General features: G+C 64.5%; 117 protein-coding genes (2 of these 117 cut by a window edge). 75 read left to right on the top strand and 42 right to left on the bottom strand.

The genetic code is table 11. The annotated features are described in order from the left end of the window. Nucleotides 1-679, top strand: the 3' portion of a protein-coding gene (locus DY201_RS21145; protein ID WP_115732914.1) for a DMT family transporter. It extends 236 nt beyond the left edge of the window; only the last 679 of its 915 coding nucleotides appear in the window; the start codon falls outside the window, past its left edge; the stop codon is at nt 677-679. 29 nt (nt 680-708) lie between these two features. After that, nucleotides 709-939: a DUF4287 domain-containing protein gene (locus DY201_RS21140; protein WP_115732913.1), complete on the top strand. Its 231-nt coding sequence runs from the start codon at nt 709-711 to the stop codon at nt 937-939. Between the two features lie 12 nt (nt 940-951). Here DY201_RS21140 and DY201_RS21135 read toward each other — a convergent pair whose 3' ends face one another. Beyond that, nucleotides 952-1,527 (bottom strand): TetR/AcrR family transcriptional regulator, encoded by a 576-nt coding sequence (locus DY201_RS21135; RefSeq protein WP_115732912.1) that lies wholly within the window; start codon nt 1,525-1,527, stop codon nt 952-954. 90 nt (nt 1,528-1,617) lie between these two features. Here DY201_RS21135 and DY201_RS21130 point away from each other — a divergent pair, with 90 nt between their 5' ends. The 14 genes from DY201_RS21130 (at nt 1,618) to DY201_RS21065 (ending at nt 14,511) form a co-directional block, all read left to right on the top strand. After that, nucleotides 1,618-2,526: an SDR family oxidoreductase gene (locus DY201_RS21130; RefSeq protein ID WP_115732911.1), complete on the top strand. Its 909-nt coding sequence runs from the start codon at nt 1,618-1,620 to the stop codon at nt 2,524-2,526. Between the two features lie 185 nt (nt 2,527-2,711). Then, complete coding sequence (locus DY201_RS29570) at nt 2,712-2,855, top strand: hypothetical protein (RefSeq protein WP_245432060.1); 144 nt, start codon at nt 2,712-2,714, stop codon at nt 2,853-2,855. 71 nt (nt 2,856-2,926) lie between these two features. Next, nucleotides 2,927-3,208, top strand: a complete 282-nt coding sequence (locus tag DY201_RS21120) for a metal-sensing transcriptional repressor (RefSeq protein ID WP_115732910.1) — start codon at nt 2,927-2,929, stop codon at nt 3,206-3,208. 70 nt (nt 3,209-3,278) lie between these two features. Then, nucleotides 3,279-4,598: an MFS transporter gene (locus tag DY201_RS21115; RefSeq protein WP_115732909.1), complete on the top strand. Its 1,320-nt coding sequence runs from the start codon at nt 3,279-3,281 to the stop codon at nt 4,596-4,598. Between the two features lie 57 nt (nt 4,599-4,655). Further along, nucleotides 4,656-5,057 (top strand): DUF2946 family protein, encoded by a 402-nt coding sequence (locus DY201_RS21110; protein WP_115732908.1) that lies wholly within the window; start codon nt 4,656-4,658, stop codon nt 5,055-5,057. Between the two features lie 54 nt (nt 5,058-5,111). After that, nucleotides 5,112-6,464, top strand: coding sequence for a PepSY-associated TM helix domain-containing protein (locus DY201_RS21105; RefSeq protein WP_115732907.1), 1,353 nt, complete (start codon nt 5,112-5,114; stop codon nt 6,462-6,464). Between the two features lie 122 nt (nt 6,465-6,586). Next, nucleotides 6,587-6,919: an SH3 domain-containing protein gene (locus DY201_RS21100; RefSeq protein WP_131922210.1), complete on the top strand. Its 333-nt coding sequence runs from the start codon at nt 6,587-6,589 to the stop codon at nt 6,917-6,919. Nucleotides 6,920-7,069: 150 nt separating this feature from the next. Then, nucleotides 7,070-8,251, top strand: coding sequence for an MFS transporter (locus tag DY201_RS21095; protein WP_115732905.1), 1,182 nt, complete (start codon nt 7,070-7,072; stop codon nt 8,249-8,251). Nucleotides 8,252-8,332: 81 nt separating this feature from the next. Next, nucleotides 8,333-9,109 (top strand): DNA repair protein RecO, encoded by a 777-nt coding sequence (gene recO / locus DY201_RS21090; protein WP_115732904.1) that lies wholly within the window; start codon nt 8,333-8,335, stop codon nt 9,107-9,109. After that, the gene (locus tag DY201_RS21085; protein ID WP_115732903.1) at nt 9,106-9,624 is read left to right on the top strand and encodes a PaaI family thioesterase; all 519 of its coding nucleotides are present in this window, start codon (nt 9,106-9,108) and stop codon (nt 9,622-9,624) included. Before recO ends, DY201_RS21085 begins: the two co-directional genes overlap by 4 nt. A 26-nt stretch (nt 9,625-9,650) precedes the next feature. Continuing rightward, the gene (locus tag DY201_RS21080; RefSeq protein ID WP_115732902.1) at nt 9,651-12,389 is read left to right on the top strand and encodes a DUF2339 domain-containing protein; all 2,739 of its coding nucleotides are present in this window, start codon (nt 9,651-9,653) and stop codon (nt 12,387-12,389) included. Between the two features lie 376 nt (nt 12,390-12,765). After that, nucleotides 12,766-13,401: an outer membrane protein gene (locus DY201_RS21075; protein ID WP_115732901.1), complete on the top strand. Its 636-nt coding sequence runs from the start codon at nt 12,766-12,768 to the stop codon at nt 13,399-13,401. Nucleotides 13,402-13,589: 188 nt separating this feature from the next. Then, nucleotides 13,590-14,126 (top strand): hypothetical protein, encoded by a 537-nt coding sequence (locus DY201_RS21070; RefSeq protein WP_115732900.1) that lies wholly within the window; start codon nt 13,590-13,592, stop codon nt 14,124-14,126. A gap of 151 nt (nt 14,127-14,277) precedes the next feature. Beyond that, complete coding sequence (locus tag DY201_RS21065; protein ID WP_115732899.1) at nt 14,278-14,511, top strand: hypothetical protein; 234 nt, start codon at nt 14,278-14,280, stop codon at nt 14,509-14,511. Nucleotides 14,512-14,715: 204 nt separating this feature from the next. Here DY201_RS21065 and DY201_RS28795 read toward each other — a convergent pair whose 3' ends face one another. Both DY201_RS28795 and DY201_RS21050 read right to left on the bottom strand, forming a co-directional pair. Then, the gene (locus tag DY201_RS28795) at nt 14,716-15,267 is read right to left on the bottom strand and encodes a hypothetical protein (RefSeq protein WP_131922208.1); all 552 of its coding nucleotides are present in this window, start codon (nt 15,265-15,267) and stop codon (nt 14,716-14,718) included. A gap of 187 nt (nt 15,268-15,454) precedes the next feature. Beyond that, entirely contained in the window at nt 15,455-16,696 is a 1,242-nt protein-coding gene (locus DY201_RS21050; RefSeq protein ID WP_425358740.1) for an MFS transporter, read from the bottom strand. Nucleotides 16,697-16,934: 238 nt separating this feature from the next. Here DY201_RS21050 and DY201_RS29760 point away from each other — a divergent pair, with 238 nt between their 5' ends. Together DY201_RS29760 and DY201_RS21040 are read left to right on the top strand one after the other, a co-directional pair. After that, nucleotides 16,935-17,453, top strand: coding sequence for a sigma-70 family RNA polymerase sigma factor (locus DY201_RS29760; RefSeq protein ID WP_115733910.1), 519 nt, complete (start codon nt 16,935-16,937; stop codon nt 17,451-17,453). Next, a complete protein-coding gene (locus DY201_RS21040; RefSeq protein ID WP_115732896.1) occupies nt 17,450-18,238 on the top strand; it encodes an anti-sigma factor family protein in 789 nt (262 codons plus the stop codon). The genes DY201_RS29760 and DY201_RS21040 overlap by 4 nt, the downstream gene beginning before the upstream one ends. Nucleotides 18,239-18,564: 326 nt before the next feature. Here the strand turns inward: DY201_RS21040 and DY201_RS28790 are convergent, their stop codons facing one another. Beyond that, on the bottom strand, nt 18,565-18,768 hold the full coding sequence (locus DY201_RS28790; RefSeq protein WP_131922206.1) for a hypothetical protein: 204 nt from the start codon (nt 18,766-18,768) through the stop codon (nt 18,565-18,567). 172 nt (nt 18,769-18,940) lie between these two features. Here DY201_RS28790 and DY201_RS21035 point away from each other — a divergent pair, with 172 nt between their 5' ends. The 9 genes from DY201_RS21035 (at nt 18,941) to DY201_RS20995 (ending at nt 26,156) form a co-directional block, all read left to right on the top strand. Next, nucleotides 18,941-20,047, top strand: coding sequence for a peptidase C39 family protein (locus DY201_RS21035; protein ID WP_115732895.1), 1,107 nt, complete (start codon nt 18,941-18,943; stop codon nt 20,045-20,047). After that, nucleotides 20,044-21,504, top strand: a complete 1,461-nt coding sequence (locus DY201_RS21030) for a RimK family protein (protein WP_115732894.1) — start codon at nt 20,044-20,046, stop codon at nt 21,502-21,504. Before DY201_RS21035 ends, DY201_RS21030 begins: the two co-directional genes overlap by 4 nt. A 61-nt stretch (nt 21,505-21,565) precedes the next feature. Further along, a complete protein-coding gene (locus tag DY201_RS21025) occupies nt 21,566-21,952 on the top strand; it encodes an ArsR/SmtB family transcription factor (protein ID WP_115732893.1) in 387 nt (128 codons plus the stop codon). Then, nucleotides 21,949-22,512 carry an SRPBCC family protein gene (locus DY201_RS21020; RefSeq protein ID WP_115732892.1) on the top strand — a complete coding sequence of 188 codons (564 nt, stop codon included), beginning with the start codon at nt 21,949-21,951 and terminating at the stop codon, nt 22,510-22,512. Before DY201_RS21025 ends, DY201_RS21020 begins: the two co-directional genes overlap by 4 nt. Before the next feature lies 1 nt (nt 22,513). Further along, nucleotides 22,514-23,305: an SDR family NAD(P)-dependent oxidoreductase gene (locus DY201_RS21015; protein WP_115732891.1), complete on the top strand. Its 792-nt coding sequence runs from the start codon at nt 22,514-22,516 to the stop codon at nt 23,303-23,305. Between the two features lie 63 nt (nt 23,306-23,368). Then, nucleotides 23,369-23,641 carry a DUF3303 domain-containing protein gene (locus DY201_RS21010; protein WP_115732890.1) on the top strand — a complete coding sequence of 91 codons (273 nt, stop codon included), beginning with the start codon at nt 23,369-23,371 and terminating at the stop codon, nt 23,639-23,641. A 97-nt stretch (nt 23,642-23,738) separates the two neighbouring features. Beyond that, the gene (locus DY201_RS21005) at nt 23,739-24,122 is read left to right on the top strand and encodes a DUF4087 domain-containing protein (protein ID WP_115732889.1); all 384 of its coding nucleotides are present in this window, start codon (nt 23,739-23,741) and stop codon (nt 24,120-24,122) included. A gap of 90 nt (nt 24,123-24,212) precedes the next feature. After that, nucleotides 24,213-25,397 carry a low temperature requirement protein A gene (locus tag DY201_RS21000; RefSeq protein ID WP_115732888.1) on the top strand — a complete coding sequence of 395 codons (1,185 nt, stop codon included), beginning with the start codon at nt 24,213-24,215 and terminating at the stop codon, nt 25,395-25,397. 132 nt (nt 25,398-25,529) lie between these two features. After that, nucleotides 25,530-26,156 carry a glutathione S-transferase family protein gene (locus DY201_RS20995; protein ID WP_115732887.1) on the top strand — a complete coding sequence of 209 codons (627 nt, stop codon included), beginning with the start codon at nt 25,530-25,532 and terminating at the stop codon, nt 26,154-26,156. A gap of 49 nt (nt 26,157-26,205) precedes the next feature. On the opposite strand, the gene DY201_RS20990 is transcribed toward DY201_RS20995, so the two are convergent. Further along, on the bottom strand, nt 26,206-26,823 hold the full coding sequence (locus tag DY201_RS20990; protein WP_115732886.1) for an HD family hydrolase: 618 nt from the start codon (nt 26,821-26,823) through the stop codon (nt 26,206-26,208). Nucleotides 26,824-26,826: 3 nt separating this feature from the next. Continuing rightward, nucleotides 26,827-27,681 carry a CAF17-like 4Fe-4S cluster assembly/insertion protein YgfZ gene (gene ygfZ, locus DY201_RS20985; protein WP_115732885.1) on the bottom strand — a complete coding sequence of 285 codons (855 nt, stop codon included), beginning with the start codon at nt 27,679-27,681 and terminating at the stop codon, nt 26,827-26,829. 71 nt (nt 27,682-27,752) lie between these two features. On the opposite strand from ygfZ, the gene DY201_RS20980 reads away from it, so the two are divergent. Continuing rightward, nucleotides 27,753-29,084 (top strand): dihydroorotase, encoded by a 1,332-nt coding sequence (locus tag DY201_RS20980; protein WP_115732884.1) that lies wholly within the window; start codon nt 27,753-27,755, stop codon nt 29,082-29,084. Between the two features lie 114 nt (nt 29,085-29,198). Here DY201_RS20980 and DY201_RS20975 read toward each other — a convergent pair whose 3' ends face one another. The 4 genes from DY201_RS20975 to DY201_RS20960 all read right to left on the bottom strand — a co-directional run bounded on the left by DY201_RS20975 (nt 29,199) and on the right by DY201_RS20960 (nt 31,592). Then, a complete protein-coding gene (locus DY201_RS20975) occupies nt 29,199-30,068 on the bottom strand; it encodes a hypothetical protein (RefSeq protein ID WP_115732883.1) in 870 nt (289 codons plus the stop codon). A gap of 172 nt (nt 30,069-30,240) precedes the next feature. Beyond that, nucleotides 30,241-30,498, bottom strand: a complete 258-nt coding sequence (locus DY201_RS20970) for a hypothetical protein (RefSeq protein WP_067964147.1) — start codon at nt 30,496-30,498, stop codon at nt 30,241-30,243. A gap of 133 nt (nt 30,499-30,631) precedes the next feature. Beyond that, nucleotides 30,632-31,009 (bottom strand): TIGR02301 family protein, encoded by a 378-nt coding sequence (locus tag DY201_RS20965; protein WP_067964142.1) that lies wholly within the window; start codon nt 31,007-31,009, stop codon nt 30,632-30,634. A 160-nt stretch (nt 31,010-31,169) separates the two neighbouring features. After that, nucleotides 31,170-31,592, bottom strand: coding sequence for an NUDIX hydrolase (locus DY201_RS20960; RefSeq protein WP_115732882.1), 423 nt, complete (start codon nt 31,590-31,592; stop codon nt 31,170-31,172). Between the two features lie 115 nt (nt 31,593-31,707). Between DY201_RS20960 and DY201_RS20955 the strand changes: the two genes are divergently transcribed. Next, nucleotides 31,708-32,484, top strand: a complete 777-nt coding sequence (locus tag DY201_RS20955) for an SOS response-associated peptidase (protein ID WP_115732881.1) — start codon at nt 31,708-31,710, stop codon at nt 32,482-32,484. A 118-nt stretch (nt 32,485-32,602) separates the two neighbouring features. Next, entirely contained in the window at nt 32,603-33,211 is a 609-nt protein-coding gene (locus DY201_RS20950) for a LysE/ArgO family amino acid transporter (protein WP_115733907.1), read from the top strand. On the opposite strand, the gene DY201_RS20945 is transcribed toward DY201_RS20950, so the two are convergent. Beyond that, a complete protein-coding gene (locus DY201_RS20945) occupies nt 33,194-33,349 on the bottom strand; it encodes a transcriptional regulator (RefSeq protein WP_115733908.1) in 156 nt (51 codons plus the stop codon). The two genes, DY201_RS20950 and DY201_RS20945, sit on opposite strands and share 18 nt — an antisense overlap. Nucleotides 33,350-33,798: 449 nt before the next feature. Here DY201_RS20945 and cysS point away from each other — a divergent pair, with 449 nt between their 5' ends. The 9 genes from cysS to rarD all read left to right on the top strand — a co-directional run bounded on the left by cysS (nt 33,799) and on the right by rarD (nt 41,519). Further along, nucleotides 33,799-35,235, top strand: a complete 1,437-nt coding sequence (gene cysS / locus DY201_RS20940; protein ID WP_115732880.1) for a cysteine--tRNA ligase — start codon at nt 33,799-33,801, stop codon at nt 35,233-35,235. A gap of 268 nt (nt 35,236-35,503) precedes the next feature. Further along, nucleotides 35,504-35,845, top strand: coding sequence for an endonuclease domain-containing protein (locus DY201_RS20930; RefSeq protein ID WP_245432058.1), 342 nt, complete (start codon nt 35,504-35,506; stop codon nt 35,843-35,845). Beyond that, nucleotides 35,842-36,222, top strand: a complete 381-nt coding sequence (locus DY201_RS20925) for a VOC family protein (protein WP_115732878.1) — start codon at nt 35,842-35,844, stop codon at nt 36,220-36,222. Before DY201_RS20930 ends, DY201_RS20925 begins: the two co-directional genes overlap by 4 nt. Nucleotides 36,223-36,234: 12 nt before the next feature. Then, on the top strand, nt 36,235-36,726 hold the full coding sequence (locus tag DY201_RS20920; RefSeq protein WP_115732877.1) for a GFA family protein: 492 nt from the start codon (nt 36,235-36,237) through the stop codon (nt 36,724-36,726). Continuing rightward, a complete protein-coding gene (locus tag DY201_RS20915; protein ID WP_115732876.1) occupies nt 36,723-37,196 on the top strand; it encodes a GFA family protein in 474 nt (157 codons plus the stop codon). The genes DY201_RS20920 and DY201_RS20915 overlap by 4 nt, the downstream gene beginning before the upstream one ends. Beyond that, complete coding sequence (locus tag DY201_RS20910) at nt 37,193-37,669, top strand: GFA family protein (RefSeq protein ID WP_115732875.1); 477 nt, start codon at nt 37,193-37,195, stop codon at nt 37,667-37,669. Before DY201_RS20915 ends, DY201_RS20910 begins: the two co-directional genes overlap by 4 nt. Further along, nucleotides 37,666-38,628, top strand: a complete 963-nt coding sequence (gene pip / locus DY201_RS20905) for a prolyl aminopeptidase (protein WP_115732874.1) — start codon at nt 37,666-37,668, stop codon at nt 38,626-38,628. Before DY201_RS20910 ends, pip begins: the two co-directional genes overlap by 4 nt. 241 nt (nt 38,629-38,869) lie before the next feature. Beyond that, nucleotides 38,870-40,483, top strand: a complete 1,614-nt coding sequence (cimA, locus tag DY201_RS20895) for a citramalate synthase (RefSeq protein WP_115732873.1) — start codon at nt 38,870-38,872, stop codon at nt 40,481-40,483. A gap of 118 nt (nt 40,484-40,601) precedes the next feature. Beyond that, entirely contained in the window at nt 40,602-41,519 is a 918-nt protein-coding gene (gene rarD, locus DY201_RS20890) for an EamA family transporter RarD (protein WP_172582941.1), read from the top strand. Nucleotides 41,520-41,679: 160 nt separating this feature from the next. On the opposite strand, the gene DY201_RS20885 is transcribed toward rarD, so the two are convergent. Continuing rightward, nucleotides 41,680-42,291: an LOG family protein gene (locus DY201_RS20885; protein WP_115732871.1), complete on the bottom strand. Its 612-nt coding sequence runs from the start codon at nt 42,289-42,291 to the stop codon at nt 41,680-41,682. A gap of 110 nt (nt 42,292-42,401) precedes the next feature. On the opposite strand from DY201_RS20885, the gene DY201_RS20880 reads away from it, so the two are divergent. From DY201_RS20880 to DY201_RS20860, 5 genes are all read left to right on the top strand, one after another. Beyond that, nucleotides 42,402-43,859, top strand: coding sequence for a LysM peptidoglycan-binding domain-containing protein (locus DY201_RS20880; RefSeq protein WP_115732870.1), 1,458 nt, complete (start codon nt 42,402-42,404; stop codon nt 43,857-43,859). Nucleotides 43,860-43,925: 66 nt separating this feature from the next. Beyond that, the gene (locus DY201_RS20875; protein ID WP_115732869.1) at nt 43,926-44,261 is read left to right on the top strand and encodes an ArsR/SmtB family transcription factor; all 336 of its coding nucleotides are present in this window, start codon (nt 43,926-43,928) and stop codon (nt 44,259-44,261) included. A gap of 14 nt (nt 44,262-44,275) precedes the next feature. Continuing rightward, complete coding sequence (locus DY201_RS20870; RefSeq protein ID WP_115732868.1) at nt 44,276-46,174, top strand: ABCB family ABC transporter ATP-binding protein/permease; 1,899 nt, start codon at nt 44,276-44,278, stop codon at nt 46,172-46,174. Between the two features lie 203 nt (nt 46,175-46,377). Continuing rightward, entirely contained in the window at nt 46,378-47,076 is a 699-nt protein-coding gene (locus tag DY201_RS20865) for a phosphatidylserine decarboxylase (RefSeq protein WP_115732867.1), read from the top strand. After that, a complete protein-coding gene (locus DY201_RS20860; protein ID WP_115732866.1) occupies nt 47,076-47,906 on the top strand; it encodes a CDP-alcohol phosphatidyltransferase family protein in 831 nt (276 codons plus the stop codon). The genes DY201_RS20865 and DY201_RS20860 overlap by 1 nt, the downstream gene beginning before the upstream one ends. Nucleotides 47,907-48,232: 326 nt before the next feature. Here DY201_RS20860 and DY201_RS20855 read toward each other — a convergent pair whose 3' ends face one another. Both DY201_RS20855 and DY201_RS20850 read right to left on the bottom strand, forming a co-directional pair. Then, nucleotides 48,233-50,452 carry an AMP-binding protein gene (locus tag DY201_RS20855; RefSeq protein ID WP_115732865.1) on the bottom strand — a complete coding sequence of 740 codons (2,220 nt, stop codon included), beginning with the start codon at nt 50,450-50,452 and terminating at the stop codon, nt 48,233-48,235. A 250-nt stretch (nt 50,453-50,702) separates the two neighbouring features. Then, nucleotides 50,703-50,888 (bottom strand): hypothetical protein, encoded by a 186-nt coding sequence (locus tag DY201_RS20850; protein WP_115732864.1) that lies wholly within the window; start codon nt 50,886-50,888, stop codon nt 50,703-50,705. 140 nt (nt 50,889-51,028) lie between these two features. Here DY201_RS20850 and DY201_RS20845 point away from each other — a divergent pair, with 140 nt between their 5' ends. Beyond that, a complete protein-coding gene (locus DY201_RS20845; RefSeq protein WP_131922204.1) occupies nt 51,029-51,280 on the top strand; it encodes a hypothetical protein in 252 nt (83 codons plus the stop codon). A 24-nt stretch (nt 51,281-51,304) separates the two neighbouring features. Here the strand turns inward: DY201_RS20845 and DY201_RS20840 are convergent, their stop codons facing one another. Together DY201_RS20840 and DY201_RS20835 are read right to left on the bottom strand one after the other, a co-directional pair. Continuing rightward, complete coding sequence (locus DY201_RS20840) at nt 51,305-51,496, bottom strand: helix-turn-helix domain-containing protein (RefSeq protein ID WP_245432057.1); 192 nt, start codon at nt 51,494-51,496, stop codon at nt 51,305-51,307. A gap of 347 nt (nt 51,497-51,843) precedes the next feature. Continuing rightward, nucleotides 51,844-52,752: a DMT family transporter gene (locus DY201_RS20835; protein WP_115732862.1), complete on the bottom strand. Its 909-nt coding sequence runs from the start codon at nt 52,750-52,752 to the stop codon at nt 51,844-51,846. Nucleotides 52,753-52,859: 107 nt separating this feature from the next. Between DY201_RS20835 and DY201_RS20830 the strand changes: the two genes are divergently transcribed. Further along, on the top strand, nt 52,860-53,366 hold the full coding sequence (locus DY201_RS20830; protein WP_115732861.1) for an OsmC family protein: 507 nt from the start codon (nt 52,860-52,862) through the stop codon (nt 53,364-53,366). A 10-nt stretch (nt 53,367-53,376) separates the two neighbouring features. Here DY201_RS20830 and DY201_RS20825 read toward each other — a convergent pair whose 3' ends face one another. From DY201_RS20825 to DY201_RS20815, 3 genes are all read right to left on the bottom strand, one after another. Continuing rightward, a complete protein-coding gene (locus DY201_RS20825) occupies nt 53,377-54,003 on the bottom strand; it encodes a hypothetical protein (protein ID WP_115732860.1) in 627 nt (208 codons plus the stop codon). A gap of 85 nt (nt 54,004-54,088) precedes the next feature. Then, entirely contained in the window at nt 54,089-55,852 is a 1,764-nt protein-coding gene (locus DY201_RS20820; protein WP_115732859.1) for an SLC13 family permease, read from the bottom strand. A gap of 274 nt (nt 55,853-56,126) precedes the next feature. Beyond that, nucleotides 56,127-56,873 carry an SDR family NAD(P)-dependent oxidoreductase gene (locus DY201_RS20815; protein WP_115733906.1) on the bottom strand — a complete coding sequence of 249 codons (747 nt, stop codon included), beginning with the start codon at nt 56,871-56,873 and terminating at the stop codon, nt 56,127-56,129. Between the two features lie 198 nt (nt 56,874-57,071). On the opposite strand from DY201_RS20815, the gene DY201_RS20810 reads away from it, so the two are divergent. Then, on the top strand, nt 57,072-57,494 hold the full coding sequence (locus DY201_RS20810; RefSeq protein ID WP_115732858.1) for a DoxX family protein: 423 nt from the start codon (nt 57,072-57,074) through the stop codon (nt 57,492-57,494). Nucleotides 57,495-57,520: 26 nt separating this feature from the next. On the opposite strand, the gene purF is transcribed toward DY201_RS20810, so the two are convergent. The 4 genes from purF to DY201_RS20790 all read right to left on the bottom strand — a co-directional run bounded on the left by purF (nt 57,521) and on the right by DY201_RS20790 (nt 62,872). Then, the gene (gene purF, locus DY201_RS20805; protein ID WP_115732857.1) at nt 57,521-58,990 is read right to left on the bottom strand and encodes an amidophosphoribosyltransferase; all 1,470 of its coding nucleotides are present in this window, start codon (nt 58,988-58,990) and stop codon (nt 57,521-57,523) included. Nucleotides 58,991-59,072: 82 nt separating this feature from the next. Continuing rightward, a complete protein-coding gene (locus tag DY201_RS20800; RefSeq protein WP_115732856.1) occupies nt 59,073-59,675 on the bottom strand; it encodes a CvpA family protein in 603 nt (200 codons plus the stop codon). A gap of 28 nt (nt 59,676-59,703) precedes the next feature. Next, the gene (gene radA, locus DY201_RS20795; protein ID WP_115732855.1) at nt 59,704-61,107 is read right to left on the bottom strand and encodes a DNA repair protein RadA; all 1,404 of its coding nucleotides are present in this window, start codon (nt 61,105-61,107) and stop codon (nt 59,704-59,706) included. A 265-nt stretch (nt 61,108-61,372) separates the two neighbouring features. Then, nucleotides 61,373-62,872, bottom strand: a complete 1,500-nt coding sequence (locus DY201_RS20790; protein ID WP_115732854.1) for a replicative DNA helicase — start codon at nt 62,870-62,872, stop codon at nt 61,373-61,375. Between the two features lie 577 nt (nt 62,873-63,449). Between DY201_RS20790 and DY201_RS20785 the strand changes: the two genes are divergently transcribed. Continuing rightward, the gene (locus DY201_RS20785; protein ID WP_115732853.1) at nt 63,450-65,786 is read left to right on the top strand and encodes an autotransporter family protein; all 2,337 of its coding nucleotides are present in this window, start codon (nt 63,450-63,452) and stop codon (nt 65,784-65,786) included. A 153-nt stretch (nt 65,787-65,939) separates the two neighbouring features. Here DY201_RS20785 and DY201_RS20780 read toward each other — a convergent pair whose 3' ends face one another. The 6 genes from DY201_RS20780 to DY201_RS20755 all read right to left on the bottom strand — a co-directional run bounded on the left by DY201_RS20780 (nt 65,940) and on the right by DY201_RS20755 (nt 71,517). Further along, a complete protein-coding gene (locus DY201_RS20780) occupies nt 65,940-66,263 on the bottom strand; it encodes a YnfA family protein (protein WP_115732852.1) in 324 nt (107 codons plus the stop codon). A gap of 88 nt (nt 66,264-66,351) precedes the next feature. Continuing rightward, the gene (locus DY201_RS20775; RefSeq protein ID WP_115732851.1) at nt 66,352-67,659 is read right to left on the bottom strand and encodes a cyclopropane fatty acid synthase; all 1,308 of its coding nucleotides are present in this window, start codon (nt 67,657-67,659) and stop codon (nt 66,352-66,354) included. A gap of 143 nt (nt 67,660-67,802) precedes the next feature. Continuing rightward, nucleotides 67,803-68,381, bottom strand: a complete 579-nt coding sequence (gene rplI / locus DY201_RS20770) for a 50S ribosomal protein L9 (RefSeq protein ID WP_115732850.1) — start codon at nt 68,379-68,381, stop codon at nt 67,803-67,805. Nucleotides 68,382-68,616: 235 nt separating this feature from the next. After that, nucleotides 68,617-68,865, bottom strand: a complete 249-nt coding sequence (rpsR, locus tag DY201_RS20765; RefSeq protein WP_018427106.1) for a 30S ribosomal protein S18 — start codon at nt 68,863-68,865, stop codon at nt 68,617-68,619. Further along, on the bottom strand, nt 68,865-69,356 hold the full coding sequence (rpsF, locus tag DY201_RS20760) for a 30S ribosomal protein S6 (protein WP_115732849.1): 492 nt from the start codon (nt 69,354-69,356) through the stop codon (nt 68,865-68,867). The genes rpsR and rpsF overlap by 1 nt, the downstream gene beginning before the upstream one ends. Nucleotides 69,357-69,660: 304 nt before the next feature. Next, nucleotides 69,661-71,517 (bottom strand): LTA synthase family protein, encoded by a 1,857-nt coding sequence (locus tag DY201_RS20755; protein WP_115733905.1) that lies wholly within the window; start codon nt 71,515-71,517, stop codon nt 69,661-69,663. A 426-nt stretch (nt 71,518-71,943) separates the two neighbouring features. On the opposite strand from DY201_RS20755, the gene fabD reads away from it, so the two are divergent. From fabD to gmk, 7 genes are all read left to right on the top strand, one after another. Further along, nucleotides 71,944-72,885 carry an ACP S-malonyltransferase gene (fabD, locus tag DY201_RS20750; RefSeq protein WP_115733904.1) on the top strand — a complete coding sequence of 314 codons (942 nt, stop codon included), beginning with the start codon at nt 71,944-71,946 and terminating at the stop codon, nt 72,883-72,885. A gap of 174 nt (nt 72,886-73,059) precedes the next feature. Beyond that, a complete protein-coding gene (gene fabG, locus DY201_RS20745; protein WP_115733903.1) occupies nt 73,060-73,797 on the top strand; it encodes a 3-oxoacyl-[acyl-carrier-protein] reductase in 738 nt (245 codons plus the stop codon). Nucleotides 73,798-74,016: 219 nt separating this feature from the next. Continuing rightward, nucleotides 74,017-74,253 (top strand): acyl carrier protein, encoded by a 237-nt coding sequence (locus DY201_RS20740; protein ID WP_055978681.1) that lies wholly within the window; start codon nt 74,017-74,019, stop codon nt 74,251-74,253. Nucleotides 74,254-74,282: 29 nt separating this feature from the next. Continuing rightward, a complete protein-coding gene (gene fabF / locus DY201_RS20735) occupies nt 74,283-75,545 on the top strand; it encodes a beta-ketoacyl-ACP synthase II (protein WP_115732848.1) in 1,263 nt (420 codons plus the stop codon). Nucleotides 75,546-75,644: 99 nt separating this feature from the next. Then, nucleotides 75,645-76,850: an endolytic transglycosylase MltG gene (gene mltG, locus DY201_RS20730; RefSeq protein ID WP_115732847.1), complete on the top strand. Its 1,206-nt coding sequence runs from the start codon at nt 75,645-75,647 to the stop codon at nt 76,848-76,850. A 64-nt stretch (nt 76,851-76,914) separates the two neighbouring features. Continuing rightward, on the top strand, nt 76,915-77,805 hold the full coding sequence (locus DY201_RS20725) for a YicC/YloC family endoribonuclease (protein WP_115732846.1): 891 nt from the start codon (nt 76,915-76,917) through the stop codon (nt 77,803-77,805). Between the two features lie 3 nt (nt 77,806-77,808). After that, nucleotides 77,809-78,462, top strand: coding sequence for a guanylate kinase (gene gmk / locus DY201_RS20720; RefSeq protein ID WP_115732845.1), 654 nt, complete (start codon nt 77,809-77,811; stop codon nt 78,460-78,462). Between the two features lie 544 nt (nt 78,463-79,006). Here gmk and rsmA read toward each other — a convergent pair. The 6 genes from rsmA to lptF form a co-directional block, all read right to left on the bottom strand. Next, nucleotides 79,007-79,843, bottom strand: coding sequence for a 16S rRNA (adenine(1518)-N(6)/adenine(1519)-N(6))-dimethyltransferase RsmA (rsmA, locus tag DY201_RS20715; protein WP_115732844.1), 837 nt, complete (start codon nt 79,841-79,843; stop codon nt 79,007-79,009). Continuing rightward, the gene (pdxA, locus tag DY201_RS20710; protein WP_115732843.1) at nt 79,840-80,862 is read right to left on the bottom strand and encodes a 4-hydroxythreonine-4-phosphate dehydrogenase PdxA; all 1,023 of its coding nucleotides are present in this window, start codon (nt 80,860-80,862) and stop codon (nt 79,840-79,842) included. Before pdxA ends, rsmA begins: the two co-directional genes overlap by 4 nt. Nucleotides 80,863-80,865: 3 nt before the next feature. Beyond that, a complete protein-coding gene (locus DY201_RS20705) occupies nt 80,866-81,801 on the bottom strand; it encodes a peptidylprolyl isomerase (protein ID WP_115732842.1) in 936 nt (311 codons plus the stop codon). A gap of 118 nt (nt 81,802-81,919) precedes the next feature. Continuing rightward, the gene (locus DY201_RS20700; protein ID WP_115733902.1) at nt 81,920-84,295 is read right to left on the bottom strand and encodes an LPS-assembly protein LptD; all 2,376 of its coding nucleotides are present in this window, start codon (nt 84,293-84,295) and stop codon (nt 81,920-81,922) included. 12 nt (nt 84,296-84,307) lie between these two features. Then, complete coding sequence (gene lptG / locus DY201_RS20695) at nt 84,308-85,396, bottom strand: LPS export ABC transporter permease LptG (RefSeq protein ID WP_172582940.1); 1,089 nt, start codon at nt 85,394-85,396, stop codon at nt 84,308-84,310. Further along, nucleotides 85,393-86,592 carry an LPS export ABC transporter permease LptF gene (gene lptF, locus DY201_RS20690; protein WP_115732840.1) on the bottom strand — a complete coding sequence of 400 codons (1,200 nt, stop codon included), beginning with the start codon at nt 86,590-86,592 and terminating at the stop codon, nt 85,393-85,395. Before lptF ends, lptG begins: the two co-directional genes overlap by 4 nt. A 303-nt stretch (nt 86,593-86,895) precedes the next feature. Between lptF and DY201_RS20685 the strand changes: the two genes are divergently transcribed. The 8 genes from DY201_RS20685 (at nt 86,896) to DY201_RS20655 (ending at nt 92,777) form a co-directional block, all read left to right on the top strand. Then, complete coding sequence (locus DY201_RS20685; protein WP_115732839.1) at nt 86,896-88,404, top strand: leucyl aminopeptidase; 1,509 nt, start codon at nt 86,896-86,898, stop codon at nt 88,402-88,404. 86 nt (nt 88,405-88,490) lie between these two features. Next, complete coding sequence (locus DY201_RS20680; protein WP_115732838.1) at nt 88,491-88,940, top strand: DNA polymerase III subunit chi; 450 nt, start codon at nt 88,491-88,493, stop codon at nt 88,938-88,940. A 98-nt stretch (nt 88,941-89,038) separates the two neighbouring features. Next, on the top strand, nt 89,039-89,203 hold the full coding sequence (locus DY201_RS29155) for a hypothetical protein (RefSeq protein ID WP_165915785.1): 165 nt from the start codon (nt 89,039-89,041) through the stop codon (nt 89,201-89,203). A gap of 108 nt (nt 89,204-89,311) precedes the next feature. Then, nucleotides 89,312-89,962 (top strand): hypothetical protein, encoded by a 651-nt coding sequence (locus tag DY201_RS20675; protein WP_115732837.1) that lies wholly within the window; start codon nt 89,312-89,314, stop codon nt 89,960-89,962. After that, nucleotides 89,959-90,819, top strand: coding sequence for a 23S rRNA (adenine(2030)-N(6))-methyltransferase RlmJ (locus DY201_RS20670; RefSeq protein WP_115732836.1), 861 nt, complete (start codon nt 89,959-89,961; stop codon nt 90,817-90,819). Before DY201_RS20675 ends, DY201_RS20670 begins: the two co-directional genes overlap by 4 nt. A gap of 53 nt (nt 90,820-90,872) precedes the next feature. Continuing rightward, complete coding sequence (locus DY201_RS20665) at nt 90,873-91,316, top strand: hypothetical protein (RefSeq protein WP_115732835.1); 444 nt, start codon at nt 90,873-90,875, stop codon at nt 91,314-91,316. A 16-nt stretch (nt 91,317-91,332) separates the two neighbouring features. Then, complete coding sequence (locus DY201_RS20660) at nt 91,333-92,046, top strand: ribonuclease T2 family protein (RefSeq protein WP_115733901.1); 714 nt, start codon at nt 91,333-91,335, stop codon at nt 92,044-92,046. A gap of 131 nt (nt 92,047-92,177) precedes the next feature. Beyond that, nucleotides 92,178-92,777, top strand: a complete 600-nt coding sequence (locus DY201_RS20655) for a glutathione S-transferase family protein (RefSeq protein WP_115733900.1) — start codon at nt 92,178-92,180, stop codon at nt 92,775-92,777. A gap of 46 nt (nt 92,778-92,823) precedes the next feature. Here the strand turns inward: DY201_RS20655 and DY201_RS20650 are convergent, their stop codons facing one another. The 5 genes from DY201_RS20650 to DY201_RS20625 all read right to left on the bottom strand — a co-directional run bounded on the left by DY201_RS20650 (nt 92,824) and on the right by DY201_RS20625 (nt 98,117). Beyond that, nucleotides 92,824-93,699, bottom strand: coding sequence for an alpha-1,2-fucosyltransferase (locus DY201_RS20650; RefSeq protein ID WP_115732834.1), 876 nt, complete (start codon nt 93,697-93,699; stop codon nt 92,824-92,826). 617 nt (nt 93,700-94,316) lie between these two features. Further along, nucleotides 94,317-95,162 carry an HNH endonuclease signature motif containing protein gene (locus DY201_RS20645; protein WP_131922202.1) on the bottom strand — a complete coding sequence of 282 codons (846 nt, stop codon included), beginning with the start codon at nt 95,160-95,162 and terminating at the stop codon, nt 94,317-94,319. 633 nt (nt 95,163-95,795) lie between these two features. Beyond that, a complete protein-coding gene (locus DY201_RS20640) occupies nt 95,796-96,710 on the bottom strand; it encodes a HEPN domain-containing protein (protein ID WP_131922200.1) in 915 nt (304 codons plus the stop codon). A gap of 264 nt (nt 96,711-96,974) precedes the next feature. Beyond that, nucleotides 96,975-97,262 carry a hypothetical protein gene (locus tag DY201_RS29150; protein WP_165915784.1) on the bottom strand — a complete coding sequence of 96 codons (288 nt, stop codon included), beginning with the start codon at nt 97,260-97,262 and terminating at the stop codon, nt 96,975-96,977. A 195-nt stretch (nt 97,263-97,457) separates the two neighbouring features. Continuing rightward, a complete protein-coding gene (locus tag DY201_RS20625; protein WP_115732830.1) occupies nt 97,458-98,117 on the bottom strand; it encodes an outer membrane protein in 660 nt (219 codons plus the stop codon). A 417-nt stretch (nt 98,118-98,534) separates the two neighbouring features. Between DY201_RS20625 and DY201_RS20620 the strand changes: the two genes are divergently transcribed. From DY201_RS20620 to DY201_RS20590, 7 genes are all read left to right on the top strand, one after another. Beyond that, on the top strand, nt 98,535-99,299 hold the full coding sequence (locus DY201_RS20620) for an SDR family oxidoreductase (protein ID WP_115732829.1): 765 nt from the start codon (nt 98,535-98,537) through the stop codon (nt 99,297-99,299). After that, nucleotides 99,296-101,392 (top strand): excinuclease ABC subunit UvrC, encoded by a 2,097-nt coding sequence (gene uvrC / locus DY201_RS20615; protein ID WP_115732828.1) that lies wholly within the window; start codon nt 99,296-99,298, stop codon nt 101,390-101,392. The genes DY201_RS20620 and uvrC overlap by 4 nt, the downstream gene beginning before the upstream one ends. 104 nt (nt 101,393-101,496) lie before the next feature. Beyond that, nucleotides 101,497-102,093, top strand: a complete 597-nt coding sequence (gene pgsA / locus DY201_RS20610; protein WP_115732827.1) for a CDP-diacylglycerol--glycerol-3-phosphate 3-phosphatidyltransferase — start codon at nt 101,497-101,499, stop codon at nt 102,091-102,093. 4 nt (nt 102,094-102,097) lie between these two features. Further along, a complete protein-coding gene (gene moaD / locus DY201_RS20605; RefSeq protein ID WP_115732826.1) occupies nt 102,098-102,352 on the top strand; it encodes a molybdopterin converting factor subunit 1 in 255 nt (84 codons plus the stop codon). Between the two features lie 5 nt (nt 102,353-102,357). Next, a complete protein-coding gene (locus DY201_RS20600) occupies nt 102,358-102,825 on the top strand; it encodes a molybdenum cofactor biosynthesis protein MoaE (RefSeq protein ID WP_115732825.1) in 468 nt (155 codons plus the stop codon). Nucleotides 102,826-102,973: 148 nt separating this feature from the next. Then, on the top strand, nt 102,974-103,741 hold the full coding sequence (locus DY201_RS20595) for a YbaY family lipoprotein (RefSeq protein WP_115732824.1): 768 nt from the start codon (nt 102,974-102,976) through the stop codon (nt 103,739-103,741). Nucleotides 103,742-103,851: 110 nt separating this feature from the next. After that, a complete protein-coding gene (locus DY201_RS20590) occupies nt 103,852-104,265 on the top strand; it encodes a hypothetical protein (protein ID WP_131922199.1) in 414 nt (137 codons plus the stop codon). Nucleotides 104,266-104,419: 154 nt separating this feature from the next. Here the strand turns inward: DY201_RS20590 and ndk are convergent, their stop codons facing one another. Beyond that, nucleotides 104,420-104,842, bottom strand: a complete 423-nt coding sequence (gene ndk / locus DY201_RS20585) for a nucleoside-diphosphate kinase (RefSeq protein ID WP_115732822.1) — start codon at nt 104,840-104,842, stop codon at nt 104,420-104,422. A gap of 74 nt (nt 104,843-104,916) precedes the next feature. Further along, nucleotides 104,917-105,609 carry a glutathione S-transferase family protein gene (locus DY201_RS20580; protein WP_115732821.1) on the bottom strand — a complete coding sequence of 231 codons (693 nt, stop codon included), beginning with the start codon at nt 105,607-105,609 and terminating at the stop codon, nt 104,917-104,919. A gap of 63 nt (nt 105,610-105,672) precedes the next feature. Between DY201_RS20580 and DY201_RS20575 the strand changes: the two genes are divergently transcribed. The 5 genes from DY201_RS20575 to DY201_RS20555 all read left to right on the top strand — a co-directional run. Beyond that, the gene (locus DY201_RS20575; protein ID WP_115732820.1) at nt 105,673-106,185 is read left to right on the top strand and encodes a DinB family protein; all 513 of its coding nucleotides are present in this window, start codon (nt 105,673-105,675) and stop codon (nt 106,183-106,185) included. 205 nt (nt 106,186-106,390) lie between these two features. After that, a complete protein-coding gene (locus DY201_RS20570; RefSeq protein ID WP_115732819.1) occupies nt 106,391-106,993 on the top strand; it encodes a hypothetical protein in 603 nt (200 codons plus the stop codon). Nucleotides 106,994-107,328: 335 nt separating this feature from the next. Continuing rightward, nucleotides 107,329-108,597 carry an MFS transporter gene (locus DY201_RS20565; protein WP_115732818.1) on the top strand — a complete coding sequence of 423 codons (1,269 nt, stop codon included), beginning with the start codon at nt 107,329-107,331 and terminating at the stop codon, nt 108,595-108,597. A 93-nt stretch (nt 108,598-108,690) separates the two neighbouring features. Then, on the top strand, nt 108,691-110,568 hold the full coding sequence (locus tag DY201_RS20560) for an ABC-F family ATP-binding cassette domain-containing protein (protein ID WP_115732817.1): 1,878 nt from the start codon (nt 108,691-108,693) through the stop codon (nt 110,566-110,568). 180 nt (nt 110,569-110,748) lie between these two features. Beyond that, nucleotides 110,749-111,145, top strand: the 5' portion of a protein-coding gene (locus tag DY201_RS20555) for a molybdopterin-containing oxidoreductase family protein (RefSeq protein WP_115732816.1). It continues 1,709 nt past the right edge of the window; only the first 397 of its 2,106 coding nucleotides appear in the window; its start codon is at nt 110,749-110,751; its stop codon lies beyond the right edge, outside the window.

The following is a 111,145-nucleotide window of genomic DNA, read 5'->3' as shown; positions in this document are numbered from 1 at the left end:
CGTGCTCTATCTGGTGCTCGGCATCGTCAGCTTCACCGTGCCGACGGTGCTCGGCTACTACATCGTCGATCGCGTCGGGCCGGCCTACACCTCGACGGTCTATTCGCTGTCGCCGCTCTTGACGATGAGCTTTGCTGCCGGGCTCGGCATCGAGCGCATGTATTTGAGGCGCTTCGCCGGCATCCTGATCGGCCTCGCCGGCATGGCCGCACTGGTGCAGCAGCAACTGGCCGAGATCGACTTCTCGCAGACTGTCTGGGTGCTGCTCGGCATCATCGTTCCGGCCTGTGCCGCCGCCGGCAACATCATCCGCACGGCTTACTGGCCCAAGGGCTCGTCGGCGCTCGCCTTCTCCTGCGGCATCCTGTTGAGCTCGAGCCTGATGGTGGCGCTGGTGGCGCCGTTCTTCGAGGCGCCGTCGAGCTGGGTCTTTTTCGATCGCGATATCCTGTTCTGGATCGGCTGCATGGTCGCCACCTCTGCTACCTCCTACCTGCTCAATTTCCGCCTGCAGGAAATCGGCGGGCCGGTGTTCTTCAGCCAGCTCGGCTATTGGGGCACGGGCTTCGGTGTGGTGCTGGCGGCAATGCTGTTCAACGACGTGCTGACTGTGCTTTCGGTCTTGGGCCTGGTCGCAATCATCGCCGGCGGCGTGCTGGCCAACCGCAAGCGCGCCTGATCAATTCAATCTTCAACGAGGAAAACACCATGTCCTTCCAGGCTTATCTCGACACCATCAAGACCAAGACCGGCAAGGGACCGGAAGAATTGGCAGCACTCGCCGACGGCAAGGGATTTTCCGACGCCGGCAAGCTGAAAGCTGGCGTGAAGGCCGGTCAGATCATCGAATGGCTGCGCGACGAGTTCGGCCTTGGCCACGGTCATTCGATGGCCGTCTATGCGCTGTTGAGCGGCAAGAAGAAGCCGGGCGACAAGTAGCGGCTGGCGAGGTCAGCCGGCCGTCACCGGCTCGGCCAGCACCGCCGCCACGAAACCGCGCAGGCTGGCGGCGACGAAATCCTCGACCCGGCCCTGCGGGTCGAAGCCCCACCACAAAAGCGAGCCTTGCCACTGCGAGGCCATCAACAGGCCGATGCCTTGGGGCGCTGCGGCAACAGCTGTGAAGCGCTCGTCGAGGGCGGCCGACAACGCCGCTTTCCAGGCAGCGCCGCGCGCCCGGAGTGCTGGATCGCGCAGATCCTCGCGCAGCACCAAGAGACCTTCGGCATAGGTTTCGATGCCGCCATAATCCGACAGGCCGACAAGCAAGGCGATTGCACCCTCGGGCGTTTTCGGCGTCGAGGCGGCGAGCGCCGCCGTCTTGGCGTCGAGCCCGTCCCAGGCATGCAGAAGCGTTGCCTGCTTGAGCTTGGCCTTTGTCCTGAAGCGCTGCACCAATGTCGCCGGCGACAGGCCGCAGGCGCGCCCCAGGCTTTCGAAGGTGAGGGCGTCGGGGCCATGCTCATGCAGCAGCCGCGAGGCGGCGACCAGGACCTCTTCGTCGGACAGGGTTTTGCGGCGGGGCATCTTGACCTTTATTTATAAACGAATATTCATTTATATATCGCTTCGAAGCCGATTACCAGCCTGCGAAAGAAACACTCTCGGGAGAGATCGATGACACTGCAAGGAAAAGTAGCGCTCGTTGCCGGCGGTAGCCGCGGCGCGGGCAGGGGCATTGCCACGGAACTGGGCGCGGCCGGCGCCACCGTCTACGTCACCGGGCGGACGACGCGTGACCACCAGTCCGAATACCAGCGGCCGGAGACGATCGAGGAAACCGCCGAGACCATCGATGCGGTTGGCGGCAAGGGCATCGCGGTGCGCGTCGACCATCTCGTTTCCGACGAGGTCCGCGCCCTCGTTGCCCGCATCCGCAAGGACGAGGGCCGGCTCGACATACTGGTCAACGACATCTGGGGCGGCGAGAAGCTGTTCGAGTGGAACAAGCCGGTGTGGGATCACGATCTCGACAATGGCCTCAAGATGCTGCGGCTGTCCATCGACACCCATCTGATCACGGCTCATCACGCCTTGCCGCTGATGATCGAGAAACCGGGCGGGCTGCTGGTCGAGGTCACCGACGGCACGGCGGAATACAATGCGGTGAACTACCGCCTATCGCCCTTCTACGACCTGTGCAAGGCGGCGGTGCTGCGCATGGCCTGGGCGCATGCCAGGGACCTGGCGCCGCATGGCGCGAGCTCGGTGGCGATCACGCCGGGCTGGCTGCGCTCGGAAATGATGCTGGAGCATTTCGGCGTCACCGAAGCCAACTGGCGCGACGCGCTCGAGAATGTTCCGCATTTCGCCATCTCCGAGACGCCGCGCTTCGTTGGCCGTGCCGTGGCGGCCCTTGCGGCCGACCCCGAATTGGCGCGCTGGAACGGCCAGTCGCTGTCGAGCGGCGGCCTGGCCCAGGTCTATGGTTTCACCGACCTCGACGGCTCCCGGCCCAATGCCTGGCCCTATGTCGTCGAGGTGCAGGATGCCGGCAAGCCGGCCGATACCACAGGTTATCGCTGAGGCGGTGTGGTTTCCGCGTTCCGGCGCCGACGTCGACCGCATGGCCGACGTCGGCCAGGGGCGCACGCTGCGGAGCGGGGATGCGGTCGGCGGCAGAATCATCGAGGGGCGGGTGCTCGACGGCCTGATCGTGATCGCGACCACCCAAGGAGCACGGCGTCATCGCTGCCCGGCCGGGCAGCGGGATGAAACTTCCCGACATGCCAGTCGGCACGATGCTGCGCATCCTGCCCAATCACGCCTGCGCCACGTCCGCCTGGTTCGATGGCGATCAGCTCCTCACCACAAGTGGCGGGCTCGATTTCCGGCCAAGGTTCCGCGGCTGGTGAGCGGGCAGGCCAGGAATTTTCGCACGGGGCGGGCCTTGACCATATCCCCTCCAGGGGGATAGCAATTGGGTATGACGGAACATGCTCATCCCCACGCCTCCCATCCCGCCACGGTCAAGCGGCTGAAGCGGGCCGAGGGCCATCTGCGCGGCATCATCGCCATGATCGAGGCGGGCAGGCCATGCCTCGACATCGCCCAGCAGCTTCATGCCGTCGAAAAGGCCGTCGGCCAGGCCAAGCGAACGCTGATCCAGGATCATCTCGACCATTGCCTGGAGGACGCGGTCGGAGCCCTGCCGCGCGCGCAGCGCCAGTCGATCGACGAGTTCAAGGAAATCACCAAGTACCTCTGAGCAGCTGTTCGCCGCCGGCCATGCGCCGGTCGCTGTGCCCGGAGTGCCTGAAACCGCCAGAGCCCGCCCCATGCTTCAGATCCTGTCCAACCGCACCTACCGCCATCTGTTTGCGGCGCAGCTGATCGCGCTGATCGGCACCGGTCTTGCCACCGTCGCGCTCGGCCTGCTGGCCTATGAGCTGGCCGGGCCCGATGCCGGGGTCGTGCTCGGCACCGCGCTGGCGATCAAGATGATCGCCTTCGTCCTCGTAGCACCCGTTGCCGCTGCCTTCGCCGAGCGGCTGCCCAGGCGTTCGATGCTTGTCTGCCTCGACCTCGTGCGCGCGGCGGTGGTGCTGCTTCTGCCCTTCGTCACCGAGGTCTGGCAGGTCTATGTGCTGATCTTCGTCCTGCAGTCGGCCTCGGCCGGCTTCACCCCGGCATTCCAGGCGACGATCCCCGACGTGCTGCCCGACGAGAAGGACTATACAAGGGCGCTGTCATTGACCCGGCTTGCTTATGATCTCGAGAGCCTCGTCAGCCCCATCCTGGCGGCCGCACTGCTGACGGTGGTCAGCTTCCACGAACTCTTCGCCGGCACGGTCATAGGCTTCCTGGCCTCTGCCGCTCTGGTGGTCTCGGTGACATTGCCGAGCGCGAAGCTGTCTGTGCCGCGCGGCATCTATGAGCGCACCACCAGGGGCCTGAAGATCTATCTGGCGACGCCGCGGCTGCAGGGGCTGCTGGCGGTCAGCATGGCGGTGGCGGCCTCCGGCGCGATGGTGATCGTCAACACCGTCGTCATCGTGCAGGGCGAATATGGCCTGACGCAGAAGGCGACCGCTTTTGCGCTCGCCGCCTATGGCGCCGGCTCGATGACGGCGGCACTGATGCTGCCCAGGATTCTCGACCGGATGCAGGACCGCTCGATCATGCTGGCAGGCATTTCGCTGCTGGCGCTGGGGCTCGTTTCCGGCACGCTGCTGCAGGGCTTTGCCACGCTGTTGCCGCTGTGGTTCATGCTCGGCCTCGGCTATTCGATGGCGCAGACACCGGCGGGCCGCTTGCTCCGGCGCTCGTCGCGCGCCGAGGACCGGCCGGCGCTGTTTGCCGCGCAGTTTGCGCTGTCGCATGCCTGCTGGCTGATCACCTATCCGCTGGCCGGCTGGCTCGGTGTCTCGGTCGGCCTGCCCATGACCTTCGTCATACTGGCCGGCATTGCGGCAGCCGCGGTTGCCGCGGCGCTGGTGCTGTGGCCGTCATCGGACCCCGATGTCCTCGACCATCACCATCACGGCCTTGCCGACGACGACCCGCACTGGGCCGAGGGCGGGCATCGCCTCGGCCACCACCATGCGCATGGCTTCGTCATCGACACGTTGCACCAGCAGTGGCCGCGCCACGGCTGACGCGCCAAGCGCTCGTGCCGCAGTGACTTTGCGGCGGCATTGTGGCATGGCGCTGACATGAAGAGCATGCGGCGCATTTTGCGGGACAGGCTGTCGGCTGGCGCCATCGCCGGCATGATCGCCTTCATGCTGCTTTTCCAGGCGCTGCTTTCGGGCGCCGCCTCCGGCGCCATGGCCGCCTCCGCCGCCGACCCGCTCGGCGTCATCTGCACCATGGACGGCATGGGCCCGGCCGGCGGCGACAAGCAGCCCGCCCGCAGCCCGGCCGAATGTCCCTGCGGCACGCTCTGCCAGCTGGCTGTCGCTGCGGCGCCCGGTCTGCCGGGCGAACAGCTCGCCTTCATCCTCGATCGGCCGGAAGTGCATGGCGCAGTCGTTGCCGAACAAAGGCGGCCTGCGCCCCAAGGCCAACGCGGCCTGATTGCCGAGGCGAGGGCGCCTCCGCCTTTCTCCGTCTGACGTCGAAACCTGCGGGCCGTTCCGGCCGGCACTTCCACTGATATGGAGACAACAATGTCCGATACGACACTCGGACGGGAGAACGCCGTTGCGCGCTCCGCGTCCAACCTCTACCGCGCCGTCTGGCGCTGGCACTTCTATGCCGGGCTGATGGTGCTGCCCTTCATGATCACGCTCGCCGTCACAGGCGCGCTCTATCTGTTCAAGGACGAGATCGACACATCAGTCTACTCCGACCTCAAGCGCGTGACCGTCGAGCAGACCAAGGTAACGCCCGAGGTCATGGTCGATGCCGCAACTGCCAACTATCCCGGCACGGCGGTGAAATATCTTGATCCGGCAACGCCCGAGAGTTCGGTCGAAATCACCGTCGCGTCGGCCGATTTCGGCAAGCTCGCCGTCTATGTGAACCCCTATAGCGGGGCGGTGCTGGGCGCCTTGCCCGACCGCGGCACCGTCATGTGGACCATCCGTTACCTGCACAGCCTGAAATATTTCGGCGACACCGCGCGCCTGCTGATCGAGCTTGCCGGCGGCTGGTCGATCCTGCTTGTCGGCACCGGCATCTATCTCTGGTGGCCGCGCGGCAAGAAGGGCGGCGTCGTTTCGGTACGCGGCAAGCCGAAGAACCGCATGTTCTGGCGCGATCTGCATGCGGTGACCGGGCTGTTCGTCGGCTTCTTCATCGTCTTCCTGGCGATAACAGGCATGCCCTGGTCGGGCGTCTGGGGCGAGAAGGTCAATGAATGGGCCAATGGCAGCAATTTCGGCTACCCCTCGGGTGTGCGCGTCGACGTGCCGATGTCGGGCGAACATCTCGACCATGTCTCGAAAACGTCGTGGTCGCTGGAACAGGCTAGGCTGCCGGAATCGTCCGTAGCCGTGGGCACGCCGATCGGGCTGAACAAGGCTGTGGAGGCGTTCGACAGGCTTGGACTGCATCGCGGCTATGCGGTGGCGATCCCGGGCAAGCCGGAAGGCGTCTACACCGGCTCGGTCTATCCCGACGACGCGGCCGAGCAGCGGGTGATCCATCTCGACCAGTATAGCGGCCAGCCTTTGATCGACATGGGTTTTGCCGACTACGGCCTGGGTGGCAAATGGATGGAATGGGGCATCTCCGTGCATATGGGCCAGGAGTTCGGGCTCGCCAACCAGCTTGTGCTGCTTGGTGCCTGCCTCGGCATCGTGCTGCTGGCCGTGTCGGCTGCGGTGATGTGGTGGAAGCGCCGTCCGGCCGGCTCTCTCGGTGTGCCGCCGCTGCCTGAGGATCCAAAAGTGTTCCGCGGGCTGATCGCCATCCTCGCCATTGGCGGCATCGCCTTTCCGCTCGTCGGCATCTCGCTTTTGGTGATGCTGGCGCTCGACTGGGCGGGAATGCGGGTGATGCGGCCACGCTTCGCCTGACATGCTTTGCCTGACAGGGGGCGGCCGCCGCTTGATCGGTGGCGGCCGCCTTGGCGCTGGCGGGTGGCCGGGCTAAGCTCATCTGCCGGCGTCATCGGCCGGGGCAGCAAGCGAGGACGAACATGCCGAGAGCATTTCGGGGAGCATTTCTGGCAGCACTGCTTACGCTCACCATCGCCACGCCTGTCATGGCGACATCTGGACCGGGCTGCCTGGTGGTGGTCAATGTCGCCAGCAATGATGCGCTCAACATGCGGGCAAGGCCCTCGGCCAATGCCCGCATCGTCGACGTGCTGCCGCCGCAGACGCACGGCATCATCCACCTTGATGGCGCTTGCCAGCCGGCGGGCGCGCCATGGGCGAGCCGCTGGTGCCCCGTCACCCATTACAATGGCGACCGCACCATCAAGGGCTGGGTCAAGGCGCGTTTCGTCCGCGACAGCGACTGCCCCTGACAGCTCACGCCGGGCGCGCCGGAAACCTGGACCAACCGGCTTTGCTTGACCCACGGCCTGTCATGGGGCACTGACGCCGTCCCGAAAAAAAGCCCACGATCCAAGACTGGCCCAACCGCGAGACTGGCCCCACTCAAGACTGGAAAAACAATGACCACCGGCAAGCATGGCGGCCATGCAGGCATCGCGTTTGCGCTCATCGTGACAAGCACCGTGCTCGGCATCGCCGGCACCGACCTCGTGCTGCCGGCCGTGCCGAGCCTGCCCGAGGTGCTGGGCGGCACCTATGCCCAGGCGCAGTTCGTGCTGGCGGCATTCGTCACCGGCGCAGCCCTGGGCCTGCTTGTCTTCGGCTCGCTCGGCGCGCGCTACGACCAGCGCCGCCTGCTGGTCGGCTCGCTTGTCGCCTATGGCCTGGTCTCGGCGCTGGCCGGCTTCAGCGTCTCGCTCGAGATGCTGATCGCGCTGCGCTTCCTGCAGGGTGCCGCCGGCGCGGCAGCCGCCGTCTTCGCGCCGGGCATGATCCGCGCGCTCTATGGCGACGAGCGCGCCATAGGCAAGCTCGGCCTGCTCGGAAGCATCGAATCGCTGACCCCTGCCTTGGCGCCGGTAGCCGGTGTCTGGCTGCTGTCGGTCGCCGGCTGGAATGCCTCGTTCGAGGTCATCGCCGCACTGGCGCTGCTGCTTGCCGCGGCCGTCGCCACGCTCGGGCGGCACCTGCCCGCTGTCGTCAGCGGCCGCCGCAGCGGCGGCTATGCCCATCTGCTGCGCAACGCCACCTTCCTGCGTTATGCGGTGAGCCACGCCTTCACGCTCGGCGCGCTGCTGGTCATCGTCTTTGCCGCACCGACGGTGTTCGTCGCGGCCCTTGGCGCAGGGCTCAGCGATTTCATCGCCATGCAACTGACCGGCATCGCCACCTTCATCGTTGCCGCCAATGCCACCGGCAGGCTGACGGCGCGTTTCGGCGCCGAACGGATGATCTGGTTCGGCACTGCACTTTCAGCCCTCGGCGGCGTGGCGATGCTCGCCTATGCGCTGTTCGGCGGGGCGAGCACGCTGGTGGTGACCGCACTGTTCGTGCCGTTCAACTTCGGTCTCGGCTTCCGTGGTCCGCCCGGCTTCCACCGCGCCGTGGTTGCCGCGCATGGCGACGATGCCCGCGGCGCAGCCCTCGTGGTTGTCGCCATCCTCGGCACGACGGCGGCCGGCACGGCAGTGGTCGCGCCCTTCATCACGCTTGGCCTGTTGCCGCTGGCGCTCGCCGCAGCGGCACTGGTGCTGGGCGCGTTGCTGCTGCTGGCACTGATCCCGCCGCTGCCCGAGCGCTGAGCCGCCGGGCCTGGTTCCGGCCAACCGTCTTGGCCAGCCATAGTTCTTGATTTCGCCGTCCAACCGGCTGATGGTCCGGCCATGGAGTGGCGCGACGAAGGAATCATCCTCGGCACCCGCAGGCATGGCGAAACCTCTGCCGTGCTGGAGGTGATGACGCGCGCGCATGGCCGGCATCTCGGCCTTGTGCGCGGCGGCCGCTCGCGCAAGCAGCAGCCGGTGCTGCAGGCCGGCAACCGCGTCGAGCTGATCTGGCGCGCCCGCCTCGACGAGCATCTCGGCACCTTCCAGGCCGAGCCGATCGAGCTCAATGCCGCCAGGCTGATCGACAGTGCGATCGCCGTCTATGCGTTGCAGACCCTTGCCGCCCATCTCCGGCTGTTGCCCGAGCGGGACCCGCATGTCGGCCTCTACGAGACGCTGGCGATCCTGATCGAGCATCTCAACGATGCTGACGCGGTCGGCGAACTTGTCGTGCGTTTCGAGCTTCTGGTGCTGGACGAACTCGGCTTCGGCCTCGACCTTACCGAATGCGCCGCCACCGGCGCGCTCGAGGAATTGACCTATGTCTCGCCGAAATCGGGCCGTGCCGTATCGCGCACGGCCGGTGAACCATGGCGCGACAAGCTCTTGCCGCTGCCGCCGTTCCTGCAGCGCGGGGCGCGGCAGGGCGCCGACCTCAAGGCCATCGATGATGCCTTTCGGCTGTCGAGTTTCTTCTTTGCCCGCCATGTCTACGAGCCGCGTGGCATCGAGCCGCCGGATGCACGCGGCGGGCTCTTGACGGCGCTGCGGAAATACCACGCTGCCCGGGCCATTTCGCCCGGCGCGATTTCCCATGGAGACACTGCCGCATGAGCGACGTCGAACTGTTCCCCGGCCTCGTTTCTCCGCTTGGCCTGGGCACGATCCCGCATGAGGACGTGCATCTCTATTCCGGCGCCGAATTGTTGCAGCGTGTCGTCGACGGGCTTTATCCCGCGCCGCCGATCGCAGCAGTGATGAATTTCGGCCTGACCGAAGTGGAAGCGGGGCGCGCGGTGTTTCGTGGCCTGCCCGGCGAACGCCACCTCAATCCGCTCGGTTCGGTGCATGGCGGCTGGGCCGCGACCTTGCTCGACTCGGCGCTGGGCTGCGCCGTGCACAGCACGCTGGACAAGGGCGAGGCCTACACGACGGTCGAGTTCAAGGTGAACCTGACCCGGCCGATCACGCCCAAAACAGGCGAAGTGGTCTGCGAGGGCAGGGTCATCCACAAGGGCCGCACGCTTGCCGTGTCGGAAGCGACGCTGAAGGACAAGGACGGCAAGCTGCTGGCCTTCGGCACCGAAACATGTTCGATCTTTCCCGTCGCCAATCTGGCGGCGCGGTGAGCCGGCCAATCTGAGGGGGAACGGCCATGCTTGAGAGCCTTTTGGGCGTCATCGCCATCGTGGCGCTGTTCATCATCATTTCGAAGCAGCAGAGCCGGCTCGGCCTGCTCGAGCGCGAGTTGGGCGCGCTGCGTTCGCTGGTGCTTTCGGGCGCCGTGCCTGCGCCCGCCGCCAAGGCGGCGGAGGTCGGGGTCGAGACGGTGAGCGAGGCGGCCTTGCCGGAGGCGACGGCTGCAGAAATGGCCGATCAGCCCACCGTGGCGGAAGCTGTCACGGCAGCGGCAGCCTCGCCAGAGGCAGCGCCAGCCGAAGAATTGCCCGTAGCGGCGAATGCGGAAGCGGATGCGACCTCGTCGGGACCATGGAGCGGCGCGCCAGCGGCCGCCGAACCGGCGCAGGCTGCGGCGCGCGCCACGCCCGACATCGAGACGGCACTCGGCACACGCTGGGCAGTGTGGGTCGGTGGCCTGGCGCTCGCCTTCGGCGCCGTGTTCCTGATCCGCTATTCCATCGAATCCGGCATCTTCGGCCCCGGCCTGCGCCTCAGCATGGCAGCGCTGCTCGGGTTGGTGCTGGTCGGCGGCGGCGAATTCATCCGCCGCACCGGCTACCGCGTGCCGATCCAGAATGGAGGCAATGCCTACATACCCGCGATCCTGACGGCGGCAGGCGCCTTCACCTTGTTCGGCGCCATCTACGCAGCGCACGGCATCTATGGTTTCATCGGCGCCGGTCCGGCCTTCGGGCTTCTGGGCATCGTCGGTGTCGCCACCATTGCTGCGGCCCTTGCCCATGGCCAGGCGCTGGCCGGCCTCGGGCTGCTCGGCTCGATGGTGACGCCGGTGCTGGTGGCGTCGACGGCGCCGAACTACTGGGCGCTGTTCGGCTATCTCGCCATCGTGCTGGTGGCGACGACCGCGGTTGCCCGCACCCGCCGCTGGTCGCTGCTGATGGGGGCTGCCTTCATCGGCACCGGCCTGTGGACGCTGCTCTATCTTGCCGACGCGCCGCTGGCGAGCTTCACCATCGTGCTGTTCATCAGCGCGGTGACGCTCGCAGCCCTGGCGCTGCTATGGCTCGGCCGCGACGACGATCCGGCCGCACTCGACTGGCCGTCGATGGTGCCGGCCTTCTTCGTCGCGGTGACCGCTATCGTGCTGTTCATCCACCCGACCTATGCCTCGCTTGGCGGACCGTTGCGCGGCGCGGTCCTTCTGCTCGGCATGCTGGCGGTGGCGCTCTACCGCCCCGCGGCGCTGTCCTTGCTGTTTGCCGCGGGCATCGCCGCAGTGCTGGTCTATCTGCGCAACGCGCTGGGCGGCACCTTCGATCTCGACCTGCCGATAGGCGCGCTGACCGTCGAGGGCCTGCCGATCGAGGTCGCCGGCTCGTCGCTGACGCCGATCGGCTGGCTGCTTGGACTGGTCTTTGCGGGTGCCGGCCTGTGGAACGCGCGCCGCCAGGTTGTTGCAGCGCCCTGGCGTGCAGCTTCCTGGGCCGGATGGGGCGTTGCGGTGCCGCTGGCGGTGCTGTTCTCGCTCTGGCTCGCTTACGGCAACCCCGACCGCGATCTTCTGCGCGCGCTTCTGGCTGTCGTCATGGTTGCCGCCTTTGTCGCCGGTGGCGAATGGATCGCCCGCGGCGAGCAGCCGCCGCTGACCGGCGGGCCGGCCGTGTCTTTCGCCTTCGGCGGGGCAGGGGTGGCACTGCTGCTTGCCCTGCATATGGGCTTCGGTTCGGGCTGGACCACGGTGCTGCTGGGCGTTGCCGCCGCCCTGCCGGCGCTGGCGACCAGGCAGCGCCTCTATCCGGTGCTCGGCTGGCTGAGCGTCGCTGCAGCCATTGCCGTGCTGGCGCGCATCGCCTTCGACCCGACCATCGTCGGCGCCGACGTGCTGGGACGAACGCCTGTCTTCAACTGGCTGCTGCCGGGCTACGGCATCCCGGCACTCGCCTTCGGCTTTGCCGCCTGGCAACTGGCGCGCACCACCAATGGCCGGCCGCGACTGGTGATGGAGGCGGTGGCGGCACTGTTTGCGCTTTTGACGCTGGCGATGCTGGTGCGCCATGCCATGAATGGCGGCGTCATCACCTCCGATGTGCCGACGCTGGCCGAACAGGCGATCTACACGCTGATCGCGCTTGGCGGCGGCGCGATGCTGGTGGCGCTCGACATGCGCTCGCCGAGCCCGGTGCTCCGCTACGGCTCTCTCGGCATCGGCGTGGTGTCGGTGCTGTCGATCGTCGGCCAGCACTTCCTGGTGCTCAATCCGCTGTTCACCAATGAGAGCACCGGCGGCATCCCCTTCTTCAACCTTCTGTTCCTCGCCTATCTGCTGCCGGCGGCGGCCGCCGCCGGCCTTGCGCTTTATGCCCGCAACAAGCGGCCGCAATGGTATTCGGCGATGCTGGCGCTGGTCGCCGCACTGCTGGTCTTTGCCTATGCCACGCTTTCGGTCAGGCGCCTGTTCCAGGGCGAGCATATCGGCCTGTGGGCCGGGCTCGGCCAGGTCGAGACCTACAGCTATTCGGCGCTGTGGCTGGCGATGGGCGTCGGCCTGCTGGTTGCCGGCGTGACGCTGAAATCGCAGATCCTGCGCATTGCCTCGGCAGCGCTGATCTCGATCGCCGTGGCCAAGGTGTTCCTGTTCGACATGTCCGAGCTGGAAGGCGTGCTGCGGGCGCTGTCCTTCATCGGCCTGGGCGGGGTGCTGATCGGCATCGGCCTGTTCTACCAGCGCCTGCTGACACGCGCGGCGCGCTGAGATGTGCTGGATGAGGTCGGCGTGTCAGCGCCGGCCTCATCTCCCGGCAGGCCATTTTCTTGGAGCGCTTTTCAGCGCTGGCCGCAGCGGTGGATGCCATGTCGGCTTGCGCTCGGCCGTCACGTTTCCGCACGCCCAAACGCAAGAAAGGCTTAATGAAGATTACCGAAAAGTTACCGCTAAATAATTGATTTTATTATATTCGATGCAATGTTGCTGCAATGCAGAAGGCTCAGGTTACGCTCGCAACCAATGATATGGTGCACGGGACTTGGCCGGCGGGTTCTCCCCCCGTTGCCGCTGCGTCGAGGCCCCGTCAACGGGCTGCGAGGCTATTGCTTCGCAGCCCCACGCAAATGTCGGAGCAAGAACGAACATGTCCACGCGAAATCTGTTTTTCGTCGTATTCGCGGGCCTCGCGCCTTTCGCCATGCCTGCAATGGCCGCTGACATCGCCCAGAACTATGAGGCGCCGCAGGATTTTTCCAACCAGGCCTATAACTGGTCGGGCACCTATGCCGGTGTTCATCTCGGCTCGGCCTCCTCGGGCTTCCCGAACCCGTTTGCCGACAAGAGCGGCTGGCAGCTCGGCGGCCAGGTCGGCACCAATTTCCAGTCCGGCTCGATGGTCTATGGCGCCGAGCTCGAAGGCAGCTACTCCAAGGGTTCGAAATACAATCTCGGCGGCGGCGCCGAATTGCAGCGCACCTGGAACGGTGCGGCCAAGGTCCGCGCCGGCGTCGCCCTCGACCGCACGTTGGTCTATGGCACCGCGGGTTACTCGATGGCCAAGTTCAAGGGCAAGGGCAACGTCATTTCAGACGACAAGTGGGAAGGCGGCTACCTTGTCGGCGGCGGCATCGAACAGGCCTTCGACGGCGGCCTCAGGGCCCGTGTCGAGTACAACTACGTCAACTATGGCGACGTCAACGCCGTGGTCAAGGGCGGCGGAAAACGCAGCGAAGACCTCGCCAGCCACAGCGTCAAGCTCGGCCTGAACTACGGCTTCTAAGGAAGGAAACCCGAAGACCGTTACCGGTCCTCGGGATGGATCTTGCGCCGGTTGAAGGTGCTGCCGCGTCCCACGCCTCCAGAGGGGGACGCAAGGCGCCGACAACGCTGACCCATCACATCGAAGACAGGCCCAGCTCCCAATCGGCCTGTTTTCGATGACCGGGCCAGGCCCGGAAAGGATGTCTCATGTCCGTGTCACGGATCCTGGCTTGCGCGATTGCCGCCAGCCTGCTCACAAGCTTGCCGGCGCAGGCCGGCGGCAGCCTGCCCACAAGCTTGCCGGCGCAGGTCGGCGGCAGCCTGCCCACAAGCTTGCCGGCGCAGGCCGGCGGCAGCCTGCCCACAAGCCTGCCGGCACAGGCCGGCGGCAGCTACACCGGCAACGCGCCGGTGCTGCTGGTCGGTGGCGGCTATTGGGACGACGATGACGACATCGACTGCGACTGGCCGCGTGACCGCTACGAGCGCCGCCAATGCGAGCGCTGGCGCGACAGGCAGGATCGCCGCGACCGCCACAAGCGCGACAAGGGCACCGAAGCCGCCATCGGCCTCGGCATCCTCGGCCTCGCCGTCGGCGCGATCGTCGCCGGATCGGTGGCCGAGCAGAATTCCCGGGATCGCCAGCGCGACCAGTGGAGCGGCCCGTGCCACCGGCGCCACGGCTACGACCGCCGCAGCAACACATTCATCGGCGAGGGCGGCCGGCGCTTCTACTGTCGGTAGGGGCGGGCGCTTCGGCTCTCTATTCGGCGTTATTGCCGTGGATGCATGGCAGTCTGGGTTTTCGCTCTAGGCTGTTTGTTCTTATGGCTGCGCCCAAGTCGAAGAACTTCTATATCGACTGGGATGGTCGTTCCAACCCGGTGCTGTGCGAATGAAGCTGTTGGTAGCGGTCGGCGCCTTCGCTACGATGACGGTGGCATCTGCTGCCGACGAGTGCCTTACGGCAGGTGGCTACAATATTTGCGAGGCTGCTGCGAGAATCCAGCAGAAATTCGCCAATTCACTGCCGATGCAGGTCAGCGATAATGTCACTGTGCACAGCGCTTTAGTTTTCGGGCGCCGCTTAAGTTTTCATGCAGTTTGGGCTCAGTCGAACGCTGAATGACCGCGATGTTGGAGGCAGATGGGATCACCAAGGCTCAACTGGTCGAAAAAGTCGGGTGGCAAAGGAAGTGCGGTCAGTTTGCTACCAACGCATTCGTGCAACTGGGTGGAGAGGTCGAATACGACTATCGGACTTCTGACGCTGTCCCCGCAGCGACGGCATTGGTCGACGACTGTCCCCAGCCATAAGCCGAACCTAGATCAATCACTTGGCAATGCCTTTTACACCTTCTGGGCCCAGCGCATTGTTGTATTGGCCGCAGTCGATTTTCTGCTCAATGCGGAAGTCCAATATCTCGCGATACGTAGAGGAGCGCATTGTGTCGATGAATTTCTCGGTCAGAACAGCCTTCTCACCGGATGTTAAGTTCGGGTTTTCATGGAGAAATTCCTTAGCCTTTGGCCGGCAAACACCGATCACCGCTTCGACGATGGCATCCAGCGGAAAGCAATAAGCCCCATAGTACTGGGCATTTTGCCGCACGCACATCACATATGCCGAGCCATCTGCTCTGGCAGAAGTTGTCAGGGCGGTGAGGCTGATTAATGCAAGTATAAATCCGCGCATAGTACGCACTGAACTCGAAATCCAGAATCCTTTCAAGCCCTGAATTGGAGAGCCCGATGGCTCGTCCTGACACTGCTGCCATCCGTATTCTCGCGCGTTCGCGAACTGGTCGACGACTTCATTGTCGAGATTGGCGCAGGACATGGCGATCTCAGGCGATGTCGGTTCGCTCGCCATCGCTGCCGGCATGCGCTACGGCTAGGCGGTCGGCCATCCGGCCGACCTCAATTTCGGCGACTGTTTTGCCTATGCCTGCGCCATCTCGCTCGGTGCCGGACTGCTCTACAAGGGCAACGACTTTTCCAGGACCGATCTGGCCTGACCGATCTTGCCTAGCCAAGTTGGCCTGACGCGGGTCGCCAGGCCGGCAGGCAGATCACTCCGCCGGGGCCAGCACCGCCGGCCGGGCGACCGGGCGTTCCTTGATCGGCCAGTGCACGGCGGCGGCAAAGAGGCCAAGGATCACACCGAGCCACCAGACCGGGTTGTAGGACCCGAAATGGTCGTAGAGATAGCCGCCGAGCCAGACGCCGAGGAACGAGCCGATCTGGTGCGAGAAGAAGACGATGCCGCCGAGCATGCCGAGATGGCGGGTGCCGAACATGATGGCGACAAGGCCGTTGGTCGGCGGCACCGTCGACAACCACAACAGGCCCATGATGATGGCGAAGACGACGACTGATGTCGGCGTCTGCGGCAGCAGCAGGAAGGCGGTCACCAGCGCCGAGCGGGCGAGATAGATCCAGGCGAGGAAATGCGGCTTGGAGTATTTCTGGCCGATGACGCCGGAGGCGAGCGAGCCGATGACGTTGAAGAAGCCGATCAGCGCCAGCGCGATCACGGCATAACGCGCATCGATGCCGATGTCCCTGATATAGGCCGGGAAATGGGCGGTGATGAAGGCGACCTGGAAGCCGCAGACGAAGAAGCCCGAGACCAGCAGCAGATAGCTCTTGTGGGCGAAGGCCTCCGACAGGGCCTGGCTGAGCGTCTGCTCGATCTCGGCCTGCGAGACCTTGCCCGAGCGCGAATTGCCGACAAGCGGGATCGCCAGCACCGGGATCACCAGCATGGCGATCGACATGTAGACCAGCGTGTCGGACCAGCCATAGGCGTCGATCAGGCCCTGGCTGATCGGTGCGAAGACGAACATACCGGCGGAACCGGCGGCGGTGCCGATGCCGAACACGATCGAGCGGTTCTGCGGATTGGTGTTGCGAGCAAAGGCCGCGAGCACGATGCTGAACGAGCCGGCGGCGACGCCAAGGCCGACGAGCACGCCGCCACCGAGATGCAGCATGCCGGCGCTATCGGCATGGGCCATCAGATAGAGGCCGAGCGAATAGAGCACCGCACCCAGCGTCAGCACGCGCCAGCTGCCGAAACGGTCGGCGATGGCGCCGAAGATCGGCTGGCCGAGGCCCCAGCACAGGTTCTGGATTGCCATGGCGAGGCCGAAGGTGGTGCGGTCCCAGCCCTTTTCGGCGAGCATCGGCAGCTGGAAGAAACCCATTGCCGAGCGTGGGCCGAAGGTCAACGCTGCGATCAGGCAGCCACAAATGATGATGAGCCAAGGTATTTTCGACCCCGACCTGGTGTTCACCGCCGCTGCCGTCATCGTCAGATCTCCCGTGGGTGGAATGTTTTTACCCGATCCGCAGCGATGTTCAAAATCAATTGAACTAGGGAAATGGTTCAAGATTTCTGATGTGTCGGGAATAGAACGATGCTGCCAATCGTTAGTTGTGCGCTGGGGTGGCGAAAGCCATGGCCAGGCGCTTGCGCAGCGCCGGCAAGCCGCGTTCAATTGGGCGCGTTCAATCGGCGTGGAAGAGGACGACTTGCGATCCGCGGTCATGGACGAAAAGAAGGCAGCGATACTTCAGGAAATCCCCCGGCTGCGCCGCTATGCGCGGGCGCTGCTGCGCGACCGCGATTCCGCCGACGATCTCGTCCAGGACAGTCTCGAGCGCGCGCTTTCGCGCTTGGACAACTGGCGGTCAGGAGAAAGCCCCAGGAGGTGGCTGTTTACGATCATGCACCATCTCTTCATCGACCAGATGCGCAAGGTGAGCCGCCGCGGCGAAGCGGCGATCCTGCCGCTCGAGGCGAGCGAGGCGCTGGCAACCCCGGCGATCCAGGCCGAGAGCGTCGCCTCGCGCGAGATCGTCGACGCGTTGCAGCAGATCAGCCCCGACCGGCGCGCGGCACTGGTGATGGTCGCGATCGAAGGTTTTTCCTACGCCGAGGCCGCAACCATGCTCGGCGTGCCGGCCGGCACGCTGATGTCGCGCATTGCGCGTGGCCGCGAGGAACTGCGCGGGCTGCTTGACGATCAGGCACGCCGGCGGGCGATAAGGATCGTCGAGAAATGAGCGCGCGCAGCTTCACCGACCGTGACATTCATCTGGCTCTCGATGGCGAGCTGCCCGAGGACGAGCGCGCCGCCTACCAGATGTGGCTGGAAGCCAATCCCGACATGAAGGCAAGGAGCCTGCGTTACGCCGCCGACAATGCGGCCTTGCGCAATTTGTTTGCCGGCGTGCTCGAGGAGCCGGTGCCGGCGCGGCTGGTAACAGCGGTCAATGGCGAGGGACTGAGGCACAGGCAGGCGACGCCGTGGTGGCGCATGGCGGCTGCAGCGGCCTTGCTGATCGCAGGCGGGCTCGGCGGATATCTTGCCGGCATGAGCGGCCTCGGCACAAGCGGCGATTCCGACGACCGCATGGCCCAGCTGGCGATTGCCGCGCACCAGACCTTTGCCGCCGACAAGAACCGGCCGGTCGAGGTCGACGGCAGCGACCAGGCCTATCTGACCGGTTGGCTCTCCAAGCGCACCGGCCTCAGGCTGGTGGCGCCCGATCTCAGCAATGACGGCTTCACGCTTCTGGGCGGGCGCCTGGTGCCGGCGGATGGCGCAACCGCAGCGCTGATGCTTTATGCCGATGCCGACGGCAACCGCATCTCGGTCTATGTCGTGGCCGAAGGGTCAGAGCGCTCCAAGGGCACCTTCACCCTGGCGAGCGGCGGCCCCGAGGCGGTCTACTGGCAGGACGAAGGTTATGGCTGCGCCATCGTCGGCACGCTGCCGCCCGAGCAGATGGGAACGGTCGCCAGGAACGCCTACAAGCAGCTGATCGCCGGGGCGGGGCGGACTTGAGGGTGGCGCGGTTGGTCGTGCTTTCGGAGTGCGTGTTTCTCTTGATCGTAGTGGCTCGATCCTGACGGCTTGCGGTCGTTGGGAGGTCACGGCATGGATCCTAGGGTCTCCGCGACGGAGCTGCGCTCCTGCTCCGCCCTAGGATGACGAAGGTGCGGGAGCGCTCCGCCAATCGCCAACGTTTCCTGTTGGCGGAAGCCTTGAGCCAAGCGTCGGAGATTGGCCGACAACGTCTACGCCTTCGTCATCCTAGGGCGAAGCAGGGAGCGCAGCGAACTGCGTAGACCCTAGGATCCATGCCGTGAAGGTCGAACGGCCACATGCCATCAGGAGAAGCCGGGAGAGACGGCAACGGCTTTGCAGATCATCCACATGCGCAACATGGCGATCACCAGATGCCATGCCGTGACAGTCGAGTGGCCACACGCCATCAGGTTCAAGCCGGGAGAGATGGCAACGGCTTCATCCATCCACCACGACACGGCGATCACCAGTTGGCGAGGTCGGGAAACACGGGGTACCGGCACCACCTGATTTCGCCATTCTCCCCATGAGATTCATATGCCCGGGCAGCCCCCGGCCATGTCACAATAAGGCCCGAATCGAGGCGTGACTGCGCAGGGCAAATGCGGGGCGCGCGCCGGTGCTTCGCTGGACATTCCTTCAGGGCTTCTCCTGCCCAGACGAGGTTCTCAGGACCAGATGGCTGCCGACATTCGTACGGCCCGCGCTGAAGATGTCGATGCGCTTGTCGCCATCGAGAATGCCGTCTTTCCGGGCGACAGGATTTCGCGCCGCTCCTTCCGCCAGCTGATCGATCACGAAACCGCCGAGGCGCTGGTATCGGAGGTCGGCGGCCGCATTGCCGGATACGCCATGGTGCTGTTTCGCAAGGGCAGCGGCGTCGCCCGGCTCTATTCCTTTGCCATTGCGCCCGCCTTCGGCGGCAAGGGCATCGGCCGCCTGCTGCTCGACGCCGCCGAGGACGTCGCCTACGAGCACGGCCGCATGCTGCTGAGGCTCGAGGTGCGCGCAGACAATGCCCGCGCCATCAGCCTCTATGAAAAGAACGGCTACCGCAGGATCGGCCACGAGCCCGACTATTATGAAGACGGCATGGCGGCCCTTCGTTACGAAAAGACGCTGCGCGGCGACGTGCCTGTGGCAACCAAGGTGCCGTTCTACGCCCAGACCTGCGATTTCACCTGCGGGCCGTGCTGCCTGATGATGGCGATGGCCAATTTCGACCGCACATTCGTCCCCGACCCGGTGATGGAGGTCCGGCTGTGGCGCGAGGCGACGACGATCTTCATGATGTCGGGGCCGGGCGGCTGCGAGCCGTTCGGGCTGGCGGTGGCGGGACATGAGGCCGGGCTTGGCGCCGAGATCTTCGTCTCGGCCGAGGGCGCCTTGTTCCTGCAGTCCGTCCGCAGCGCCGAGAAGCGCCGGGTGATGGAGCTGGCCCAGGCCGATTTTCGCGCCCGTGCCGAAAAATACGCCATCCCCGTGACCTACCGTCCCTTCGCGCTCGACGACATCAGGGCCAGGCTGGCCGAGGGCAAGCTGGTTCTGGTGCTGATCTCGGGCTTCCTGATGTTCGGCAAGAAAGTGCCGCACTGGGTGCTGGCCATCGGCGACGATGGCGGCCACATCCTGATCCATGACCCCTGGATCGAGGACGAGCAGCGCGAGACGGCGTCGGACGCCGCCAACATTCCCGTTCCCTACGACATCTTCATGCGCATGGCGCAGTTCGGCCGCGACGGCCTGCGCGCCGCAATCACTCTCGGAAAGCCTTCGAAACGATGACTTGGGTCATTCTCACCGGCCGGCAAAGCGATCTCGACCAGGCGGCGACGCCGCACAAGATCATCACCAACCGCGACTATCTCGCCCACCCGGCGCTGTTTCGCGGCCAGCGGCCGAAGATCATCAATCTGTCGAACCGCTATGCCTATCAGAGCCGGGGCTATTACGCCTCGCTGCTGGCCGGCTCGCGCGGCCACAAGGTGATCCCGACGGTCGAGACGATGATCGATCTGTCGGAACGCAAGCTCTACGAAAACGCGCTGCCGGAACTGGAGCTGGCGCTGAACAAGTGCCGCAAGGATCTCGGCGGGTCGTTTCCGGCCAAGGTGACGATCTTTTTTGGCGTCGGTCCGTCCAAGGCCTGGGACCGCTTCACCAGGCTGCTGTTCGACTGGTTCCGCGCCCCGGCGCTGGAGGTGGCGATCAACGACGGCGAATGGGCCTCGATCCACAAGATCGGCTTTGCCGCACTCGGCCGGCTCGACGATGCCGACAAGAAGCGCTTCGTTGCGGCGCTCGAGACCTATACCAGCAGGGAGTGGCGCGACACCAAGGCGCGCACGCCGTCGCGCTACACCTTCGCCACGCTGATCGACCCCAACGAGCAACTGCCGCCGTCGGAGATCTCGTCGCTGCGCTACTGGGCCCGTATCGCCGAGAAGATGGGCGTCGAGGTCGAGCCGATCACCAAGAAGGACCTGGCCAAGCTTGCCAATTACGATGCGCTCCTGATCCGCGAGACGACCTCGATTTCCAACCACACCTACCGCTTCGCCCGGCGGGCGCAGCAGGAGGGCATGCCTGTCATCGACGACCCGCTGTCGATGATCCGCTGCACCAACAAGGTCTATCTCAACGAGCTGATGACCTACAACAACGTGCCGGTACCGCCGACTGTCATGATCGCCGGCGTCTCCGACCTGCAGCCTGCCGCCGACACGCTGGGCTTTCCGCTGGTGCTGAAAATCCCTGACTCGTCGTTCTCGCGCGGCGTCAAGAAGGCGTCTGACTTCGACGAACTGAAGGCGCTGGCGACGGCCTGGCTTGAGGATTCGGACCTGTTGATCGCGCAGAAGTTCATGCCGACGCAATATGACTGGCGTGTCGGCGTGCTCGGCGGCCAACCGCTGTTTGCCATCCATTATCTGATGGCCAAGAAGCACTGGCAGATCATCAACCACGACCGCGCCGGCAAGCCCGACGAGGGCGGCATCAAGACGTTTACGCTGAAGCATGCGCCGGCGCATGTCATCGACACCGCCGTGCGTGCCGCGCGCTGCATCGGCGACGGGCTCTACGGTGTCGACCTCAAGGAGACCAAAGAGGGCGTCTTCGTCATCGAGGTCAACGACAATCCCAACCTCGACCACGGCGTCGAGGATTCCGGCGAAAAGGACGAGGTCTGGGTGCGCCTGACCCAATGGTTCCTCGACCGGCTGGAGCGCAACGGCAAGTAGCCTCGAAAAACATTATACCGAACGGTTGACTATTCGGATTTGCGGCCATATATTATACCTTATGGTTGAGCATTCCGAACATCTTGACGCGATCTTCCACGCGCTGTCCGATCCGACCCGCCGGGCGATGCTCCAGGGGCTGGCCAAGGGGCCGCGCAACGTCAGCGACCTCGCCGCACCTTTCGACATGACCCTGGCTGCCGCCTCCAAGCACATCAAGGTGCTGGAGAAGGCCGGGCTGGTGCGCCGCAGCGTGCAGGGGCGCACCCATCTCTGCAGCCTGGACGCCCTGCCGATGCATGCCGGCGTCGAGTGGATGCGGCACTACGAGAAATTCTGGAACCAGCAGCTCGACGTCCTCGAAGCCCTGCTCGTCGCCGAGGACCAGGCCGCGGCGGCCAAACCATCCGAAACCACTGAAGCAAAGAAGAAAGGGAAAAAGTCATGAATATCCATACTTCTTACGGCGTCGTCACCGAGCCCGGAACCGTGCGCATCGAGCGCCTGCTGCCGGGCCCGATCGAGCGCATCTGGAGCTATCTCACCGACTCCGAAAAGCGCAGCACCTGGCTTGCCGGCGGCCCGATGGAATTGCGAGCCGGCGGGCAGGTCGAGAACCTGTTCCGCAACTCCGAACTGACCCGCAACGACGATCCGCCGCCCGCCCATCTCGCCGCCTTTGCCGAACACCGGGTGCCGGGCGAGATCATCGCCTGCGAGCCGCCGCATCTGTTGGCCTATAGCTGGGGCGGTGCTGCGGAAGCCGGCGAAAGCTCCGAGGTGCGCTTCGAGCTCGAGCCGCGCAGCGACAAGGTTTTGCTGACGGTCACCCATCGCCGGCTCACCGACCACGGTGCGATGCTCAATGTCGCCGCCGGCTGGCACACCCATCTCGGCATCTTGTCGGCCAGGCTCGAGGGCCGCGAACCCGACGGCTTCTGGCGCACCCACACAAGGCTGGTCGGCGAATATGCCGAGCGTATCGGCAGCTCGCAGGCGGGAGCGTGACATGTCGCTCGTAAACCGCATTGCGGTTGTCTATGGCGGCGGCGGCGCGATTGGCGGTGCCGCGGCCAAGGCCTTCGCCCGCGACGGGGCGCGTGTGTTCCTGGCCGGGCGCACGCGGGCGAAGATGGAGGCGGTTGCCGGCGACATCCGGGCGCTGGGCGGAGACGTCGACATCGCCGTCGTCGATGCGCTGGACGAGGACGCGGTCGAGCGCCACGCCGACATGGTGGCTGACAAGGCCGGCGGCATCGACATCGCGCTCAATGCCATTGGCGTCGCCCATGTCCAGGGCACGCCGCTGGCGGATCTGTCGTTTGCCGATTTCGAGCTGCCTGTCGCAGCCTATACCAGGACCAACTTCCTGACCGCGAAAGCGGTGGCGCGGCACTTCAGGGGCAAGGGCGTGATCCTGACCTTGTCGACACCGGGGGCGCGGCTGTCGGGCGCAGGCTTTCTCGGCAACGGCGTGGCAAGTGCGGCGGTGGAGGCGTTTTCGCGCATCCTCGCCGGCGAGCTCGGGGCGCAGGGCATCAGGGTGATCTGCCTCCGGCCCGACGCCATTCCGGAAGCGATTGATGTTTCGCATGTGCGCGCGGCCTTCGAGGGTTTTGCACAGCGCTCAGGCATGTCGGTCGACGACATGCTGGCCGCCCGCGCCGCCAACGGGCCGTTGCTCAGGCGCTTTCCGACGCTGGCCGAGATCGGCGATTTCGCCGCCTTCGCCGCATCCGACCGTGCCGGCGCGATGACCGGGGCAATCGCCAATCTGAGCTGCGGCACGCTGGTCGACTGACCGCTTGCCAAGTTCCGTGCCCCCTGATCTTCTCCCATGGAGAGTTGGGGGCACGGACAAAAGATGCTTTTCTTTGTCATCGAGGATTTTCGCGGGCGCGACCCGAAGGCGATCTACCGTCGCTTTCGCGACAAGGGACGGCTGGCGCCAGAGGGTTTCATCGTTCACCACAGCTGGATCGCCGCCGACATGAGCCGCTGCTTCATGCTGGTGGAGGCCGAAAACGTCACGCTGCTGCAGCGCTGGGTCGTCGAATGGGCCGACCTCGTCGGTTTCGAGATCGTACCGGTGGCATCGAGCAAGGACACTGCCACGGGGCTGGCGCCCCATCTCTAAGCCGCGTGTACTCGCGCGCCGTATCAATCGAGACTTGCAATCGACGCTTGCAAATCACGTCGCGGCTTGTTTTCCTGCCGATGCATTGGAGGCATGCATGCGACGGATTCTGTTGTCGGCGGTTGGGGCACTCGTCGTTGCGTCGCTGGGTGATGCCTTGGCGGCCGAGCGCCGCTGCGGCTGGTACGCCAACCCGACGCCGGGCAATCTCTGGCTCATCGACAAGGATGCGACCTGGACGATCACCTCGCAGGGCGAGGCTGACGGACCCGACGCGACTGGTGCCGACAAGGCGCCTGACTTCAATCCCAGGCAGTTCGTCGAAACCAATGTGCCGGGGGCCGGCTATGGTTATGGCTGCGCCTGCATGACCGTCGAGACCGATGCCGGCAACCAGCGCATCAGAAAGGTCTTTGCCGGTGACATCCTGCCGCTCGCCAAGTGCCGGGCCGACAAATCCTTGCCGCCACCGCCGGATTGAGTGCGAAGGTCTGCCGGTCAGCCCGCGCATGGGCCCGACTGAACGGGATGCCGCAAGGCTATCGATGATTGAACGTTAGAGGAAATGGGAATGGCATTGAGCGGCGCAAGCAACGACTACCAGCGCAAGCGGCAGCAGGGCGAGAGCGCCAGGGTCGAGTTCGTCGAGCTGTTTTTCGACCTCGTCTTTGTCTTTGCGGTGACGCAGCTGTCGCATTTCCTGCTCAAGCACCTGTCGGTGGCAGGCGCGCTCGAAGGACTGCTGATGCTGGTCGCCGTCTGGTGGGTGTGGAACTACACCGCCTGGGTGACAAACTGGCTCGACCCGCGCAAGGCGCCGGTGCGCGGCATGTTGTTTGCCCTGATGCTGGCCGGCCTGATGCTGTCGACCTCTATCCCCGAGGCCTTCGAGGGTCGTGGCCTGCAATTCGCGCTCGCTTACGTCGTCATGCAGGTCGGGCGCACGCTGTTCGTGATCTGGGCGCTCAAGAACCATAACCGCGACAACTACCTCAACTTCGTCCGCATCGGACTTTGGCTCGTTTTGTCGGGCGTTTTCTGGATCGCTGGCGGATTGGCCGAGCCCGAGAACCGTTTCGCGCTGTGGGCGGTGGCACTGCTCATCGAGCTGGTGTCGCCGGCGCTCGGCTTCTGGACGCCGTGGCACGGCGCCTCGTCGACGACGGGCTGGGACATCGAGGGCGGCCACATGGCCGAGCGCTCGGCGCTGTTCATCATCATCGCGCTCGGCGAATCGATCCTGGTCTCGGGCGTGACCTTTGCCGAGCTCGAACTGAACTGGGTCAATCTGGCGGCATTCCTGACCACCTTCTTCGCCTCGGTGGCGATGTGGCTGGTCTATTTCAACGTCGGGCAGGAACTCGCCCACCACAAGATCGCGGAAGCCGCCGACACCGGGCAGATCGCCCGCATCGCCTATACCTACATTCCGGTCATACTGGTCGCCGGCATCATCGTCGTGGCGGTTTCGGACGAGTTGGTGCTCGCCCATCCGCTCGGCCATGCCGAGCCGGCGCTGATCTGGACGGCGATCGGCGGTTCAGCGCTCTATCTCGTCGGCAATCTGCTGTTCAAATTCTATGTCGTCGGCCGCGCGCCGCTGTCGCATGTCATCGGTCTTGCCGTCCTTGGAGCCATGGTGCCCTTTGCCAGCCACATGTCGCCGCTGGCGATCGGTGCTGCGACCACTGTCGTGATGGTGCTGGTTGCAGTGCTCGAACTCAGGGGGCAGCCGGCCAGACATCACGCGCATTAGCTCTGGACGAAGAACTGGAGCTCTGGACGAAGAACCGGAGCTCTGGACGAAGAACCGGCGCGTCCAGGCTTCTGGATCGGAACGATGCCTCGTGTACTATCCCCTCGAGATTTCGCTCCGGGACGTTACGACATGATCCTCATCGGCCAGTATGACAGCCCTTTCGTCCGCCGCGTCGGCATAGCCCTTCGGCTCTACGGAATCCCGTTCAGGCATGAGACATGGTCGGCCTTCGGCGATGCCGACAAGATCCGTGCCTACAACCCGCTGACCCGGGTGCCGACGCTGGTGCTCGACGATGGCGAGGTGCTGATCGACAGCCACATGATGCTCGACTATCTCGACCACCTTGCGCCTGCAGGCGAGGCGATGTTCCCGGCCGCCGAGCCGGCCCGGCACCAGGCGCTGAAGATCGCGACGCTGGCCACCGGCGTCGGCGAGAAAGCGGTCAGCCTGTTCTATGAGAAGCGGCTGCACACCCATGTCTCGGAAGTCTGGGTCGAACGCTGCCGGACGCAGATCGCCTCGGTTCTCGCAGTGCTGGAGGCCGAGCGCGCCCGGCGCGACAGCACCTACTGGTTCGGCGACCGCATCGGCCATGCCGACATTGCCGTTGTCTGTGTGCTGCGCTTCATCAATGACGCCCATCAGGGCCTGCTCGACATGGCCGAATTTCCCGCCCTTGCCGCCGATGCGGCACGGCTGGAGGCGATGGCGGTGTTCAAGGAGATCAGCCAGGAGTTCATCCCGCCGGCCTGAGCATTCCGACGGATGATGTGGCCCGAAAGCCGGCATCACATGCTTCGGATCACGCCCGGCCGGCGCGCAGCTTCTCGATCGCGGCAAAGCGCTTGAGGAAGGCCTCCTGCACGCGTTTTGCCGGTTGTGGCGCAAGCTCGAGCCCGTCGGCGGTGATGCCACGCGGGCGGCCGAAGAACTCGGTCGCCTCGGTTATCGAGAAGCCGGCGAGCAATGTCGCCTCGAAATAGGCCGATATCTGGTCGGCGCGCTTGATGTCCTTCTTCAGGCCCTGGCCGATCTCGGCCGGCAGGCCGACGCGCAGATGGATGGCGTGCTGCAGCCGCTCCTCGCAGCTTTTGTAGCCGCCGCCGACGACCGATTTGAACGGCGAGATCATGTCGCCGATGACATATTCCGGCCCGTCATGCAGCAGCGCTGCCAGCAGCGCCTCGGGTGCGGCATCAGGGACGATCCGGCGGAAGATCTGCTCGACAAGAAGCGAGTGCTGCGCCACCGAGAAGGCGTGGTCGCCCGAGGTCTGGCCGTTCCAGCGCGCGACACGCGCCAGGCCGTGGGCGATGTCGGAGATCTCGACGTCGAGCGGCGAGGGGTCGAGCAGGTCGAGGCGTCGGCCCGACAGCATGCGCTGCCAGGCGCGGGGCGGGGCGCCGGGACGGTCGGCCATGGCTCAGGCGTCTTCCGCACTGGTGGCTTCGGGATAGGTGAAGCTGGCCCAGGCAGGAATGGCGAGCGCCACGGTGACGTCATCGGCGATGATGGCGCTGCCGGCATCGAGCGCAGCCTTGACCCTGTCGATGCGGGCGATGGCCAGGCCGTTCGAGCCGTCGACGGAGCCGAGCGTGCCCAGAACCTTGCCGTCGGCCCTGAGTTCGGTGCCCGGCGCCGGCAGGCCTGAGGCAGCCGAGACGAGCAGCACGCGGCGACGGGCGGTGCCGCGATGTTGCATGCGCGACACGACCTCCTGGCCGATGAAGCAGCCTTTCTTGAAACCTATGCCGCCCATCTGGTCGAGCAGTACGTCGTGTGGGAAGGCGTCAGCCAGCGCATAGTCGGAGCCGCTTTCGGCGACGCCATTGTCGATGCGGAACGCGTGCCAGTCGGCCTCGGAGGCGCCAGGCGTGGGGGCGGTGCCGTAATGGCGGAACACAGGCTGTTGGAAGCGGCTGTCGCGGACAGTTGAATCAGAGTGCGAAGCAGCTGAATCATCTTGCCACGTAACAGCGATATGCGGCTGATCCTGCTTGGAAATTTCGGCCTTGGCGCGCAGCCGGTAGAGCATCAGGCGGCGGACGAAATCGTCTGCTATGTCGGCCCGGCATTCCAGCCTGAGCGCATTGTCGCCGCTGCGCGAGACCAGGAAATCGAACATGATCTTGCCCTGCGGGGCGAGCAGCGCGCCGGGCTTGGCCTCATCAAGGCCAAGTGCATCCAGGTCGAGCGTCAGGATATTCTGCAAAAAATGCTCGGCATCTGGGCCGGAAACATCGATGATGGCGCGGTCGGCGAGGATGGCTGTCGGCATGGACCTGATCTTGCATTTCGGAGAGCCATTACGTAAGCCGCAGGCAATTCCCAGACAAGGGCACGCGCGACATGGCTACCACCTTCGATCTCATCCTCAAGGGCGGCACTGTCGTCAATCATGACGGCAGCGGCGTCCGCGACGTCGGTGTCACCAATGGCAGGATCGCCGCCATCGGCGATCTCGGCAGCGCCTCGGCCGGCGAGACCATCGATTGCCGCGGCCTGCACATCCTGCCCGGCGTCGTAGACAGCCAGGTGCATTTCCGCGAGCCGGGGCTGGAGCACAAGGAAGACCTGGAGAGTGGCTCGCGCGCGGCCGTGCTGGGCGGCGTCACCGCTGTCTTCGAGATGCCCAACACCAATCCGCTGACGACCAGCGAAGCGACCCTGGCCGACAAGGTCAGCCGGGCGACCGCACGCATGCATTGCGACTTCGCCTTCTGGGTCGGCGGCACGCGCGAGAACGCCCGGGACGTCGCCGAACTGGAGCGCCTGCCCGGTGCCGCCGGCATCAAGGTGTTCATGGGTTCGTCGACCGGCGACCTTCTGGTCGAGGACGACGAGGGCGTCGCATCGATCCTGCGCAACACCCGCCGCCGCGCCGCCTTCCACTCGGAGGACGAGTTCCGCCTGCGCGATCGCCAGAACCTGCGTGTCGACAACGACCCGTCCTCGCACCCGATCTGGCGCGACGAGATCGCCGCCCTGCAGTGCACCGAACGGCTGGTGCGTATCGCGCGCGACACCCGCGCCCGCATCCACGTGCTGCACATCTCGACGGCGGAGGAAATCACCTTCCTCGAACAGCACAAGGATGTCGCCACCTGCGAGGCGACCCCGCATCATCTGACCATGAGCTCGGACGACTATGCCCGTCTCGGCACGCTGTTGCAGATGAACCCGCCGGTGCGCGCAGCACGCCACCGCGACGGCATCTGGCACGGTATTTCGCAAGGTATCGTCGACGTGCTCGGCTCCGACCATGCGCCGCACACGCTGACTGAGAAGGCCAAGCCTTATCCGGCCTCGCCCTCGGGCATGACCGGCGTGCAGACGCTGGTGCCGATCATGCTCGACCACGTCAATGCGGGCCGTCTGACGCTGGAGCGCTTCGTGGACCTTGCGAGCCACGGCCCCAACCGAATCTTCGGCATGGCGCGCAAGGGCCGCATCGCCGCCGGCTACGACGCCGACTTCACCGTCGTCGACATGAAGCGCGAGGTGACGATCACCAACGCCCAGGCCGGCTCCAAGGCCGGCTGGACGCCTTATGACGGCAAGCAGGTCACCGGCTGGCCGGTCGGCACCATCGTCCGCGGCATCCGCGTCATGTGGGAAGCCGAGATCACCACGCCGTCGCAGGGCAGGGCGGTAGAGTTTTCGGAAGCCGTGGTGCGGTAGTTCTTACCTCCCCCTTGTGGGGAGGTCGGACCGAAGGTCCGGGTGGGGGTATGACGCGCTGTCACCCTCGACGCTACGCGTCGACCGTTCCCACAAGGGGGAGGGGAAAAACCCTCAATCCCCTGCGACGAAGAAGGCCCAGCGGCCTTCGGGGGTGATGCCCAGGCGATAGAAGACGTAGGCGCCATATTGCTTCATGTCTTCGTAGTCGCCGGCGGTGACGATCTTGAACAGTTCGACCTTCTGGCGCGGATCGAGCTTGTCGAGCGGGATGCCAAAGAAATAGGGCCAGACATAGAGGTCTTCGTCGGTGCCTTCGCCGAGATGGACGTAGCCGGCGTTCAGCACCTCTTCCATGATGGCGAGGATTTCCTGGCCTTCGCCGTCGCCGGACAGCCCCTTGATAAAGGCGATCGGATCGCCCTCGATGTCGCCGAACGACAGTTGCGGCATCGCTTCGCCCTGGCCGACCAGCGGCCGCAGCTTCTCGATGTCGCCGGTCTTGGCGGCTTCGACCAGCAGGCTGCGCATGCGCGCCACCGGCTCGGGCAGGCGGCTGAGATCGTAGACGATTTCGGGAAGCGGGCCTTCCGGATCGAGATTGGGGGCAGCAGGACCGGTGGCGCCGCCCGGTTCGGTGGGCGTGGCGTCCGGCTCGGCCGGCTGATCGTCGCCCGGCTCCTCGGTGTCTGCAGGTGTCTCGGTCCCGCCGGGATTTTCGGTGCCGGCCGGATTTGCGGTGCCGGAAGGCGCCGTGGTCGCCGGCGTCTGGATCGGGTCGGGCATCGGCACCGACTTTTCCGGCACGGCATCCTGCTCGCTGGCCGGCTTTGGCGGCATGACAGGGGCGGGGATTTCCTCGCGCTTGATTTCGGACAGCGCAAACGCCGTCGAGGCATGAAGCGGCATGACGAGCGAGGCGGCAAGGCCGAGAGCGGCAAGTCGCAATGCGCCGCGGGGCGCAGTTTCAGTCTTTGGCCGCATCAGATTCCTGGCTCCGGTATTCCAAGCGCATGCCCCCTCTCGGGCCGACGCGCCAACGCTTTCAATCGCATGACCCCGCCCGGAATCATGTTCCGATAATGCGTGGTTACGCTGCTAATGTGCCAGCATGATGCCGAAACCGTGTCGGCTAGTCAAAGAAGTGGGGTAGCGCTCAATGCCGCAGGCGCACCGGCTCGAAGTCGCCGGCTTCCACCCTGGCGCGCATGCGATCGAGCATGGCCAGCGCCGCGGGTTCGCCATTGGCGGCGACGATCTCGGCAAAAGCCGTGGCAAGGGCTGCTTCGGCGATGATTTCGGGCTCGATGCCGGCGGACAGGCCTTCGGCCCACGCCTCATTGTGGCTCTCGACAGCGGTCAGGCGCTTTTCTTCCCGAACCAGGGCGTCGATGTCGCTTACGCTTTGTTCCATTGCGGTCTTTCACCCTGCCCAGCGATCCGACGATTCGGATCAACTTGAGCTATCCCTTTAATGTCCCGTTAAGACACCTAGCACAATCGCCCGTTCGTGTACGGCAAGCAATGCCGGGAAAGTAAATAGCCTGTTAATTACCGAAGCGGGAGGCGATGTCGCGGCTCAGCGCCTCGCCTTCCTTCATGTAGCGGCTGATCGCTTCGGTCGCCGAAGGCGTGCAGGCGGTGTAGGTGCCGTCGAAGGAGCGATAGCCCCGGTTGAAGGACGCGATGAAACGGGCGCGGCGCTCGGGCGAGGGGTTCTCGGCCTGCAGCAGCTTTTCCATCTCGCCGCGCCACTGGCTACCCTTTTCGCCGCACAGATTGCGCAGGAAATGCAGCGAGCCCAGCACCTCGGCGAGGCGCATCAGTCCCGGCTCGAACGGCGCTTCGACCGCGCGCACCGGTGCTGCGAACGCAGTCGTTGCGGCAAGCGTGATAGCCATGATGTAGGTCGAAGCGCGCATCATAAGCTTTTGTGGCGAAACAATTTGTCTCGGGCAAGGCCGCAGGCGCTTCTATCCCAAGGCTAGAGTGTCTCCGCTTCATTCTGCTGGCGAAATCCTTCGATCTTCTCGTCTTGCGCTATTGCGGATGGGAAAGACGCTGCACGGTTTCCCGGGAGTTGCCCTATGCCGGCAGCACGACCTCACCGCCGAGCAGTTCGAGCACGATTTCGAGCGTCGAATCGGTCAGCGGCAGGCGTTCGATTTCGGCGAGGTCGAAATAGGCGGCCTCGTCGGCATCGTCGGCGGCGACAGGTTCGCCTTCGAGGTGGCGGGCGCCGAACACGGTGAGCAGGTAGACCGAGCCGCTGTCATTGCGGCTGTCGATGAGCAGTTCGCGCAAGCGGACGAGGTCGCCGACGGCTATGCCGGTTTCCTCCATCAGCTCGCGGCGGGCGGCATCTTCCAAAGCTTCGCCTGCTTCGACGCGTCCACCTGGAAAGGCATAGAGCCCCTTCGACGGCGCCCGCCCTCGGCGGACGAGCATGACCGAGCGGCCGCGCAGCACGGCGACTGAGACGGCAGGGATGATGGTCGCGTCGATCATGCGTTTTGCCTCGGGGGATGCGTTCCATTGTGGAACAGCCGATCATATCCGCTTTAGCGGTTGCAGCGGCCGCGATCCATCGCCACTTTCAGGCGATGAACCGGAACCTGAGCTGATGTGCGGACGCATTGCCGTATTGGCGTCGCCCGACGCGACCTCCGCCTTTCTCGGGCTGGACGACCTAGAGAGCTTTCCGCCGCGCTACAATGTGGCGCCGACGCAGCCGATCCTGGTGGTGATGGCAGGGCCGCAGCGCCCGCCAGGCTCGAATCGCTCCGAGCGCATGGCGCTTCTGGCGCGCTGGGGGCTGATCCCGGCCTGGGCAAAGAACCCGGCCGACATGCCGCTGTTGATCAACGCACGTTCCGAATCGGCGAACGAAAAGGCCTCGTTCAAGACGGCGATGCGTCACCGCCGGGCGCTGATCCCGGTTTCGGGTTTCTACGAGTGGAAGAAGCTGCCGGGCAATCGGCGCCAGCCTTACTGGCTGAGGCCGCGTAAGGGCGGGCTGGTGGCGCTGGCCGGGCTGATGGAGACGTGGAGCGAGCCGGGCGGTTCGGAAATCGACACCGCGGCGATCCTGACCACCAATGCCAGCGCCGACATACTGCATATCCACGACCGCATGCCCGTGGTGATCCAGCCGGAGGATTTTGCCCGCTGGCTCGACTGCCGCACCCAGGAGCCGCGCGATGTAGCCCATCTGATGCGACCGGCACAGCCCGATTTCTTCGAGCAGATCCCGGTGTCGGAGCTGGTCAACAAGGTCGCCAATACAGGGCCGGAGATCCAGGCGCGCGTCGAGCCGCTGCCTGAGGCAGCACCTGAGCGGGCAGCAAAGCCGAAGGTCGAGAAGAGCAGGCCCGACGACGGCCAGATGACGCTGTTCTGATTGGAGCGGAACCACGCGCTCCCGGGCGCTCTGGCATCATCAATCCCTGCATCCTGCCTTCCGGAAATCGATTTTGATTTTCGGGGCGGTGCATTAGAAGAACGGCGTGTCCACGCCCATTCTCTCCGCCGCCATCTCCGGATTCCTGCTTGGTGCCTCGCTGATCATCGCGATCGGCGCGCAGAACGCCTTCATCCTGCGCCAGGGCCTGCTTCGCCAGCACGTCTTCATCCTGAGCCTGATCTGTGCGGCCTCGGATGCGCTTTTGATCGGCCTCGGCGTCGCCGGGCTCGGCACGCTGATTTCGCAGTCGCCGCGGCTGATAACAGTGGTGACGGTCGGCGGCGCGCTGTTCCTGTTTGCCTACGCCGTCATTGCCTTCCGGCGCGCGATGAAACCGGAGGTCCTGCAAGCGGCAAAGAGCGGCGAGGCCAGGCTCTGGCCGGCGGTCGCCGCCTGTCTTGCCTTCACCTTCCTCAACCCGCATGTCTATCTCGACACGGTGGTGCTGCTGGGCAGCCTTTCGGCAGCCCATGAAGGACAGGCTCGCCTGGCCTATGGCATCGGCGCAGCTTCGGCTTCGTTCGTCTGGTTTTTCGGGCTCGGCTATGGCGCCCGGCTGCTGGAGCCGGTCTTTGCCCGGCCTGCCGCATGGCGCGTGCTCGATGTGCTGATCGGCCTGGTGATGGCGGCGATCGGCCTCAGCCTGTTAAGCAGCCTTGTTTAGCTTGGGGGCTGCCTTGTCTTTCTTCGGCGCGCAGATCAGCGCGGCAAGAATTGCGGCGGGGCCGATGGCCCGGTAGTGCTTGGTCAGTTCGGCGTACTGGCTACGCGCTCGGTCCTGGTCGGATTGTTTTCGTTTCATCGGTCTCTTCCCTAAAGTCAGCTCTGTTGAGAGCGGCTGCATTTGCTTACGGATTCGGTCGAATTCGTGGCAGTGCGGCGCCTTTTATCCGGGCGATGTTTCATTACGGTGCCGGGATGTTTAACAAAGTGTTTCAGTACTGCTTCCGTTCCGGTCCGGGCGGTAAAGTTTCATGTCGATGCGTCTTGACGGCAACAGCTCGGTGAGGCGATAAAGCCCCTGATGAAAACGTCTTTCGCCATTTCCGGCATTTGCATTATTGGCTAGCGTTCGCGCTGGTCAGGACGTTTTCGCCTCATCTTCACACGAGACAGGTTGAACGCCCGGGCCAGCAGGCCACGGCGCCGTACGTCCGTTCGGACGGGCAAAGGACGCCGTGAAACTGAAGAAGGGTGCAAGATCCTTTGCGAAGATCGGAGATTTTCGGGGTCATGCATACGGGGAGTTCCATGTCTGATTCAAAGCTGAAGTCCGGTGCGTTTCGGGGCCTTCGCCTTACCAACACGCTGACACGCACGAAGGAGGACTTCGTGCCGATCGATCCGCAAAACGTGCGGATGTATGTCTGCGGCCCGACGGTCTACGACTTCGCCCATATCGGCAATGCGCGCCCGGTGATCGTCTTCGACGTGCTGTTCCGCCTGTTGCGCCATGTCTATGGCGAGAATGCCGTCACCTATGTGCGCAACATCACCGACGTCGACGACAAGATCAACGCCCGCGCCTTGCGCGATTTCCCCGCCCTGCCGCTCAACGAGGCGATCCGGCGGGTGACGGAAAAGACCGCCAACCAGTTCCATGCCGACGTCAAGGCGCTGGGCTGCCTCGAGCCGACCGTCGAGCCCAGGGCAACCGAGTTCGTGCTCGCGCGGCCGGACGGCAAGACCGACATGGTTTCCTTGATTCAACGCCTGATCCAACGCGGCCATGCCTATGAAGCGCAAGGCGAAGTGCTGTTCGACACCGGCTCGATGGAAGACTATGGCCAGCTCTCGAAGCGCAATCTCGACGAGCAGCAGGCCGGCGCCCGCGTCGAGGTCGAGGCGCACAAGAAGAACCCCGGCGACTTCGTCCTGTGGAAGTCTTCGTCGCCGGAGGAGCCGGGCTGGGACAGCCCCTGGGGCCGCGGCAGGCCGGGCTGGCACATCGAGTGCTCGGCGATGTCGGCCGCCTATCTCGGCGAGGTCTTCGACATCCATGGCGGCGGGCTCGACCTGATCTTCCCGCACCACGAGAACGAGATCGCCCAGTCGCGATGCGCCCATGGCACCGATGTGATGGCCAACTACTGGATGCACAACGGCTTCCTGCAGGTCGAGGGCCAGAAGATGTCCAAGAGCCTGGGCAATTTCTATTCGATCCACGAACTGCTCGCGACGGAGAATTTCGGCGGCCGCAAATGGCCGGGCGAGGTGCTGCGGCTGGCCATGCTGATGACGCATTATCGCGAGCCGATCGACTTTTCGCTGCGCAAGCTGGAGGAAGCCGAGAACACATTGCGCAAATGGAAGCGTGCGGCCGACAGCGCCGGCGAGGCCGAAGCCGAGGTGCCGGCGGCACTGATTGCGGCACTCAGCGACGACCTCGCCACGTCGAGCGTCTTCCAGGGCCTGTCGCAGCTCGCCGCCGAAGCCGGCAGCAACGTCGAGGCCGCGGCCGAACTCAAGGCAGCGCTGCTGTTCCTCGGCTTCGGGCTCGAGGCGGCAGAGGTCGACGAGGTGGCGGTCGCCGCAACAATCGCGCGCCGGCTTGAGCTGATCAACGCCAAGAACTGGGCCGAGGCCGATCGCATCCGCGACGAGCTTCTGGCCCAGGGCGTTCAGCTGAAGGACGGCAAGGACCCTGTCACAGGTGAACGCGTGACGACGTGGGAAGTGAAGCGGTGATGATGGCGGGGCAGGATAGGGTGGGGCCGCATGCCCCCCTCTGCCCTGCCGGGCATCTCCCCCTCAAGGGGGGAGATCAGCAGCTTGGACGTGTCTCATTGTCCTGCCAGGTTTTGGAGCGTGTTGCAGCGGCGTCTGTGGTTGGGCGACAGGTCGCTGACGGCCTGATCTCCCCCCTTGAGGGGGAGATGCCCGGCAGGGCAGAGGGGGGTGGTCGGCGGTGACCCATTACCCGGTTCCCCCGGCCAATCGCCGGAACGCGCGCAAGATGCGCAAACAGATGACGGATGCCGAGCTTAAGCTCTGGAATGAGCTTAGGGCGCATCGACTGATGGGACTGGGTTTTCGGAGGCAATTGCCAATCGCCGGCTACATCGTCGATTTTGCCTGCCCAACACATAAGTTGATTGTCGAGGTCGATGGTTCGCAACACGGCTCGGCCGAGATTGCGGAAGCGGATGCAGTTCGCACCGCCAAGCTGGAAGGTCTCGGCTGGACCATTCTCCGCTTCTGGAACGACGACGTCGTTCGCGATATGGATAACGTCTGCCAGAACATCGTGATCTCGGCCGGGACGGCCGTCCGCATGAAGGAGGAGTTCGTGCAATGATCGACCATACTGGAATTTCGGTCACCGATTTCGACAAGGCGCAGGCGTTCTACGACAAGGCGTTCGCGCCGCTGGGTGCGTCGCTTCTGATGATGGTGCCGGGCGAACATACCGGCGGGGTCAAGGTTGGCGGCTATGGCCGCGAGCGGCCGGTGTTCTGGCTGCACGAGGCGGAAGCCGGGCCGGGGCGGCATTATGCGTTCACCGCGCGCAGCCGCGCCGAGGTCGACGCGTTTTACGCCGCAGCGATCGCCGCCGGTGGCAAGGACAATGGCGGGCCGGGGCCACGGCCGCATTATCACCCCGACTATTATGCCGCCTTCGTCTTCGATCCGGATGGCAACAACATCGAGGCGGTGTGCCATGTGCCGGCATAAGGAAACGCTGCCATGAGCCTGGACAACAAGCCGGTCTACAGCGGCGGCTGCCAGTGCGGTGCGGTGCGCTTTCATGTCGAGGGCGCGCTCGGCGATGCGTCGGTGTGCCATTGCCGCATGTGCCAGAAGGCATTCGGCAATTTCTATGCCCCGCTGGTCTCGGTGCGGCAGGCGAAACTGACCTGGACGCGCGGCGAGCCGAAGAAGTTCCGCTCGTCGAATTTCGGCTTGCGCGGCTTCTGCGGCGACTGCGGCACGCCGCTGAGCTTCGAGGCGCCAGACGGCGCGGCGCTGGCGATCGCCGCCTTCGACGAACCGGCGGAAATCGCGCCGACGGTGCAATGGGGCCTCGAGGGCAAGCTGCCCTATGTCGACCATGTCCACGAGCTCAAGGGCTATTCGACCGAGGACGACCCCGAGGCGGCCGACTTCGTCGACGACATCGTCTCGTTCCAGCACCCCGACCACGACACCGAGACCTGGCCGCCGGAGGAGCGCAAATGACTGTCACGACAGGCGGTTGCCAGTGCGGTGCGGTGCGCTACCGCATCGACCAGGCGCTGGAGAATGCCCATATCTGCCATTGCCGCATGTGCCAGAAGGCATCGGGCAACTACTTCCAGCCGCTGGCGCGCACGCCCAAGGCCAAGTTTTCGGTCACCCGCGGCGAGATCGGCTGGTTCCGCTCGTCCGACATCGTACGTCGCGGCTTCTGCCGCGACTGCGGCACGCCGCTTCTGTTCGACGTGATCGCCCGCGACACCATCAATGTCGTGCTCGGCGCGCTCGACGATCCGGAAGCGGTGAAGCCGACATTCCAGTGCGGGTCGGGTGAGAAGATGCCATGGTTCGGCGAGCTCGACACGGTCGAATTGTCGGACGATGAAACTGCCTGGTACGCCGCGGTTGCCCCTTCGAACCACCAGCACCCCGACCACGACACTGAACAATGGCCAGCGGAGAAAAGGTCATGACCGAGACTGCAAGGACAGGCGGCTGCCAGTGCGGCGCCGTCCGCTTCCGTATCCACGGCGCGCTGGGGCGCAGCTCGATCTGCCATTGCCGCATGTGCCAGAAGCAGTTCGGCTCGTTCTTCGGCGCCTTCGTCGCTGTGCCGGTGGATGGCGTCGAGTGGATCCGCGAGGAGCCAAGCTATTTCCAGTCGTCGATCAACATATCGCGCGGCTTCTGCCAGCGCTGCGGCACGCCGATGGCGTACCGCCACGCCGAAGGCCTCGAACTGTCGATCGGCTCGTTCGACGACCGTTCCGACCTCGCACCGACGATCCAGATCAACCACGGCTTCCGCCTGCCGTGGGTGGGCACGATCTTCGACCAGCCGGTGCTCGACAATCCCGACTACTACCAGCGGCAGGAGCAGATCATCTCCTTCCAGCATCCCGATGAAGAAACGGCCAACTGGCCGGAGCATGGACTGAAATTATGAGCGACGAACTGCGCAGCCTCTATCCCGAGATCGAACCCTTCGACAGCGGCATGCTCGATGTCGGCGACGGCCATCAGGTCTATTGGGAACGTTCGGGCACCAAGGGCGGCAAGCCGGCGGTGTTCCTGCATGGCGGCCCGGGCGGCGCGACCTCGCCCAAGCATCGCCGCCTGTTCGATCCCGCTTTGTACGACATCATGCTGTTCGACCAGCGCGGCTGCGGCAAGTCTTTGCCCAATGCCTCGCTCGACGCCAACACCACCTGGCACCTGGTCGCCGACATCGAGCGGCTGCGCGAGATGGCCGGCCACGACACATGGCTGGTGTTCGGCGGCTCCTGGGGCTCGACGCTGGCGCTCGCCTATGCCGAGACGCATCCGGACCGCGTCAGCGAACTGGTGGTGCGCGGCATCTACACGCTGACCCGCGCCGAGCTCGACTGGTATTACCAGTTCGGCGTCTCCGAAATGTTCCCCGACAAATGGGAGCGTTTCGTCAAGCCGATCCCGGAGGCCGAGCGCGGCGACATGATGGGCGCCTACCGCAAGCGCCTCACCGGCGACGACCGCGAGGCCAAGGTCGAGGCGGCGCTGGCCTGGAGCCTGTGGGAAGGCGAGACGATCACGCTTCTGCCCGACCCCGACACGTCAGGCAAGTTTGGCGAGGACGACTTCGCCGTCGCTTTCGCCCGCATCGAGAACCACTATTTCGTCCATGCCGGCTGGATGGACGAAGGCCAGCTGATCCGCGACGCCCACAAGCTGCATGACATTCCCGGCGTCATCGTCCATGGGCGTTATGACATGCCGTGCCCGGCGAAATATGCCTGGGCATTGCACAAGGCCTGGCCGCAGGCGGAGTTCCACCTGATCGAGGGCGCGGGTCACGCTTATTCGGAACCGGGCATATTGGACCAGCTGGTCAGGGCGACCGACAAGTTCGCAGGGAAAACGTCGTGAACGCTTCCGCCCTACGTTGCCCCCCTCTGTCCTGCCGGACATCTCCCCCACAGGGGGGGAGATCAGCTGGCATGCCGGCTTTCGCCAATCGCCGGCGTTGCAGGACGGAGCGAGGCGTCAATACTGCCGATCTCCCCCCTCGTGGGGGAGATGTCCGGCAGGACAGAGGGGGGCGCCAAAGGGCGCTGGCCCCCAAGGACAGACGGGGGTGCCATAGCGCGCTAGCCCACAAGGTGTTGCCATGAAAGAACGCATCTATCTCTTCGACACGACATTGCGCGACGGCCAGCAGACGCCGGGCATCGACTTTTCCGTCGAGGACAAGATCGCGATCGCCGGCATGCTCGACGAGTTCGGTCTCGATTATGTCGAGGGCGGTTATCCCGGCGCCAATCCGACCGACACCGCCTTCTTTCAGGAAAAGCGGACGAGGCGGGCGAAGTTCGTCGCCTTCGGCATGACCAAGCGGGCAGGCGTCTCTGCCTCCAACGATCCGGGCCTGGCAACCCTGCTGCAGGCCAAGGCCGACGGCATCTGCTACGTCGCCAAGAGCTGGGACTACCATGTCCGGGTGGCGCTCGGCGTCACCAATGAGGAGAATCTGGAGTCGATCCGCGCTTCGGTCGAGGCGGCGCGTGAGGCCGGCCGCGAGCCCCTGGTCGACTGCGAGCACTTCTTCGACGGTTTCAAGGCCAATCCCGACTACGCGCTGGCCTGCGCGCGGACGGCCTATGACGCCGGCGCGCGCTGGGTGGTGCTGTGCGACACCAATGGCGGCACCCAGCCGTCGGAGGTGCGCGAAATCGTTGCCAGGGTGATCGCCTCGGGCATTCCGGGCGCCAATCTCGGCATCCATGCCCATGACGATACCGGCCAGGCGGTGGCCAACTCGCTGGCTGCGATCGAAGCCGGCGTGCGCCAGGTGCAGGGCACGATCAACGGCATCGGCGAGCGCTGCGGCAACGCCAATCTGATCACCATCGTCCCGACGCTCGCGCTGAAGCCGCATTTCGCCGAACGTTTCGAAACCGGCGTCTCGGCCGAGGCGCTTGCGGGCCTTTCCAGGCTGTCGCGGGCGTTCGACGAATTGCTCAACCGCGCACCCGAGGCGCAGGCGCCTTATGTCGGCGCATCGGCCTTTGCCACCAAGGCAGGAATCCACGCCTCGGCGATCGTCAAGGAGCCGAAGACCTACGAGCATGTGCCGCCGGAGACGGTGGGCAATCGCCGCAAGGTCATGGTGTCGGACCAGGGCGGCAAGGCGAACTTCATCGCCGAGCTCAGGCGGCGCGGCATCGACGTGCCCAAGGACGACCGCCGGCTCGATGCGCTGATCGCGGTGGTCAAGGAGCGCGAGGCCGAGGGTTATGCCTATGAAGGTGCGGATGCCAGCTTCGAGCTTCTGGCGCGCGGCATGCTGCACAGCGTTCCGGATTTTTTCCGGGTGACCTCGTTCCGCTGCCTCGTCGAGCGCCGTTTCGACGCTAATGGCAATCTCAAGACCGTGTCGGAAGCCGTGGTGAAGGTCATGGTCGACGGCGAGGAAAAGATGTCGGTGGCCGAAGGCGACGGCCCGATAAATGCGCTCGACATCGCTTTGCGCAAGGATCTCGGCAAGTTCCAGGACGAGATCGGCGACCTCGAGCTCGTCGACTACAAGGTGCGTATCCTCAATGGCGGCACCGAGGCGATCACGCGCGTCCTGATAGAATCGCACGACTCGACCGGCGCCCGCTGGTGGACCGTCGGCGTGTCGACCAACATCATCGACGCCTCGTTCCAGGCGCTGATGGATTCGATCATCTACAAGCTGATGAAGAACCGCGAGATGGCCGGGCTGGTGGCGGCGGAATAGGCTCGGCCAGCCGTGATGGGCCAGCCGCAGCGGCTGGCCCTGTCGATTGATCCATCAACGAAAAGCGGGTGGACCATCACAATTTTGAAATGGCATGCGCTGGCGGGCGGGCGCATAGGTGCCCGCCATGAGCACCAACACGCCTGCGATTTCCCGCGACGAAGCCACCCGCGGCTTTCTGTTTGCCCTGTCGGCCTATCTGATGTGGGGCTTCCTGCCCTTCTACATGAAGGCGGTGGCGCATATTCCGGCAGCTGAGGTGATCGCCCATCGCATCACCTGGTCGATCCCGATCGCAGCGTTGCTGTTGTGGTGGCTCGGCCGCACCTCCGACATCAAGACCGCCTTGCGCACCCCGCGCACGCTGGCCATGGGCACGCTGACGGCGACGCTGATCACCATCAACTGGGGCGTCTATGTCTGGGCGATCGGCAATGACCGGGCGCTCGAAACGGCGCTCGGCTATTACATCAACCCGCTGTTTTCGGTGTTCCTCGGCGCTGTCGTGCTTGGCGAAAAGCTGACGCGGGCGCAGACGGTGGCGATCGGGCTTGCGGTTATCGCGGTCGCGCTGCTGACCTGGGAAAGCGGCGGTTTGCCCTGGGTTTCGATCGTGCTGGCGCTGTCCTGGGGTTTTTACGCGCTGTTCAAGAAGACGCTGCCGATCGGCCCGGCGCAGGGCTTCTTCCTCGAAGTGCTGATCCTCGGCATCCCGGCGCTGGTCTACATCGCCTATCTGCAGGGCACTGGCGCCGGTCATTTCGGCACCACCGGGATGACCGACGTCTGGCTGATGCTCGGCTGCGGCATCGTCACCGCCGTGCCGCTGATCCTGTTTGCCAATGGCGCCAAGCTGCTGCGCATGTCGACGATCGGAATCATGCAGTACATCGCGCCGACGATGATCTTCGTCATCGCCATCTTCATCTTCAAGGAGCCGTTCTCGAGCGAACGCGCCGTCGCCTTCGCCCTGATCTGGGCAGCTTTGGCGATCTATACTTGGTCGATGTTTTCCGAGCGCGCCAAGAACGGCTAGTTTCAGGTAAGGCCGGCCTGCAAATGGCTGTTACCTGTGCTTCCGGTACTCACGTGCTCGAAGGTACGCTCCGTTCCGGTTGTCGGTAACAACCATTTTCGGCTCGGCCTGACTTGAAACTGACCGAGCGTTGCTTCCGGTTCGCGCTGAACCGGTGGCTTTACATCTTGTCGATGAGCGACTGCACGCCTTCGGTCGGCGTCGAGTCGGAGCCGGCGGCGACCATGATCGCCGAGACCACCGCTTCCGGCTCGTCGACCACCAGCGGCTGGACGAGATGGGAGGTGTGGACGAAGCCCTCGGTCTTCATGTGATCGATGAGCGACAGCATCGGATCCCAGAAGCCCTTGACGTTGGCGAAGACGATCGGCTTGCGGTGATGGCCGAGCTGGGCCCAGGTCATGATCTCGACGATCTCCTCGACCGTGCCGATGCCGCCGGGCAGTGCCACGAATGCGTCCGATTTCTCGAACATAAGATGTTTGCGCTCGTGCATGTTGTCGGTGACGATGAGTTCGTCGAGCCGCGTCAGCGCGCTTTCCGTCGCTTCCTTGTTCATCAGGAAGCGCGGGATGATGCCGGTGACCTTGCCGCCGGCGCGCCGCGCGCCATCGGCGACCGCGCCCATGATGCCCTTGGTGCCGCCGCCATAGACGAGCCTGACGCCGGCCTTGGCGATCGAATGGCCGAGCAGGTGCCCGGCCTTGATGTAGACCTCGTCGCGGCCCGGCGAGGAGCCGCAATAGACGCAGATGGATCGAATCTTGTTCATCGGCTGATTGGGTATTGCCTCCACAGGCAGGGTCAAGCCCGAACGGGGCTTTTTCTTGTCGCTGCCGGCAAAACAAGGTAGACCCGGCGGGCGGCTAGGGGCAGAGAAATATGGCGATCAATCCGTTGAAGATATTCCTACTCGCAGCAGGTGGCTCAGCCGCCGCTGCGACTGTTGCGTATGTGTCCGGGGCACTCGATCCCTATTTGGCGCCGCCCGCCGCGATCGCGTCACTGCCGGCACCCGCGACAACGACGCCGACGAGCGACAAGCCAGCCGATCCGGCCAAGCCGGCAGCCGGCGCAGAGACGCCTGCAGCGGTCGCGCCGGCACCCGCAGCGCCTGCCGCAGCCGCTGCCGTGATCGCCCCGTCCTTCGACGTGGTGCGCGTCGAAAACAACGGCTCCGTGGTGATCGCCGGCAAGGCCGCCGGCAATTCCAAGGTCGAGATCGTGACCGGATCGAAGGTCATCGGTGCTGCCGTCGCCGGCGCCGACGGCGATTTCGCCGTCGTGCTCAACGATCCGCTGAAGCCCGGCGACTACCAGATCGTGCTGCGCGCAACCGCGCCCGACAATGTCGTCGCCACCTCGACCGAGACGGCGGTGGTTTCGGTGCCCTCCGATCCGGGCGGCCAGGTGCTGGCCCTGGTCGAGGAACCGGGCAAGCCGTCGCAACTGATCACCGTGCCCAAGCCGGCTGACGCGCCATCGGCGGCCGCCACTGCTGAACAGCAGGCAAGCGCGCCCGCGGCGGCGCCCGCAGCGCCTGCTGCGGCTGAGCCCGCACCGGCGAAGTCGGCGGCAACGGCAGCTGAAATCAAGGTGGCCGTCGAGGCCGTCGAGATCGAAGGCAAGAAGATCTTCATCGCCGGCTCCGCCGACGCCGGGCGCAAGGTGCGCGCCTATGCCAACGAGATCCTGATCGGCGAGACGCAGACTTCGCCCGAGGGCCGCTTCCTGATCGAGGCCGAGCGCGAACTGCCCGTCGGCGACTACATCATCCGCGTCGACGCGCTTGAGCCGAACGGCGCCAAGGTCGTGGCCCGCGCCGCCGTGCCGTTCCAGCGCGAACCGGGCGAAGCGGTGGCAGCGGTCGCACCGCAGCCGACGGCCCCCGCAGCGCCGGCCGCCGACGCAACCGCTGCCGCACCCGCCGCCGAAGCCAAGACGGCGATGGCGGGCGAAGTGCCGGCCAAGCCCGCCGACCCGGCTGCCGAAGCGACGGCACCGGCCCAGGCGACCACACCGGCCCCCACGGCTGCGACCGACAAGCCGGCCGAGGTCGCCGCCGCACCTGTTGCGCCAGAGACCACGGCGCCCAAGCTCGAAGCCGTCAATGGCGCCGTCATCATCCGTCGCGGCGATTCCTTGTGGCGGATCTCGCGCCGCGTCTATGGCCACGGCGTGCGCTACTCCAACATCTATCTCGCCAACCAGGACCAGATCCAGGATCCGGACCGCATCTGGCCGGGCCAGGTGTTCCGTGTTCCGGAGACGTCGAAAGAGGGCGAGGCCGCCAATATGGGCGCTATGGGCGAGCAGGCGATGCCTGCGCCCAAGCTGTAAGTTTGGGAACGGTCTTCCGGTTTCCAGGTTGATTGGAATGAATTCATCGTCTATCGTCGATAAACGATGAATTCATTCTCCATCACGCCGTCCTGCTGTGACTCCGTCAAGGATGTGACGCAGAAGCTTGCCGCGCTGTCGCATCCGGCACGGCTCGAAATCCTGAGATGCCTGGCTGGCGGCAGGTCGTGCTGCTGCAAGGACGTGGTCGAGCATCTCGATCTCGCCCAGTCGACAGTCTCGCAACATCTGAAAATCCTCGTCGAAGCCGGTCTGGTGCGCTACGCGCCGGAGCGGCAGCGGTCGCGTTATGAGATTGACCAGACAGCATTGCTTGCCGTTTCCGCGTCGGTATCGGCGCTGGTCGAGACCTTTTGCGCCGTCGAAGGCGACAACATCTAGTCAAGGCAAGCACAGTGGCCAGCAAAACCGTATCCGCCGAGCGCGGCTCGACCCTCAGCACCATCAGGAACCTGTGGCCCTATATGTGGCCTGAAGACCGGCCCGACCTCAGGGCGCGGGTGGTGTGGGCGACAGTGTTCCTGTTCGTCGCCAAGCTGACGCTGGTCGCCGGGCCGTATTTCTTCAAATGGGCGACGGATGCGCTCGCCGGCGACCAGCGCACGCCGCTGCCGCTGCCGGCCTTCCTGGTGGCGCCGATCATGCTGGTGATCGCCTATAACGTCGTGCGCATCGTCCAGCTCGGCTTCAACCAGCTGCGCGACGCGCTGTTTGCCCGCGTCGGCCAATATGCGGTGCGCCAGCTTGCCCACCGCACCTTCGTGCACATGCACCAGCTGTCGTTGCGCTTTCATCTCGAGCGCCGCACCGGGGGCCTGTCGCGCATCATCGAGCGCGGCACCAAGGGCATCGAGACCATCGTCCGCTTCACCATCCTGAACACCGCGCCGACAGTGCTGGAATTCGCGCTGACCGCCGGCATCTTCGGCTTCGCCTATGGCTGGAAATATGTCGCCGTGGTGGCCGCGACGGTGTGGCTCTACACCTGGTTCACGGTGTGGGCGAGCGACTGGCGCATCGGCATCCGCCGCGAGATGAACGATTCCGACACCGACGCCAACACCAAGGCGATCGATTCGCTGCTCAATTTCGAGACGGTGAAGTATTTCAACAACGAGGCCATGGAGGCCGAGCGCTTCGACCGCTCGATGGCGCGCTACGAGACGGCGGCAACCCGGATCTGGACCTCGCTCGGCTGGCTGAATTTCGGCCAGGGCGTCATCTTCGGCATCGGCATGACCATCGTCATGGCCATGTCGGCGATGGAGGTCATGGCCGGCACCCAGACCGTCGGAGATTTCGTCTTCATCAACGCCATGCTGATGCAGCTTTCGGTGCCGCTCAACTTCATCGGCTTCATCTATCGCGAAATCCGCCAGGGCCTGACCGACATCGAACAGATGTTCGACCTGCTCGACGTGAGCCAGGAGGTGACAGACAAGCCCGGCGCCAAGGCCCTCGTCGTCGGTACCGGCCGTGTCGAGTTCCGCGACGTGCATTTTGCCTATGATCCCGCCCGCCAGATCCTGAAGGGCGTCAGCTTCGAGGTGCCGGCCGGCAAGACGGTGGCGATCGTCGGCCCTTCGGGCGCCGGCAAGTCGACTATCTCCAGGCTTCTGTTCCGCTTCTACGACATCCAGCAGGGCGCCATCCTGATCGACGGCCAGGACATCCGCGACGTTTCCCAGCAGAGCCTGCGCGGGGCAATCGGCATGGTGCCGCAGGACACGGTCCTGTTCAACGACACCATCGCCTACAACATCCGCTATGGCCGCGTGAACGCCGACGAGGAGGATGTGCGCAAGGCAGCCGAGCTGGCGCAGATATCAGGCTTCATCCAGCGCCTGCCGGACGGCTACAAGGCGATGGTCGGCGAACGCGGGCTGAAGCTGTCGGGCGGCGAAAAGCAGCGCGTGGCGATTGCCCGCACCATCCTCAAGGCGCCGCCGATCCTGATGCTCGACGAGGCGACCTCGGCGCTCGACACCCAGACCGAGCAGGAAATCCAGAGCGCGCTCGACCTGGTCAGCAAGGGCCGCACGACGATCGTCATCGCTCACCGCCTGTCGACAGTCATCTCGGCCGACGAGATCATCGTGCTCGCCGATGGCGGCATCGCCGAGCGCGGCACCCATGCCGACCTGCTGGCGCAGGGCGGGCTTTATGCCTCGATGTGGGATCGCCAGCGTGAGGCGACCGAGGCCGAGGAGCGCTTGCGCCAGGCGCGCGAAGGCGACGAGCTCGGTGTCGTCGTGCGCCGCCGCACGCCGGAGGTGACCAACGACGCGGAGTGAGCGGCCACGCCCGGCCGCTGGCTGACATGATCCCGGGCTGACATGATCACCTCAGCCGCAGGCTGCGATGCTCAATCATCATGCGAGCGGCGATAACGCCGCTTGCGGCCTGCGATAGCGGTGGGCGCTGCCAATGCCGCGTTGCGGCTGACGGTCGTTTCCGGTAAGCACTCCGGGACTTCAACAGCAACGGCCTCCACTTCATGAGCATAGCCGACACGATCCGCAACGCCTTCGTTCCGGTCCATCGCGAGGGATATCCCTTCATTGCCGGATTCGCGGCGGTTGCCGTCCTGCTGGGCTTCTTTTCTACTTCGCTGTTCTGGGTCGGGGCGATCCTGACTGCCTGGTGCGCCTATTTCTACCGTGACCCCGAGCGCGTCACGCCTGTCGACGACAGGCTGGTTGTAAGCCCCGCCGACGGCGTGGTTTCGGCTGTCGGCCCCGCCGTGCCGCCGCGCGAGCTCAATCTCGGCACCGCCGAGATGACCCGTATCTCGGTGTTCATGAACGTCTTTTCGGTCCATGTGAATCGGGCGCCGGTGCGCGGCAAGATCGTCCGCATCGAGCACCGTCCGGGAAAATTCCTCAATGCCGAGCTCGACAAGGCAAGCCAGGAAAACGAGCGCAACGGCATCGTCATCGACAGCCCCAACGGGCAGGTGGCGGCGGTTCAGATCGCTGGTCTCGTCGCCCGCCGCATCCTGTGCTGGGCCGATGTCGGCGGCAACATCGCCGTTGGTGAGCGTTTCGGCCTGATCCGCTTCGGTTCGCGTGTCGACGTGTTCCTGCCGACCAATGCGGTCGCCCGCGTTTCAGTCGGCCAGACGGCCGTTGCGGGTGAAACCATCCTCGCCGAATTTGGCGGCGCCAGCCATCCGCCGCTGGTGCGGGTCTCCTGATGGTCGCGCCATTCAAGCCCTTCGAACCGCATGGCAGCGGCGGCCCGCGCATTCGCGAAATCCCGCTGCGCATGGTGCTGCCCAACCTGATCACCGTGCTGGCGATCTGCGCCGGCCTGTCGGGCATCCGGCTCGCCTTCGAAGGTCGCTTCGAATCGGCCGTGGTGATGGTGCTTTTGGCGGCGTTCCTCGACGGCATCGACGGCCGCCTGGCCCGCATGCTCAAGGCGACATCGCGCTTCGGCGCGCAGATGGATTCGCTCGCCGACATCGTCAATTTCGGCGTCGTGCCGGCATTGGTGCTCTACGCCTATCTGCTCGACAAGGCAGGCTCGCTCGGCTGGATCGCGACACTGTTGTTTGCCATCGCCATGGGCCTGAGGCTGGCGCGCTTCAACGTGCTCGACGAGGATCTCGATCGTCCCGCCTGGCAGGCCGAATATTTCGTCGGCGTGCCGGCGCCGATCGGCGCCATCACCTTGATGCTGCCGATGTATCTCGGCTTCCTCGGTCTCGAAGGCACCCGCACCGTGGCCTACATCGGCACCGGTTTCACCATTCTCGTCGCTTTCCTGCTGGTCAGCCGCTTGCCTGTCTATTCCGGCAAGAAGCTGAAGATCAAACGCGAGCATCTGCTGCCTGTCATGCTTTTGGCAGTGTTCTACGTGCTGCTTCTGACCGTCTATCCCTGGCAGACGCTGACCGCCTCGGTCGGCGCATATCTGATCTTTCTGCCGCTCAGTGCCAGCGCCTATGCGCGCCGCGCCCGCATCGAAGCAGCGGCGGCGGCTGCCGAGGCGGCTGAAACGCCCGCCGAACCCAAGGCTTAGTCTGGACAGTTTTGAGCCGTAGCTCGCGGGTGGCGACATGGACCGTGCCGTCGCCTGGGCAACTGTGTTCATGCGAAGCAGACAAGCGGCAACACTCCCACCCCCATCGTCATCCTAGGGCGGAGCAGGAGCGCAGCTCCGTCGCGGAGACCCTGGGATCCATGCCGTGACATCACCGCCGGGCGCAAGCGGTCAAGAACGCGTGCTCTTTCTGCACCCGCACTACGTTCCTCACCTTCACGGCATGGATCCTCGGGTCAAGCCCGAGGATGACGAAGGCATGGGGGCTCGCGGCAAATCTCCACGGTCGTCATCTGGCCCGCGCTCTAGGCCGCCAGCCCGAGCTGGTCGAGCGCCAGGCGGCGGGCGGCGACATAGTCTGTCTTGCCCGAGCCGAGCACCGGGATCTCGTGCACCTTGATGATGTCATGCGGCACCATCAGCTCGGTGGCGCCGGCCTGCTTGCCATAGACGCGCAACGCCTCGGGATCGGCATTTCCGGCTGTCGTGACCAGCACGATGCGCTCGCCCCGGCGCTTGTCGGGAACGGCGACCGCGGCGTGGCGCTGTTCCGGCCACAGCGCCTGCACCAGCATCTCGACCGCGCCCAGCGACACCATTTCGCCGGCGATCTTGGCAAAGCGCTTGGCGCGCCCGCGAATGGTGATGAAGCCCTCGCGGTCGACCGAAACGATGTCGCCGGTATCGAGCCAGCCTTCGAGCGGCTGCAGCTCGCCCGGCCGGTCCGATGTCATGTAGCCCATCATCAGATTGGGGCCGGTGAGCCAGAGCTGGCCGCCTTCGGCAACGCCCTCGACCTCTGCAAGCCGCATGCGCATGCCGGGCAAGAGGCGCCCGACGGTGCCGTCGCGGCCATGCGTCGCCGAGTTGACGGCAACGACGGGGGCGGCCTCGGTCAGGCCGAAACCCTCGATGATCTCGGCATTGAAGCGGCTGCGCCAGACCCGGCGCGTCTCCGCCCTGACCGGCTCGGCGCCGGCGACGACGAAGCGCAGGCTGGAGAAATCGCCATCCTCGGCGGTGCGGGCATAGGCGGCGAGGAAGGTGTCGGTGCCGAACATGATCGTCGGGCGGATCTTGCGCGCGACATCGGGGATGATCTTGTAGTGCAGCGGCGAGGGGTAGAGGAACAGCCTGATGCCGGTCAGAAGCGGCAGGATGGTGCCGCCGGTGAGGCCGAAGGAGTGGAACACCGGCAGCACGTTGAACAGCTTGTCTTCAGGCGAGATGCTGATGCGCGCCTCGGCCTGCAAGGCGTTGGCGACGAGGTTGCGGTGCGACAGCACCACCGCCTTGGGCGTGCCCTCGGAGCCCGAGGTGAACAGGATGACGGCCGGCTTTGACGCATCCTGTGGCGCAAGCGGCCGCCACCATTGCAGGGCAGCGGTGAGCTTTTCCGCTGAAGTGACGCTGTCGCGCAGCTCTTCCAGCCAGACGATCCTGGCGCCGGCCTGCTCGGCAGCAGTGACGACGTCGCCAAGGTCGGCCTTCTGGATGAAGGCACGCGACGAAATGATGGTCGTGATCGCGGCTGTCTTGACGGCGGACGCGACATTGGCCGCACCCGCCGTGTAGTTGATCATCGCGGCAACGCGGCCGGCGGAGATCACGCCGAGCATCGAAAGCACCACGCCATTGGCGTTGGGCAAAAGGATGCCCAGGGCTTCGCCCGGCCTGGACATGTCTTCGAAGCGCTTGCCGAGCACGCGTGCGCCAACCAGCAGCTTGCGATAGCTGAGCGCACCGCTGACGACGTCCTCGACGATCGGCCGCGACGGGCCGTAGCGCCTGGCAGCGTCGACCATGGAGCCGAATACGCCCCGGTCGAGATCTGTGCCGGCAAGCCGCGCTTCGGCGAAACGGTCGAACAGCGCGTTGGCGGTCGTCGTCTGGCTGTAGCCGGCGCGCTGCAGCAACTCGGCCATGGTCATCGGGGCCAGGGCCGCGATGCTGAGGCGCTGGAACCAGTGGCGCGGGGCGCGTTCGGCAGGCGTCAGCGAGAAGGGCAGGTGGCGGGCGCCGCTGACGAAGATCGGCACGACCCTCGCGTCGGCCTGCATGGCGATGCGGGCAACGGCGCGGAACAGCCGGAACGATTTGACGTCTGGCTCGACGGTGTCGGGCAGGTAGACGGCGAGGCGGCCCTTGCCGCGCAATACGCGGACCAGCCGGCGGCTGACGAAGACATGCTCGGCGTTGAAGGCGATGGTGCGGCCAAGCTCGCGCCACGGCTCGAGCCAGAATGCCTTGGCGGAGGCATCATCGAGGATATGCAGCGTCTGGTCGGGCAACAGCGACAGCATCAGCGCCGGTTCGAGCCGCGACTGGTGCGAGATGACATAGATGACCGGCGCCTCGGCATCGCGGGCCTGACGCAGCGCGTCGTCCTTGATCCGATAGATCAGCTTGAGCGGCAGATAGAGCAGCGCCTGGCGGAAGCGGATGCCGCGGCCATGCATCAGAACAGCGGCGGCAAGCATCCATGCCGCAACGAAGCCGAGCACAATTGCACTGGCCAGGACCATGCCGCACCTCCCAATGCACGCGAAGCCCACCGCGCGCGTCGAAACTAGACGATGACGACGCGACGTCAATGCGCATCGTCATCTCCCATCCCTTGGCCACCGGCCCCTTGACCACCATCCGCGGCATCAGGACAGGAAAAAGCCGGTCTTGCGACCGGCTTGAAGCAAAGGGACGGGTGGAGGGGATGGGGGATGGGGCAACCCGTCCTGAGCACAATAACGCGGCCGCTGACATTTGGTTCCACTGTCATCAGGCATTTTGTGTTTCTTTTTCGATCAGGTCGGGCAGGGGGCAGTTCGCGATGACTGACGGCAGCTTTCTCCGCAGCCGGAAGACAAATTGCGACGTTGCCGTCGGGCGGCGACGATCGGGGCTGATTTGTTCGAGCAGCCCCTGTTCCGATTTCAGGCTGAACCAGGACGAGTTGCTCGCCATAGAGCCGGATCAATTGCAGTATTCGGCGTCAATGTATTGACCGTGACGCTCACCAAGGCGATGCTCATATTAGACCGTGCTTGTCAGACCGTGTTTAGTCGTGCCGCTCCTGCCAACTCAGAAAGGCAATGGAGGCCCTGATGCCCACTACCCTAGACAGACAGTACGTTGAGGATCACCTAGGCGCTCACAATTACGAGTCCTTCGGGCGCAGCATTGTTGCGGCTGTCCTCGAAGAGGCGCTGGAGCAAAGAAGCCGAGACGGCGGAGGAGACCTGAAGTTCAAGGTCGAGACGACGCTCGAAGCGACATCCTCCGGCTGCACCTGGCTCATCATGATCGTGAATGGCAGGCGGATCCGGATTCATCAGCCACCCATTACGAGCTTCTAGATATTCTGGCCCGGAGGGGCTGCATCAGGCGGTGGCAGGCACCATGCGGCGCGTCCTGTCGCGAACCGCCACATCGATGCGGTAGTCGAGCCGGTCGAGGCAACGAAGCAGCCGACCGATGGAGAACTTGCCCGTGCGGCCGGTCATGACCGCCGACAGGTCGGGCAGGCGGCTGTGTTCTTGCGAGCAAACAGTGCTCTTCTTCTGCCTCTCCACATTTCTTACTTTCACATGGCAACTGTGTTCAAGCGAGCAAACAAGCGGCAACACTCCCACCCCTTCGTCATCCTGCCGTAAGGGTTTGGAACGTGATGAGGGTGGAGGAAGGAGCCGGCCCGGACCGTCTTTGCGCTGCCGACAGGTCGCGGCGACCCTAGGATCCATGCCGTGAAGGTGAGGAATGCGGAGAGGGCAGAAGAAAGATCACTTGTTTGCTCGCTTGAACACTGTTGCCCTGCCGTTACATTACCGCCGGATTCAAACGGTCAAGAACGCGTGCTCCTTCCTCCGCTCGCCTCACATTCCTTACCCTCACGGCATGGATCCCGATTGCCATTGGCTGTCTAACTCGTTTCACGGCGGAATTTTCCGCCAGTCTCGAACCGATCAGCCAAGCGGGCGTCGCGCCAGGCGTGCCAGAACACCGCGGCCAGCACGATGGCGCCACCGAGCAGGCTTGCCATCGGTGGCAGCTCGGCCAGGAACAGCCAGGCAAAGAAGATGCCGCATGGCACCTCGGTCGTACCGAGCAGGCCTGCTTCGGCGGCGGGAATGCGGCGCGCGCCCTCGGTCCACAAGATGACGGCAAGGGCAAAGGTGAAGCCGAAGGTGACGAGCGCTGCAATGCTGGCCGGCGGAACAGTGAGCGGATCGGCGAGGAACCAGGCCGGTATCACGCCGAGAAAGGCCGAAACCGCGCCGGCCCAGACCACCGACGCGTTGCGGAAACGCCTGACAAGGGCGGCATAGAGTGCAAACAGGAAGGTCATCAGCAGCGCCAGGCTGTCGCCGAAGGCATGGCCGCCGCCGAGCCCCGACCAGACCATGATGGCGACACCGGCAAGGCATATGGCTGCGGCGATTGCCGTCTGGCGCCGGAACACCTCGCCGACGATCAGCCAGGCGAGCAGGGCGACGACGAACGGCACGGTGGCGTAGATGACCACGACATTGGCGACATAGGTGTTCTTGAAAGCGGCGATGAAGGCGATGCTGGAGAAAGTGCCAAGCACGGCCAGCATCCAGCCTTGCCAGCCGAGATGCAGGCTTTCACCCGCGCCGCTTCGCCGCCGCCACAAGACATAGGCCGAGATCAGCAGGCCGCCGATCAGCCCGCGCCAGGAGGTGATGGTCAGCGGGTCGGCGTCGACCGATTTTGTCAGGATGCCGGCGAGGCCGAAGACGGCGGCCGAGGCGGCGACGAGCAACATGCCGAGGCGGTGCTGAGCGGCGGTTTCGGTTGCTGTCGACATCTCGGCCTCCCAGGCGGTAGCGTAGCCTATCCCTGTGCCACTGACAGCCTGCTGTCAGGAGCCGGCTTGGGATTGGCGAGGAACTGGTACGATCCGGGAGGAAGACGATGGACGCCGCACAGTTGAAGGCGCTGCAGGCGCCGATCAAGGATGCCTATCGCGACGATGCCGGGCGCGCGCTGATCACGCTCAGGGCACGCGGCGCCGTCGACGACCAGTCGATTTCCTGCAGGATCGACACCGGCAAGGCGATCGTCACTGCCGGCCTGCATCCGGCCACCGGTGGCAGCGGCATGGAGCTGTGCTCGGGCGACATGCTGCTCGAAGCGCTGGTGGCCTGCGCCGGCGTGACCTTGAAGGCGGTGGCGACAGCGCTGGAGTTCCGCCTCGGTGAAGCCGTGGTGTCGGCCGAGGGCGACCTCGATTTTCGCGGCACGCTGGGCGTCGCCAGGGACGCACCGGTCGGCTTCCGCGCCATCCGGCTTGCCTTCAAACTCGACACCGACGAGCCGCAGGAGCGCATCGATGCGCTGGTCAAGCTGACCGAACGCTACTGCGTGGTGTTCCAGACGCTGAACGTTCGGCCGGAACTCAGCGTTTCGGCCGAACGCTAGAGGTGCGGGCTCAGTTGGCGGCGAAGCAGTAGAACAGGCCGTCGCCGCCGGTTCCCTTGAGCGCCTCCTGGCTGCAGCCGCCGCGCGAGGCATGCGAGGAGTTCCAGGATTTGGCCGCCGCCGAGTCGTCGAGGCCCATGCGGTCGTGGTGGCCCATCATCGCCGCACCTTCGCTGCCGTCGAGGGTCCAGTCGCCGCAGGATTGGTCGGCTGCCTTGGTGCCGTCGGGCATCGAGCCGGTCAGAATGTCGTGCCTGTTGGGCTGATCGCCGCGGCCATTGATGGTGTTGCCCTTTTCGTCGAGGGCGGTTTCCTTGTTGATGTTGTTGGCGTCGCTGTGCAGCGAGGCGACGTCGTCGGCGATCTTCTGGCCCTTGGCATTGACCCATGGGCCTTTGCCGATGCGGTCCTTGGCATCGGCGTCCTTGGACGAGAGATAGGCCTGCCAGGTCTTGCCGGTCGAGCCAGCGGCTTCGGCCAGGCTCTGGCAATGGGCGTCGGCGCCGGCCAGGCCGCCGAGATTGGCGCCCTTGCCGAGGCCGGTGCTGGTGACGAAGAAGCTCATCGTGGCGTCCTGGGCGCTGGCCCCCGACAGCCCTGACAACAGCAGCGCAGACATCAGAAGAATGCGTTTCATCGAGTGGTCCTCCCTCATTTTCTTGGCTGAGGGCCGCAAAACTAGGACTGGCCGGTATCACCGGCCAATCACGCTTGCGTGTCGCCTACATCGGCCAGACCAGCATCAGCATCGGCACCGCAACGACGATGACAAGCAGCGACAGCGGCAGGCCGAGGCGCGGATAGTCGGAGAATTTGTAGCCGCCGGGGCCCATGACCAGCGTGTTGCACTGGTGGCCGATGGGGGTGAGGAAATCGCAGCCGGCGCCGATCGCCACCGCCATCAGGAAGGCTTCGGGGCGAAAGCCCAGCGTGGTGGCAAATCCCGCGGCGATCGGCGCCACCACGAGCACGGTGGCGGCATTGTTGAGGAACGGCGTGACTGCCATAGCCACGACCATGATCAGCGTCAGCGCACCCGCAGGCGGCAGCGTCGAGGCGAATTCGGCGAGCCAGGCGGAAATGATCTCGGTGGCGCCGGTCCGGCGCAGCGAGTCGCTGACCGGGATGAGGGCAGCCAGCATCACCAGGATCGGGCCGTCTATGGCGCCATAGACCTCGCGCAGCGGGATGACGCGGAACAGCACCATGGCGACGGCGGCGGTGAAGAAGGCGAGCGGCACCGGCAGCAGGCCAAGGGCTGTGGCGCCCATCGCCGCGACCAGGATGGCAAGCGGGACGATGCCGCGCCTGAAGCTGCCGAGCAGGATCGGGCGCTCGGCGAGCGGCAGGCAGCCGAGTTCGCGCAATATGTCGGGCATGGTCTGCGGGTTGCCCTGCAGCACGACGACGTCGCCGAGGCGCAGGATGACGGCGCCCAGCCGCTCCTGGATGCGTTCGCCCTTGCGGCTGACCGCCAGCAGGTTGACGTTGAAACGGTCGTAAAGCGCCAGGCGCTGGGCAGAGCCGCCGATCAGGTTGGAGTTTTCGCCGATGATCGCCTCGACGGCAGCCGCCGCGATTCCGCCGGCGGAATCGCGGCTGCCGGTGACGCTGAGCTTGGCCTGGGTGACGATGCGGTCGAGCGCTTCAGGGGCGCCTTCGATCAAAAGGATGTCGCCCTCGCGCAGCACGACGTCGGGGAAGGGCGTCACATGCAACGCGCGCGAACGCAGGATAGAGGTCACCACCGCGCGGCTGCCGCCGAGCTTCAGCAGGTCGGCCAGCGTCTTGCCGACGACGGTGGAGTCGGCGACCAGGCGCGCCTCGGTGACGTAGTTGTTGACGTCGAGCGCCTCGTGGATCGAGGCCGAGGCGCGGGTGCGGATGGGCAACAGCCGGTAGAACAGCACCAGGAAGACGAGGCCCGAGACCGCCAATGCTGCGCCGACAGGGGTGAAGTCGAACATCGAGAAGCCTTCGCCGGTCATTTCCTGGCGCACGCGCGACACCACGATGTTGGGCGAGGTGCCGACCAGCGTCATCAGGCCGCCGAGCAGCGAGCCGAAGGCCATCGGCATCAGGAACACCGAGGGCGAGGTGTTGGAGCGGCGGGCGAACTGGAAGGCGATCGGGATCATGATCGCCAGCGCGCCGATATTCTTCACGAAAGCCGAGAGGATGGTAACGATGATCACCAGCAGCGCCAGTTGCGCCCTGACGCTCGAGACGTCGGGCGCAAAGCGCTGGATGGCATATTCCATGATGCCGGAGCGCGCGACGCCGGCGCTGACCAGCAGTGCCGAACCGACGATGATGACGATGTCGTCGCTGAAGCCGCCGAAGGCTTCAGCCTGCGGCACGATGCCGATCGCAACGGCTGCGATCAGCGCGCCTGAGGCGACGAGATCGTAACGGAACCGGCCCCAGACGAATGCCGCCATCATCAGCGCAATGACGGCGAAGGACATCATCTGGTCGGTGGTCATGCGGCCGGTGTCCCTCAATCTGGCATAGAGCGCCCGGACGGGCGCCTGGCGGCATAGAGCGCCCGGACGGGCGCCTGGCGGCATAGAGCGCCCGGACGGGGGCCTGGCGGCATGGAGCGCCCGGACGGGCGCCTCGAAGACTTCCATTGCGCGCATCGCTGCGATGCGCTCAAGCTTCGGTCAACGCGACAGCGGCGACATCGTTGCCCTGATGGCAGGGTTGCCGCCGCGATATGTCGCGGTGCGCGCGATGTGTCGCGCGGAAAAGGTGGCGTCAGGCCGGCTTCTGGTGGGAAACCCAGCGCTGCTCGCGGATCTGGTAGATCTCGCCGGTGCGGGTGAGGGCGGGGTCGACCATCCCGAGGATGTGGCTCGCCGTCTCCGACGGATGGGTGACGGTTGCCGGATCCTCGCCGGGCACGGCCAGCGCGCGCATCGCTGTGCGGCTGGTGCCGGGGTCGAAGATGTTGACGCGCAAGGCGGTGTTCTTGGTTTCGTCGGCCCAGGAGCGGGCAAGCGCCTCGACGGCTGCCTTGGAGGCGGCATAGGGCGCCCAGAAGGCACGCGCCGAATGGGCGGAGCCGGAACTGACGATGACGGCGCGACCGGCATCCGACTTGCGCAGCAGCGGATCGACCGAGCGGATCAGGCGCCAGGTGCCGGTGACGTTGACGGCCATGACCTTGTCGAAGACCTTGGCCTCGACATGGCCGATGGGGGCGATGACGCCCAGCACGGCGGCGTTGGCAACCAGAATGTCGAGCTTGCCCCAGCGATCGTTGATCGAGCTGCCGAGGCGGTCGATGCCGGCCATGTCGGTGAGGTCGAGCGGTACCAGCGTCGCCTGTCCGCCTGACGCCTTGATCTCGTCATCGAGCTCTTCCAGCCCGCCGACCGTGCGCGCCACGGCAATCACATGCGCACCCGCCGCGGCAAGCTGCTTGGCCGTGTTGTAGCCGATGCCGCGCGATGCGCCGGTAACGAGCGCGATGCGGCCGGAGAGGTCGGGAGTGGTTGTCATCATGGCATCCAGTTCGATCTTGTCGGTCCGCTGCCTGATAGGACGATTTTATCAGGAACAAAACCCCGCACGGCCGAATGAAGGTCGACTCGGTGCCGCAGCGCATGAAATTTTCGCGCGTACCTGTCGGCGAGAGCGACCGTCATGCGTCCTTAGTTGAGCCTCAGTTGAAAAGCCAACGACACGGGAGACAGACCGATGGGCAGAAGCGTTGCAATCCTCGTTGCCAGACTGATCTTCGCCGCCGTCTTTGCCATGGCGGCCTTCTTCAAATTCGCAGGATTGACTGAAACCGCCGCCTATATTTCCGCGGCCGGCTTTCCCTTCGCCCTGCTTTTGGCCTGGCTGGCGGCATTGTTCGAGCTTGGTCTGGTGCTGGCCTTCCTGACCGGAGCGTTCTTTTCGGAAGCGGCACTTCTTGCCGGCGCCTATGTCATCTTCCTGGCCTTCGCCTTCCACGGCCCCTCGCACTGGCAGGGCAACCAGGCCGAATTCGGCTTCTTCGTCGATCACTTCACCTTGCTGGCCGGACTGCTTTACGCAGCCGTTCACGGCCCAGGTGAAAGGCTGGCGTTGCGGCAAGGCCTGATCTGGAACAAGGAGGCTGCTTCCGCGCGTTGACGCGGAAGCATGCTGAATTTGTGGGTCTACAGCCCGCCCGTCGCCAACAGCGACAGCGAGCGCACATTGTCGGCGCCTTCGAGGTCGAGCAGGCGGGTGGGATACTGGCCGGAGAAGCAGGCATCGCAATATTGCGGCTGCTCGTCGTTGCGGCTTGCCTCGCCGACGGCGCGGTAGAGGCCGTTCATCGACAGGAAGCCGAGCGAATCGACACGAATGAACTCGGCCATTTCCTCGATCGTCATGCGCGAGGCCAGAAGCTTGGACTTTTCCGGCGTGTCGACGCCGTAGAAGCAGGAGGCGCGGGTGGGCGGCGAGGCGATGCGCATATGCACTTCCTTGGCACCCGCATCGCGCACCATCTGCACGATCTTCTGGCTGGTGGTGCCGCGGACGATGGAATCGTCGACCAGCACGATGCGCTTGCCCTCGATCATGCGGCGGTTGGCATTGTGCTTCAGCTTGACGCCCATATGGCGGATGGAATCGCCCGGCGAGATGAAGGTGCGGCCGACATAATGGTTGCGGATGATGCCGAGCTCGAAGGGAAGGCCGGCCTGCTGCGAGAAGCCGATGGCCGCCGGCGTGCCCGAATCCGGCACCGGCACGACGATGTCGGCGTCGACGGGGCTTTCGATGGCAAGTTCGGCGCCGATGCGCTTGCGCACGTCATAGACGTTGCGGCCCTCGACCGAGGAATCGGGACGGGCGAAATAGACATATTCGAAGATGCAGAAGCGTGACTTCTGCGGCTCGAACGGGAAGATGCTCTCGATGCCCTTGGAGGTGACGATGACCATCTCGCCGGGCTTGAGGTCGCGCACGAAACGCGCGCCGATTATGTCGAGGGCGCAGGTCTCCGAAGCAAGGATCCAGGAGCCGTCGAGATCGCCGAGCACCAGCGGGCGAATGCCGAGCGGATCGCGGCAGCCGATCATCTTCTTGGACGACAGCGCGACCAGCGAGAAGGCACCCTCGACCTGGCGCACCGCATCGATGAAGCGCGCATTGAGGTCGCGTTCCTTGGAGGTGGCGACGAGGTGCAGGATGGTCTCGGTGTCGGAGGTCGACGAGAAGATCGAGCCTTGCTTCTGCAGCGCGCGCTGCACGGTCATCGCATTGGTCAGGTTGCCGTTATGCGCGACCGCAAAGCCGCCATCGGCGAGCTCGGCGAAGAAAGGCTGGATGTTGCGGACGCCCGCGCCACCTGTCGTGGCGTAGCGGGTGTGGCCGATGGCGCGGTTGCCCTTGAGACTGTCGATGACGCGCTGCTTGGTGAAGGTGTCGCCGATCAGGCCGACATGGCGCTCGACGTGGAATTGGCTGCCGTCATAGCTGACGATGCCGGCGGCCTCCTGGCCGCGATGCTGGAGCGCATGCAGCCCCAGCGTGACGATTGCCGCGGCGTCCTGTCGGCCGAAAATGCCGAACACGCCGCATTCGTCGTGGAAATGATCATCGGCTTCCGCGGAAAGCACGTCAGCTGCGTCTGCCATCGGGGGGCGGCCTCTTGTCGCAAAAACGCTATATAGTGCGATGAGGCGGGAAGGGCAACGCGCCATCCCGCCTCATGCGAAATCAGTTGTTGGTCGGTGCCGGTTCGGCCGGCGCGTCGCCTTCGGCAGGCGTCTCGGCCGGCGGCGTGGTGGCGCCGGCTTCCGGTTCGCCGGTCTGCGAATTGAGCTTCTTGAGGATCGAATTCTCGGGGTCCTCGGGCAGAAGGTTCTCGATCGAGGTGCCGATGCTCTCGAGCAGCGGGCGCGACTTCGCCTCGGCGACCCAGGCGGGCGCGTTGGGGCCGACCAGCCAGTTGAAGAACAAAAGGCCGACGGCAACGACCAGGATGCCGCGGGCGGCACCGTAGAGGAAGCCGAGCGTGCGATCGAGCGCGCCGATGCGGCTGTCGATGATGAAATCGGCGATCTTCATGGTGATGATGGTGACGACGATCAGCGCGATGACGAAAACGATGCCGGCGGCAGCCGCCATGGCGATCTTTTCGTTGTCTATATAGGGCTGAACGTAAGGCACCACCGGCTTGTAGAAGAAGAAGGCGGCAGCAGCGGCAGCGGCCCAGGACGCCACCGACAGCACTTCGCGGGAAAAACCGCGCACCATGGCGAGCATCGCCGAGACCAGGGTGAAGCCGACAAGAATTCCGTCAAGCAGCGTAATCGGCATCGTGTCCACTCACTCCATGGCGACGGTTTCAGTCCGTCTCTTCCGCGCGGCTTCGCCTTGAGCCGGCTATCCGCGCCACCAGATCCGCGAGTGCGGTCGGCTGGAACGAACCGGCTCCGATTCCACCTGCGAGCTCCCCACTGCCGGAGGGCAGCACGGCCCTTCCGAAGCCCAACTTTTCGGCCTCTTTAAGGCGTTGCTGCGCATGCGCAACCGGCCTCACGGCGCCAGAAAGGCTGATTTCGCCGAAATAGACGCAATCAGCAGGCAGGGCAATACCGGTGAGCGATGAAACCAGTGCGGAAGCCACGGCCAGATCGGCCGCCGGCTCGGAGATGCGGTAGCCGCCGGCGACGTTGAGGTAGACGTCGTGCTGGCCGAAGCGCACGCCGCAATGCGCCTCGAGCACGGCGAGGATCATCGACAGCCGCGACGAATCCCAGCCGACGACGGCGCGCCGCGGCGTGCCCAGGCTGGAGGCGGCGACCAGCGCCTGGATCTCGACAAGCACCGGACGGGTGCCTTCGATCGCCGCAAAGACCGCAGCTCCCGGCGCCTTGGAATGGCGTTCGCCGAGGAACAGTTCGGACGGATTGGCGACCTCGCGCAGGCCCTTGTCCGACATTTCGAACACGCCGATCTCGTCCGTCGGGCCGAAGCGGTTCTTGACGGTGCGCAGGATGCGGAAATGGTGGCCGCCTTCGCCCTCGAAATAAAGCACGCCGTCGACCATATGCTCGACGACGCGGGGACCGGCGATCTGGCCTTCCTTGGTGACATGGCCGACGAGCACCACCGCCGCACCCGTCGATTTGGCGTAGCGGATCATCGCCTGGGACGCCGCGCGCACCTGGGTCACGGTGCCCGGCGCCGAATCGGCGAGGTCCGTCCACAAGGTCTGGATCGAATCGATGATGACCAGGTCCGGCCGCTTGCCGTCGGCGATGGTGGCGAGAATGTCCTCGACATTGGTCTCGGCGGCAAGCTCGACGGGTGTCGAGGCGACGCCGAGGCGTTGGGCGCGCAGCCTGATCTGGGCCACCGCTTCTTCGCCCGAGACATAGACGACGCGGTGGCCGCGTGCGGCCAGCGCCGCCGCCGCCTGGGTCAGCAGCGTCGACTTGCCGATGCCGGGGTCGCCGCCGATCAGCAGCGCCGAGCCGCGCACGAAGCCGCCGCCGGTGGCGCGGTCGAGTTCGCTGATGCCAGAGACGATGCGCGGCGCATCCTCGATGTCGCCGTCGAGCGAGGTCAGCGTTACCGCGCGGCCCTTGCGCGCGCTCTTGAGCGAACCGGGACCGCTGCCGATGCCGCCCGCCGTGCCTTCCTCGACCAGCGTGTTCCACTCGCCGCAGGAATCGCACTTGCCGGCCCAGCGCTGATGCGCCGTCCCGCAGTTCTGGCAGATGAATTGAACGCGGGCTTTAGCCATGGAGCGGGTGCCTTTCGGAAGAATGGAAAGGCAGAGTTCTACGTTGCCCCCCTCTGTCCTGCCGGACATCTCCCCCACAAGGGGGGAGATCAGCCGTCAGGCGCGACGGTGCCTCAATCTGCGGCGCTCCAGATTGGCGAGAGGTGAGCGGCCAGCCAATCTCCCCCCTTGTGGGGGAGATGTCCGGCCCTCTGATCAACATGGGGACAGAGGGGGGCGCTGTCCCGCCACCGTCGCCAACGACGAGCGCAAGCTCTGGCATGCGTTACTCTTCCCCGAACCTGTCGGGCAGATGATGCTCTGGTGCGAGGTCGAAGAAGCGGGTGAATTCGCCCTGGAAGCCGAGGCTGACGGTGCCGGTGGGGCCGTGACGCTGCTTGGCGACGATGACTTCGGCCTTGCCGCGCACCTCGTTCATGTCGGTTTCCCACTTGAGATATTCGTCGGTGCCGGGCTTCGGCTCCTTGTTCTTGAGGTAGTACTCCTCGCGGTAGACGAAGATCACGACGTCGGCGTCCTGCTCGATCGAGCCCGATTCACGAAGATCGGAGAGCTGCGGGCGCTTGTCGTCGCGGCTTTCGACCTGACGCGACAGCTGCGACAGCGCGATGATCGGAACGTTGAGCTCCTTGGCCAGCGCCTTGAGGCCGGTGGTGATTTCGGTGATTTCCTGGACGCGGTTCTGCGACGACTTGGCCGACGAGCCCTGCATCAGCTGGATATAGTCGATGATGATCAGGTCGAGGCCGCGCTGGCGCTTGAGGCGGCGGGCGCGGGCCGAGAGCTGGGCGATCGAGATACCGCCGGTCGAATCGATGAACAGCGGGATCTTCTGCAGCGTCTGGGTGCAGCTGACCAGCTTTTCGAAGTCGGCCTCGGTGAGATCGCCGCGGCGGATCTTGGAGGAGGGCACCTCGGCCTGCTCGGAAATGATACGGGTGGCGAGCTGCTCGGACGACATTTCGAGCGAGAAGAAGCCGACCACGCCGCCATTTTCGGCCTTGAACGAGCCGTCCGCCTGCTGCGCCGGCACATAGGCATGGGCGACGTTGAAGGCGATGTTGGTGACGAGCGAGGTCTTGCCCATGCCCGGGCGGCCGGCGAGCACGATCAAGTCGGAGGACTGCAGGCCGCCCATGCGGGCGTCGAGGTCGTGCAGGCCGGAGGCGACGCCGGAAAGATGGCCGTCGCGCATATAGGCGGCGCTGGCCATGTCGATGGCGGTCTTGACCGCATCGGAGAAGCTTTCGAAGCCGCCGTCATAGCGGCCGGTTTCGGCGAGCTCGAACAGGCGCCGTTCGGCGTCCTCGATCTGCTCGGCCGGCGACATGTCGACAGGCGCGTCATAGGCGATGTTGACCATGTCCTCGCCGACGGTGATCAGCGCACGGCGGGTGGCGAGGTCATAGACGGCGCGGCCGTAGTCGGAGGCGTTGATGACGGTGACGGCGTTGGCGGCAAGGGCGACGAGATACTGCATGACCGTCATGTCGCCGACCTTTTCGTCGGCGGGCAGGAAGGTCTTCAGCGTCACCGGGTTCGCCATCTTGCCCATGCGGATGAGCTCGGCGGAAACCTCGAAGATCTTGCGGTGCAGCGGCTCGTAGAAATGGGTCGCCTTGAGGAAGTCGGAGACGCGGTAGAAGGCGTCGTTGTTGACCAGCATGGCGCCGAGCAAAGCCTGCTCGGCCTCGATGTTGTTGGGGGCTTCCCGATAGAGCGGGGTCGCTTCCGCCACCTCGAATTTGCGCGCTGCCTCTGCCAATGTCGTCCCCGTCGCTGAACCAGATACTCCCCTAGCAGAGTCCGATATCGAATTGCTGGCTCAATCTGCTTTAGGTGGGTTTCAAGGCCAGTTTGCTCTAGAATTCACAGGCTGGGCGAAACCATCCACAGGACATGAGTCCTACTGCCGGAATCAATTTGACTGTTGCCGAATCCTGGCTCGCAAATTTCTCCAAAGCCATCGAATCCTCAGAGCCGAACTGTACGCGGCAGGCCATTGAACCAACGGGAAGAGATGCCTCCTGCGAGCCAGACTTCCCACGGCAGCCGCCGGCAGCGGAAACCGAGCCACGCGAATCGGCGAAACTGTAGCCGGAAATCGGAAGGAACAAAACAGGAATAATCCGCGAGCCGTCTTGTTTACCAAGAAGGCGTTCAGCACAATTCCGGGGTAATTTGTATACATCTGCAGTTGATTTTATTCGGGTATTCGCTGATCCTTGCGGTTCCCAGGGCTGTTAATCGCGATGCGGCACATGGCGAAGCATTTGTCCGAGGGCTAGCAGGGGCCGAATTGCGCTGCTGCGGCGCGGGCCTCGTCTGCTTGAGGAGGCAACATGCACATTCTTCGCCCTGCACCGGCTCGACTGACCTGGCTGGCTTCCACCGCCATGGTTCTATTGGGTTCGACGCAGGCCGGCCTTGCCGCCTGCGACCTGACGCCGACCGCCGGCAACAGCATCTATGTCTGCGACAGCGGTGCGAGCGTAGGGCTGACCGACACTGACGGCACCAATTCGCTGACCCTGCCGGCGGGCGGCACCGGCACGATCACTGGCGATGTGGTGTTCGGCGGTTTCGTCGATCGCGTCGAAATCCATTCGGGAACGATAGACGGCGCCGTCAACCAGGGCGGCGGCGCCGATGTCTTCATCATGACCGGCGGCGTGATCAATTCGCTCAACCAGGGCAGTTCGCTCGATACGGCGACGATCAGCGGCGGCCGCATCATCGGTGAGTTTTTTGCCGGCGATTTCGTGACCATGACCGGCGGGCGGATCGGCAATGTCGATCTGGAGCAGGCCAATAACGTCATGCGGATGTCGGGAGGCACGATCGACACCTCCATCGAAGCGGTGCAGGGCAACGATCTGCTGGAAGTTTCCGGCACCGCGTCGATCGGCACGTTCGTCGATCTCGGCAACGGCAACAACACCTTCCGTTGGTTGGGAGGCGGGAGCATTGGCGGCAATGTCGTTATGGGCACGGGGCAGGACACGGCGCTGCTGCTCGGCCTGACCGAGGCGAGCTTTGCCGCGGGACAGGTCATCAATGGCGGCACGAGCGCCAGCATCGACACGCTGACATTCGAGGGCACCAGCTCGACTTCGGTCGCGCGCTACGTCAACTGGGAAACCGTCAATCTCACTCAAGGGTCCGAATTCACGCTCGACGGCGATTTCGTGCTGGGCGATGGGCTTTCCAACACCGGCAGCCTGAGTATCGACGCATCGAGCACGCTGCGCGCCGGTGCCGGCGTCAACGCCGCCGTGCGCGCCTTCACCTCGGGCAATGCGGTGACGCTGACAAATGCCGGCACCGTCGACCTGACCAATGGTGCGGCAAGTGCCGCCGACAGCTTCACCGTCATTGGCAACTACATCGGCGCCGGCGGTTATCTCAGGCTCGACACGGTTGTTTCAGGCGACGGCGCGCCGTCCGACAGGCTGGTGATCGAGGGCGGCAACGCCAGCGGTTCGACCGGCATCATCGTGGTCAATCTTGGCGGCACCGGTCAGCAGACCAATGCAGATGGCATCCTTGTCGTCGAAGCGACATCGGGCGGCACCACCGACTCCGGCGCCTTCACGCTGGCGAGCCCGGTGGCTTATGGCGCCTACGAATATCTGCTGTTCCGGGGCGATGCCCAAGGGCTGGGCGAGAACTGGTATCTGCGCTCCGAACTGGTCAACCCGGTTGACCCGGGCGAGCCCGGCATCCCGCTGATCCGGCCCGAGACGGCTGTCTATTCGGTGATGCCGCCAATGGCCCGCGACGTGGCATTGGCGACGCTCGGCACATTTCATGAGCGCCGCGGCGAACAGGGGTTCCTTGCCGGCGGCGACGATCTTTCGACCACATGGAGCCGGGTTTTCGGCTCCAGCTCCCGGCAGGACTGGGCCGGCACGGTTTCACCTTCGGCCGACGCCACGACCCTGGGTATCCAGGCAGGGCTCGATTTCTGGCGTGGCGAGACCGAGGCCGGGGCGCGCAATGCCGCCGGCCTGTTCCTCGGCTATGCCAGCCTCAATGCCGATATCAGCGGTGCAGTCCAGGGTCAGGCCGACCTTGCCGCAGGCAAGCTCGACCTCGATGCCTACAGCGTCGGCGGCTACTTCACCCATGTCGGGCCAGGCGGCTGGTATGTCGATGCCGTGCTGATGGGAAGCTGGCTCGGCGGCGACGCAAGCTCCGAGCGCGCCATCGGCATCGATACCGACGGCCGCGTGGTGACCGCCTCGCTGGAAGCGGGGGCACCGATCACCCTGACCGAAGGCTGGATGCTCGAGCCGCAGGCGCAGATCATCTGGCAGGATGTTTCCCTTGAAGACGCCGACGACACCTTGTCGGGCGTGCGCTTCGACGAGGGGCGCGGCGTCACCGGCCGCATCGGCGCGCGCCTTGAGGGCACGTTCGACACCGCCTCGGGCCAGCTCAAGCCTTATCTCAAGGCCAATCTCTGGCACGGCTTCAACGGCGAGGACGTCACCTATTTCGACAGCGACGCGATCCGGGTCGAGACGGGCGGCACCAGGCTCGAGCTCGGCGCGGGCATAAGCCATAGCTTCACCGACAAGGTCACAGCCTTTGCGGTGGCAGATTACAGCTTCAACCTGGGTGGCGAGCGCAGCCGGACCTTCGAAGGCAATGTCGGCCTGCAGGTCAAATGGTGACGAGGCCTGGCACGGCCGGGCGGCAGGTTCGCTGAAGCAACTCCAGGAAAAGTGTGAAGCGGTTTTCCGTTCGGAATTGCGCAAAAAGGGTCGTTTCCGCGGTTCGAAGAAAACAAGGGTCGTTTCCGCGGTTCGCACAGAAGCGGAAGCGCTCTAGGCGCCTCTTGGCGCAAGCAGGATGATCGAGGCGCCGAGGATGCAGATGATGGCGCCGATCATGTCCCAGCGGTCGGGGCGGATGCCTTCGGCGAGCCATAGCCAGCACAAGGACGCCGCGATGTAGATGCCGCCATAGGCGGCGTAAGTGCGGCCGGCGGCATCGGCTTCGACAAGGGCAAGCAGCCAGGCGAAGGCGACCAGCGCGACGAGGCCGGGCGCCAGCCAGAGCGGCGACTTGTCGAGCCGCCACCAGGCCCAGAAGGCAAAGCAGCCGGCGATCTCGGCAAGGGCTGCTAGGGCGTAGATGGCATAGGTCATGAAAAAAGCCCGGGCTCAGGGAGAGACGGGCTTTTTCCTATGGGAGCCGCATGAGACGCAAGGCCCCAGTCCCGCGTTGGCGGCGATCTTATTCCCTGTCGCCGACCTTCCTGCGGCGGCTGGTCTTGGCGGCAGGTTCGGCTTCCGCGGCGAGCTTCGTCTGGCGGTGTCCCATCTCGTGCATGGCCAGCGCCTTCTCGCACTTGCCGATATAGTCGCGGGTCAGCGGCAGCGTGTCGTTGCGGTGGCTGAGCTGGATCTGGAAGACCATCAGGTCCTGCCAGCGGAAGGCTGCCTCGGAGGCGGCGAGATAGAATTCCCACATCCGGCAGAAGCGTTCGTCATAGATCGCCTTGGCCTTGTCGCGGTTGGCGGCGAAGCGCAGGCTCCAGTGCCTCAGCGTCTCGGCATAATGCAGCCTGAGGATCTCGACGTCGGTGACCATCAGGCCGGCCTTTTCGATCGCCGGCAGCACCTCCGACAAGGCGGGAATGTACCCGCCGGGGAAGATGTGCTTGCGGATGAAGGCGCTTGTCGAGGCCGGCGGGCCGGCGCGGCCGATCGAATGCAGCACCATCACGCCGTCGGGTTTCAGGCGCTTGGCGACATTGTCGAAGAAGGTCCGGTAGTGGTTGACGCCGACATGCTCGAACATGCCGACGGAGACGATGCGGTCGAAGCGCTCGACCAGGTCGCGATAGTCCTTGATCTCGAAATGGACCCGGTTCTCCAGCCCTTCGGCCTGGGCCCGTTCGGTGGCGACCGCATGCTGCTCGGTCGACAAGGTCACGCCGAGCACCTGCGCCTCGAAGGTGCGGGCAAGGTAGAGCCCGAGACCGCCCCAGCCGGAGCCGATGTCGAGCACCGACTGACCGGGCCTGAGCCGCATCTTGGCTGCTATATGCGCCTTCTTGGCGATCTGGGCTTCTTCCAGCGTCATTTCGGGGTCGGCGAAATAGGCGCAGGAATATTGCATGTCGGTGTCGAGGAAGAGCCGGTAGAGCTCGCCCGACAGGTCGTAGTGGCGCTGCACATTGCGCTTGGAACGGGCTGTCGTGTTGACCTGCTGGAAGCGGCGGAAGGCGAGCCGCAGATTGTCCAGCGCCTTGGTCCAGGCAGTGTCGATGCTGCCATTGCCGAGATTCTGGAACACCACCCGCATCAGCCCGAGCACGTCGCCGCCGACGATGTCGACATCGCCGTCCATATAGGCCTCGGGCAAAGCCAGCATCGGGTCGAGCGTGATGGCGTTTTCGGCACGCCGCGTCTTGATCAGGAGGTGGACAGGGTCGCCCGTATCATCGCCGAAACGGTGCGATCGTCCGTTGGGGCCGGTGACTGTCAGATTGCCGGTACGCACAAGCTTCCCGACGATGCGTTGCAACAGCATATTCATGGCGCGCTCGCGAAAAGGTCAGTCGTGTAGTCCTTTCCTCAAAATAGGAGCGACGCTGCCAAGTTCCACGCCTGGCACAAAAAAAGCCCGGATGTTGCCATCCGGGCTTGGTCCAGAAAACTGGTTCGGGACAGAGGCTGGGATCAGCCTTCGTCGCCTTCGCCGTCTTCGTTCGGATCAAAGAAGCTGTCCGGACGGGCGTTTTCGTTGATGTCGTCGCCATAGATGGCTTCGGCGGTGGTCAGCGTCTCGCCCTTCGACTGACGCTCGGCTTCGTCGGCCGTGCGCGCGATGTTAAGCGTGATGGTGACTTCGACTTCGGCGTGCAGCGCGATGGCGACGTTGCTCAGGCCGATGGTCTTGATCGGCTGGTTGAGCTCGACCTGGTTGCGGGCAATCGTGAAGCCTTCGGCGATCAGCAGATCGGCGATGTCGCGGGTCGAGACCGAACCGTAGAGCTGGCCGGTTTCGCCAGCCGAGCGCACGATGACGAACGACTTGCCGTCGAGCTTGTCGGCGACCTGCTGGGCTTCGGACTTGCGCTCGAGGTTGCGGGCTTCGAGCTGGGCGCGCTGGCCTTCGAACTTCTTCTTGTTGGCTTCGTTGGCACGGAGCGCCTTGCCCTTGGGCAGAAGGAAGTTACGGGCAAAGCCGTCCTTGACCTTGACGGTGTCGCCCATCTGGCCGAGGCGGGAAATGCGTTCGAGGAGAATGACGTCCATTGTCCTTGTCCTTTCGTTGGCTGCAGAGGCAGCGGTCGTTGGCTGCACAGGCAGCGGAAAAATTCAACGGGCAAGGAAGCAATGCGGGCGTTGCCGCCGGTTTCGCTGTCCTGCCTGTCGCGGCAGTTAGGATTTCCTGAGAAATCCAACCCGGGATTTGAGCTTCACCCGACCGCGCCCGTCGCGGCAGGGAGTATTCCGGCCCGGGGCGGATGCCGCCGGGCCGGAACTGAAATCACTTCACCACGTAGGGCAGCAGGCCGAGGAAGCGGGCGCGCTTGATCGCCTGGGCGAGTTCACGCTGCTTCTTCTGGCTGACGGCGGTGATGCGCGAAGGAACGATCTTGCCGCGCTCGGAAATGTAGCGCTGCAGCAGACGCACGTCCTTGTAGTCGATCTTCGGTGCGTTGGCGCCGGAGAACGGGCAGGTCTTGCGACGGCGGTGGAAAGGACGACGGGTCGGGATCTGATTGATGTCGACCATTATTCTGCACCCCCTTCAACGCCTTCGCGCGGACGGCGCGGGCCACGATCACCACCGCCATCGCGGTCGCCGAAGCTGCGCGGACCACGGTCGCCGCGGTCGCGGTCGCCGAAGCTGCGCTGCGGACGGTCGCCGAAGCCACCGCGATCGCCACGCTCGGAGCGCTCTTCGCGCTTCTGCATCATGGCGGAGACGCCTTCTTCATGCGCGTCGACCTTGACGGTCAGGAAGCGCAGAACGTCTTCGGACAGGCCCTGCTGGCGCTCGACTTCCTTGACGGCAGCCGACGGAGCGCTGATGTCCATGAGCGTGTAATACGCCTTGCGGTTCTTGTTGATGCGGTAGGTGAGGGACTTCAGTCCCCAGTTCTCGACCCGGCCAACCGATCCACCAGCTGCAGTGATGATGCCCTTGTAGTGTTCGACAAGTGCATCGACCTGCTGCTGCGAGAGGTCTTGGCGGGCAAGAAACACATGTTCATAAAGAGCCATAGTTTTTGCCTTTCTTCGTTTCCATCTTCCGGTCCCGGCGGCTAGAGCCTCTGCGACCTCCCTGACCCTTCGAGACCTTGCGGCCTTCAGGGGAAGAAAGGAGCACGACGAGACGGTCGAGAGCGGAGACACGGGAGGCGGAAGCGTTTTCGCTTCACACGGCGACTTTCAAGAAAGCCTCCGGCCCTCCGTTCAGCCCCCAGCTGGGACCGGCAGATGGCGGGCGTCTACATGCTAAGTGCAGCCAAGGCAAGGGGGAAGGCCGAGATTCTCAGGAAAACCGGCCTTTCCGGCCGGTTTTGGCTCAGCCGAATGCCTCGTCCCGGAGGAACAGCGGCGAACGCGTGCGGTTGGCCACAACCTTGTCGACGGTCTCGGGGAAGAAGCCCTTGGCGCCGCGGCGCTTGCCGAACATCATGTCATATTGCAGCCAGCGGAAATCGCGGATCGCCGGATCGAGCTCCTTCTGGCGCGACCAGTCGAACACCGACTCGCCCTGGCGCGGCAGAAGCATGTTGCGGTCGACGACCCGGTAGCGGTCATGCAGGTCGCCGAGGAAGCCGGTATAATAGGGGTGGCTGATGCCGGCGGTCTCGAGCACATGCAGCGGCAGGAAGGCCGGGCTGATCGAGCCGATGTCGCGCGCAGCACCGGTGCGGTTCGACCACACGACCAGCGGCGTCTCGTGCTGCACTAGCATTTCGTCGATCGGCGCCTTGCGCTTGGCGACCGGCTCTTTCATGAAACCCGTCTCGACATAGACCGGCCCGAGCGGCGGCAGGTGGTCGCCGAAGAAGGCGATGACGGTCGGGCGCTCACGCTTGCTGGCCCAGTCCATCAGGCGCTTCAGGCCACGGTCGGCGTCGGAAGCACCCTCGGCATAGGTCAGGATCGAATCGCGCGCCCATTGCGACGTCGGCGCCTCGACCTTGTGGGTGGTGTCGCTGTAGCGGTTCGGCTCGTAGGGGCCGTGGCTCTGCAGCGAGACCGCGAACATGAAGAAGGGGTGATCGGTGGCGTCGGCCTCGCGGATGATCTCTTCGGTCAGTGCGGCGTCGGAGACCAGCGGGCCGCGCTTGGCGAGCAGCGGCAGGTTCTCTTCCGACATGAACTTGTCGAAGCCGAAGGCCTTGTAGACCGGCGCGCGGTTCCAGAACCAGCCGCCGAAGGGGTGGATGGCCTTGGTGTCGTAGCCTTCGCTCTTGAAGAAGGTGGCAAGCGAAGGCACCGGCGCGCGGACATATTGCTGGTAGGGGATCGAGCCGGCCGGCAGGAAGGCGTTGGAGAAGCCGGTCAGCGCCTCGAACTCGACATTGGCGGTCATGCCGCCGAATTCGGGCGAGAAGACGTGGCCGGACTGCGATGCGCGCACGTTCTGGATCGGGTCCGGCGTGATCGCGACGCCGGGCAGGCGCGTCGGATCCCAGAAGGATTCGCTCATCACGATGATGACGTCGGGCTTTTCCTCGGGGAGCACGGCGGCCTTCTGCGAAGGTGCTGCGATGGCGTCGATGGCCTTGTCGGAATAGCCCTGCGGCGCCTTGACCTTGGCCATCGGCACGTTGAGCGCAAAGGCAATGGCAAAGCCGTTGGAGGCGTAGTTTTCCTTCTGGTCCCACATCATCGGGATGATCTGCAGGCGATCGCGCGTCCACGAGAAGGTGGCGTAGTCCATGATCGAGACGAAGAAGGCCAGCGCCGGAATGGCGATCGCCAGGCGCGACATGCGCGCCCAGAACGACAGCGCCGGCATGCGGCGGCGCCAGTAGCGCCAGGCGAGCACGAGCAGCGAGATGCCGCCGATGAGGCCAACCGCAATGCCTATGCCGGCAAGCGGCCGCTCGCGCACCAAAAGCGGCATCAGTTCGACGATCTGGCGGGCATAGAGAAAATCGGTCGGGTAGAGCGGGTCGCCGAGATAGAGCGACTTCTGGTGGCCGACGAAGGCCAGCATCAGCGCCACGGGTGCGACGATCAACAGGCCGTTATAGGGGCGGCCGAGCAGAGCGTCGAAGCCGATGATCAGCAAAGCGAACAGCGCCACCGTGGTCCAGCTAGGCTTGAACGGCTGCTGGAAGAAATTGAGCGTGTCGATGAAGGAGCCGCGGGCAACCAATTCGATGGCGAAGACCAGCACGGCCGAGACGGCGAGCGTGATCATCACCGAGCGCAGGACGCCCAATGCATAGTCACGCCGGCTGAGTGCTTCAGCCTCGTTTTCCCCGTCATATGCGACGGACTTGCCTGTCGCGAACAGCTTTGCCAACTCAACTTCCTCGAACGCTGGACGGCAGCGTCACGCAACCGTCACGAAACTGTCATCGAAAACCTAGCGCATATGGCAAAATTGAGAAGGAGGGGGCAAACAAAACGTATTTGGCATTAATTCTCTGTGATTATTTGCCCCATTGGGGTCCCAAAGCCCTCAAGACTTGACTTCGCGGTATCCATTGCGCCAGAGGCACAACGATATGGCGCGCGGCTGGTTCCAGGACGTCCGGTGGCGCGCCGCGTGATATGTCTGCCCGTCGACCCCGAAAAACCGATTCCGGTCCGGGCCGATGCGGCAAGTAGCCAGGAGACCAACATGGCCGTTGCATTCACTTTTCCCGGGCAGGGCAGCCAGGCCGTCGGCATGGGCAAGGAACTCGCCGATGCCTTTCCAGAGGCACGCCGCGTCTTCGAGGAAGTCGACGATGCGCTCGGTGAAAAGCTGTCCAGGCTGATCTGGGAAGGACCCGAGGAGACGCTGACGCTGACCGCCAATGCCCAGCCGGCGCTGATGGCGGTGTCGATGGCCGCGTTCCGGGCGCTTGAATCGCGCGGCCTGTCGCTCAAGGACAAGGTCGCCTATGTCGCCGGCCACTCGCTCGGCGAATATTCGGCGCTTGCCGCCGCAGGTTTTGTTTCGGTCGCCGACGCCGCCCGCCTGCTGCGCATCCGCGGCAACGCCATGCAGGCCGCCGTGCCGGCAGGCCTGGGCGCCATGGCTGCGATCATCGGCCTCGAGCAGGGCGACGTCGACGCCGCCTGCGCTGAGGCGGCACAAGGCTCGGTCTGCCAGATCGCCAACGACAATGGCGGCGGCCAGCTGGTCATCTCGGGCGAGAAGGCGGCGGTCGAGCGTGCCGCAGCCCTTTGCACCGCAAAGGGCGCCAAGCGCGCGCTGATGCTGCAGGTCTCCGCCCCCTTCCATTCGGCGCTGATGGCGCCGGCGGCGGAAAAGATGCGCGAGGCGCTGGCCGGCGTGAAGAAGAACGTCCCGGTCGTGCCGGTGGTTGCCAATGTCACCGTCAAGCCGATCACCGACCCCGAGGAGATCGCCGCCCGCCTCGTCGAGCAGGTCACCGGCCAGGTGCGCTGGCGCGAGACGGTCGAGTGGTTCGGCAACAACGGCATCACCACGCTTTATGAAGTGGGCGCCGGCAAGGTGCTGTCGGGCCTCGCTCGCCGCATCAACAAGGAAATCGCGACGGCTGCCGTCAACAACCCGGCCGACATCGACGCGGCCATCGCCGCGCTCGCCTGAACCATTCAGGCGCCGAACCAATCAGGCGCCCGAACCCATCAGGCCTGGACCAATCAGGCGCCCGAACCAAGCAGGCGCCCCGAACCAAGCAGGCGCCCCGAACCAAGCAGGCGACTGAGCAATTCAAACGACCCCACCCGTGTGAAGGGTGCGCTCTTCAAGGAAGGTAGCAACATGCTCGATCTGACCGGCCGCAAGGCACTCGTCACCGGTGCATCCGGCGGCATCGGCGAAGAAATCGCCCGCATCCTGCACAAGCAGGGCGCCATTGTCGGCCTGCACGGCACCCGCATCGAAAAGCTCGAGGCGCTAGCCGGCGAACTCGGCGACCGCGTCAAGCTGTTCCCGGCCAATCTCGCCGACCGCGACGAGGTCAAGGCGCTGGGCCAGAAGGCCGAGGCCGAACTCGAAGGGGTCGACATCCTGGTCAACAATGCCGGCATCACCAAGGACGGCCTGTTCGTGCGCATGTCGGATGCCGACTGGGACCAGGTCATCGAGATCAACCTGACGGCGATGTTCCGCCTGACGCGCGAGCTGACGCATCCGATGATGCGCCGCCGTCATGGCCGCATCATCAACATCACCTCGGTCGTCGGCGTGACCGGCAACCCCGGCCAGACCAACTACTGCGCCTCCAAGGCCGGCATGATCGGCTTCTCCAAGTCGCTGGCCCAGGAGATCGCCACCCGCAACATCACCGTCAACTGCGTCGCACCCGGCTTCATCGAATCGGCGATGACCGAGAAGCTCAACGACAAGCAGAAAGAGGCGATCATGGCCGCGATCCCGGCCAAGCGCATGGGCACCGGCAAGGAAGTTGCCTCGGCGGTCGCCTATCTCGCTTCCGACGAAGCGGCCTACGTCACCGGCCAGACAATCCACGTCAATGGCGGCATGGCGATGATCTGATTTGGGATCTGATTTGGGATCTGATTGGGCGATTGGCCGGGATAACCGGCCCTTTTGCCTTGGACGCGGTGAATTTTTCGTGTATTGCCGCGCTCCATCAGGTGGCCAGGACGAAACCCGACCGCCGCCCGAGCGCTTGGGAAAGCGTAGATTACAGCTTGATTAGCGGCAATCCGCCCGCTAACGAAGACCTAACAACACCAGACTGAGGATGCCCACATGAGTGACACCGCAGAGCGCGTCAAGAAGATCGTCATTGAACATCTTGGCGTCGACGCCGACAAGGTGACGGAAGCTGCGAGCTTCATCGACGATCTGGGCGCGGACAGCCTCGACACGGTCGAGCTCGTCATGGCTTTCGAAGAAGAATTCGGCGTCGAGATCCCCGACGACGCGGCCGAGACCATCCTCACCGTTGGCGACGCCGTGAAGTACATCGACAAGGCTTCGGCCTGAGCGATCGCGAATTGTCAGGGATGCCTGCGATGAGGCGTGTGGTCGTCACAGGCCTTGGCCTGCTTTCACCGTTCGGCATGGGCTACGAGCACGGCTGGAAAGAGCTTCTTTCCGGCCGCAGCGCAGCCCGGCGGATCACGGAGTTCGAGGTCGACGACCTCGCCTGCAAGATCGCCAATGTCATCCCTCGCGGCGACGGCTCCAACAACAGCTTCAATCCCGAAGCGGTCCTTGAACCCAAGGAACTGCGCAAGATCGGCGACTTCATCCTGTACGGGATCGCGGCCGCCGACGAGGCATTGAAGGATTCCGGTTGGCAGCCAAAGACGCCGGACGAACAGAATTCGACCGGCGTCATGATCGGCTCGGGCATCGGCGGCATTGACGGCATCGCCGAGAACGCCCTGATCCTCAAGGAGCGCGGCCCGCGCCGCATCAGCCCCTTCTTCATTCCAGGCCAGATCATCAATCTGGTTTCCGGCCAGGTGTCGATCCGGCACGGGCTCAAGGGCCCGAACCACGCCGTGGTCACCGCCTGCTCGACCGGCGCGCACGCCATTGGCGATGCGGCCCGCCTGATCATGTTCGGCGATGCCGACGTGATGGTGGCCGGCGGCGCCGAGGCACCGGTAACGCGCCTGTCGCTGGCCGGCTTTGCCGCCTGCAAGGCGCTCTCGACTGATCGCAACGACGATCCGGAAAAGGCGTCGCGCCCCTATGACCGCGACCGTGACGGCTTCGTCATGGGCGAGGGTGCCGGCGTCGTCGTGCTCGAAGAGCTCGAGCATGCCAAGGCACGCGGCGCGAAAATCTACGCAGAAGTGGTCGGCTACGGCCTGACCGGCGATGCCCATCACATCACCGCACCCGCCGAGGATGGCGATGGCGCCTTCCGCTGCATGACGGCCGCCCTCAAGCGCGCCAAGCTGACGCCTGCCGACATCGACTACATCAACGCCCATGGCACCTCGACCATGGCCGACACGATCGAGCTCGGCGCTGTCGAGCGTCTTGTCGGCGACGCCGCCTCCAAGGTGTCGATGTCGTCGACCAAGTCGTCGATCGGCCATCTCCTGGGGGCTGCCGGTGCTGCCGAGGCGATCTTCTCGATCCTCGCCATCCGCGACAACATCGTGCCGGCGACGATCAATCTCGACAATCCCGAGCGCGAGACGGCCATCGATCTGGTGCCGAACAAGCCGCGCAAGCGGCAGGTCGACGTCGCTTTGTCAAACTCCTTCGGCTTCGGCGGCACCAACGCCTCGCTGGTATTCCAGCGCTTCAACGGCTGATAGGTTGTGGGAAGGGGCCCGTTACGGGCCCTTTGCCGTGATTTTTGCCACATTCAAGCCTAGTCTCCCGGCGGGGATTCGACGCAAAGGCGAGGCAAGATGAGCATCAATACGCCAGGGCAGGGAGAGGGCGCACCACGCGCCGCACCGGCCAATCCGATCGTTCCAAAGACCGCGCAGGAAGCGTTGCGGCCGGAAGCCGGCACGCCGCCGCCCGCCAAGCGTTCGCGCGCCTCGCGCAACCAGATCGTCGTGTTCCTCAATTTCATGATGTCGACGGCGGTGCTGGCCATCCTCGCCGGCGGTGCCGCCCTCTATTTCGGCAAGCAGGAATTTGGCGGCGCGGGCCCGTCGACGGTGCCGGCGACCTTCCTCGTCAAGCCGAGCACCGGCGTGGCCGACATCGCCGACCAGCTCGAGCGGCGCGGCCTGATCAGCGACGCGCGCATCTTCCGCATGGGCGTGCGTGCCTATGGCAATGACGGCGCGCTCAAGGCCGGAGAATACGAGATCCAGGCCGGTGCGTCGATGCAGGACATCATGGAGCTCTTGAAGAGCGGCAAGTCGGTGCAATATTCGCTGACCATCCCCGAGGGGCTGACCGTCGAGCAGGCGTGGAAACGCATTGCCGAGCAGGAAGCATTGAGCGGCGACATGCCGGCCGAGATGCCGCCCGAGGGCGCGCTTGCCGCCGACACCCAGCGCTTCACCCGCGGCCTGACGCGGCAGCAGATCGTCAACAAGATGCTGGCCGACCAGAAGGAACTGGTCGAGACCATCTGGGCCCGGCGCTCGCCCGACCTGCCGCTCGCCGACGTCAACGAGTTCGTGACGCTGGCCTCGATCGTCGAGAAGGAAACGGCGCGCGGCGACGAGCGCTCGCGCGTGGCTGCGGTGTTCATCAACCGCCTCAACAAGGGCATGCGGCTGCAGTCCGATCCGACGATCATCTACGGCATCTTCGGCGGCAAGGGTAAGCCGGCCGACCGGCCGATCTATCGCTCCGACATCGACAAGCCGACGCCCTACAACACCTACACCATCAAGGGCCTGCCGCCGACGCCGATCGCCAATCCGGGCAAGGCTTCGCTCGAGGCCGTCGCCAATCCATCGAAGACCAAGGACCTCTATTTCGTTGCCGACGGTTCGGGTGGGCATGTCTTTGCCGAGACGCTGGACGAGCACAACGAGAACGTCGCCCGCTGGCGCGCCTTCCAGCGCAAGGTCGTCGAGGACGAGAAGGCGGCAGGCGAGGCCGATCCGGCCAAGAAGGACGCGGCCACTACCAACGCCGTCAAGAAGTAGGAACAGGCTGCCTTGCACCGTTCCAGGGGCAAGGCACGCCGTAAGACAGGAACGCGCTGCGCAGATGACCCTTCAGAGCATGACAGGCTTCGCCCGCGTGGCCGCCGAGCACGACGGGACGGCGATCGCCTGGGAAGTGAAGTCGGTCAACGGCAAGAGCGTCGACGTGCGCCTGCGCCTGCCGCAGGGCTTCGAGCGGCTCGAACCGGCGGTCAGGCAAGCCATCCAGAAGCGCTTTTCGCGCGGCAACGTGCAGGCGACGCTGACCGTCAGCCGCATGGCCGGCGCGATGGTGCAGCCGGTCATCAACGAAGTGTTCCTGCGCGACGTCGCTGAGCTCGCCACGCGCCTGGTCAAGCAATATGGCGCAGCCCCTGCCAGCGCCGACGGGTTGCTGGCGCTGCGCGGCGTGTTCGACCTGCCCGAAACCGTCGAGACCGAAGAGCAGCGGGCAGCGATCGACGCGGTGATCATGAATGGCCTGGAAAAGGGCCTCGCCGGGCTCGTCGAGGCACGCAAGGCCGAGGGCGAGGCGCTGCGGTCGCTGCTGTCGGATCATATCGCAACCATCGAGACGCTGACCTTGCAGGCGGAAGCGGACCCCTCGCGCGAGCCGGCGCAGATCCGCCAGCGCCTGGCCGAACAGGTGCGGCTGCTGCTCGAGGCCTCACCCGCGCTCGACGAGACGCGGCTCAACATGGAAGCGGCGTTCCTCGCCACCAAGGCCGACATCCGCGAGGAGATCGACCGGCTGAAGACCCATGTCGCCTCCGGGCGGGCGCTGCTCGCCGGCGGCGGCGCGATCGGCCGGAAGCTCGATTTTCTGGCGCAGGAATTCAACCGCGAATCGAATACGCTGTGTTCGAAGTCGAATGCCGCCGCAGTGACCGCCATCGGGCTGGAACTGAAGGCCGTCGTCGATCAGTTCCGCGAGCAAGTTCAGAATCTGGAGTAGCGCATGAGCGCCGAGGCCCCATCCATCGTCATCAAGCGGCGCGGCTTGATGCTGGTCTTGTCGTCGCCGTCGGGCGCAGGCAAGTCGACCATCTCGCGCAACCTGATCGAAACCGATCCGGAGCTGAAGCTGTCGGTCAGCGTCACCACCCGTCCGCGCCGCGGCAGCGAGATCGACGGCGCCCATTACCACTTCACCAGCAAGCGCGAATTCGAGCTGCTGCGCGACAATGACGCGCTGCTCGAATGGGCCGAGGTGCATGGCAATTTCTATGCGACGCCGCGCGAGCCGGTCGAACTCGCCATGTCGCAGGGCCGCGACATGCTGTTCGACATCGACTGGCAGGGCGCCAAGCAGCTCAAGGAAAAGATGCGCGGCGACATCGTCTCGATCTTCATCCTGCCGCCGTCGATGGGCGAGCTGAAGGCCCGTCTCAAGCGCCGCGCCGAGGACCAGGACGCGGTGATCGAGACGCGGCTGAAGAACGCCCGTGACGAGATCGAGCACTGGGGCGAATACGACTATGTCGTGATCAACGAAGACCTCAACCGCGCCTTCGCCGAAGTGCGCGCCATCGTCGCCGCCGAACGCCTGCGCCGCGACCGCCGGCCCGGCCTGTTCGACTTCGTTTCGAAACTGCTCGACGAGAAGCTCTGAGGTTTCTCGGAAGGCCTCGCCACAGAACAGCTTCAGTTTCTCAGGTGGAATCCATGCCATGAGGGTGAGGGGCGTGATACGGGTGCAGACGCGTTCTTGACCGCTTGAGCCCAGCGGTAATGTCACGGCATGGATCCTAGGGTCTCCGCGTCGCTTCGCTCCTGCTCCGCCCTAGAATGACGAAGGATGGCGGCGTCGCTCTTGCTCCGGTATCCTCTGCAGTGGCTGCGAGATGAGGGGCAGCCAATGTTGAAGCCTGCCGAAGGCCAGCTCCACAACCGCCAAGCACTCGAAAATCTGCCAAGCGCCAACCTTGGAGATTGGACGCGAACCCCATGCCTTCGTCATCCTAGGGCGAAGCAGGAGCGCAGCTCCGTCGCGGCGACCCTAGGATCCATGCCGTGAAGGTGAGGAATGCGGAGAGGGCGGAAGAAAGAGCACTTGCTTGCTGCGCTTGAGCACAGTTGCCATCTGCCGTCATTGGAGCAGCCCGGTACCCGGCGCCGGACGGTGCTCCGCAGACGGCAGCCTGGTCAGTCTGCCTTCACACAGCCTTTGCCAGCGCGACGAATTCCTCGACGCTGAGCGTTTCGGCGCGGCGGGTCGGGTCGATGCCGACGGCTTCCAGCAGCTTTTCGCCGCCCATGCTTTTCAGGCTCTGGCGCAGCATCTTGCGGCGCTGGCCGAAGGCCGCCTCGGTGACGCGGCCCAGCATCTTCACATCGGCTGCGAGCGGCTCCCGGCGCGGCTCCAGATGGATCACCGACGAGGTCACCTTGGGCGGCGGCGTAAAGGCCTGCGGCGGCACGTCGAAGGCGATGCGGGCATCGGTGCGCCAGCCCGCCAGCACGCCGAGCCGGCCAAAGGCGGAACTGGCAGGCTTTGCCACGATGCGCTCGGCGACCTCGCGCTGGAACATCAGCGTCAGCGACTGGTAGAAGGGCGGCCAGGCCTCGACGGTCAGCCAGCGCACCAGAAGCTCGGTGCCGATATTGTAGGGCAGGTTGGCGACGATCTTGACCGGCTCGCCATTGGCGAGGCTTGCGAAATCGGTCTTCAGCGCATCGCCCGACACCACGTCGAGCCGCCCCGGATAATGATCGGAAACCTCGGAAAGGGCAGCCAGGCAGCGCTCGTCGCGCTCGATGGCGATGACCCGCTTGGCGCCATGCATCAACAGCGCCCGCGTCAGGCCGCCGGGGCCGGGGCCGACCTCGATGACGGTGACGCCGGTCAGGTCGCCGGCGGCGCGTGCCACCTTGCCGGTGAGGTTGAGGTCGAGCAGGAAGTTCTGGCCGAGCGCCTTCTTGGCCTGCAGGCCATGGCGCTCGATGACGTCGCGAAGCGGCGGCAGGCCGTCGATGCTGGTCGTGCTGCTCATGCCGGCTTGGCCTCGATGTCTGCCAGCAGCCTGGCCAGCTTCAGCGCGGCGATCAGGCTGTCGGGCCGGGCGATGCCTTTGCCTGATATGTCGAAGGCGGTGCCGTGGTCGGGCGAGGTGCGCACGAAGGGCAGGCCGAGCGTGACGTTGACCGTCTCGTCGAAGGCGAGCGCCTTGGCCGGGATCAGCGCCTGGTCGTGATACATGCAGATCGCAGCATCATAGCCGGCGCGTGCCCGGGCATGGAACATGGTGTCGGCGGGCAGGGGGCCGAAGGCATCGATGCCTTCCGCCTTGAGCGCCTCGATGGCAGGGCGGATGACGCGCTCCTCCTCGTGGCCCATGGCCCCGCCTTCGCCGGCATGCGGGTTGAGGCCCGACACGGCGATGCGCGGCCTGGCGATGCCGAAGCGGGCGCGCAGGTCACGCGCGGTGATGCGCACGGTCGCGACGATGGCACTGGTGGTGAGTGCCTTCGGAACCTCTGCCAGCGCGATGTGGATGGTGACAGGCACGGCGCGCAGTTCCGGCCCGGCCAGCATCATGACAGGGGTGGTGTCGATGCCGTTCCGCTCGGTTGCGAGATGAGCGAGATATTCGGTATGGCCGGGAAAGCGGAAGCCGGCGTCATAGAGCGGCTTCTTGGCGATCGGGCAGGTGACGACGGCAGCAGCCCGGCCCTCGAAGGTGTCGGTCACGGCGCGGTCGATCGCCTCGATGATGCCGGCGGCATTGGCCTTGTCGGGCTGGCCCGGCGTGTCGATCGCGGCTGCCGCGAGCGGAACCACGGGCAGGGCATCGGCGAAGACGTTGGCAGCACCGGCGGCATCGGTCTCGACGATGGCGACGTCGACGTCCAGGGCGCGCGCACGCGCGGCAATCAGCTTCGGGTCGGCGAGCAGATAGAAGGGCGGCACCCCGGCCTTGGCGCGCTGCCGCCAGGCGGCGACAGCGATTTCCGGGCCAATGCCCGAGGGATCGCCCGACGTCAGCGCCAGTGGCAGGCTATGGAAAGCCACGGCCTAGCGGGTGACGATGCGGGCCTTGGCCCGCAGCTCTTCGATGTACTTCTTGTTGAGCTCTTCGGTCTTGGCATCGCCGCCCTTGCCGGCACCCTCGGCCTGGAACACCATCTGGGCGACCTTGTCGTCGGAGACTTCGCGCGAGCTGCAGACGCCGATGAACTCGACGCCGCGGTCTGTCTCGCGCACCGGCGTAGCAGCGCCGGCCTTGAGCTTCTTGATGTCTTCCGCCCATTCGGGCGGCAGCTGCGGGGCGATGACACGGCCGAGGTCGCGCACGGTGACGTCGAGCAGGCCCTTGGCGAATTCACGCGTCTGTTCGCAGCCATTGAAGCGGCCGCGCAGCGCATCCGCCTCGCGCTTGCGCTTGCCGATCGTGCCGCGCTCGGAAGCGGGGACGACGAAGATCACCTGCTGCAGCATGTATTCGGTGGCGCTCGGCTTGACGCCGCCCTGCTGCAGCATGCGGCGCACCGCGTCCTGCTCGGTCGACATGCCGCCGCCGCCGTCAGCCGAGCGGAAGCGGGCGCCGAGCGCCTGGTTCCAGCCCATCTGGGCGCGGATATAGTCCTTGAAGTGGCTTGATGTCACGCCGGCCTGGCCCAGGATCTGGTCCATCTGCGCCGGCTTCAGCTTGTTGGAACCGGCAAAGCGCGCATAGGCTTCGTTGACCTGCTTGTCGGAGATGCGGATGTTGAGCCGCTTCATCTCGGCGACGCGCAGCGTCTGCTCGATCATTTCCTGGCCGGCATCACCCTTGCGCTTCTGCAGCTTGAGGAAAGCCGCCCGGCGCTGGATGTCGTAGCTGGTGATCGGCACATCGTTGACGATGTACTTGATCTCGCTTGCCTGAGCCGGAGGTGCGTAGGCGGTGATCGAAAGCGACGTCGCCGCCACGAGCAGGGCAAGGCCTGCCGAAAAGAGGTGCTTCCGCATAGAAATAAGTCCCGTTCAAACCCCAGATCCGGACATTGCCCGGATACGTGCCCCGTCATTGGCTGCGTTATGCGGCAAAACGATGTCAGGCCGCCCCCGCCGCCGTCCCGTCACTGCCTTAGAAGGCGCTCGTCGCGTTGCCGAAGTCGCCGATCGTGCGGAACGAGATGTTGAAGCCGACGGTGCGCGAGACGTCGTCCGGCTTGTTGTGATCGCGGCTCTCGGAATAGGACATCATGTAGGTGAAGCACTCGTCGTCATAAGCGAAGCCGACGCCGTTCTTGACCAGCAGATCGCCCTTGATGTCGTAGGTGCCGGAGCCGAAGACGCGCCATTCGTCGTTGAAGCGGGCCGTGGCGCCGAGGGTCACTTCGTGGCGGTCGTCGGCAAAGCCATAGAGCGGCTGCGCCTGGATGAAGGCGTAACGCGCCGATACGGCGAGCGGACGCGCATCGAGCCCGACCTTCATCTCGGCGCGGCGAACATCGAAGGTGCGCTCATCGAAGCGGCCGCTGACCGAAGCCGAGAAGCCGTTCGGGCTGGCGAGGCCGGCCAGCGCGACGTAATCCGACGTGTCGGTCTCAAGGCCGGAATAGGAGCCGGCATTGACGAGATCGGGTGCGGCGAAGGAGTTGTCGCCGGCAAGGTGGTAGGACTGGCCGACAAGCGCATTGGTGGTCCAGCCATTGTTGAAGCTGCCGGAATAGCGCAGGCCGAGATTGGCGCGGGTGCCGCCTTCCATGCGGTCGTAGCCGGAGAACTTGTCGCGCTCGAACAGCGAGGCCGCGTCGAAGACGAAGCTCTGCGCATCCTCATTGGGGATGCCGAGGCCGCTGATGTGGCTTTCGCTCGGACGGGCGAAGATCTGGGCCATCGGCTCGAGCACATGGGTCGAGCTGGTCGACGAGAACAGCACCGGCCAGCGCAGCTCGAGGCCAAGCGTCGCCATGTAGCGGAACAGCGACGAGCGCACGTCCTCGGCGACGTTGATCCTGGGGTCGGTGGCCATGGTGTTGATGGCGGCAAGCGAGGCGGCAGAGGCATCGACATAGCTGCCGTCGGCGCGGAAGGCGAGCAGGGGCGTTACCAGCAGGCCGCCATCGGTGATGACGGTCCGCTTCCACTCGGCTTCGGCGGTGATGCGGCTCGAGGTGCCTTCGATGCCGTGGACCGTAGGCCCGTTCGGCGCCGTGATATTTGCATCGAGATCCGAGCGCTGGATGACGCGGGCGTTGAGGTCGAAGGAGAGCTCGCCGCCGGCCACCGGCGTGTCGGGGATATAGGCATAGTCGAGCGACGGCAGCACCCAGGGCTGCTTGTCGGCGCGGGCATTGGGATCGCTGTCGAGCGCTTCTTCCTGGACCTGGAAGCGCATGGCGCGCAAGTCGAAATAGTTACGGTCGTTGAGGCCGGTCAGGTAGGCTTCCGAGCGGTGCGTGCTGTCGGAGAAACCATTGATGCCGTAGGTGCGCGAGAAATTCTTGTCCGACTGGGCAAGGATGTTCCAGCCGAAGGCCCAGCGCGGATTGAGGTCGAAATGACCCTTGGTGCCGACCATGCCGCGCAGCTTGTTCTCGTCGCCGGCCGGTCCGCGGTCGACGGTATTGGCGTCGAACTTGTCCGGGTTCATCTGGTGGATGCCGGCGATCTTCAGGCTGTATTCGCCATTGTTGAAGCGCTGGCGCCACTCGGCCTCGCCGAGGAAACCCTGGCGGGTGTAGCCGGTGCCCTTGATGGTGAGATCATAGGTCGGCGAAAGTGCGAAGTAATAGGGGATCGAAACGCCGACGCCGAGCTCGCTCTTGTAGCTGACGCCGGGCATCAGGAAGCCGCTCTTGCGCTTGACCGTCGGGTCGGCAATCTCGAAGGCCGGCAGGAAGGCGATCGGGAAGCCGAAGAACTCGAAGTTCGAATTCTCGAAGCGCACCGTCTTCTTCTGGCCGTTCCAGATGATCTTCTGCGCCTTGACGCGCCAGATCGGCGCCTTGTCGGGCTTCTGCTCGCACGGTTCGCAGGCGGTGTAGACGCCGTTGTTGAACGTCGTCAGGAAGCCGCCTTCGCGCTTGGCGCTTTCGGCGGCGAAATAGGTCTTGTCGACGGTCTCGATGCGCAGCGTGTTGACGAAGCCGTCGGCGAAGTCGTCGGTGATGTCGATCTCCTGCGAGAAGATCTTGGTGCCGTCCGAATTGACGACCTCGACATTGCCGCTGGCGACCAGCCGCGACGTCTTGCGGTCATAGGTGACGCGCTGGGCGACGAGTCGGTTGCCGGCATAGTCGATCTGCACGCCGCCCACCGCAGTCACGGTGCTGGCGTCGTTGTCATAGACGAGCGTGTCCGCCTCGAGCAGCATCTGCGCGCCTTCGGGCACGCTGGGTGCGAGGTCGGCGACAGTCTGTGCGAAAGCAGGTGCGGACGGCAGCGCGACCGCAAACAGGCACGCAAGCGCAGTCGCGCCCAGAAGGCCTGCCATATGGGCCCTGCGGTTGGCCATTGCGCCCCTCACCTAACCGTCCTCTTTGTAGAGCAGGAAAGTCACCCCGAAAAACATTGCGACCACTACTGGAAACCATGCCGCAATATAAGTCGGCACGAATCCCGCATTGCCAAATGCTTTGACCAGAACCGAAACGACATAAAGCAGAAAGCCGGCGACGACGCCACCCAAAATCATCGTTGCAGACTGCCCCATACGTGCAAATCGCATCGACACTGTTGCAGCAATGAGCGTCATTGCAACCAAAAGGAAGGGCAGGGCGACAAGTGAATGAAATTGCATGGCGAATGCGTTGGCCCGGAGGCCGAAGGAACGCGCCACTTCGATCTTCGAAGGCAGCTCGAAGAAGGGAATCGTTTCGGGCCGCGCCAGCCGTTCCTGGACGAACTCAGGCTTCAGATTGGTGGGCACCTGATCGACCGGCTGGGAGGTGAAATTCTGGCCCCCCTTCATGCTGCGGACGTTGACCAGTTCCCAGTGGCCGTCACGCAGATAGGCGCGCTCGGCGTCCTTGCGTTCGACCATGTCGCCCTTGTCGTCGAAGACGAAGAACACCGCGTCAGACAGCTCGAGACCCTGGTTGAGCACGGCGCGGGCGCCGATGATGACTTCGGTGCCACCTGCCTTCTGGCGCAGCCAGGGCGCCGAAAACGCCGAGACCGAATTGGACTGGCGTGAGCGCAGCTCGGATTCGATGGTCTCGGAATGCGAGAAGCCGTAGGCCGCGATCGGGTTTAGGATGCCGACGGTCACAAGGCCGAACAGCAGCGCGCCGATGCAGCAGGGCAACAGGAACTGCCAGGCCGAGATGCCGGCGGCGCGCACAATGACAAGCTCGTAGCGCCGGTTGAGCGAAACCAGTGTCGCCATGGCGCTGAACAGCGCCACGAACGGCACCGTCTGCTGCATGATCATCGGCACGCGCAGGGCCGAAACCGTCATGGCGATCGAAAACCTGAAGCCCGGCAGGCCGCCGACATTGCTCGAGAATTCGGTGACGTCGATGATGAAGATCAGCGCATAGATGCCGATGAAGAACCACGTCGTGATGACGGCGTAGCGAATGAGGAAATAGCGGCCAAGCGTCCAGCCCATCATGCCGCTCCCTGGCCGGAAGCACGGCCGGTGAGGCGCTGGCGGAATGCGGCGAAGCCGTCGCGCAGCCGTGCCGCTGTCGCCGCCAGGCGATCGGCGACCGAGACCGGCAGTTCGAGGGCGCGGTGGCTGCGGATGAACCACAGGGCAAACAGCGAGGCGCCGATGGGAATCGCATAGACGACATAGCCGATCCAGGCCGCAGCCTCTGCCTTGCTGTTGGCGAAGAAGCCGAGCCAGCGGAAGAACAGGGCGATCGTCACCGTCGTCACAAGCGGGTGGATCCGGGCCTCGCGGTGCGAGCGCGCATCGCCGGCAACGGCAAGTGCGATGAAGGCGAAGGCGATCGAATAGAGCCAGTCGGAGAAGCGGCGGTTGAGCTCGGCGTCGAACAGGCGCGGGTTGCGCTGGTAGAATTTGTCGTCGTGCTGCGGCTGCATCAGATAGGACGTCGAGCGGTCCTTCGGCTGCATGGTGACTTCGTTGGCGGCAGCGGAAAACTCACTGAGATCAAAGGCATAGGAGTCGAAGCTGATGACCGAGACTTCGCCGCCCGGCGCCTTGCGGTGAATGACGCCTTCATTCATCACCAGCATCTGCTTCTTGTTGCGTTCGATGAACGAGCCGTCCTTGGCATAATAGACGAGGTCGACATTGGGCTCGCGCGAATCGGCGACGAAGATGCCGCCCAGCCCGCCATTGGGAAGGCGCTCGCCGACCTGCACGAACAGGCCGTCGTCGACCTTGCGGAAGGTGCCTTCCTGGATGATCAGCGACAGAAGGTCGGCGCGCGACGTCGCGATCAGCTCGCGGTTGCGCTGGCGCGCCATCGGGTTGGCGACGTTGTCGACGATGAAGGAGAACATCGCGGCGCACACCGCGAGGATGAGAATCGGCCGGATCACGGTGAGCCGCGAGGCGCCGGCGGCATTGAGGATCACCAGCTCGGAATCGCTGTTCATGGTGCTCAGCGTCAGCGCCACCGCGATGATCACGGCAAACGGCACGACGATGGGAATGACGGTCGGCAGGATCAGGGCCGCGACCTCGAAGAAGGTCAGCGCCGACTGGCCGCTGTCGGTGACGAGGTCGATGCGTCCGAGGACCTGGGTGGTCCAGACGATCGCCAATGTCCACGTCAACGCCGCGATGAAAACCGCGAACGCACGACGCAGAATGTAGCGCTCAACAACCTTCATCGATGATCAGGATTCCGTGTTTCCGACTTGGCCGGCCGACTGACGTCGCTTGGCCGGTGGGTCTCTAAGCTATAGTCCAAGGCATGCCGGCACAACTGCCGTCAACACCGCCAACACTGTCTCCCGCACTGCCAAGTCTCGTCGCCATTGGCTAAGAAACGCCCAACAGAGGTGGTTAACGCAAGGTTTCCGAACAGTTTTCAGCTTTAATCATATCGGGGGAAGATGACGGGAGGCTTGCCAAACCGGTGAAAACGACGAAATGTCGCGCACCATCTGAACGGGATCCGAAAGCGGGATATCATGACTTCTAAGCCGTCGATCAGTTTTGCCAAGCCGGGCACGCCCAAGAAGGGCACCGTCATCGTCTTTTCCGCCGACGAGGGCGGGCTGAGCGATGCGGCACGCGCCAACGATCCGGCCAAGGCGCTCGATCGGGCTTTTCCCGTCGCCGATTTCAAAGGCAAGTTCGCAGGCGTCGTCGAGGTCCTGGCGCCCGCTGGCACTGATATCGACAGGCTTGTCGCGATCGGCACCGGCAAGGCGGCGTCGCTCGACGAATATGCCTGGCTGAAGCTCGGCGGCGTCATTGCAGCACAGCTGCGCAAGGCGACCGAAGTGGCCGTCATCCTCGACATTCCCGATGTCGATGCCGATGGCGCGGCCGCGGCGGGCATTGCTTCGGGCATCCTGCTCAGGAGCTACAGCTTCGACAAATACAAGACCAAGAAGGACAATTCCGACAGCAAGGGCGACGGCAAGGCCGACGACCGGAAGCCGGCCAAGATCACCATCCATTGCGCCGATCCGGCTGCCGCCAGGAAGGCCTTTGCCGACGCCGAGGCTGTCGTCGGCGGCGTGCTGCTTGCCCGCGACCTGGTCAACGAGCCGGCCAATATCCTCGGCCCGGTCGAGTTCGCCGCCCAGGCCAAGGAACTCGAGAAGCTCGGCGTCAAGGTCGAGATCCTGACCGAGAAGGAAATGAAGAAGCTCGGCATGGGCTCGCTGCTCGGCGTCGCCCAGGGTTCGGTGCGTCCGCCGCGTCTGGCGGTCATGCAGTGGAACGGCGGCAAGGCCAAGGACAAGCCTGTCGCCTTCGTCGGCAAGGGCGTGACGTTCGATTCGGGCGGCATCTCGATCAAGCCGGCCGCCGGCATGGAAGACATGAAGGGCGACATGGGCGGCGCCGCCGCCGTCACCGGGCTGATGCAGGCGCTCGCCGCACGCAAGGCCAAGGTCAATGTCGTCGGCATCATAGGCATTGTCGAGAACATGGTCGACGGCAACGCCCAGCGTCCGGGCGACATCGTCACCTCGATGTCGGGCCAGACCATCGAAGTGCTCAACACCGACGCCGAGGGCCGCCTCGTGCTGGCCGATGCGCTGTGGTACTGCAACCAGCGTTTCGAGCCGAAATTCATGGTCAATCTGGCGACGCTGACCGGGGCGATCATGGTGGCGCTCGGCCAGAGCCATGCCGGCCTGTTCTCCAACAATGACGAGCTTGCCGAGCGCCTGACCGCCGCCGGCACGGCGACGCAGGAGAAGCTGTGGCGCATGCCGCTCGGCTCGGAATACGACAAGCTGATCGATTCCAAGAATGCCGACATGAAGAACATCGGCGGCCGTTATGGCGGCTCGATCACGGCGGCGCAGTTCCTGCAGCGTTTCGTCAAGGAAACGCCCTGGGCGCATCTCGACATCGCCGGCACCGCCATGGGCTCGCCGACCAACGAGATCAACCAGTCCTGGGGTTCGGGCTACGGCGTGCGGCTGCTAGACAGGCTGGTACGCGACCACTACGAAGGCTGAGGCCGAAGCCCAGGCAACCGCGCCTCGTCAGCGCGGTTGCCTGGGAAGCTTCACCCGCGACTGGAATTGGGGCATAGCATTGCCTCATGGCTGAAGTCCTTTTCTACCACCTGACCGAATCGACCCTCGAGGATGCCTTGCCGGGCCTGCTCGAGCGCAGTCTGCAGCGTGGCTGGAAGGCAGTGGTGCAGTGTGGCAGCGAAGAGCGCCGCGACGCGCTCGACCAGCATCTGTGGACCTTCCGCGACGATTCGTTTCTTGCCCATGGCAGCGACCGCGAGGCGCACGCCGCCGACCAGCCGGTGGTGCTGACGGTGACGGAGGACAATCCCAACGCCGCCGAGATCCGTTTCCTCGTCGACGGTGCCGTGCCGCCCGACATCACCCCCTACCAGCGGGCGGTGTTCCTGTTCGACGGCCATGACGCGGCCCAGCTCGAAGGCGCAAGGGAGCACTGGAAGACGATGAAATCAGCCGGCCACGCGGTCACCTACTGGCAGCAGGGCGCCGACAAGCGTTGGGAGCGCAAGGCCTGATCCGTTGCGCAACGGAACGACGCTGTGCACCGAAACGGCCGCCGCGTCCTGCCAAGCCCATTGGACCGACTGCAGGCTATGCCAGGGCCGCCTCGGCGGTGACTGTTGTCGATGACGCGCAATTGCGGCGCGACTTTCCCCATGTGGCTGCGGTCGGTGCATTCCTAGAGTTTGGCAGGACCTTCGGCCTCGACATGCCGCTGGAACGGGAAGTTGCCGGCAATGGCCGGCCCGGTCTTTCCGGCATGGCGCAAAAGCCGTAGTAGGGGAGCGTCGTCCGTCAGGGGCGATTGCTGTTTCCGGCCCGACTTCCAGGCGGCATAGACTTCCAAGCGACACAGAGTTTCGAGCGACATAGAGTTTCGAGCGTCATGCGGTTCCTGTTTCTGATCATCCTGCTTGCCGGCACCGGCCTCGGCATCCTCTATCCCTGGGCGGCGACCAATTTTGCCGGTCGCGAGATCGGCACCTACCGCGCCTATGACCGGTCAGGGGGATATCGCCCGGTCGAGGTCGCGCTGGCGTCGAGCGATGCGCCGGTGCGCGTGCTGGTGGATCTGACCACGCTGGCGCCGCCGCAGGTCAATCCGGCAAGTGCCGTGCTGACCATCACCGCCTCGACGCGCGGCCAGACCGTGCTGGCCGAGGCGCTGAATTTTTACGACACCACCCCGCGCGAGCGCAGCCCGCAACTGCCCGACCCGGTGTTCCGCGACGATGCCGGGCTGATCCGCGAAGTCCAGCCGGGGAGCTATCGCTTCGTCATCGAGCAGGGCGATGCCGACAACATCCAGATCCAGCGCGTCGATCTCATATTGCGTTCGGGCGGCCTCGAGGTCGACGAGCGCGCCCAGCCGATCGGATTGTCGCTGATGGCCATAGGCTTCGTCGGCCTGGTGCTGTCGCTGCGCCGCAAAAAGGACAGCCGGCCCGACAATCCCAATTCCCAGCCGCCCAATTCGCAGCAGCCAAATTCTCGGCAGCCTGCGCCGCGCTGGGGCAGGGACGCCGACAAGTCATGAACTATCGCCACGCCTATCATGCCGGGAATTTTGCCGACGTGGTCAAGCACGCCGTGCTCGCCCGGCTGGTCGAATATCTCAAGCGCAAGGACAAGGCGTTTCGCGTCATCGACACCCATGCCGGCATCGGGCTCTACGACCTCGGATCGGCAGAGGCCGAAAAGACAGGCGAATGGCATGACGGCATCGGCCGCCTGATCGAGGCCCAATTGCCTGTCGATGCCGCCGCATTGCTGGCGCCCTATCTCGACGCCGTCAGGGCGGTCAATGCCGAGGGCCGGATCGAACGCTATCCCGGCTCGCCGGTCATCGCGCGGCATCTCATGCGCAAGCAGGACCGCCTGTCGGCGATCGAACTGCACCCCGAGGACGCAAGGACGCTGGCCCAGCAGTTCGAAGGCGACTTCCAGACCCGCGTCACCGAGCTCGACGGCTGGCTGGCGCTGGGCGCGCATCTGCCGCCCAAGGAAAAGCGCGGCCTGGTGCTCGTCGATCCGCCCTTCGAGATCGGCGGCGAGTTCGACCGGCTGGTCGACGGGCTGAAGAAGGCGCACCGGCGCTGGCCGGGCGGCATCTTCGCCTTGTGGTATCCGGTCAAGGACCGCAAGGCGGTGGCGGCGTTCCGCACAGCGCTCGCCGACGCTGCCATCCCCAAGATCATGGACATCGAATTCTACATCCGGCAGCCCTCGGCCGAGCCCAGGCTCGACGGCACCGGCATGGTGGTGGTCAACCCGCCCTACCAGCTGGAGGCCGAGCTTAAGACCATGCTGCAGGCGCTCGGCAAGCTGCTGGCCGAAGGGCCCGGCGCACGCTGGTCGGTCGAGTGGCTGGCTGGTGAAGCCGCGGCTGCTTGACCGCAAGGCGGCGAAACCGCAAACTGGGCGACACAAGCCTTGGAGTGGGAACCATGAGTCGCGTCGCCAGCACCATCTTTGCCGTTATGATCGGCCTCGGAGCGGCCCTGTCGGGCGCAGGCTCTGCGCAGGCAGCCGACCTTTCGGTCGGCGCCGACTATTCCGATCCGGGCATCTGCGGCAATGCGGCGGTGCTCAACCGCATCACCAGCCGCTTCAGCTACCAGGTTCGCCACGTGCCGAACCTGCCGCAGGTCGCCATCACCGATTTCCAGCGCATCCACGAACACCGCTACGAGCCGGCTGATGAGAGCCATCCGATCGGCCGCCGTTATTGCGGCGCGACCGTGGTTCTTTCTGACGGCGCCGACCGCGACATCTGGTACCTGATCGAGGAAGGCATGGGCTTTGCCTCGATCGGCGACAATGTCGAGTTCTGCGTCTCGGGCTTCGACCGCTGGTATGTCTATAACGGCCGCTGCCGCGTCCTGCGCTGAGGCCGGCTCGGCTGACATGATCCGCAACGTCCTGAAGGTCGCGCTGACAAGTGCGGCCTTTGCCTTGTTGGCCGCCTGTGCGCCGGCCGAGCAGTCGCAGCCCTCCGACAAGACATCGACCGAAACCAAGCAGGCGGCCGCGGTCGTCCCGCGCGGCGAGGGCTTCGACTTCTACGTCCTGGCTCTGTCCTGGTCGCCGAGCTATTGCGAGGCCGAGGGCGAGCAGGCCAATGGCCAGCAATGCCGCGCCGGCCGCCCCTATGGCTTCGTCGTGCATGGGCTGTGGCCGCAATATGAGCGCGGCTTTCCCGAGAGCTGCCCGACCGGCAACAGCGACGTTTCGAGCGACAGGCTGCGCAGCCTCTACGACCTGATACCCTCGGCCGGCCTGATCCGCCACCAGTGGCGCAAGCACGGCAGCTGCAGCGGGCTCGGTCAGGACGACTATTTCAAGGTGCTGCGGGCGGCCCGCGAGAAGATCGAAATTCCAAAGGAATTCAAGAGCCTGGAGAGCTACCGCACGCTGTCGCCCGATCAGGCCGAGCGTGCCTTCCTGCAGTCCAATCCTCAGATGTCGGCCGCTTCGGTCGCGGTGACCTGCGACCGGCGCTTCCTGCGCGAGGTGCGCATCTGCATGGGCAAGGATCTCGCCTTCCGCGCCTGTCCCGAGATCGACCGCCGCAGCTGCCGCCTCGACAGGGTGGTGATGCCGCCGGTGCGTGCCCGCTGATTTTGCCAGCGGCGTGCTCTGCCGGCCGCCTGAATCTGCCGCCCGATGGTTCTGTTGGCCACTGATTCTACCGGCACCGTGTTGCCGCGGCAGCGCGTGCTGCTATGGTCGCCGGCGCAAAGGGGACCTCCATGCCGAAACTCTTCTATTCTCCCGCTTCGCCCTACAGCGGCAAGGTCCGCATGGCGGCCGCTTACGTTGGCATCGCGGTCGAATCCGTCACCGTCGAGACCGGTCCGCAGCCGGCCATGCTGACCGACGTCAATCCGCTCGGCAAGATCCCGGTCTGGATCACCGATGCGGGCGAGGGCATCTATGACAGCCGCGTCATCACCCAGTATCTGAACCGGCTTTCCGGCAACAAGCTGTTCCCGCGCAATGCCGAAAAGCGGCTCGATGCGGAACGTTTGGAGGCACTGGCCGACGGCATCTGCGATTGCCTCCTGGCGATCGTCTACGAACGCCGCGCACGTCCCGAGGAGATCGTCCACCAGCCCTGGATCGACAAGCAGTGGACCAAGGCGACGCGCGCGCTCGACCTGCTCAATGCCAACCCGCCGAAGCTGCCCAAGGCGATCAGCGCGGGCCAGATCGCGCTCAGGGCGGCGATCGGCTATCTCGACCTGCGCTTTGCCGGCAAGTGGGAGAAGGGTCGCCCGCGCCTCAAGCGCTGGGCCGCCCGCTTCGACGAGAAGTTCCCGGAGCTCAAGGCGATCATCCCGCAAGGCTGAGGTGCTGCCGGGTCGGCTTCCGGTCGCCTCTGCCCGGGCCTGGCGCTCAGGCCTGGTTGGACAGCTTCAGCCAGCTGTCGGGCAGGATGTCGGGATTGCTGGCGGACGGATCGGCAAGCCACGACGCCGGCCCGATGACGATCTTGTCGGGCGCCGGGTTGAGCCAGGCGCCCCACCAGGAAAAGCTGGAATTGGCGATGATGTGATGGCGGCAGGCGCTCATCAGGCGCATGTCCTCATAGTCGGCGTCGCGGCCATTATGGCCCATCACCCGTTTCTCCACCGGGAAGGAGAGGTTGTCGCGGGCCCAACCGGGATCGTCGGAGAAGACGTAGATGACGGGCTCTTGCGGCATCTTCGAGGCCATCAGGTCGACGGCCTTTGCGTAATATTGCTGCGAGCAGGCGGCAAACAGCGCCTGGTTTTCCGGCAAAAGATAGTCGCCGCGCCGGACATGCAGCGAGATCGCCGGACAGGCGGCGATGTCGGCGAGGTGCCTGGCGTTTTCGGCGCTGGGCGGCGTGACGATGCGCAGATCGTTGCGGATCGTGTCGACGCAGTCGGCGAAATAGCGCTCAGACTGCCAGTAGCCGTCGAGCCAGAGATTGCTGCGCGGGGTGAGCATCGTCGCGTCGAAGCCGAGGCCGTTCTCCTTGACGCGATGCGGGAACCGCCCCGATGCGTGCCAGAGATAATAACGCAGCCGCTCCTGCCTCCGCCGCGGCGGCAGCGTGCCGGAGGTCACGGCCGGACCGATGTTGAAATGGCCGAGCCGGAAGGTGACCGAAGGCGACGCCTCGAACCACCTGGTGTCGAGCACAAGCGCGCTCTGGCTGCGCAGCGCCATGGCGCGTCCCATGGCAAACTGGAACATCTGGTTGCCCAGGCCGGCATAAATGCTGCTGACGATTTGCTGTTTCATCGATGTAGGCGGCCCGCTGCGAAAGTTTGCGCTTAGTGCCAGCGACGGCAGCGGAAATCAAACTCGAATGAGGAGAAGTGGCCATGCCTGTGCATGGCGGCGTCGCCAAGGGAGCAGGCCAGTATCTGATCTTCGACGTCTGGTTCGGGCAAAGCGGAATACTGGGGCAGGGAAGCCAACCAACGACGCCAAGCCTCGACTACTCTGTGGCAATGTAGTTCGATAAATCTGCCTATTCCGACGTCAAACCTTGCCGTTGCGCTCGCTGGCGCGCCGCCGATGCCAGGCCCCGGCACCTCCCTGAACTTCTGGATCAAAGGGCACCCGTTAAGCGGGCGGGGTGACTGCTACCCGCCGTAAGATGCGATGTACCCGAACGCCGCCTTGCATCTTGGGCATTTGATCGGGCGGCCCGGGTCTTCGATGTGATAGTGCTGTCCGATGCGTTGGTGAACACCTTCGTTGAAGACGGCTCACTGCCGGGAGGCGGCCATCGAAGAGTATGGCAAGCTCGCCGAGTAGGAGCCAAGCCTTGAGGAACAGGCAGCGGCCATTGCGCTGAAGCAGATGCAAAAGCCGGCCAACGTAGGGCCGGAAGTGTTCGATGAAGTGAAGGACTAGCCGCTGTCCGAGCCAGTGCGATTTGCAGAGATGTTCTTCCATGCTGCGGCGGCCTTCCAAAGGCGTTCGCGGCGATCTGGCCAGGAAACGATCGCGCCTCCACCGTTGTGGTCGATAGAAAAACTGCTGTTGTTAATTCTTAGCGAAATACCGACTAATGCAAGCTCAGCAATTGAAACCCCGGGTGCACTTCCTTTGTCCATTGCAATTCCGTTTCCAGATATTTGGAAACGCTGTCCATTCAGCCAGAAAGTACCGGTGAGGGAGGCCGGGATACGTTGGGCGTTGATAGACAGGTTTATGCTACCCGCGCGCTCTCTGATCGTGAGCTTCTGCCAATCGGCTTCAATATCCCACGCCATTGGGTTGCCTGAAATCCACTCGTTTCGATCCAGTACACAGAGTGACACATTCGACTGCGATCGAAGGTTCGCTGAAACCAGCATGGCACCGTCTCGGATTTCCATCCCCAAGACGACTTGCCCGTCTATATCGAGGACGTCCCCCTCGTTGACGACAATGACAGAGCCAAGCTGGATTGCAGGATAGGATTGCCTAACCGCTAATAGTCCTTTTGCTAAGCCATTGCTCACGTTGCACGGCTGAGCTTTTGCTTGCCGCTGTTCGATTTCAGGAAATGCTCCTTTCGTGGCTTGATCGTGATGGAGCGGGCAAAGCGCCATCATGTCTTCTGGCCGGTTGTGGTTCTCGTCTGCCCACTCAACGATGTGGTGGTACTGGAGAATTGGGTTGCCGCATACGCAGCACCCAAACCCAGCTTCTTGTCGAAGTTGACGCTTAACTGGGCTGGGGACGGCTGAACGCACGCTGTTTTCTGCCATCCGGCACTCTCTTCTTCTGCGGACATTATCATGCAATTTACTGACAAAGTCTCTGTCGCGGGAACGCGGCGGGTCAGAACGCCGCGCCGAGCCGTAACCGTATCTGTCAAAAGATTGCGAACGATCTCAACCGAATGCATCTTGTTCGGTTGAACAGTGCCGTTGATCTGGTGTCCGAAAATCAGGCAGAATTAGACCCAGAACAAATATCTTCGGTGACGTACGCCAATCACTGGCGAGCCGGCGATGGCAAGCCCCGGCAACTCCCTGAAGTTCTAGATCAAAGGGCACCCGAATAATCGGGGCGGGGTGATCAATCGGGATTGTAGAACCCATTACGAACAGTTGAGATACACTGGGCGTAGGTCTCCAGCACCCACTTTCGATCTGCGGGGTTAGGGTCGCCTGCATAAAGAGGCCTTTTCTCCAAGCGAGAAATGACCTCCATCAAGTGGAGCGCCACATGTTCAGGCGAGTTCTCGCCGATGTGAACCACTGAACTGTCTGCCATTTTCCCCTCCAAGTATTGAGCGCTCATCCTCCCATGACGGTTAGCGCCTGTCGAGCCGACATCAGGTGAACCATGACCACGTTCTAGAAAGCCGTGATCGCCCCAGCAAATTCATCGACTAGTCATCGAAACAATAGGCTGTCCAGATAGGGGTCCCGCCCCTTTCCATCGAACTTGCCGATCAATTCGGGCTCAGACAGAATCTTAATAAAGGCACGGCGAAGTGTCTTTTCTGTTGCCTTAGTTAGTTCCATGGACTTTTCTTTACTGAGTTTGACAAGCCTCCGCCCATGCACGACCTTGGATCGGTACGAGTAGGCCTCCTTAACATTCTCAAAGATATGCCTCTTTTCGTCAGCATTGTCTCCGATGAAAAGCCCAATCCGTTGGGCAAGCCTGTATGTGGTTTCACCAGCTGATTCAGGGCCGAAAAGCGCTTCCAGAACGACCCACTCCAATAGGAAACGGGTCTCCCAGTGGTGCTCGCGTAGCGCTGGAAAAAGCATTCTGAGCGCAAACCAAGTCGTTGCTTTCCGGTCAAGATGGAGAATCTTAGCTAGCAAGGCTCCCGCCATCTTCAGATCGCCGAGGGTCGGCTGGTTCTCTATGTCGTCGTCGGAGGTGAGCACTCTAGCAATCGAGCTACCTTGGCGCATTGAATCAGAATCCCCACGGGCGCTAAAGTGCAATGTGGGCCCGCACGACAAACGAGATGGCTTGACCAGCCACAAGGCAATTGCGGCCAAGGTGAACTTCTCGTCGATTGTCCTCTGAATTGTCCGTGGATTGTCTCCCCGCCAGTCGGGGTCGGGGCTGCCCAGAGCCTCCGCTTCGTACTCGGTCGTGAACGCTACCTGCGGGTCGTCCAGTATCTGTTGTCTCTCTCTCCACGGTAGGTAGTCCAAAGCAGACTCGGTCCGAACCCAGTCAGGTAAGTTCTCAATATGAATGCCTGCTGAAAGGTGGATCGGCAAAACCAGCGGGTCGTCGAAGTGCATTCCTATCGCGATCGAACATGCAAACCAGTTCTGGCTCAAAGTGCCCCCCCGACGTTGGTTGAATTCAATCAAAGGTAATCAAGCATGGCGCACGGCAGCAAGAGGTTGGGCGCAGGGCGCAAATCAGGAGCCGCTACAAAGCGAACCCTGGCAATTGCGGACAAATGCTACAGCCGAAGGTCTGACGCATCTGGAAGTCATGCTGACGGCCATGCGCGAGCACGCCAAAGGGAAGCGGCGGGACGAGGCTGCATCGATCGCAAAGGATGCCGCTCCCTACATGCACGCCAAGCTGGCATCGGTTCAGCACACCCTCGCGGCGGCCCGATCCCAACAGTCGACCTGACGAAACTGAGTGGTGATGAACTCGAACAACTCGAAAGCATCTTCGGCCCGCTTGCCGGACCTGGCGACGATGATGCGCAAGATCAGGCAGGAGAGGGCGAGGCGAGCAGCTGAGGCTGAACGGGAGCGGGTCGCTCGGGATGCTGAGCGCATCATGGCGCGGTGCAGACGCTGTTCGCCTATGTCATCCAGCTTGCGGGCAATGGGCTTGTCGGGTGGCAACGACTTTTGCCAGGCGCCGATCAAGATGCGGGCGCGTTGTCAACTGACCGGCGCGGGAGCCGGAAGACCTCGCCCGGAACATGCCGGTAAACATGTCCCCGGAAAGACCATCGCTGCGACGGCCTCAGCATCCGGGCGCGCCCCGACGAGGCTAAAGCCGGAACCAACAAAAAAGCCGGGCGTGAGCCCGGCTTTTTCGTGTGTGCTGATCTCTGGAGATCAGAACTTCATACCGACGCCGAACTGGATGCGGTGATCCTTGTTCGAGATTTCGGTGTTGCCTGCGCCAAGCGCGAAGGTGTCGGTGCCGAGGTCGGTGTAGCGGTACTCGACGCGGCCGAAGACAGACTCGGTGAGCTTGACGTCGGTGCCGACGCCGGCAGTCCAGCCGAGCATGGTGTTCTTGTCTTCGATGCCGCCCTGCGTTGCCTTGACCTGTGCGCCAGCGCCACCAGCGGTAGCGTAGAGCAGGATGTCAGGGGTCACGACATAGCCGAGACGGGCGCGCAGCGAGCCTTCGAAGCCGTTCTTGACCGAGGTGCCGGCATTGTCGCCTTCGACGCCGCTGTAGCCAAGGTCGCCTTCAGCGCCGAGGACGAAGTTTTCCATCTGGTAGTTGTAACCAGCGAAAGCGCCGCCGAGGAAGCCGCTGGTGCTGATCTTGTTGCCGGCAGCGTCAGCTTCGCCGCTGAAGCCGTAGCCGAGCGTCACACCGGCATAGGGGCCGGACCAGGTGTTGACGGGCGGCTGTTCCATCGGCGCTGCAGGTGCCGGCGGCTCTTCCATGACGACGTCGGCAGCGAACGAAGGCATCGAAGCCAGCGCGACCAGGCCGAACGCCGCTGCAAGCGGACGAGCGTGCTTGAGAATGGCAGTCATTGTTTTACTCCTTAAGCCAACTACACACTGGCTCTTTTTTAACTGGCGCCCCTAGCCCGTCCGGGGGGAGAAACGGGCTGGGCGCCGAACAGTTCCGAATGTCGTGTCGAAATGCGGCTGAACCGAACCTGAAGTTGGGTGATTGCCCGGCGCAAATGAGGCTGAAGCGTGACGTTGCATGCGTGCAACAGCCGTGTCAGGAGCTTTGCCAGCCATTTGCCTGAAGCCGCTTGGTACAAGGGATTGGGCGTTCTATATCTCGCATGCCGGCCTGCTTCGCCGGCAGGTTTTCGGGCGGTATCGCAGGCATTCGCCACATTGCCGCCAGATCGATGAACGGCTTTTTACAGAGGTTACCAAGAGGTAGCCGAAGCCTGGCTTTGCGGAAGCTGGCGGATAGCAGGAGAGGACGACTGGATGGCTGACATGGCAGGCAACGTGCTGGTGACGGGTGGGGCCAAGCGCATCGGCCGCGCCATCGTCGAAGACCTTGCCGCGCATGGCTTTGGCGTTGCCATCCATTGCAACCATGCGCGCAAGGCCGCCGACGATCTCGCCGCCACCATCAATGCCGGCGGCGGCAGGGCCGTCGTCGTCCAGGCCGACCTCGCCGACATGGTGTCGGTGGACGGCCTTGTCGCCGATGCCGCAGCCAGGCTCGGGCCGATCTCGCTGCTGGTCAACAATGCGTCGGCCTTCGAAGTCGATTCGGTCACCGATTTCGGCTGGGAGGTGTGGGACAGGCATTTCGCCCTGCATGTGAAGACGCCGGCATTGCTGGCCAAGAATTTCGCCGCGGCCCTGCCCGAGGGCGCCGAAGGCCTGATCGTCAACATGATCGACCAGCGCGTGCTCAAGCCGACGCCGCAATATTTCTCCTATTCGCTGTCGAAGGCGGCGATGTGGGCGGCGACCAGGACGATGGCGCAGGCGCTGGCGCCTAGGATTCGCGTCAATGCCATCGGACCCGGCCCGACGCTGCCGAGCTCGCGCCAGGATGCCGCCGCCTTTGCAGCCCAGCTCGACGGGCTGATCCTCAAGCACGGGCCGGCACTGGCGGAATTCGGCGCGACGATCCGCTATCTCTGGCAGTCGCGGTCGGTGACCGGCCAGATGATCGCGCTGGACGGCGGACAGCATCTTGCCTGGCAGACGCCCGACGTGACAGGCATGGTGGAATGAGTCCACGCCATTCCGATACCGGCACCGGCCTCCGCAAGGGCGGCAAGGCTGCCGAAGACATGCCCGACGCAGAGCTCGATGACGACGAGGCGGCGGAAGAGATTGTCGTCTCGGCCGGTCCGGACCTGCCTTTCACCGCCATAGACTGGACCGCGCATGCCAGCGACGCCGACGGCATGGTCGGCGCCGAGGTGATCCAGACGCTGGTCAAGCGGCTGCCCAATGCGCCCGGCGTCTACCGCATGATGAATGCCGCCGGCGACGTGCTGTATGTCGGCAAGGCGCGCAGCCTCAAGAAGCGCGTCACCAACTATGCGCAGGGGCGCTTCCACACCAACCGCATCGGCAAGATGGTGCGCGAGACGGCGACGATGGAGTTCGTCGTCACCCGCACCGAGATCGAGGCGCTGCTGCTCGAAGCAAACCTGATCAAGCGCCTCAGGCCGCGCTTCAACGTCTTGATGCGCGACGACAAGTCGTTTCCCTACATCATGCTGACCAGCGACCACACCGCGCCCGGCATCTACAAGCATCGCGGCGCGCGCTCGCGCAAGGGCGGCGACTATTTCGGGCCGTTCGCCTCGGCGCAGGCGGTCGGCCGCACCATCAACTCGCTGCAGCGCGCCTTCCTGCTGCGCAGCTGCACCGACTCGTTCTTCGACAACCGCACCCGGCCGTGCCTGCTGTTCCAGATCAAGCGTTGTGCGGCCCCTTGCACCGGCGAGATTTCGCGCGAGGGTTATGACGAGCTGGTGCAGGAGGCCAAGGACTTCCTCTCCGGCCGCAGCCAGAAGGTGAAGACCGAGATTTCGGGCCAGATGCAGCAGGCGGCCGAGGATCTCGATTTCGAACGCGCCGCCGTCTATCGCGACCGCCTGGCGGCGCTGTCGCATGTGCAGAGCCATCAGGGCATCAACCCGCAGACCATCGACGAGGCCGATGTCTTCGCCATCCATCAGGAGGGCGGGCAGACCGGCATCCAGGTGTTCTTCTTCCGCACCGGCCAGAACTGGGGCAACCGCGCCTATTTCCCCAAGGCCGACCCGTCGCTGGAGGCAGCCGAAGTGCTCGGCTCGTTCCTCGCCCAGTTCTATGACGACAAGCCGTCGCCGCGGGCGATCCTCTTGTCGCATGCCGTCGAGGAGCAGCAACTGCTCGCCGAAGCGCTGTCCACCCGCGCCGGCCACAAGGTGGCGATCTCGGTGCCGCAGCGCGGCGAGAAGAAGGACATCGTCGACCACGCCGTGCAGAACGCCCGCGAGGCGCTCGGCCGCAGGCTGGCGGAAACGTCGACCCAGGCGCGGCTGCTCGAAGGCTTTGCCCAGACCTTCGGGCTGGACAAGCCGCCGGTGCGCATCGAGGTCTACGACAACTCGCACATCATGGGCACCAATGCCGTCGGCGGCATGGTGGTCGCCGGCCCCGAAGGCTTCGTCAAGAACCAGTACCGCAAGTTCAACATCCGCTCGACCGACATCACCCCCGGCGACGACTTCGGCATGATGCGCGAAGTGATGACGCGCCGCTTTTCGCGCCTGCTCAAGGAGCATGGCGGCGACCAGCCGGTGGAAGCGGCCGCCATGGATCAGGATGCGGGTATCGAGGATGCAGGTATCGAGGATGCAGGGGCGTTTCCGGCATGGCCCGACGTCATCCTCATCGACGGCGGCCAGGGCCAGATGACGGCGGTGCGCGCCATGCTGGCCGAACTCGGCATCGAGGACCGCGTCATTGCCATCGGCGTCGCCAAGGGCCAGGACCGCGAGGCGGGCCGCGAGCGTTTCTTCGTCAGGGGCAAGGAGTCGTTCTCGCTGCCGGTGCGCGACCCCGTGCTCTATTTCGTCCAGCGCCTGCGCGACGAGGCGCACCGCTTCGCCATCGGTTCGCACCGGGCACGGCGCAAGAAGGAGATGGTCAAGAACCCGCTCGACGAGATCGGCGGCATCGGGCCGAGTCGCAAGCGCGCGCTGCTTCTGGCCTTCGGCACCGCAAAGGCGGTGAGCCGGGCGGCTGTCGACGACCTGATGGCCGTCGAGGGCATCTCGGAATCGATCGCGCGCCTTGTTTACAACCATTTTCACGATAATGGGTGATCATGAGAATTGTCGTCCGGCGTCCGCTCGGGCTATCGATAGACAGTTGACCCCCACGCCCCCGTTCTGATTTCACTACGGCAGACGAAAGAGCATAAGACACCATGGCCCAGCGCGCATTCAATCTGCCCAACATGCTGACCTACGCGCGCATCGTGGCCGTGCCGCTGGTCGTATTGTGCTTCTTCCTCGAGGGCACGTTGAAGTCGAGCGACTTCGCCCGCTGGAGCGCGCTCGTCATCTTCATTGCCGCCAGCGTCACCGACTATCTCGACGGCTACCTGGCGCGCGCCTGGAAGCAGACCTCGAATATCGGCCGCATGCTCGATCCGATCGCCGACAAGCTGCTTGTCGCCACCTGCCTGCTGTTGCTTGCCGCCGATACCGACCATCGCGGCGGCATCGCCGGCTGGTCGCTATGGGCGGCGATCATCATCCTGTGCCGCGAGATCCTGGTCTCGGGCCTGCGTGAATATCTCGCCGCGCTGAAGGTCAGCGTGCCGGTGACCCAGCTTGCCAAGTGGAAGACGGCGATCCAGATGGTGGCCATCGCCTTCCTGCTCGCCGGCCCGGCCGGCGACAAGGTCTTCCCGCTGACCACCCAGGTCGGCCTCGTGCTGTTGTGGATCGCAGCCCTGGTGACGCTCTATACCGGCTACGACTATTTCCGCGCCGGCCTGAAGCACATCATGGACGAGTGAGACCATGACCAAGCTCATCTATTTCGCCTGGGTGCGCGAGCGCATCGGCAAGGCCGAAGAAGAGGTCGAGCTGCCCGCCGACGTCAAGACGGTGCGGGAGCTTTTGCTGTGGCTCAAGTCGCGCGGCGAGGAATTCGAAAGCGCCCTGCAGCACCCCGAGGTGATCCGGGTTGCGATCAACCAGGAGCATGTCGATCACCGCGAGCCGATCGGCGGCGCGCGTGAGATCGCGCTGTTTCCGCCGATGACGGGCGGCTGAAACAGATGGCCGTCGCGCCGATGGTGCGCATCCAGGCGACCGATTTCGACGTTGCCGCCGAGATCGCGCTGTTGACGCAGGGCAGGGCGGATGTCGGTGCGGTCGTCACCTTCACCGGTCTCTGCCGCGACGAGGCCGGCAGCCTGGCCGCACTTGAACTCGAACATTATCCCGGCATGGCCGAGGCCGAGATCACGCGCATCGCCAACGACGCGCTGGCGCGCTGGCCGCTGGCCGGCATCACCGCCATCCACCGCTTCGGCAAGATCAGGCCGGGCGAGAACATCGTGCTGGTCGTCGCTGCCTCCAGGCACCGGCAGGCCGCCTTCGAGGCGGCAAGCTTCCTGATGGACTATCTCAAGTCGCGCGCCCCGTTCTGGAAGAAGGAACACCTGATCGACGGCAGCGAAGGCAGCTGGGTCGACGCCAAGGAAAGCGACGACGCCGCTGCTGCCCGCTGGGCGAAGTCCTGATCGATAGCGGCCGCGATTGCTCTCGGCGGCCATCGAACCACCGTATTCCTTTGCCGTTTTGGCGCTGATGCCCCGCGGCTTCGCAGTCTCGGGAACAGATGGACGGCGCCTCGCGCGCCCTGGCAACAACTGAAACGGGGAGGCTGCCTTGCTCGGCAAGCTCGCGGAATTTGTGATGTTCGGCTTCATGCCGCTGGTCGTCGGCATGCTCGCGGTTCCAGCCGTGGCAACGGCTGACGATACCCTGGTCACCGGCGAGGTGCTCTATCGGGAGCGCATCGCCCTGCCTGCGAATGCGGTGCTTTCGGTACAGCTTGCCGATGTCTCGCTCGCCGACGCGCCGGCCCGGATCCTCGGCGAGCAGAAGATCGATCCGGCAGGCCAGGTGCCGATCAGGTTTGCCATCCCCTTCGATCCCACCGCGATCAAGACCAACATGACCTACGCCTTGCAGGCCCGCATCAGCGTCGATGACCAGCTCTGGTTCATCAATGACGTCAGCCATACGCTCGATCCGCTGACGGCGGGACCGCAGACGATTGAGGTCAAGATGGTCCGCCAGTCCGCCGCCACCGCGGAGGTCACGATTTTTGAGCGCGACTGGGTTGCCGAGGACATCGACGGCGCAGCCGCGCATGACAAGGCCAGGCCGACGCTGCGCATCGGCACGGACGGCAAGGTGTCGGGTCGCGGCGGCTGCAACGGCTTCTTCGGCAGCGCCAAGGTCGACGGCGACAAGGTGGCCTTTGGCCAGATGGGCTCGACCGAGATGGCCTGCGAGCAGGCGGTGATGGACCAGGAGCACAGGTTCCACCAGGCACTCGAGCGCGCTGCCAGCTTCAGGATCGTTGAGGGCAAGTTGCTGGTGGCGGACAAGGACGGCAAGGACATATTGCGTTTCGGCGCCGGCGGCTGATTGAATCAATTTCACAACGGATTGAATCGGTTTCGTCGCCAATGCCGCCAAGCCATTGAAATGTCTGGCGGGCATGAAGCCGGGTTGTGAACCGAGACGAGAAGTGCCTCGTGAACACATATCGTATCTATCGGTTGCTGATCATTCGGTGTGGGTCTGCCTGGTGTTGCCTCGCCAGCGCGGCGGGAGCAAGGGCTGACGATCAACCGCCGCTTCGCGTTGCCGATTTTGAGCAATGGGTGGACCAGCTGGCAAGTGAAGCAAACGGCAATCGGGCGCTCCTGGCCGGCAAGCTGCAGGCATCCGGCTTTACCTGTGGGCCTTCCGATACCGTGCAACTCGGATGTGTCCGGTTCGGCTGCAAGAAGCTGGCAGGCATGTTCTGGCGAGGAGCCTTGCTCCAGTGGTCGGTCGACGAATTCCAGGGAAAGTTTCGTGGAACCGCAATGAGCTATGGCTGGGCAAAAGGTTGCCATCCACCGGAACGTGTCGAGCAAGAGCAGAAGCGCTTTGTCTTGCAATAGATGCGGCGGTCGTCCTTGACGGCGTTGCCTCTGGACGTGAGCGCGCCGAAGAAAAGCGGAAACATGTCAGCGGCCAAACAAAAAGCCGGGGCGTTCCCACCCCGGCTTTTCGATTCTGGATCAGCGACTTGTCAGCCGCTGTTCGCCGGCCGGATCAGCCGACGATTTCGGTGCCCGAGAACCAGTAGGCGATCTCTTCAGCGGCGGTCTCGGGAGCGTCCGAGCCGTGCACCGAGTTTTCGCCGATCGACAGGGCATGGACCTTGCGGATGGTGCCTTCGGCAGCGTTTGCCGGATTGGTGGCGCCCATCACTTCGCGGTTCTTGGCAATGGCGTTCTCGCCTTCGAGCACCTGGACGATCGTCGGAGCCGACGACATGAACTCGACCAGTTCGCCGAAGAAGGGGCGATCCTTGTGGACGGCGTAGAAGCCTTCGGCCTCGCGACGGCTCATCCAGACGCGCTTCGAAGCGACGACGCGCAGGCCGGCGTCTTCGAGCATCTTGGTGATGGCGCCGGTCAGGTTGCGGCGGGTTGCGTCCGGCTTGATCATCGAAAATGTGCGTTCGATCGCCATGTCTGGTCCTTGTGATCTCTGGGATTTGCAGTGTGGCGGGGTCTATACAGGCCGCCCGCCGCATTGCCAAGGGGCTAGGCCGCCGCAGCCACGCGGGCAGCCAGGCCGCCATGCAGGGCGAGGCAGCGGCCAAACCAGGCAGCGATCGGGTCGGCGTCGTCGAGCAATCGGTAGGGCATGGCGATGCGGGCCCATTGCAGCGCGCCGAACACGATGTAGTCGGCAAACAGCGGACCGTCGCCGCCGACAAAGGGCTGGTAGGCAAGCATGCTGCGCAGCGGCTCGAGCGATGCCCTGAAGCTGGCGAGCCCGGCATCGCGCCCTGCCGTCACCTCTTCGAGCGTCTTGCCGAAACGCTGCTCCCGGCTGCCGCGGAAATAGGCGGCATTGGCCCCGTCCTGCATGGCGTGAAGGGCGGTCAGCGCGGCAGCACCGATATAGGGATGGATCGTCAACTGCGACCAGCGCTCGACGAAGCGGGCATGGGCCTCGCCGCCGGCGCCGGCAAACAGCGACGGACGATCCGGATAGGCATGTTCGAGATAGAGCGCGATGGCGAAGGAATCGGCGACCACATGATCGCCGTCGCGGATGACAGGCACGGTTTTGGAAATGCCGCCTTCGACCGCCGCTACGTCGAGAAAACGCGTCGGCACGGTGCGGTATTCGAGCCCCTTATGCTCCAGCGCCATCGCCACCTTCCAGCAATGCGGGCTGAACGGGCGCGCCATATCGCTGCCGACGAGGTCGTAGAGGAGAATGGTCATTGGCGGCTGTTCCCGATGGGCTGTAGTAAGAAGACGATTTTCGAAGCATTCAGGGAATATCGGATGAAACAGCATTTCATGATGTTGGCGGCGTATAATCAATGGGCCAACGAGCGTGTCTATGACGCAGCAGCCGAGCTCGAAACGCAAGACTATGAGCGCGACACCGGCGCCGTCTTCAAGTCGATGAAGGGAACGCTCAATCATCTGCTGGTCGCCGACCGTGTCTGGCTGAAGCGTTTCACCGGCGAGGGCGATGCGCCATCTCAGCTCGACGCCATCATCCATGCCGACTTCGCCAGATTGCGCGCTGCGCGCCAGGCCGAGGACAGGCGCATCGTCGAGTGGATCGGTTCGCTCGCCGACAAGGCGTTCGCCGGCCGCTTCACCTACATGACCATCACCGACATGCGCACCATCTCGCAGCGGCTGGCGCCGGCGCTGATGCATCTTTTCAACCACCAGACGCATCATCGCGGCCAGGCGCACATGATCCTGACAGTTCTCGGGCGCCCATCCGTAGCTCTCGACCTGATCTATTTCCAGCGCACCGAAGACGGCAGAGCATTCGCTTGAAGTTGCATAAAATTTTATGCTTCTGGCCAACATAATTAAAAGGATTCAATCGTCTACTGTTGCATGTAACGCAATTCAGGTGGTCAGTAAAAAAGTTGAAGATGTCTGGGGGGAATGTGAAACTTATTGACACGCGGGTGCGTTACTAGGTCAGCAGCCAGTCTCGTGGCTGGGTGCTGTGATCGGCAACCACAGGGAGACATCCATGACTAGTATATCGAAGGCAATAGCCAAGACACTGGCGGGTGGTATCGTTTTCGCGGCGCTCTGCGCGCCAGCCAGCGCCCTGGACATCGGCGACCGTAGCAAGGGCCTCGGCGTCTCTGTCGACATCGGCAACAGCAATTCAAGAGGACTTGGCGTCGATGTCGGTGCAACCGTCGGTGGTTCGGGCGGCGTCAATGCAGACGTCAACGCCGATGTCGGCGGCAGCAAGGGCCTGGCTGATGCCAAGGCCAATGCCTCTGTCGGCGGCAACAAGGGCCTGACGGCAAATGCCAGCGCCAATGTCGCCGGTAACAAGGGCCTGGCCGACGTCAAGGCCAATGTCGGCCTCGGCGGCAACACGCTCGCCGATATCGGCGTCAACATCGGCGGACCCGGTATTGCCGGTCCTGGCGGTCCCGGCGGACCGGGTGGTCCTGGTGGCCCCGGCGGCCCCGGCATCAACCCCGGCGTCATCGGCGGCATGTCGCAAGCCCAGGTCGCTGCCTATGTGAAGCGCTGCAAGATGGTGCTGTCCAACCCGGGTGCATTCGAGAGCGACCTGCGCGAACTGTGCAAGCTTTTGCGCACAGCCAGCCGCTGACGTCAGCCAAAGCTGACATCAGGCAAAGAATTCGGACGGCCCGCGATCTGCGGGCCGTTTCGATTCCAGCCGGCAGCCGGCCCGCTACCTCTGACGACCCGGTACGTATGACGACCCGGTACGTGTGACGACCCGGTACGTGTGACGCCCCGGTTGTTGTAATGACCGGTCTTTGTCATGAGCTGTCTGGATCATCGGATAGGTGCGTCTGGGCAACGTGACTTGCCTTGTTTTCGATCACGATATCGGCCAGACGAGGCAATGGTGGCTCTGCCCGCTCCGGGCGCCGGCAGCCTGCCTCGTTTCAGGCCATCTCTTTTTCAGGATCGACCTCCGTGCGCGCATTCGGCGACAAGACCGGCCAGGCCATCGTGCTGTTGCTCATTGCCGGTTCCGGCATGGTGGCGATCGCCCGGGGCATGAGCCTGACCTTCCTGGCCATCCGCCTGCAGGGCGATTTTGGCCTGAGCCCGGCATGGATCGGCGTGCTGATCGGCACCGGGCCGTTGCTCGGCGCTGCCATAAGCCCGTTTGCCGGCACCATTTCGGACCGCATCGGCCGCCGCGTGGTGCTGGTGACGGCACTTCTGTTTGCCGGGCTTGGCCTCGTCGGCCTTGGTCTGGCGCAATCGGTCGCGGCCTTTGCGCTGGCGCATATCGTCTCGTCGGTGTCGGCTGCGGTCTACGAGCCGGTGTCGCGGGCGCTGATGAGCGATGCGGCGCCTGAAAAGTTGCGGCTCAATATGTTTTCGTGGCGCTATCTCGTCATCAATGCCGGCTGGGCGGTCGGGCCGATGATCGGCCTGGCCATCGGCGCCAATTCGCCCTTGCCCTTCGTCATTGCCGGCATTGTGCATTTCGTCTTTGCCGCGGCGATCTTCGCTGTCGTGCCGGCAGCGCTTGCCGAACGCGCCGGACAGGCCACGCTGCAACAGGCGCCCGGGCTGCGCCGGCTCGGTGCCGCTTTGCGCGACCGCCGGCTTTTGTTTTATGTCGGCGGCGGCACGCTGTTGATGGCGGTCTATGGCCAGTGGTCGGTGACCTTGTCGCAATATCTGACCACCAATGTCGCAGACGGCATGAAGATCTTCGCCTGGCTGGTCACCACCAACGCCGCCGTGGTGGTGCTCGCCACAGCACCGGCGCGTCTGGTGATCGAGAGGATCGGGCCGTTGCGGGCGATGGTGCTCGGCTGCCTTTTGTTCCTCGGCGGCGAACTCGGCTTTGCCGTCTCCACCGACGCCGCCATGCTGATCGGCTTCATGGTGCTGTTCACCATCGGCGAGGTGCTGGTCGTGCCGGCCGAATATGTGCTTGTCGACAGGATCTCCAATGACGGCAATCGCGGCGCCTATTTCGGCGCGCATTCGCTGAGTTCGGTCGGCAATTTCATCGGCCCGCTGTTTGGCGGCCTGGCGCTGGGCGCCTTTGGCGGGCAGGGCATGTTCATGCTGTTTGCCATGCTGGCCGCCGGAAGTGCCGTGCTGTTTGCCATCGGCCACGCCGCGCCGCCGCCTGCAAGGTCAGACGGCGCGGCGATCGATGCGACAGGCGAGATCGCAGGCGAAGCGCTGCACCGCAGCCACAGGCCGGCCTTCGCCTGATCGCCAGGCAGCGGCCCTTTCCCTCATGCGTCCGCGCTAATGGCGCGGCGCGCTCTTGCCATATCGGCAACTCTCGGCCAAAACCGCCACGCCATGCTCATCATCAATGACCTTTCCCTCCGCATTGCCGGACGCCTGCTTCTCGACCACGCGTCGCTGACCCTGCCTGCCGGCACCAAGGCCGGCCTGGTCGGCCGCAACGGCACCGGCAAGACGACGCTGTTCAAGGCGATAACCGGCGACTTCAGCTCGGAAACCGGCAGCATCAGCCTGCCCAAGAACACGCGTATCGGCCAGGTCGCGCAGGAAGCGCCCGGCACCGAGGAGCCGCTGATCGACATCGTGCTCAAGGCCGATGTCGAGCGCAGCGCCCTTCTCGCCGAGGAGCAGAGCGCCACCGACCCGCACCGCATCGCCGAGATCCACATCCGCCTTGCCGACATCGACGCCCATTCGGCCGAGTCCCGCGCCGCCACCATCCTCGCCGGCCTCGGTTTCGACGACGAGGCGCAGAAGCGGCCGGCGTCGTCATTCTCCGGCGGCTGGCGCATGCGCGTGGCGCTTGCCGCCGTGCTGTTTTCCGAGCCCGATCTTCTGCTGCTCGACGAGCCGACCAACTATCTCGATCTCGAAGGCACGTTGTGGCTCGAGAACTATGTCTCGAAATATCCGCACACCGTGCTCCTGATCAGCCACGACCGCGACCTGCTCAACCGCGCCGTCAATTCGATCGTCCATCTCGACCAGAAGAAGATGACCTTCTGGCGCGGCGGCTACGATCAGTTCGAGCGCCAGATCGCCGAGCAGCGCGAGCTGCAGGAAAAGGGCCGCGTCAAGCAGGAGGCGGCCCGCAAGCACCTGCAGTCCTTCGTCGACCGCTTCCGCGCCAAGGCGTCCAAGGCACGCCAGGCGCAGTCGCGCATCAAGGCGCTGGAGAAGATGAAGCCGATCGCAGCACTGATCGAAGACAATGTGCGCCCGTTCAGCTTCCCCGAGCCGGTCAAGACCGTGGCCTCGCCGATCGTCGCGCTCGACCGCGTCAGCGTCGGCTACCAGGCCGACAAGCCGATCCTCAAGAAGATGACCTTGCGCATCGACGCCGACGACCGCATCGCGCTCCTCGGCGCCAACGGCAACGGCAAGTCGACCTTCGCCAAGCTTCTGGCCGGCCGGCTCAAGGCCGAGACCGGCTCGGTGACGATCGCGCCCGGGCTCAAGGTGGCGATCTTCGCCCAGCACCAGCTCGACGATCTCCGGCCCGAGGAAAACGCCTATGAGCATGTCCGCCGGCTGATGCCGGAGGCGCCTGAATCGAAGGTCAGGGCGCGTGTCGCCCAGTTCGGCCTGCCGACCGAAAAGATGAACACCGCCGCCAAGGACCTGTCCGGTGGCGAGAAGGCGCGGCTGCTGATGGGTCTTTCGGCCTTTGACGGGCCGAACCTGTTCATCCTCGACGAGCCGACCAACCACCTCGACATCGACAGCCGCGAGGCGTTGATCATGGCGCTCAACGAGTTTCCGGGCGCCGTCATCCTGATTTCCCACGACCGCCACCTGCTCGAGGCGACGGCCGACCGGCTGTGGCTGGTCAAGGATGGAGCGGTCAATCCTTATGACGGCGATCTCGAGGACTACAAGACGCTGGTAACCGGCGTGTCGGGCGACCGGCGCAAGGAGCGCGAGGCCGACAAGGCGTCGAAGGCCGACAGGCGCCGCGAGGCCGCGGCGCGGCGCGCCGCGATGGAGCCGCTGGCCAAGGAAATCCGCGCCACCGAGGCGCTGATGGACCGCATCCGCAAGCGCATCGACGGCATCGAGGACCAGCTCGCCGATCCAAAGCTGTATGAAAAGGACCCGACGACGGCGACGCAGCTGGCCAAGGAGCGTTCGCAGCTCGGCGCCCAGCTCGCCCAGAACGAGGAAAAGTGGCTGACCATGTCGGCCGAATATGAGGAAGGCGTCGCCGAGTAGGCGGCTGCGGCCCCCTCATCCGACCGCTGCGCGGCCACCTTCTGCCCGTTGGGGAGAAGAGCGAGCGGCAACTTTGCAAACCTCCTCTCCCCTCGGGGAGAGGTCGGCCGAACGAAGTGGAGGCCGGGTGAGGGCGCACTGGCCCTACACGGCAAGCCGACATCAGGGTAAAAGGGCGCCATGAACCAGCACGCCAAGATCAGGATCGGCCATTCGGCCTGCCCGCATGACTGCCCTTCGACCTGCGCGCTCGAGGTCGAGCTGCTCGACGACAAGCGCATCGGGCGTGTGCATGGCGCCAAGTCCAACAGCTATACGGCAGGCGTCATCTGCGCCAAGGTCGCCCGTTATGCCGACCGCGTCCACCATCCCGACCGGCTGCTGAAGCCGCTGGTCCGCGCGGGCGCCAAGGGCGACGGCAACTGGAAGGAAGCGAGCTGGGAAGCAGCGCTCGACCTCGTCGCCGAAAAATTCATCGCGGCGGAGGAGCGTTACGGCTCGGAGACCGTCTGGCCCTATTTCTACGCCGGCACGATGGGGCTGGTGCAGCGCGACGGCATCGAGAGGCTGCGCCACG

It is taken from the genome of Aminobacter aminovorans (genome assembly GCF_900445235.1).
Classification (GTDB): domain Bacteria; phylum Pseudomonadota; class Alphaproteobacteria; order Rhizobiales; family Rhizobiaceae; genus Aminobacter; species Aminobacter aminovorans.
Note: the sequence above shows the minus strand (reverse complement) of the source record. Positions and strands in the feature narration are given on the sequence as shown.

Coding starts and splice junctions, on each gene's coding strand:
- DY201_RS21140 (WP_115732913.1), top strand. CDS start 709: ATGTCCTTCCAGGCTTATCTCGACACCATCAAGACCAAGACCGGCAAG.
- DY201_RS21135 (WP_115732912.1), bottom strand. CDS start 1,527: ATGCCCCGCCGCAAAACCCTGTCCGACGAAGAGGTCCTGGTCGCCGCC.
- DY201_RS21130 (WP_115732911.1), top strand. CDS start 1,618: ATGACACTGCAAGGAAAAGTAGCGCTCGTTGCCGGCGGTAGCCGCGGC.
- DY201_RS29570 (WP_245432060.1), top strand. CDS start 2,712: ATGAAACTTCCCGACATGCCAGTCGGCACGATGCTGCGCATCCTGCCC.
- DY201_RS21120 (WP_115732910.1), top strand. CDS start 2,927: ATGACGGAACATGCTCATCCCCACGCCTCCCATCCCGCCACGGTCAAG.
- DY201_RS21115 (WP_115732909.1), top strand. CDS start 3,279: ATGCTTCAGATCCTGTCCAACCGCACCTACCGCCATCTGTTTGCGGCG.
- DY201_RS21110 (WP_115732908.1), top strand. CDS start 4,656: ATGAAGAGCATGCGGCGCATTTTGCGGGACAGGCTGTCGGCTGGCGCC.
- DY201_RS21105 (WP_115732907.1), top strand. CDS start 5,112: ATGTCCGATACGACACTCGGACGGGAGAACGCCGTTGCGCGCTCCGCG.
- DY201_RS21100 (WP_131922210.1), top strand. CDS start 6,587: ATGCCGAGAGCATTTCGGGGAGCATTTCTGGCAGCACTGCTTACGCTC.
- DY201_RS21095 (WP_115732905.1), top strand. CDS start 7,070: ATGACCACCGGCAAGCATGGCGGCCATGCAGGCATCGCGTTTGCGCTC.
- recO (WP_115732904.1), top strand. CDS start 8,333: ATGGAGTGGCGCGACGAAGGAATCATCCTCGGCACCCGCAGGCATGGC.
- DY201_RS21085 (WP_115732903.1), top strand. CDS start 9,106: ATGAGCGACGTCGAACTGTTCCCCGGCCTCGTTTCTCCGCTTGGCCTG.
- DY201_RS21080 (WP_115732902.1), top strand. CDS start 9,651: ATGCTTGAGAGCCTTTTGGGCGTCATCGCCATCGTGGCGCTGTTCATC.
- DY201_RS21075 (WP_115732901.1), top strand. CDS start 12,766: ATGTCCACGCGAAATCTGTTTTTCGTCGTATTCGCGGGCCTCGCGCCT.
- DY201_RS21070 (WP_115732900.1), top strand. CDS start 13,590: ATGTCCGTGTCACGGATCCTGGCTTGCGCGATTGCCGCCAGCCTGCTC.
- DY201_RS21065 (WP_115732899.1), top strand. CDS start 14,278: ATGAAGCTGTTGGTAGCGGTCGGCGCCTTCGCTACGATGACGGTGGCA.
- DY201_RS28795 (WP_131922208.1), bottom strand. CDS start 15,267: ATGCCGGCAGCGATGGCGAGCGAACCGACATCGCCTGAGATCGCCATG.
- DY201_RS21050 (WP_425358740.1), bottom strand. CDS start 16,696: ATGACGGCAGCGGCGGTGAACACCAGGTCGGGGTCGAAAATACCTTGG.
- DY201_RS29760 (WP_115733910.1), top strand. CDS start 16,935: ATGGACGAAAAGAAGGCAGCGATACTTCAGGAAATCCCCCGGCTGCGC.
- DY201_RS21040 (WP_115732896.1), top strand. CDS start 17,450: ATGAGCGCGCGCAGCTTCACCGACCGTGACATTCATCTGGCTCTCGAT.
- DY201_RS21035 (WP_115732895.1), top strand. CDS start 18,941: ATGGCTGCCGACATTCGTACGGCCCGCGCTGAAGATGTCGATGCGCTT.
- DY201_RS21030 (WP_115732894.1), top strand. CDS start 20,044: ATGACTTGGGTCATTCTCACCGGCCGGCAAAGCGATCTCGACCAGGCG.
- DY201_RS21025 (WP_115732893.1), top strand. CDS start 21,566: ATGGTTGAGCATTCCGAACATCTTGACGCGATCTTCCACGCGCTGTCC.
- DY201_RS21020 (WP_115732892.1), top strand. CDS start 21,949: ATGAATATCCATACTTCTTACGGCGTCGTCACCGAGCCCGGAACCGTG.
- DY201_RS21015 (WP_115732891.1), top strand. CDS start 22,514: ATGTCGCTCGTAAACCGCATTGCGGTTGTCTATGGCGGCGGCGGCGCG.
- DY201_RS21010 (WP_115732890.1), top strand. CDS start 23,369: ATGCTTTTCTTTGTCATCGAGGATTTTCGCGGGCGCGACCCGAAGGCG.
- DY201_RS21005 (WP_115732889.1), top strand. CDS start 23,739: ATGCGACGGATTCTGTTGTCGGCGGTTGGGGCACTCGTCGTTGCGTCG.
- DY201_RS21000 (WP_115732888.1), top strand. CDS start 24,213: ATGGCATTGAGCGGCGCAAGCAACGACTACCAGCGCAAGCGGCAGCAG.
- DY201_RS20995 (WP_115732887.1), top strand. CDS start 25,530: ATGATCCTCATCGGCCAGTATGACAGCCCTTTCGTCCGCCGCGTCGGC.
- DY201_RS20990 (WP_115732886.1), bottom strand. CDS start 26,823: ATGGCCGACCGTCCCGGCGCCCCGCCCCGCGCCTGGCAGCGCATGCTG.
- ygfZ (WP_115732885.1), bottom strand. CDS start 27,681: ATGCCGACAGCCATCCTCGCCGACCGCGCCATCATCGATGTTTCCGGC.
- DY201_RS20980 (WP_115732884.1), top strand. CDS start 27,753: ATGGCTACCACCTTCGATCTCATCCTCAAGGGCGGCACTGTCGTCAAT.
- DY201_RS20975 (WP_115732883.1), bottom strand. CDS start 30,068: ATGCGGCCAAAGACTGAAACTGCGCCCCGCGGCGCATTGCGACTTGCC.
- DY201_RS20970 (WP_067964147.1), bottom strand. CDS start 30,498: ATGGAACAAAGCGTAAGCGACATCGACGCCCTGGTTCGGGAAGAAAAG.
- DY201_RS20965 (WP_067964142.1), bottom strand. CDS start 31,009: ATGATGCGCGCTTCGACCTACATCATGGCTATCACGCTTGCCGCAACG.
- DY201_RS20960 (WP_115732882.1), bottom strand. CDS start 31,592: ATGATCGACGCGACCATCATCCCTGCCGTCTCAGTCGCCGTGCTGCGC.
- DY201_RS20955 (WP_115732881.1), top strand. CDS start 31,708: ATGTGCGGACGCATTGCCGTATTGGCGTCGCCCGACGCGACCTCCGCC.
- DY201_RS20945 (WP_115733908.1), bottom strand. CDS start 33,349: ATGAAACGAAAACAATCCGACCAGGACCGAGCGCGTAGCCAGTACGCC.
- cysS (WP_115732880.1), top strand. CDS start 33,799: ATGTCTGATTCAAAGCTGAAGTCCGGTGCGTTTCGGGGCCTTCGCCTT.
- DY201_RS20930 (WP_245432058.1), top strand. CDS start 35,504: ATGCGCAAACAGATGACGGATGCCGAGCTTAAGCTCTGGAATGAGCTT.
- DY201_RS20925 (WP_115732878.1), top strand. CDS start 35,842: ATGATCGACCATACTGGAATTTCGGTCACCGATTTCGACAAGGCGCAG.
- DY201_RS20920 (WP_115732877.1), top strand. CDS start 36,235: ATGAGCCTGGACAACAAGCCGGTCTACAGCGGCGGCTGCCAGTGCGGT.
- DY201_RS20915 (WP_115732876.1), top strand. CDS start 36,723: ATGACTGTCACGACAGGCGGTTGCCAGTGCGGTGCGGTGCGCTACCGC.
- DY201_RS20910 (WP_115732875.1), top strand. CDS start 37,193: ATGACCGAGACTGCAAGGACAGGCGGCTGCCAGTGCGGCGCCGTCCGC.
- pip (WP_115732874.1), top strand. CDS start 37,666: ATGAGCGACGAACTGCGCAGCCTCTATCCCGAGATCGAACCCTTCGAC.
- cimA (WP_115732873.1), top strand. CDS start 38,870: ATGAAAGAACGCATCTATCTCTTCGACACGACATTGCGCGACGGCCAG.
- DY201_RS20885 (WP_115732871.1), bottom strand. CDS start 42,291: ATGAACAAGATTCGATCCATCTGCGTCTATTGCGGCTCCTCGCCGGGC.
- DY201_RS20880 (WP_115732870.1), top strand. CDS start 42,402: ATGGCGATCAATCCGTTGAAGATATTCCTACTCGCAGCAGGTGGCTCA.
- DY201_RS20875 (WP_115732869.1), top strand. CDS start 43,926: ATGAATTCATTCTCCATCACGCCGTCCTGCTGTGACTCCGTCAAGGAT.
- DY201_RS20865 (WP_115732867.1), top strand. CDS start 46,378: ATGAGCATAGCCGACACGATCCGCAACGCCTTCGTTCCGGTCCATCGC.
- DY201_RS20860 (WP_115732866.1), top strand. CDS start 47,076: ATGGTCGCGCCATTCAAGCCCTTCGAACCGCATGGCAGCGGCGGCCCG.
- DY201_RS20855 (WP_115732865.1), bottom strand. CDS start 50,452: ATGGTCCTGGCCAGTGCAATTGTGCTCGGCTTCGTTGCGGCATGGATG.
- DY201_RS20850 (WP_115732864.1), bottom strand. CDS start 50,888: ATGGCGAGCAACTCGTCCTGGTTCAGCCTGAAATCGGAACAGGGGCTG.
- DY201_RS20845 (WP_131922204.1), top strand. CDS start 51,029: ATGCCCACTACCCTAGACAGACAGTACGTTGAGGATCACCTAGGCGCT.
- DY201_RS20835 (WP_115732862.1), bottom strand. CDS start 52,752: ATGTCGACAGCAACCGAAACCGCCGCTCAGCACCGCCTCGGCATGTTG.
- DY201_RS20830 (WP_115732861.1), top strand. CDS start 52,860: ATGGACGCCGCACAGTTGAAGGCGCTGCAGGCGCCGATCAAGGATGCC.
- DY201_RS20825 (WP_115732860.1), bottom strand. CDS start 54,003: ATGAAACGCATTCTTCTGATGTCTGCGCTGCTGTTGTCAGGGCTGTCG.
- DY201_RS20820 (WP_115732859.1), bottom strand. CDS start 55,852: ATGACCACCGACCAGATGATGTCCTTCGCCGTCATTGCGCTGATGATG.
- DY201_RS20815 (WP_115733906.1), bottom strand. CDS start 56,873: ATGACAACCACTCCCGACCTCTCCGGCCGCATCGCGCTCGTTACCGGC.
- DY201_RS20810 (WP_115732858.1), top strand. CDS start 57,072: ATGGGCAGAAGCGTTGCAATCCTCGTTGCCAGACTGATCTTCGCCGCC.
- purF (WP_115732857.1), bottom strand. CDS start 58,990: ATGGCAGACGCAGCTGACGTGCTTTCCGCGGAAGCCGATGATCATTTC.
- DY201_RS20800 (WP_115732856.1), bottom strand. CDS start 59,675: ATGCCGATTACGCTGCTTGACGGAATTCTTGTCGGCTTCACCCTGGTC.
- radA (WP_115732855.1), bottom strand. CDS start 61,107: ATGGCTAAAGCCCGCGTTCAATTCATCTGCCAGAACTGCGGGACGGCG.
- DY201_RS20785 (WP_115732853.1), top strand. CDS start 63,450: ATGCACATTCTTCGCCCTGCACCGGCTCGACTGACCTGGCTGGCTTCC.
- DY201_RS20780 (WP_115732852.1), bottom strand. CDS start 66,263: ATGACCTATGCCATCTACGCCCTAGCAGCCCTTGCCGAGATCGCCGGC.
- DY201_RS20775 (WP_115732851.1), bottom strand. CDS start 67,659: ATGAATATGCTGTTGCAACGCATCGTCGGGAAGCTTGTGCGTACCGGC.
- rplI (WP_115732850.1), bottom strand. CDS start 68,381: ATGGACGTCATTCTCCTCGAACGCATTTCCCGCCTCGGCCAGATGGGC.
- rpsR (WP_018427106.1), bottom strand. CDS start 68,865: ATGGTCGACATCAATCAGATCCCGACCCGTCGTCCTTTCCACCGCCGT.
- rpsF (WP_115732849.1), bottom strand. CDS start 69,356: ATGGCTCTTTATGAACATGTGTTTCTTGCCCGCCAAGACCTCTCGCAG.
- DY201_RS20755 (WP_115733905.1), bottom strand. CDS start 71,517: ATGATCACGCTCGCCGTCTCGGCCGTGCTGGTCTTCGCCATCGAATTG.
- fabD (WP_115733904.1), top strand. CDS start 71,944: ATGGCCGTTGCATTCACTTTTCCCGGGCAGGGCAGCCAGGCCGTCGGC.
- fabG (WP_115733903.1), top strand. CDS start 73,060: ATGCTCGATCTGACCGGCCGCAAGGCACTCGTCACCGGTGCATCCGGC.
- DY201_RS20740 (WP_055978681.1), top strand. CDS start 74,017: ATGAGTGACACCGCAGAGCGCGTCAAGAAGATCGTCATTGAACATCTT.
- fabF (WP_115732848.1), top strand. CDS start 74,283: ATGAGGCGTGTGGTCGTCACAGGCCTTGGCCTGCTTTCACCGTTCGGC.
- mltG (WP_115732847.1), top strand. CDS start 75,645: ATGAGCATCAATACGCCAGGGCAGGGAGAGGGCGCACCACGCGCCGCA.
- DY201_RS20725 (WP_115732846.1), top strand. CDS start 76,915: ATGACCCTTCAGAGCATGACAGGCTTCGCCCGCGTGGCCGCCGAGCAC.
- gmk (WP_115732845.1), top strand. CDS start 77,809: ATGAGCGCCGAGGCCCCATCCATCGTCATCAAGCGGCGCGGCTTGATG.
- rsmA (WP_115732844.1), bottom strand. CDS start 79,843: ATGAGCAGCACGACCAGCATCGACGGCCTGCCGCCGCTTCGCGACGTC.
- DY201_RS20705 (WP_115732842.1), bottom strand. CDS start 81,801: ATGCGGAAGCACCTCTTTTCGGCAGGCCTTGCCCTGCTCGTGGCGGCG.
- DY201_RS20700 (WP_115733902.1), bottom strand. CDS start 84,295: ATGGCCAACCGCAGGGCCCATATGGCAGGCCTTCTGGGCGCGACTGCG.
- lptG (WP_172582940.1), bottom strand. CDS start 85,396: ATGATGGGCTGGACGCTTGGCCGCTATTTCCTCATTCGCTACGCCGTC.
- lptF (WP_115732840.1), bottom strand. CDS start 86,592: ATGAAGGTTGTTGAGCGCTACATTCTGCGTCGTGCGTTCGCGGTTTTC.
- DY201_RS20685 (WP_115732839.1), top strand. CDS start 86,896: ATGACTTCTAAGCCGTCGATCAGTTTTGCCAAGCCGGGCACGCCCAAG.
- DY201_RS20680 (WP_115732838.1), top strand. CDS start 88,491: ATGGCTGAAGTCCTTTTCTACCACCTGACCGAATCGACCCTCGAGGAT.
- DY201_RS20675 (WP_115732837.1), top strand. CDS start 89,312: ATGCGGTTCCTGTTTCTGATCATCCTGCTTGCCGGCACCGGCCTCGGC.
- DY201_RS20670 (WP_115732836.1), top strand. CDS start 89,959: ATGAACTATCGCCACGCCTATCATGCCGGGAATTTTGCCGACGTGGTC.
- DY201_RS20665 (WP_115732835.1), top strand. CDS start 90,873: ATGAGTCGCGTCGCCAGCACCATCTTTGCCGTTATGATCGGCCTCGGA.
- DY201_RS20660 (WP_115733901.1), top strand. CDS start 91,333: ATGATCCGCAACGTCCTGAAGGTCGCGCTGACAAGTGCGGCCTTTGCC.
- DY201_RS20655 (WP_115733900.1), top strand. CDS start 92,178: ATGCCGAAACTCTTCTATTCTCCCGCTTCGCCCTACAGCGGCAAGGTC.
- DY201_RS20650 (WP_115732834.1), bottom strand. CDS start 93,699: ATGAAACAGCAAATCGTCAGCAGCATTTATGCCGGCCTGGGCAACCAG.
- DY201_RS20645 (WP_131922202.1), bottom strand. CDS start 95,162: ATGGCAGAAAACAGCGTGCGTTCAGCCGTCCCCAGCCCAGTTAAGCGT.
- DY201_RS20625 (WP_115732830.1), bottom strand. CDS start 98,117: ATGACTGCCATTCTCAAGCACGCTCGTCCGCTTGCAGCGGCGTTCGGC.
- DY201_RS20620 (WP_115732829.1), top strand. CDS start 98,535: ATGGCTGACATGGCAGGCAACGTGCTGGTGACGGGTGGGGCCAAGCGC.
- uvrC (WP_115732828.1), top strand. CDS start 99,296: ATGAGTCCACGCCATTCCGATACCGGCACCGGCCTCCGCAAGGGCGGC.
- pgsA (WP_115732827.1), top strand. CDS start 101,497: ATGGCCCAGCGCGCATTCAATCTGCCCAACATGCTGACCTACGCGCGC.
- moaD (WP_115732826.1), top strand. CDS start 102,098: ATGACCAAGCTCATCTATTTCGCCTGGGTGCGCGAGCGCATCGGCAAG.
- DY201_RS20600 (WP_115732825.1), top strand. CDS start 102,358: ATGGCCGTCGCGCCGATGGTGCGCATCCAGGCGACCGATTTCGACGTT.
- ndk (WP_115732822.1), bottom strand. CDS start 104,842: ATGGCGATCGAACGCACATTTTCGATGATCAAGCCGGACGCAACCCGC.
- DY201_RS20580 (WP_115732821.1), bottom strand. CDS start 105,609: ATGACCATTCTCCTCTACGACCTCGTCGGCAGCGATATGGCGCGCCCG.
- DY201_RS20575 (WP_115732820.1), top strand. CDS start 105,673: ATGAAACAGCATTTCATGATGTTGGCGGCGTATAATCAATGGGCCAAC.
- DY201_RS20570 (WP_115732819.1), top strand. CDS start 106,391: ATGACTAGTATATCGAAGGCAATAGCCAAGACACTGGCGGGTGGTATC.
- DY201_RS20560 (WP_115732817.1), top strand. CDS start 108,691: ATGCTCATCATCAATGACCTTTCCCTCCGCATTGCCGGACGCCTGCTT.